The organism is Streptococcus sp. A25, from assembly GCF_043674095.1.
Lineage (GTDB): Bacteria > Bacillota > Bacilli > Lactobacillales > Streptococcaceae > Streptococcus > Streptococcus suis_V.
In genome coordinates this window covers 1-87454 of record NZ_JBIMJO010000010.1, presented here as the reverse complement: position 1 = coordinate 87454, position 87454 = coordinate 1, and the positions used below count along the sequence as shown (strand labels likewise).

The window sequence follows — 87454 nt, the reverse complement described above, 5'->3', positions numbered from 1 at the left end:
TCTTCTCTTGCCCAGTAGATTCTACTATGATTAACTTCTAGAATGTCTAATTCGTCATTGAACATGGCTTGTTCCTCCTTACTCCAGCTGGCGAAGTCCAGGGCATGCTCGGCTTGGTGGATGATTTTATCTAGAGGAGCTGTAAATTCTCGGTTCCCGAAAAATTCAAACCATTTCTTAAGCTGGTTTTTATCGAAAGTTTCGGGCTGGTATTTGTCCAACTCTAGAAAAGCCATTTTGAGCAAGCTGTGGTCCTTGGGACTATCCTTTAGCTTGATGGTTAGTTCTTGATTAGTGGTTTCTTCTCGAATGGAGAAGATATGAAAGGCCTTATCGTCTGGGAAATAATTTTTCTCCAAAAGGGCGATACCGTAGACCGGATAAAGCCGTTCATGGATCAAATGTGTCTCCTGAAATTCCTTGCGGATATTTTCAAAATTATCATGCACCTGGCTACAAATATAGGTCCATAGCCGATTCACAAAGGACCGTTGCTTGACAATCTGGATTTCAATGATGACTTGCGTGCCGTCATCCAGCTCAACCAAGATATCTGTGACGGTATAAAATCCTCTCGGCAGTCCGTCCTGTGGTAGGCGAATCTGGTGACCGTCTAGTAATTCTACAGATTTGACAGGTAGGTCTAATATATCTGCTATAAAGTGCTTGGTAACTTCCTTATTTTGGAAGATTTTTTTTGCTACGGTGTCGTAGGTGGGTTTGAGTCTGGTATGTCGCATAGGTTTTCTCCTTAAGTATAGAATTCCTTGAACATTCCAAACTATTTCCTACTTATATTTTAGCAGTTTTCATTAAAAAGTTCAAGGTTGATAATGTGGGACAGGGTCCTCTATCTTATTTATTCGTATTTATAAGGAGAAAAAAAGAGAAACCTTGCGATTTCTCTCTTGAATTATTTCATTTTTTCTTTGATTTCATCGTATGAAAGGGGGTGGACATCTTCTTCATCGTGCTCTGTTTTTTCAGGCATTTTGCCTTTTTCATAGAGCGATTTGATTTGAACGCTGTCCAATGTTTCATACTTGAGTAGGGCTTCTGCAATCAACTGGTGTTTTTCACGGTTGTCTTGGATGATTTCAGCTGCTTTGTTATGGGCTTCTGTCAGGAGATTACGTACTTCTGTGTCCAGTTCGTAAGCAGTTTGCTCAGAAATATATTTTTGAGTAGTTTGGGCACCAAACATAGCATGGCTACCTTCGTACTGCATTGGTCCCATTTTTTCACTCATACCATATTCAGCAACCATAGCACGCGCCATTTGCGTTGCTTGCTCAAAGTCATTTGAGGCACCTGTGGTTTGAGTATTAAAGATAATTTCTTCTGCTACACGACCACCCATAAGCCCAGCCAATTGCTCTTTCATGTCTTCCTTAGATAGAAGCATTTGATCTTCTTTAGGAAGGGCAATCATATAACCACCAGCGCGACCGCGAGGGACAATAGTAACCTTGTGAACTTCACGTGCATTTGATAGGACAAGGCCGACAATGGTATGACCTGCCTCATGGTAGGCAACGATTTCACGCTCTTTAGCTGAAATCTGACGGTCTTTCTTAGAAGGTCCGGCGATAACCCGGTCTTCCGCCTCGTCAATATCCGAAGCATCGATAACGGTTTTATTGCGTCGAGCTGCAACAAGAGCAGCTTCGTTGAGGACATTTTCCAAATCGGCTCCGACGAAACCTGGTGTTTGTTGGGCAACCAATTTCAAATCAACATCATCAGCCAGCGGTTTATTCTTGGAGTGCACCTTGAGAATAGCTTCGCGGCCCTTGACATCTGGGCGACCAACCAAGACCTTGCGGTCAAAACGACCTGGACGAAGAAGAGCTGGGTCTAAAACATCACTACGGTTTGTAGCTGCAATAACGATAATGCCTTCATTTCCTTCAAAACCATCCATTTCAATCAGGAGTTGGTTGAGGGTCTGCTCACGCTCATCGTTACCACCGCCCATGCCGACACCACGTTGGCGACCGACAGCATCAATCTCGTCGATGAAAATGATGGCTGGAGCTGCTTTTTTAGCGTCTTCAAAGAGGGAACGAACACGGCTGGCACCGACACCGACAAACATTTCAACGAAGTCTGAACCAGAAATCGAGAAGAATGGGACACCTGCTTCGCCGGCTACTGCCTTGGCAAGAAGGGTTTTACCAGTCCCTGGAGGGCCTTCCAAGAGGACACCTGCTGGAATACGGGCACCGAGTTTGGTAAAGCGTTTTGGATCTTTCAAAAACTCAACAACTTCGACCAACTCTTGCTTTTCTTCTTCCGCACCTGCTACGTCTGAGAAGCGGACCTTGACATTGTTCTTTTCAAAGGCTCTGGCCTTGTTACGACCGAAGTTCATAGCGCCTCGGGCACCTCCGCCTCCTTGATTCATCATCATGAAGAAGAATCCACCGAAAATAATCAAGGGAAGGAAGTTGAGGATAATGCTAAACCAGAGACTGTTAGAGCTTTCTGGCTTTATCGTAACTTTAATCCCGTTTTCATTGGCCAGGGTTTGAAGTTCTGATAGATTTGTCTCGGAAGGTAAAATCAGGGATTTGAAGTTTTTGTACTTGATTGTCTCTGAAACTTGGAACAATTTAATAGAAGAGGCTAGCTCGTCTTTGGCTGTTTGTTCCTTTTTGTACTTACCTGTAATTTCGATAACGCTTGAATCAGGCTGGTAGGTTAGTTCTGATACATTATCATTTTTAAGCTCGGTAATGACTTGAGAATAGGGAATTTCTTGCACTGTTACTTGTTTGCCAGCGTTAAAAAATTGGAAGGCTGTCAAAAGAGTCGCAATGACAAGAATAATGAGAAAAGGATTTTTTATAAATCCTTTATTTGGTTGATTGTTCATAATAATAGTAGGAAACCTTTTCTATTTTGTATAAACTTCCTCTTTCAGTACTCCAACATAAGGAAGATTACGGTAATTTTCGTTGTAATCTAGACCAAAACCGACTACAAACTCATTTGGAATAGTGAAGCAGGTATAGTCTGGCTCAATTTCAACAACACGGCCTTCTGGTTTATCCAAAAGAGTCGCAATTTTGATAGAAGCTGCTTGACGGAGGGCAAAAAGCTCCTTGAGTTCTTTCAGGGTACGGCCAGTATCAATAATGTCCTCTACAAAGATAATGTGACGACCAGCGACGCTATTGTCCAAATCCTTGATGATTTTTACGGTACCGCTACTTTCTGTACCACCGTGGTAGCTAGAAACGACCATGTAGTCTGTCTCTACATGGGCATCGATATGCTTCATCAATTCAGCCATGAAAGGAATAGATCCTTTCAAAATACCCACAAGAAGAGGATTTTTGTCTGCATAATCCTGGGCCAAGATTTGACCTAACTCTTTGCTTTTCGCAATGATTTCTTCTTCTGAAACGAGAACTTTTTTAATATCATTATCCAACATAATGTTTTACTCTTTCTGTTTGATATATAAGATAGCTTTCATTATACCATTTTTTGCAGATTTACTCAAATCAGTGATAAGCAGATTGGCAATTCCATAAATTTTTTCAGCCTGTTGGACAACTATGGCTTCTTTTCGTACTTGCTGAGGAATTTTTTGGTCAATAAACCAGCGACGGAGTTTCTTCTGAACACCATTTATGAGAATGCTGTCTCCTGCCTGTCTGCTGCGTAAGGTAATGGGGCTATCTGGTTGCAGATAAAGGATTTGTTGGGCATCTTCCAGTGGTTGATTGAGGGAAAATAGGTAGTCCCCATAAGTGAAGATACCGTCTGATTCTATCACAAGGGGAGCTAGTGCTTCATCCGTCTGAGGTTGGATTTTGCTGATGCAAAACTGATGATAATCTTTTTCTAATTGGTAGCCGTTTTTTAGGCTGTGACGATAATTGGCCTTGGATCGTAAAATATGGAGGACTTGGTCAAACTGAGCAGCTGTCAATTGAAGGTCTGGGAATTGTTCTAAATATTCTTCCAGAAGAAAACTTTGTACAGCCTGGGTTTGCTGCTGAAAATGCTGGAGGTTGGTGATTTCTACATCTTTGGTCAAATCACGCAGGGCTTGGACCAACTGTTGGCTTTCGGATGCTAACTGGAGGAGATTCTTATCCAGCTGAGGATTTTCCTGTCTCAATTGTGGCAAATAGGTATTTCGGATACGGTTTCGTAAATAAGCTGGACTGGTATTGCTAGAATCTTCAAAATGGACTATTGCTGGAAAATCAGATTTTTGAAAGGTCAGCAAGGGACGAATCAGCTGGCCAGGTCCGAAGTCTTGGACTGGCTGGATTGCTGAGATGTGACGCAGTCGATTGCCACGGAGAATCCGCATGAAAACTGTCTCAGCCTGGTCGTCCGCATGATGCCCCGTGACCAGAGCAGTATAGCCTTTCTGGTCCATGACTTGTTTGAAAAAGTCATAGCGCCATTTCCGCGCAGCATTTTCCGAGAAAGCTCCTTGAAAATGTGAAATATAAACAGGAAGTCGTAGTTGAGTCGCTAATTCTTTGATATAGCGCTCCTCTTCCTGGGATTCTGGTCGTTGCTGGTGGTTGATATGTGCTATGCCTAGTTCGATATCTAGCTTCTCCCTGCTGTCGTATAGGAGCTGCAAAAGTGTCAGGGAATCCAGTCCACCGGATACAGCCACCAAAACTTTTCTGTGTTTATCAAAAAAGTGACCTTGGCGTGTCACTTTTATAAATCTTTCTTTCATTACTTTAAAATCTCGTAAATATCCTTGGCAATTTGTGAAATGTCGTCGTAGCTTGCCTTGTCCGTGAAGATGGACAAGATGAAGGGTGAGTCTGTGTAGACAAGAGCCACGTCGTGCCTAAAATCATAGGCGTCACCTATCTTATGGGCCACCGGAACCGGAATGTCCTTGGGAATGCGCTGGTCATCGAACCTGGTTTCCTTGAGACTATCAAGTACAAACCCACCCTGGTGGTAAATAGCTTCCATCATCAGTCCAGCTACTTTTGGAGATGTTTCACGTGTAACCATGTCCCATTTTTGACCAGTGATGGAGGTGATGTCATCGTAAAACTGCTGATTAAACTTGTCAGCCAGGTAGTAGCCGACAATATTGCTTGCGACATTGTCAGACTCTTTGGCGATACGGTTGAGCAGGTCGTCAACTTGGTATTCTTTATTGTCAACTCGCTTGCTGATGGATCCACTGCCTGCAGGGTCATAGGCTCCATCAAAGTCCTCTGTCTCCTTTACATACTTGACCTTATCTGTCAATTTAAAACGCCCTAAATCAATTTGTTTTTGGGCATAATAGAGTGTAGGAAGCTTAGAAACACTGGCTGCATATAGAATCTTATCCTGATTGATACCTGCTTCTAACTGACTTGACACTTGCTTGACATATATAGAGTAGTTGTCTTTGTTGTATTTTGTGTCTAGGAGTTTTTGAACTCCTTCCATCCTATTATCTTGGGTTGACAAGTGGTCAAGTAGAGCCCAGCCCTTGCCGACAATCTGAACAAACTGACCTCTCGGTGTCTCCACGAGTGTGTCAACCTGAACAGGCTGATAAGGAGGAAGAGTACTTTCTTTTTCATCCTGCTTTGTAGAAACAGGACTGGTTAAAATTCGAGTATTCTCCTTGGTCCAATAGGTCTGTTCAAGACCTACCTGGTTTAAAATCCTGTCATCTGCTACTTGGTCTTGACTAGCCAAAACATAGGTGCCATCCGATAGTGTGAAAACCTGCTGGTGGTGGTTATTTACCTCTAAACCTGCTAGTTCCAAACTGGAATTAGGCCCTATCTTGTGACTATAGTGGGTCAGGTCCATATCCTTAAACACATGGAGTTCTGTCAGGGAAATCGGGTTGCTAGGTAGGCTATGAAAGATGGGTTGGTATTCTTTTTGATTGAAAGTTACGTACTCTTCTTGCGTGATTTCAAAGGGGACTTCTGTGCTGTCCACAATGGTTGCAGAAAATAAAATTGGCAAGAGGAGTATGACTAATTTTTCCTTCATTCTCCATTCTTTCTATTTGGAAATTTCTTGTTGTGGATCAACGGACACTTTTAGCTGTTGATTTTTTTCAGTGAGTTCTTCTAATTTGTCATCGGAATAGGACAAAAATAACTCAACATTTTTTAATAAATCTTCTGTCATTGGGGCAACAATCCTGGAATATTGTAGATAAACTCGCCATCTTTTGAAAACTGATACTTGGCGCGGACATATTTTGCAGCATATTCTTCATCCTGCAATTTTTTGACTAGGGCATCACGAAGTTCCTTCTCACGAGAAAGGTCTTTGTACTGATTTTCCAATTCAACTAGTTTGGCTTCATTTTGCTTCAATTTCTGATGACTAGCCACTAGATTATAGGTTGGCAACATAAAGAGAAAAATCACCAAGACAATGACCGTCGCTAAAAAACGGTTTTTTTGCTGTTTTTCTAGCTCTTTGCGGTGAAATCTTTCCTTCTCAGCATCAATAAAACGATTGCTGATTTGGAGAACCTTAGATTTTTTCATCTGCTTCTATCCTTTTTTCGCTAACGATTTCGTACATTTTCAGAGCGTCTTCTTTCTTGGTCGAGTCTTTCATTTCCAAGACCTTGACTGTCAAGAGTTTGTTTCCAAATTGGATTTCGATTTGATCATTGATTTTGACATCCGTTGAAGACTTTGCCAAAATTCCGTTGATTTTGATACGGCCCTTGTCTGCCACTTCTTTTGCAACTGTCCGGCGCTTGATAATACGGGATACTTTTAAATATTTATCTAGTCTCATTTGAATTACCTCAACTAAATATTATATCATTTTTTAAAGTTTTTGGTAGAATAGGATAACTTTGTTACCAAAATGTAAAAAGAGAGTTTGGAAACTCTCTCACCAAAATATGAGTGCTGAAATGACTACTCCTGCGAAGAAAATGAGAATTGATGCATTCAATGAATTAAACAGTTCGGCACAATCAACCTTTACTTAACTTAATTTGGGCCAATTTTTCTGCGAATTGGATCAATTCCTCCAAGATTTCATAATCCTTCTGTTTTTGAAGGGTAAAAATTACTTCTAAACGGCCCCGATTCTCTGCAATTTGGACCTTGAGATTGGTCACCGATAGGGCCTGGAAATAATCCTGGGTCAGGAAAATTTGACCAGCCATGGGCTCAAAGGAAATTGTAATCTGCTGTTTCTTTCTAAGGACACTATGGCAGAAAACCTGGTCCAGATAAGATTTGAGGAGACCAATTTCTAGCAAATAAGCTACAACATCCGGATAGTCTCCGAAGCGATCGACCAACTCTTCCTGCAATTCTTGATAGTTTACACGGCTGTCAATGTTCTTGATCCGCTTGTAAATCTCGATTTTTTGACGCTGGTCTGAAATGTATTCACTCGGTAAATAGGCATCAATCTGCAAATTGATTTCCGTATTACTCTTCTGACGCTGGCCAGCTTTACCTTGCTTTTCAAGAATGGCCTGTTCCAAAAGCTGAGAGTACATTTCATAGCCGACTGAGTCAATAAAGCCAGACTGGGCTGCACCGAGAATATTTCCCGCACCGCGGATGGACAGGTCCTGCATAGCAATCTTGAAGCCAGACCCCAGTTCTGTAAAGCCTTTTATGGCTTCTAGGCGTTTTTCAGCCACTTCTGTTAAGGACTTGTCAGGCCTATACATGAGATAGGCATAGGCGATACGATTGGAACGGCCGACACGACCACGAAGTTGATAGAGGGTTGACAGTCCCATATGGTCGGCATTTTCAATAAAGAGGGTATTGGCATTTGGAATATCAACCCCTGTTTCAATAATGGTAGTCGTAACGAGAACATCGTACTCCCCTTCCACAAAGGCATAGAGGGTATTTTCCAGTTGAATTTCAGACATTTGTCCGTGAACATAACCGATGCTGGCCTCTGGAACCAACTCTTTCAGCTCTGAAACTTTTTGCTCAATGGTGTCAACTTTATTGTAAAGATAGTAAACCTGTCCGTCACGGTCTAATTCACGGATAATGGCATCGCGAATGACTGTTGGATTAGTTTCCATGACATAGGTTTGGACAGGATAGCGATTAGTTGGCGGTGTTTCAATAACAGACAAATCACGAATTCCAAGCATGGACATTTGCAGGGTCCGAGGTATAGGAGTTGCAGTCAAGGTAAGGACATCGATTTTCTTTTTCAGCTCTTTAAGGCGTTCCTTGTGCTTGACACCAAAGCGCTGTTCCTCGTCAATGACCAGTAAACCTAAATCGGAAAATACCACATCTTTGGAGAGCAGGCGATGAGTACCAATGATAATATCCACCTGACCTTTTTTGAGCTTCTCCAGCGTTTTCTCCTGCTCTGCCTTGGTCTTGAATCGGCTCATCACATCAACATTGACAGGAAACTCAGCAAAGCGCTCTTGAAAATTTGCAAAATGTTGCTGGGCTAGGACCGTTGTCGGCACTAAAATTGCAACCTGTTTGCCATCATTAACCGCCTTAAAGGCTGCCCGCATGGCTACTTCTGTCTTACCAAATCCAACATCCCCGACCAAGAGCCGATCCATGGGCGAGTCCTTCTCCATATCCTTTTTGATTTCGTTAATCGAGCGAAGTTGATCATCAGTTTCCACATGTGTAAAGTAGTTGTCAAACTCTTCTTGACTGGCATCATCAGGTGAAAAGGCAAAACCTTTGAGCTGACTGCGCTCTGCATAGAGCTTAATCAAATCATCCGCAATGTCTTCAACCTGCTTTTGCACCTTCTGCTTGGTCTTTTGGAAACGACTGTCGTTTAGCTTATTGACCCTAGGTGCCTTGCCGTCTGATGCCAGGTATTTGGACAGGAGGTCAATCTGCTCTACTGGAATGGAAATGCGGTCAGCATTCTGATACTGCACAGTAACATAGTCCCTGTGAACACCCGATATTTCAATGGTTTCAATCCCTAAATACTGACCGATACCGTGAACATGGTGGACTACATGATCTCCGACTGAAAGCTCACTATAATCCTTAATCCGCTCCGCATTGGACATGTTTGTCCTGCGGATTTTGCGCTTGATTTTCTTATTAAAAATTTCCTTTTCAGTGATGACAACCAGCTTTTCATCCATAAGATGAAAACCAGCTGACAGCTGAGAGACGGTGATTTGCTGCTGCCCTGCGACTAATTGTGATGCTGAATGGACTGGTAAATGAATCTCGTATTCCTGTAAAGATTTCTGTAAAGCTTGTAAACTTGTTTCAGAAGAAGCCTGGATAATGACCGTATTGTTTGATTTGGCATAGCGAGCCAGTTCATCTTTTAAAAGCGGAATTTGGTGGAAAAATTCCTGCATGGGATACTGAGTAAATTGATAAAGTCCGTCAAACTTGACATTGCCCAGACCTTTCTGGAAACTAGAAAAGAAGGTGGCTGGCTTGTATTTTCTCAAATCAGCATAGGTTGACGCGAAGTAATTCAAACTTGACACTGATTTACCATTCTGTAAATCCTGTGTCAAGACATCCGCAACTTCTTTCTCAAACTGGGACTGTTTATCAGAAATTTTATGGAAATCATCTAGAAAAATAGGTGAACCTTTTGGAAGATAATCCAAAATAGTCCAGCTATCCTCATATAGATAGGACAGGAATTTTCTGAGATCCGGATGACGGTAGGAAGACTGCATGTCTGCCAAGACTTCCTTGAGATAGGAAATCTGTTCTTCTTGATTGGAACGCTCAATCGTTTTCTGAATGATAGGAATAGCTCGTTGGTAGTCCTCTTCTGTCACAATCATTTCTGATGCTGGTGAAACGGAAATCTGTTCACAATTTTCCAGAGACTTCTGGCTATCGACGTCAAAAGTTCGTATGCCGTCTATTTCATCACCGAAAAACTCCAGACGATAAGGATGCTCAGCCTGCATATCATAAATATCTAAGATGTCTCCTCGCTGGCTAAATTCTCCCTGGGTCAAGACACGAGAAACCTTCTTATAACCTGTATTGACAAGTGACTTGACAAGGGTGTCAACTTCCATTTCCTGACCAACTGAAAGTTCTAATCTAGCAGATTGATAGGCAGAAGGACTAGGTAGCAAAACACGGCAGGCAGCCATACTAGCTACCAGAAACCCTGATGAAGTCTTGTCTTGTAGGAAATTCAAACTATCAATTCGAGACTGGGTTCGCTCTTTGGAGGCAAAAACAAACTCGGCAACAGGACTGTCATCTGTAAAGAAGTTGTAAACATAGTCACTACCAATAATAGCTGATAAGTCTGTTGCCAAGCGCTCGGCCTCATTTTGGGTCGCCGTCACAATTAAAATCTTTTCTGCCAAGCTATCAAAGGCAGTTGCCATGACCAAGGACTTGCTGGTTCCTGATAGTCCTAGGATGAGTTGGCGAGTGGATTTATTCAGTCCTGCCTGCCACTGATTGATTTGCTTATTTTGGTGTAATAAATCCAGGATGTTCATTAGCCGTTAAACTTTCTCATGATGGTATCAAAGTCATCTTCCTGTAAATAGAAGTTGACAGCCTTGTCAAGTTTTTCAAGAGCTAGGTCAATGTCAATGCGGTCCTCCGTATCAAATCCAGATAAAACATGATGAACCACACTCATCTTGCCTTTGGGACGACCGATGCCAATCTTGATGCGGTCAAATTGATCTGTTCCTAGATACTTGATGATAGACTTAATACCATTGTGGCCACCGGCAGAGCCTTTTTGACGAAAACGGATTTTTCCAACAGCCATGTCCAAATCATCATAGGCCACCAGAATATCAGTCTCATCCAGTCCGTAGTAGGTCAGCAGCGCATGCACTGCCTTACCCGATTCATTCATAAAGGTCGTCGGCTTGACCAGAAAAATCTTCTCTCCGTCAATAAAGGTCGTTGCAAGGTCCGCTTGGAAAATCTTATCGTGCGTAAATATCACATTTTCACGCGCTACAATCTTATCAATCAGCATAAAGCCGACATTGTGCTTGGTTTCAAAATAGCGGTCACCGGGATTGCCTAGACCTATTATCAATCGTGTCATTTTTTCTCCTTAAACACCAAAAGGGTTGGAAGTCTTTCCAACCTACTATTTTTATAGTTGTTTTTTGATTGCTAAACATTTGCTTAGTCTAGTCATCAAAGTCACAGGCAGTACTGATAGTACGGCAAGACGAGATAACAACGAATAAGCGAATATTAGGCATCAGACATTAAAGCGGAACTCCATGATGTCCCCATCCTGGACCACGTACTCCTTACCTTCTTCACGAAGGCGTCCAGCCTCTTTAACAGCCTTCTCAGAGCCATAGTGCATCAAATCATCATAGGACATGGTTACGGCGCGGATAAATCCTTTTTCGAAGTCTGAGTGGATGATACCGGCCGCTTGAGGCGCCTTGATACCTCGCTTGAAGGTCCAAGCACGGACTTCTTTTTCACCTGCTGTAAAGTAAGTACCAAGACCAAGTAAATGATAAGCTGCACGAGTCAGTTTGTCAACACCAGACTCAGTCAAACCGATTGCCTCCAAGAATTCTGCCTTGTCCTCGTCGTCGAGTTCCGAAATTTCTTCTTCGGCACGCGCTGAAATGACTACCACTTCTGCATTTTCTGTCGCTGCGAAATCGCGGATTTGTTGAACATACTCGATGCCGTCTGGGTCAGCGACCTTGTCCTCATCAACGTTAGCTACATAAAGGACTGGCTTGGTGGTCAAGAGGAAAAGCTGCTTGACAATTTTTTGCTCTTCGTCTGTAAAAGCTACTGTACGAGCTGATTTACCATCTTCCAAGACGGGCTTGATTTTTTCGAGGACTGCAAATTCTGCCACAGAATCCTTGTCTTTCTGGGTACGAGCCATCTTCTCCACACGCGCATAGCGTTTGTTGATACTCTCCAAGTCAGCCAAAATCAATTCTAGGTTAATCGTATCAATATCAGCAAGCGGATCAACGAAGGCATCTTCACGCCCCTGCTCCCGCATGACATTTTCATCGTCAAAGGCACGAACCACGTGAACAATGGCATCCACCTCGCGGATATTGGCCAAGAATTTATTTCCCAAACCTTCCCCTTTTGAGGCACCTTTTACGATACCGGCAATGTCTGTAAATTCAAAGGTGGTCGGCACGGTTTTCTTTGGTGTAATCAACTCTGTCAACTTGGTCAAGCGCTCATCTGGCACCTCTACCATTCCCACGTTTGGATCAATGGTCGCGAAAGGATAGTTGGCAGCCTCTGCTCCTGCTTTGGTAATTGCGTTAAATAAGGTTGATTTACCAACGTTTGGCAAACCGACGATACCTGCTGTTAAAGCCATATTCTTAGTTCTCCATATAAAAATTCAATCATGACTATTATAGCAGAAAATTTGAAAAAAAGCTTGCGAATCAACAAGCTTTGTATCATCCAAAAATAGATGGCAAAATATGAGGTAGAAACCAAGATAAATATCCCAAAATAGAGAGCACTATCCACCAATAGCCAGCAATAAATTGCCAAATATCCATTTTTTGCTCTGCTGTTTGATATGTTCCTGTTTCCTTGGTATTGTTCTCAGGTTCTTTTCCTAAAACCAGATAGTCTATACTGACATCAAAAATTTCTGCCAGCTGGACCAGTTTATCAATATCTGGCGTTGCCTCACCATTTTCCCATTTGGAAATAGCCTGACGGGAAATATAGAGTTTTTCTGCCAATCCATCTTGGGATAAATTCTTAGCTGTGCGTAAAGCTCGAATTTGTTGGGCTAATTGAGTCATGATAGATTCCTCCTGATTTCTAAGATTAGTATAACTTAGACATGAGTAGCTGACTAGCAACACTTCAGAAATTTTCTCAACCAGCAGTTGCAAACTGTCAACTAGGACTCGCTTTCAAGAACTTTCTTCATTTTCCGCTCAAAATCATGCCGGCTCATCATAACCACATGGTCACAGTTGCTGCAACGGATTTTAATATCTGCACCTAAACGAATGACTTCCCACTTATTGGCTTTTTTGCCAGTCGATTTGATGACACAGGCATGAGGCTTTTTCATTTCGACGAATGTTCCTAATTGATACATGGTAACTCCTTATAGATAGATTTTTCTTTCTTGACAAGTCAATACAAACTCTGTCCCCGCCAGCATCTCACCATCCGTTTGAAATAGGATTTGCTGACTAGTTTTGATAGAAATAGTTTGGCACTGGAGATGTTTGATATATTTGGATTTCTTATGACGCTTAAGGACCAAATCGAGCAAGGCCAGCACCCGTCTATGAATTGGGCTGTTTTCAATATAAACCAGATCGATTTTCTGCTCATGAGCAGAGGCTTCCGGCCAAATCATGATACCACCGCCAAAGTAGGTATTGTTGGCAAGAGACAGGAAAAAGAGATTCTTCAACTGTTGTTCCTGGCCATCAATGACCGCGTCCACTGTCAAGGACTGCGCATCTAAAAGACTTCTGATAGCCATTATCAGATAGGTCAATTTGCCAACTTTCACGCGCTTAAGCCAGTTTTTGAGCTTAGAGGATTCTGAGCGTGCAATCACCTGGGCAGCAAAACCAGCATCCATACTATTGACAATAATCCCAAAGGACGTCTTCAAAACACAAATAGACTGCGTTTTTTCTGTCAAGAGGGCAGTTAGGACAGTATCTATCTCTCTGATTTTCATTGATTTGGCGAAATCATTGCCCGAACCTGTCGGATAATAAGCAAAAGGTAGTTGGCTTGGCCAATCCGTCAGGCTTTTAGATAGCGTACCGTCTCCACCTAAAATGAGCAGTCTATCCCCGTCTCCATAGCCTTCTAAAACCTTTTGAATCTGAACTTTCTCATCATGCTTTCCCTGGGTCAGATAGGTCTTAAAGTCTACTTGTGGATAAGTTTTTTTAAGCTGGTCTATTATACTCTCTGCAGAATGACTGCCAGCATTTGGATTTGCTAAAATGTGTACAATCATAGGTAATTTTAGTATAACATAAAAACGGCTCAATGGCCGCTTTTACTGTTATTAGTTGGTACGAACAGGGGTTACCAATTGGATAAAATTGTCATCCTCACTGTTTGGCACCAGAGTAAATGGACGAACGTTGGAAATAAAGCTCACCTTCACCTGCTCACTGTTGGTCGCTTTGAGGGCTTCAATCAGATAAGTTGGGTTGAAGCTGATCACCAGATCCTCACCTGAAACGTCCAAGGTATCGATTTCTTCATTGACGCGGCCTACTTCTGGAGAATTGACATGGGCTGAGACAATACTCTTGGTAATTTCCAGTTTCACCGTTCCATTCTGAGTAGCATTGGACAAGAGACGAGCACGCTCCATAGACTGACGGAGGTGGGAGGTATCAAAAACAGCTGTCGTCTTAAATTCTTTTGGAATGAGACGGTCGGTATCTGGATAGGTCCCTTCCAAAAGACGGGTATAGAAACTAATATACTCGCTTCTGAAGAGGATTTGGTTGTTGGAGAAGAAAACCTCTACCTTTTCAATTTCATCGGTAAATACGGCCGTAAATTCGCGGAGAGAGCGGCTTGGGATGACCACATTGAAATCATCTCCTGGAGTCTCCAAGACCAATTTACGCTGGCTGAGACGGTGGGAGTCGGTCGCCACTGTTTTGAGCTGTTTATTATCTGTTAGCACAAAGTGCACACCAGTTAGGATTGGACGACTTTCCTGAGTTGAGGCCGCAAAGGCTGTTTCGTTGATGGTTTGCTTAAGGACTTTTGTTTCCAATACCAGAGGTTTTGAAGTTGGCACTTCTTGCAAGCGTGGGTATTGCTCAGCTTCTTTTCCTTTGAGGGTAATTTCAGATTTACCACTAGTCAAGACAATCTGCTTTTGTTCGATTTCATTAAAATCAAGAACTAAATCTGGCATGCTAGAAACTACGTTGATAAAGAAAGCTGCTTCCAGAAGGATAGCTCCGGTTGAGCTAATCAAAAGACCAGCATTTTCATCTTGAACAGAAATAAAGTGTTCGATAGAAATTTGACCATTAGAACCAATCAGGCTAATACCTTCCGTATTAACAGCAATTTTAACAGTAGATAAAATAGGAATAGCATTCTTGGTACTGATAGCACGTTTGGTAATATTTAATGCTTGTAGGAAAACAGTTTTGTTAATGGAAAATTGAATCATGGATTCTCCTTTATTTATATATAATAAGGTTTAGTAATAGTAGTAGAGCCTGTGTATTCTGTGGAAAAGTGTAAGCAAGCGCATCAGAATAGGAAAAAAGGCTTGTTTACAACTTGTGGAAAACTGCGCACAAGTATGGGATTACATGATCTTGTTTTTGATATTTGTAATTTCAATCAGGAAGCTTTCGTTATTCTTGAGCATGTCCCTTATCTTTTTATAGGCATGCATGACAGTTGTGTGGTCTCGATTACCGAAGGCCTTGCCAATTTTTGGAAGGGAGTTGTCCGTCATTTCCCTTGCTAGATACATGGCTACCTGACGGGCTAGGACAATATTTTGCAATCTCTTGCTTCCCTTTATTTCCTTGAGGCTAACGCCGTAGAATTTTCCGACCTCAGTCTGGATGGTTTCAATTGGGATAACAGAATTTTTTGGTGCTGCCTGATTGCGTCCTCGGATGGCCTCAGCTGCAATGTCGACGGTGATAGTGGTCAAATTTCTCATTCCAGCCAGGAGGCTGATATCTTTGAGAATACCTTCTAAATTTCTGACATTGGACTGGATTTGGCCTGCCAGATAGGTCAGGGTATCATTTGGAAATTCAAATGGATAGGTGGCACACTTGGTTCTGAGGATGGCCTCGCGCGTTTCGATATCTGGTGGGTAAATCTGGCAGGTAGCTCCCCAACTAAAGCGGGATACCAGGCGGTCTTCCAAATTATCCAGGCTATCTGGATTTCGATCGCTGGTTAGGACAATCTGTTTTCCTTGGCTCAAGAGAGCATCAAAGGTGTGGAAGAATTCTTCCTGTGTTGAAGCCTTCCCCTTTAAGAGCTGGATGTCATCAATGAGCAACAGGTCAAGATTTCTATAGTGCTCCTTAAATTCTTCCATGTCCAGTTCTTTTTTGGTGAGATAGTTGACAAATTCGTTAAGGAAGGATTCAGATGTGACATATTGAACACGCGCGTGTGGATTGTCTCCCAGGACTTGGTTACCAATTCCGTTGAGCAAGTGAGTTTTCCCAAGACCAGGCCCTCCCCAGATAAAGAGAGGATTGTAGAGCTGTCCAGGTGAATGAGCTACAGCTAGAGCAGCAGATTTGGCCATCATATTACTACCACCTTGGACAAAGTTATCAAAGGTGTATTGGGGCTGGATGCCTGATTGAATCGGAAGAAAACTGGATTTGCTGGGCTTGCCTATCGGAGCTGGAGTATCTGCTTCTGCTGGTGTTGTAACGACCTTATCAGCTTTATAGGCCTTGTCAGATTTTGGTTCTGATACAGATTGATAGGTATGGTAGGTGACGGAAATTTGCTCACCCAACACTTCTAAACCAGCAATCAGTATCAGTTCTTCAATATTTTGTTTCCACAATTTTTTCTTACTGGCCAGTATACTGTCGCTAGTTCCAGCGAGAAAAATTGTTGCAACGCCATCCTGCAATTCAATCAGGCGCGCTTCTTCAACCAGTAGCTCGTAGACAGAATTGGAAAGACTGGACTGGGCTAGTTCAATAAATCGATTCCAAAATTCTTGTTCCTTGTCCATTTGAAGCCTCCCTTCCTAAAAAGTGCTTATTCTAAGTTTACCATAAAAGGAAAAAGTTTTCCACAAGAATAAATATTTTTCCACACTGTTTATATCACTTATCCACAAGATGTGAATAAGTAAATTTATCACGATAAAATCGGCTTTTTCCACTATTTATTCCTGTTTATAAGTAGGGGGATTATTTTTATTAGTCACACAATTTTTTTAAGGTGTTGATAATTCTTTCGAATTCTTCGTTGGAATCAAAGGATAGGCTAATCTTCCCCTGACCAGATTTCTGCTGTCTAATCGTGACCATGGTTCCTAGGAGTTTCTGTAATTCAGTTTCTTGCTCCTTCAAAAAGAGATTTGTTTTCGGTGGGGCTTGTTTTTTCTTCTTTTTCAAAGCATTTTCCAGCCAACGAACACTTAATTGCTCCTGTTGGATACGCTCTATCCAGTAGACTTGTTTCGATTCAGGAAGACCGATTAAGAGACGGGCATGCCCCTGGCTGATTTCTCCGGTTTCAATGGCAGTAATGGTCCTGTTACTGAGGCTCAGCAAACGCAGAAGATTGGAAATATAAGGGCGGGATTTGCCCATAATTTGAGCAATTTCATCGTGGGTCAGCCCCTTTTCAATCAATTTTTGATAAGATGCTGCTTCTTCAATGGGATTCAAGTCCGACCGTTGGAGGTTTTCGATAATAGCCTGCAACATGAGCTGGTCATCGGATAATTCCTTTACAAGGGCTGGAATTTCTTTTAGACCGGCTAATTGACTGGCTCGTAAACGTCGTTCTCCAGCCAATAATTCATAGCCTATGAGAGAGGATTTTCGGACGATAATCGGTTGGATAATTCCATTTTCTCGGATAGACTGGGCTAGTTCCAATAATTTTTCTTGGTCAAAATGTTTTCGTGGCTGAAAAGGATTTGTTTGAATATCCTTAATCGCTATCTTTTTTAATTCTTCCATACAGTGACATTCTAGCAAAAAAAACCTTACTTTACAATGCTGTAAAGTAAGGTTTTTGTTTCAACTATTAAGAAAGGTCGTCTGTAGAGTGTGTCAACTTTATGTCAACCTTCTCTTCTTTGCCTTGACGGTAATAGGTGACTGTAATCGTGTCGTTAATTTTTTGTTTGTAAAGGGCACTTTGTAAATCGCTCTTGCTCTCAATTTTCTTACTATTGATCTCAGTAATGACATCGTAGGTTTTTAATTTGCCATCAGCTGGTAGGCCTGACTCGGTTGAAACAACTACTACACCTGAGGTTAAATCTGTATTTGCCAGACCTGCTTTTTCTAATTGACTGGTTGACAGATCGGTCAAGTCGACCATGTGAACGCCCAATGCTGGACGAACTACCTTACCATTTGTTTCCAATTGATTGATAATAGAAACAGCGTCATTTGAAGGAATCGCAAATCCCATACCTTCTATAGAGACACCACCATTATTGGCCAGAGAACTTGAAGTTATCTTACTTGAATTGATTCCGATAACCTGACCCTGAATATTGATGAGGGGGCCACCAGAATTACCTGGGTTAATGGCTGTATCTGTTTGGATTGCATTGGTGGAGATGGTTTGTCCGTCCTCTGTTTGAGAAGTGACAGTCCGGCTAAGGCTGGAAATAATGCCCTGGGTGACGGTATTGGCATAAACACTACCTAAAGGACTACCGATAGCGATTGCTGTTTCTCCGACCTTAATGCTGTCTGAATTGGCAAATTCAGCGACAGAGTGGGCTTTCTCAGCATCGATCTTGATAACGGCTATATCTGAATAGGTGTCTGCTCCCACTAGCTGTCCACTAACTTTCTCACCAGATGCTAAGAGAATGTCAATTTTTTCAGCATTAGCAATAACGTGATTGTTGGTGACAATGTAGGCATCCTTGCCATCTTTTTTATATATAACACCAGATCCCTCTCCTGCCACGGCCAGCTCATCGGAGCTCTCAATAGTACCAAAAATAGAGCTGAGGCTATTTGGTGTAGGCTGCTGGTAATTGATGACAGACACTACGGCATCCTGTACTTTTTCCACAGCCTTGGTTGTTGAATTCTCATTTTGATACTGAACTTTGCTGATGGTGGTTTCACCAGACCCCGCTTGCTGTGGAGCTGCGGGATTTTGGAAAGAGGACGCAACCAGATAGCCACTGATTCCTCCTAGAAACCCAAAGGCGAATAGAATGATAAATTTCAAATACTTTTTCATGACTTTTTCCCTTTCAGATTTAATCCATTTTCTAAAGATTACACTCCCTTTCTTAATTATAACTTAAATTTTTCAAAATTCAATCCACAAGCTGTGGATAACTTTTTTCTTCTGTGTATAGACTCCCTATTTTCTTGCTTTATTGTCCATTTCATCTGTTAGATAGTTTGTGGATATGTTACAATAGAAATATGAAAATAAAAGTGATTACAGTTGGAAAACTAAAAGAGAAATATTTAAAAGATGGCATTGCTGAGTATAGCAAGCGGCTCAGTCGGTTTACCAAATTGGAGCTGCTTGAATTAGCAGATGAAAAAACACCCGACAAGGCTAGTCAGGCTGAGAACGAGCAAATATTGGCCAAGGAAGCGGAGCGGATTTTATCTAAAATCAACGAGCGCGACTTTGTCATCGCTTTGGCCATTGAGGGCAATCAATTTCCTTCAGAAGAATTTAGCAAAAAATTAGAAGATATTACAATAAAAGGATTTTCAGAAATTTCCTTTGTAATTGGAGGCAGCCTTGGATTGGCAGATTCGGTTAAAAAAAGGGCGAATTTGTTGATGAGTTTTGGAAAATTGACGCTGCCCCATCAATTGATGAAGTTGGTTTTGATGGAACAAATATACAGGGCCTTTATGATCCAACAGGGAAGTCCCTATCACAAATAGTTTCACGTGAAACAAGGAAGATGAGAGAATGAGAGAGTATCGTGTGTATGAGGGGCTAAGAGTGGCTACCTGTCTGACCTTTGTCAGCGGCTATTTGAATGCCTTTTCTTATTTGACCCAGGGTGGCCGGTTTGCAGGTGTCCAGTCTGGTAATGTCGTTTTGTTAGCTAGTCATTTAGCCCAGGGCAGCATCAAGAGTACAATTCACTTTTTAGTCCCAATTGTATTCTTTACACTGGGGCAATTTTTTACTTATTTAGCCAAAAAATATTTTTTGAAACACCGCTATCCTTGGCATTTTGGAAGCAGTTTAATCATTTTATGCTTGATTGTATTGACAATCGTTCTGACGCCCTTTGTCAATTCATTTTTTACTATGGGCTTATTGGCCTTTACAGCTTCCATCCAAGTAGAGACTTTTAGAAGTCTTAAGGGTGTCCATTATGCCAATGTGATGATGACTGGAAATGTCAAAAACGCAGCCTATATTTGGTTTAAGGGATTGATGGAAAAGAACGCACACTTGCAGGAAACTGGTCGAAATATCTACATTATTATTGTTGGGTTCATGCTTGGAGTTTGTCTATCTACTCTGTTTTCCCAATCCTTTGGAGAATATGCCCTCATAGGTGTCCTCCCCTTTGTTTTGTATATCAATTGGGAATTATGGCAAGAAAAAAGACCCGCCAGAGCAGGTCGGAGATGATTCCAGCAGGATTCGAACCTGCGACCGTTCGCTTAGAAGGCGAATGCTCTATCCAGCTGAGCTATGGAACCTCTTTCAACTCTTCTATTTTACATGAAAGATAGGTAGCTGTCAAGTTGCCGGAAAGTGAAAAAAATCTGAAAAAATGTTGACAAAAATAAGGTCATGTATTATACTAGTTAGCGTACTGATAATGGTCCGTTGGTCAAGGGGTTAAGACACCGCCTTTTCACGGCGGTAACACGGGTTCGAATCCCGTACGGACTATATCATCCGCCATAGCTCAGTTGGTAGAGCGCATGACTGTTAATCATGATGTCACAGGTTCGAGCCCTGTTGGCGGAGTAAATAAAGACTAGGAAACCTTGAGAAATCAAGGTTTTTTTGCACTATAAAAACCGAAGTTTAACCTCGGTTCTTATGTCTATTGAACAAATAATTATAGAAAATAAAGAAACAGATAGCTGTCGTGGAAATTCCTAATCCCAAGTAAAATCCATGTGGAATAAATGTCAAGACGGCCTGTCGTTGACCAGGCTCTACGTCCAGTTTCATAAAACCATTTTGTGCTTTTAATATTGGTACTTTTTTACCATCGATGCTTGCAGTCCATCCCTTATCATAAGGAAGGGTTAGGAGCAGACTAGCAGGATTTTGACTTGAAAATTCTACTTCTACCTTGTTCGACTTTACAGTGGATATAACTTGCTTACTGGCTAGTATTTCCATAGCCTCAGAATATTGGCCAAGGTCTAACCGGAAAAATTGCGGTTTATCAAAGCTAACTTGTTCGTTTTCTGGAAAATGAATAGAGAAGGAAAGTTCAGTATCCTCTAAGAAATAACCAATATTGAAGAAGGAAAAGCTGTTGTCAAGTGTGAACTCGTTTGACAGGTTATTGACAGTTATGACAACTCTTTTGACAGAGTCGTTTGAGAAGCTAATATTTGGTAAATTGAGATAGACCTGGCTATTGGCTGGAACATTTAGTTTATAAGTAATAGTTGCATCGGTCTGATTGACAGTTTTATTTACAGTTATGCGGCCTCCAAGGTCAACACCATTGAATGATTGAACGTCCTTAATATGATAAAAATACTTGTAATCCAGTCCTATCAGTTCATTTAGAAAGGCAGATTGATTGTCCAAGGACATATTTGTAAACTTGACATCTTTGTAAATAGAATTGGTCAAAAGTGCTAATCCCTGACTGTAGTTATTCTTATAGAGACTGATACTATCGGTACTCTTCTGAAAATCAAATCCATATTTATTGGGATTTGTGCTTGCCAGATTGTAGGTTATGCCAAAGAGGCTATCCGCAATCAAGGTGTTGTTCTGGTAACGCAGATTTAGATTGGTACCGTCTGAACGGAAACCCAGTTTATCTAAAGTAGAACTAGAAGCGCGATTGCGAATGGATGAAAATTGAGAAATACCATTATAATTGAACTTCATGCTATCATTACCGGTTTGAGGTAACAAGCGTTCCATTCGATAGAAGTATTCATTGTCACTCTTGGTCTCTTTTACAAGATTGTCAATATCTGTCAACTTTTCTTCGTAATTCGACCGACTAGGGAAATGCCACTCATCTGAAATTCCCTGAACCTGGTAATGAGTGTGGAGACCAAGTTCTAATAAGGCAAACAGTAAGAAAGAAAGTGGTATCCACTTGATATCAAACTTGAAATAATGAAGGCTGACAAATAGAACAAGATAGGCAAAGAGAAATTCAAAACTTAGTAAAAAGTTTACAGTGTCCAAGAAATAGTAGTGATTTTTAAAAATATATGTGAGGATAAAACCGGTTGACAGAATTGTAAAGGGAAGGCAAATTTGCCATATTTTAATGTTGGTCAAATAGGTGCTGGTTTCTGCTGCTAGATAAATAATGACAATAGATAGTACCCAGGCGTAGCGGTAGAGAAACATATTTGGCGCGTGCATTCCCTGCCAGAATAGATTGAGTGGTTGTAGATAAAAACTTGCAATGATAAAGGTTACTAGCAGTCCATTTGCTAATTTTGTCTGCCATTTTATTTCTTTGACAGTAAAGTAGAGCAAGGCTAAAATTAGCGGAGTTAGTCCAACAAAAATCATCGGAATAGATCCAAATTTTGTGGTGTCAAAACTTCCAACTAGGCTCTTAGCAAAAAAGTCTAGATACCAGGAGTCCTCAGTTTTTAAGTTGACAATCTTTGTAAATGTCTCTCCGTGAGTCTTTAGGTCTAGATAGGTTGGCAGTAACATGACCATAGCAGTCAATGTTGACATAATTGACACCACTGTAAAGTCTATAAATCGAATAATTTTTTTATCGAATTTTGTTAGCTGAGCAAGTGTCCAAATCAATAAAAAGATGGCAGTCATGTAACCAAAGTAGTAGTTTTGAATGAAAAGACAGGCTAGACTGATATAGTAGATAATCCGACCTTTACCAGTCAGCATTCTGTGTAAACTCAGTAAAATAATAGGAACCAGAATAAAAACGTCCAGCCAACTGGAAATTTCTAACTGACTAGTTGAGAAACTCATGAGAGCAAGGCTGGTAGAGAGAAGTAAGCTCCATTCAGTTTTGATGTTTTTATAAATGCCTCTCAGGCTAGTATAGGTTGACAAGCCTATCAAGCCAAACTTTACAATAGTTGACAGATAAATATAGTCTGGCATGGACTGCAAGTCAAAGAAATATACTAAAGGCGATAGAAAAGAGCCCAGGTAGTAAGACGATAGGGCGTAGAAATTCAAGCCTAACCCACTTGTAAAGGTATAAAAGATTGAACTATTACCGTGTAAAGCATTCCGTAAAGTTTGATGAAAGATGACATATTGATGGAACCCATCGCTGGCCAAAATGGTTGTATCACTTCCCCACCAAATACCTTGGGTTGACAAGATAATGACCATTATTGTAAAGGGAAGAAAAAAGGCTAATAGATAAAAAATGGACTTATGTTTAAAAATTGATTTCATAAATTTATAAGAAAAGGCGATAAAATCGCCTTTTTTGATTATGCTTTCCAGAGTTCTTGAACTTTTGCCTGTACTTCAGCATTTTCAAGGAACTCATCATAGGTCTCATCGATACGGTCAATGACCCCGTTTTTCGAGATGACAACGATGTGGTTGGCAATGGTTTGAATGAATTCATGGTCGTGACTGGCAAAGATAACGGACTCTTTGAAGTCTTTCACGCCATCGTTAAGGCTAGAGATGGATTCCAAGTCCAAGTGGTTGGTTGGGTCATCCAGCAAGAGGACGTTTGACTTGAGCAGCATGAGCTTAGATAGCATGACACGGACTTTTTCTCCCCCTGACAAGACGTTGACAGACTTCTTGACTTCGTCGCCTGAGAAAAGCATACGACCAAGGAATCCACGCAAGAATGTATCGTCGTCTTCACCTTTTTCAGCGAACTGACGGAGCCATTCCAAGATAGATTCGCCAGTTGCGAAGTCTTTTGTATTGTCTTTTGGCAGGTAAGATTGTGAAGTGGTTACACCCCATTTGATGGTTCCTTCATAGTCGATGTCGCCAGCCAGGGCACGCATAAGGGCAGTTGTCTGGATGTCGTTTTGACCGATGATAGCGGCCTTATCACCTGGACGGAGGATAAAGCTGATATTGTCCAAAATCGTCTCTCCATCGATAACAACCTTGAGATTTTCAACTGTCAGCAGGTCGTTACCAATCTCACGCTCGGCCTTGAAGTTGATAAATGGGTACTTACGGCTGGATGGAATGATTTCTTCCAACTCGATTTTATCCAGCATTTTTTTACGAGAGGTTGCCTGTTTGGATTTTGAAGCGTTGGCAGAGAAACGGGCAACGAATTCTTGCAATTCCTTGATTTTTTCTTCCGCCTTAGCATTGCGGTCAGCCTGTAAACGGGCTGCCAATTCAGATGATTGTTTCCAGAAGTCGTAGTTACCGACAAAAATTTTGATTTTACCGAAATCTAAGTCCGCCATGTGGGTACACACTTTGTTGAGGAAGTGGCGATCGTGGGATACGACGATGACGGTATTTTCAAAATCAATCAAGAAATCTTCTAACCAGTTGATAGACTGGATGTCCAAACCGTTGGTCGGCTCGTCCAGCAGAAGGACGTCTGGCTTACCAAAGAGGGCCTTGGCCAAAAGCACCTTAACCTTTTCACCGTTGGTTAATTCGCTCATGTTTTGGTAGTGGCGGTCTTCAGCAATGTTCAGGTTTTGGAGCAATTGTGAAGCCTCAGCTTCAGCTTCCCAGCCACCAAGCTCGGCAAATTCGCCCTCCAACTCGGCAGCACGGACACCGTCTTCATCAGAAAAATCTTCCTTCATGTAAATAGCATCTTTTTCCTTCATAATGCTATATAGCTGCTCATTTCCCATGATAACCACGTCAATCACGCGCTCATCTTCGTAGTCAAAGTGATTCTGACGGAGGACGGACAAACGCTCGTCTGGACCGAGTGAAATGTGGCCAGTTGTTGGCTCAATATCTCCTGCTAAAATCTTCAGGAAAGTTGATTTACCGGCACCGTTGGCACCAATCAAACCGTAGGTATTTCCAGCTGTAAACTTGATGTTGACATCGTCGAATAATTTGCGGTCGCTAAAGCGGAGCGACACGTCTGATACTGTAAGCATAGTTTCTCCTATTTTCTGTCTATTAGATTTATTGTACTAGAAAGCAGTCTAAACTTCAATTATAATCATCCTGGGATCAAAATATCTTCGTCATAGGATTTATGATCTTTTTGTAAGCTGAAGCCGCGACCACGAACTTGGCTAGCTGGTAAGATAATAATAAAGGCTGTTTCGTCAATTTGGAGTATATGATTTTCCAATTTTTGTACTTCTGGGATAGAAACAGTTGTCATTAACATACGTTTTTCAGACCCAGTATAGCCACCAATTACGGGCAATTCTGTTACTCCACGGTCCACTTCGGTTGTGATATAGGATTTGATTTCCTTGTATTTTTGGGAAATAATAAAAAGGTTTCGAGAAGAGTTTGTACCCGTCATCATACGGTTGATCACATAGCTGATGGTCATCAAGGCAAGGATGGAGTACATGACAGTATCAGGATCGAAGGCGATAAAGCCAAGGCCAACGATAATACCATCAATAATAACCATGGTTTGACTGAGTGATAGGGGAGAATACTTATGGATAAATTGGATGAGGATGCCTGTTCCTCCCGTTGATGAATTACCGAGAAAGACAAGTCCGAGACCAAAACCTAGAACAATACCGCCAAAAATTGCAGCAAGTAAAGGATTATCGGTCAAATTTGGCAAACCAGCTGTTAATTTCATGCAGAATGGATAGAGGATGGCACCGTAAACAGTTTTTACAAAGACAGATTTCCCAAGGAAATAGAAACACATTACCAGGAGAGGAATATTGCAGAATAGTACAAAGGTAGCTGGGTCCCAACCGAATAATGTGTTTAGGGCAATGGCCAGGCCACCAATTCCTCCAGATACAATATTACTTTCCAGAAAAAAACTATTGAAGCCAATAGCCATAATGATGCTACCCGCCGTCACAAATGAAATATCTTTTAACTTGTCTTTCATGATTTCTCCTTTAATACTATATTCTAATATACACGCACGTTCTATTATGCAGAATTTTAAGCCAATCGTCAAGGCTTTCTCAGCTTGACTTTCTCTTAGTTAGCAGTTATAATGATAATCAATCAGAAGAGTAGTAAAGGAACGGTTTTTAGAGAGCTTGTGGTCGGTGTAAACAAGTAATTCTTCTTTATGAATGGGCTGATGGTAAATAGAAATCTGAACAAATAAGGATTTGGCTAGCAGGCCTTATGTGCAAAGAGAAATGAATGGCTTTACTGTTCATAAGCTAAGGTGGTACCGTGTCCTTGACGCCCTTGCACAGACTTGTGCTGGGCTTTTATTTTTGTTCACAATAAGTTTACAGTGTTGTAAATAAGTGTAAAAGGAGAAGTTATGACAAAACCAATTATTTTAACAGGCGATCGACCGACCGGAAAATTACATATTGGTCATTATGTAGGTTCCTTGAAAAATCGTGTGCTCTTACAGAATGCAGGCAATCATGAATTATTTGTATTTTTGGCAGACCAGCAGGCTTTGACAGACCATGCTAAAGAACCGCAGAAGATTATTGAGTCGGTTGGTAACGTAGCCTTGGACTACTTAGCGGCAGGTCTCGATCCAGCTAAGACAACCATTTTCATCCAAAGTCAGATTCCAGAATTGGCTGAATTGACCATGTACTATATGAACCTTGTGTCAGTTGCTCGTCTGGAACGCAATCCGACTGTCAAGACAGAAATTGCCCAGAAGGGCTTTGGTGAAGGCATTCCAGCAGGTTTCTTGGTCTACCCGGTTTCTCAGGCTGCAGATATTACAGCTTTCAAGGCAAACTTTGTACCAGTTGGAACCGATCAAAAGCCCATGATTGAGCAGACCCGTGAGCTGGTTCGTAGTTTTAATCACGCTTATCAGACGGATGTTTTGGTGGAACCAGAAGGGATTTACCCTGAAAACGAGGCTGCAGGTCGTTTGCCGGGGTTGGATGGCAATGCCAAGATGTCTAAATCACTTGGCAATGGGATTTATCTGGCAGATGACATGGACACTTTGAAAAAGAAAGTCATGTCCATGTATACCGACCCGAACCATATCCGTGTCGAGGATCCGGGTCAGATTGAAGGAAATATGGTTTTCCATTATTTGGATGTTTTTGGTCGTGAGGAAGATCAGGCTGAGATTGAGGCCATGAAGGAGCATTACCAGCGCGGTGGTCTGGGAGATGTCAAAACCAAACGCTATCTTTTGGATATCTTAGAACGTGAGTTGGGGCCAATCCGTGAGCGTCGCATCGAGTTTGCCAAAGATATGGGACAGGTCTATGCTATGTTAGAGGCAGGCAGTCAAAAAGCTCGTCAAGTAGCAGCAACTACTCTGGACCAAGTCAAGGATGCTATGGGAATCAACTATTTTAAATAGGACTAACGAATGAAGAAGTGATGTTGAAAAACGTTGCTTTTTTATTTTTAATTGTGATTTTTTAAAACCAAAACGTTCGTAAATGTTTTATATTTTAGGAAAGAATTTTCTGGATTTTTATGTTTAATGATATTAAGACGAATAATGATTGACAAATATTCTTAAAATGTTATCATAGATAAAATAAATTTCAAACAAAAGAGAAAAGAGGAAACCATCCATGTCAAATTGGGAAACTAAATTTTTGAAAAAAGGCTTTACATTTGATGATGTCTTGCTCATTCCGGCTGAGAGCCATGTCTTGCCACACGATATTGACTTAAAGACACAGTTAGCTCCGAATTTGACCCTCAATCTTCCTATCATTTCAGCAGCTATGGATACTGTAACTGACAGCAAAATGGCGATTGCTATGGCGCGTGCAGGTGGTCTGGGTGTCATTCACAAGAATATGTCCATTGCAGAGCAGGCAGATGAAGTGCGTAAGGTAAAACGTTCTGAAAATGGGGTTATTATTGACCCATTCTTCTTAACACCAGAGCATACAATTGCAGAGGCTGAAAAATTGATGGCGACTTACCGTATTTCAGGTGTGCCGATTGTTGAAACCCTGGAAAATCGCAAACTGGTGGGTATTATTACCAACCGTGATATGCGTTTTATCACCGATTACTCACAGCCGATTTCTAGCAATATGACCAGCGATGGTTTGGTAACAGCTCCTGTTGGAACGGATTTGGAAACTGCTGAGGCGATTCTCCACCAACACCGTATTGAAAAATTGCCTTTGGTGGATGAAAATGGTCGTTTGTCAGGCTTGATTACGATTAAAGACATTGAAAAAGTGATTGAATTTCCAAATGCTGCCAAGGATGAATTTGGTCGTCTCTTGGTAGCTGGTGCGGTCGGTGTCACTTCTGATACTTTTGAACGTGCGGAGGCTCTCTTTGAAGCTGGTGCAGATGCCATTGTTATTGACACAGCTCATGGGCATTCTGCTGGTGTTCTCCGTAAGATTGCGGAAATTCGTGCCCACTTCCCAGACCGTACTTTGATTGCAGGTAATATTGCTACAGCTGAGGGAGCTCGTGCCCTTTACGAGGCTGGTGTGGATGTTGTCAAGGTGGGTATTGGACCTGGTTCTATCTGTACCACTCGTGTTATTGCGGGTGTTGGTGTACCACAGGTTACTGCTATTTACGATGCTGCTGGCGTTGCGCGTGAGTATGGTAAGACCATCATTGCGGACGGTGGTATCAAGTATTCAGGTGATATTGTTAAGGCCTTGGCTGCTGGTGGTCATGCGGTTATGTTGGGGTCAATGTTTGCAGGAACAGATGAAGCACCGGGGGAAACAGAAATCTTCCAAGGACGTAAATTCAAGACCTACCGCGGTATGGGCTCTATCGCAGCCATGAAACAAGGTTCTAAGGATCGCTATTTCCAAGCTTCTGTCAATGAGGCAAACAAGCTGGTTCCAGAAGGTATTGAAGGTCGTGTCGCTTATAAAGGTTCTGTTGCAGATATGATTTTCCAAATGGTCGGTGGTCTCCGCTCAGGTATGGGGTATGTCGGAGCAGGCAACCTAACAGAATTACGTGAAAATGCTCAATTTATTGAAATGTCAGGCGCTGGTTTGAAAGAAAGTCACCCACACGACGTTCAAATTACAAACGAAGCACCAAACTATTCCGTACAATAATTGACAAAACTGTAAATAAAAAAGAAAGACTTGTAAACGATATTTACAGGTCTTCTTTTACAGTTCCCTTGGAAATATGGAATATTTTTAGACTTTCTGGGAGTTGATGGAGATGGTCTAGGGAAGTTGTCGTGATAAAGGTTTGAATTTTATCTGTGATGGTTTCCAGTAATTTGACTTGACGGCTATTGTCCAATTCACTCATCACATCGTCGAGCAGTAAAATCGGATATTCTCGCGTAATTTCTTTCATGAGCTCAATCTCAGCCAGTTTAAGAGAGAGAACGAGGCTACGATGTTGACCTTGGCTACCATAATGGGCATTCATACCATTGATGAAGAAAGCAATATCGTCTCTGTGAGGTCCCACTCCAGTATTTTTTTTGAACAAATCTCGTTTCCGACTTTTTTCTAAATCTGTCAAGAAATCGTCAACAAGGTTGACAGAGTCTGTCAACGAAACAGATGATAGGTAGTCAATCCGAAGTTCTTCTTTTTGACCAGAAATTTCGGCTATTTTTCGGCTACCAAATTCCTCTAATTTTTTGAGGAAATCAATCCGATGCTGGATAACACGACTACCGTAATCAGCTAGTTGATAGTCTAGTACGCTGAGAAAATCCATGTCAACTTTTTCGGTTGATTTTAGATAGGTATTTCGCTGTTTGAGAACGTGATTGTAGTTGGACAAGTCTGATAGGTAGACGGGTTTTATTTGCCCCAACTCAACGTCAATAAATTTTCGGCGGAGGGCAGGTGCTCCTTTGATGAGCTGTAAATCTTCCGGTGCAAAAAGAACAACGTTCAAGTGCCCGATATAGTTGGACAATTTGGCTTGTTTGAGGTGATTAACCTTGGTCACCCGCCCCTTTTCTGTCAAGTTGATGTCAAGTGGAAGTTTACCGCTAGTCCGGTGGAGTAAACCTTGAATGGATACCTCTTTTTCTTCAAATTGGAGTAAATCCTTATCTGAACGAGTGCGGTGACTGCGTGTCAAAGCTAAAAAATAAATAGACTCTAAAATATTGGTCTTACCCTGTGCATTCTGTCCCAAAAAGACATTGAGCCCTTTATGGAACTCAATATCTAATTGGTCATAATTGCGAAAGTGGCGTAGTTGTAATTTTTCTAGCCACATCTTAGGTACCTGGGAAACGGACAGGTTTCCTGTCAACCTTCTTTACAGATTTCTTGACAGGAGGAGCTTGTTTCTTCTGCTTTTTGTTTTCTTGGTTGAGTTTTTTTACTATAGCAGCAACACGAGCTTTTTCAGCTTGATCTTCTTGGTGCTGTAGAATTTCTTCCTGACTTGGAGCCACAAGGGTGATGTCAATGCCGTGGTCCGGTAGACTGATTTTGTCACCGACACGGATTTTCTTACCTCGTCTTTTTTCATCCTCTCCATTAAACAGGATGGTATTCTCTTCTAAAAAGCCCTTGATAGCCCCGCCGGAATGCACAATTCCAGTTGTTTTGAGCAGAGCTTGCAGGGTAATGTAGTCGTCGAATAATTTAAATTCCATAAGTCACCTCGTTACAGAATATTATAACACAATTTGGTATAATGGAAGGTACAATGTTTTGAAAGAGGCAAAGGATGAAATTACAAGAAGGTGTTGAGCTTCATTTTATTGAATCAGATAAATTCACGACCAATCGAATTCGTGTGCGGTTTGCGGCGGAGATGAGTGAACAGACGGTTGCAGGACGTGTATTGGTGGCGAATTTGCTAGAAATGGGCAATCAAGATTATCCTAGCGCCCAACGCTTGCGGATGCGTTTGGCAGAACTCTACGGAGCTCATTTTTCAACTTCTGTATCAAAGAGAGGACGAGTTCATTTTGTGGATTTGACGATTTCCTACATCAACCCTCACTATTTGCCTGAACAAGAGGATATTACCGGTGAGATTATTGATTTTCTTGAGGCCTGTCTCTTCAAACCTTTGAAGAACGGCAGTGCCTTTAAGGAAGATGTCTTTGCAGTTGAGAAAAATAATCTAATTAGTTTTTTAGAAACTGAGGTGGAGGACAATTTTTATCATGCGGATGTTGAGATGAGTAAACTTTATTATGAGGATGAGGCAGTTCAAATTCCCCGTGTTGGACGGATTGATTTGGTTGAGCAGGTAACGGCGGAGACGGCCTTCAAAACCTATAGTAACATGCTGCGCTTGGATAAGATTGATATTTTCGTTCTCGGTCAGGTAGACCAGGCTTTGGTGCAAGAAAAGTTTTCATCTTTCAGTTTTAAATACCGTAACCCCAAGTTGGAATTAGAATACCAGCAAGCTTATTCTAAGGTTACTAGGGAGAGAGTTGAGCGAAAAGAGGCTCGTCAATCGATTTTAGAACTAGCTTACCATTTACAGGTGGTTTACAATGATGTAAACTATCCAGCCTTATTGGTTTTCAATGGTTTACTGGGTGCTTTTTCCCATTCAAAATTATTTATGAATGTGCGGGAAAAAGAAAGTTTGGCCTATACGATTGGCAGTCAGATTTCAATCTTTTCAGGAATGTTGAAGATTTATGCCGGTATCAACAGACAAGATAAACTCAAGGCTATCAAGTTGATTAGACAGCAAGTTATGGCTCTTAAGCAAGGGAAGTTTACAGAGGATGACCTAAATTTGACAAAAAATATGCTGGTTCATTCTGCAACTCTGGCCCAGGATAGGCAAAATAATCTACTGGAACAAGTTTACAATCAGGTCACCATGGGTCAAAGGAATGTGACATGGGGAGAGTGGATTGAGGCTGTAAACAAGGTATCTAGAGAGGACATTTTACGAGTTGGTCAGCTGGTGCGTTTACAGGCTGTTTACTTCATGGAGGGCATTAAAGAATGAGAATTAGAAGAAAAAAGTACCCCTACATGAAGGAAGTACTCTACTATGCGACAGTTGACAATGGGTTGACAGTTACCTTTCTTCCCAAAACAGATTTTAAGGAAACCTATGGTATCTTGACCACAGAATTTGGTGCCCTTCATACTCATTTTAAAAAGAAGGGACAGGAATATTCCTATCCTGAAGGGATTGCTCATTTTCTGGAGCATAAATTATTTGAGACTGCTGATGAAGATGATGTGATGAATTTGTTTGCGGATTTGGGGGCTAGTGCCAATGCCTATACTAGCTTGAGGCAGACTAGCTACCTCTTTTCAACAACGGAAAATGTTTTGGAATGTCTGGCCTTGCTCCAGCAGTTTGTCCGTGAGCCACATTTTACGGCTGAAAATGTGTCCAAGGAGCAGGGGATTATTGGTCAAGAGATTGAGATGTATCAGGATGATGCGGACTACCGTCTCTATACAGGTATATTGTCGTCCCTTTATCCAGAAACAGCCCTGGCTCACGATATCGCTGGCACGATTGAATCTATCAAGGCTATCACTGCTGAGGATTTATATGAAAATTTTGAGACTTTTTATCATCCTTCAAAAATGAGCCTGTTTGTCATTGGGAATTTTGATGTTAAGAAGGTCTGGAAACAGGTAAAAACTTTCCAGCTTGCCCAGAATGATACAGAGATTGAGCCGATTGAGCATTTGCCGGTTAAAAAGTTGGATATTTTGAAAAATCGGACTGAGTATTTTGAAGTGGCCAGCCCTAAATTGGCATTAGGTCTGAGAGGCAACGATTCCATTTCTCTCGCTCACTTACCATCCTATCGAATCAGCCTGCAACTTTTGTTTGCCATGCTTTTTGGTTGGACATCACAGCGTTACCAGACCTTGTATGATCAAGGGAAAATTGATTCGTCCTTCCATTTCCAGGTTGAGGTAACACCAGACTATCATCATGTCATTTTTTCAGCGGATACCAAGGAACCAATCAGTTTATCAGCCAGCTTGCGCAAGGCTGTCAGCCGTTTCGCCAAGGATCCGGATGTTTCGGAGGAACACTTGGCCCTGCTGAAGAAGGAAATGTACGGGGATTTTATTCGTAGTCTCAATTCTTTGGAATTTACGGCCAGCCATTTTGTAGCCAATAGTTTGGAGGGGGCAAGTATTTTCGACCTTCCTCAGTTGATAGAATCTATCGGTCTGCAGTATGTCTTGGAAGTGGGTCAATCCTTTATTGAGAACTGTGATATGACAGATTATATGATTTTTCCGAAATAATTAGCAACTTATCATCGAAATTTCATGAGTTTTTTGTTAAAATATTATATTGAAAATTATTGTAAGTGAGAGGAAACTATGATCCAGAAAAGTATAGGAGAGGTATTGCGGTCTGCCCGAGAGAGTCGCGGTTGGAATTTTGTAGAAATTCAGCGATTGACGGGGATTCAAGCTAAGTACTTACAGGCCTTAGAATTTAATAACTTTGATGTCATACCAGACCCATCCTATACGCGTTCTTTCTTGCAAAAATATGCGGAAGTACTAGACCTAGATGGTGATGTCCTGGTAGATGCTTTTATGACAAATAGTTTGGTCATCTATCATGAGGATGGGCAGGAAGAAGAGCATGCTTCAGAATTAAAACGAAGCTATAAGGTTAGAAAGAAGAAACCGTCGATTTTACCATTGGTTTACCTGCTACTAGCTGCGACCTCTATCTTTATCTTGTTGACCTATGTCGTATTGAATAGAGTTCAGAATCAAGAACGAAAAGAGTTGGCTCCGTCGACTATCCAGGTGGTTTCAGAGAGTTCCCCAGAATCGACAGAGGAAGCAATTGATACATCTTCTACAAGTACAGATGAATCCTCTAGTTCATCTAGTCAAGAGGAGTTGGCTTCAGGGACTTTAACGACCTCGGGTGGTGGCTCAGAGTTGACGGTCGTCCTTTCTGAACACGCGGGTCCAGTTGAGGTGGAACTTTCCGTGACAGATGCTACTAGCTGGGTCAGTCTATCTGATTCAGAAATTGCGGGTGGATTTGTTCTATCTCCAGAAACCAATACAGTCACGGCGACTATTCCAGAAGGCATAAACGCCGCTAATCTGGTTTTAGGTGTGACAGAGGGTGTCTCTATCAAAATTGCTGGCAATAGTTTGGATACGTCAGCCATCACAGCTGATCCTGGAGTTATCTATTTAACGGTTGAATAATATGAAAAAAGAAAACATACCCAACGCCTTGACGGTAGGACGGATACTGGTGATTCCGATTTTTATCCTACTCTTGACCGTCTGGAAAGATGCACTGAGCCATTATTTGGCTGCGATTATTTTTGCCTTGGCTAGTGTGACAGACTATTTGGATGGCTATCTGGCCCGTAAATGGCAGGTTGTGACCAACTTCGGAAAATTTGCCGATCCCATGGCTGATAAGATTTTAGTTATGACGGCCTTCATCATGCTGGTGGAGCTTGGTTTTGCCCCTGCCTGGGTGGTGGCTATTATCATCTGTCGTGAGTTGGCCGTGACAGGCCTTCGCCTATTGTTGGTAGAAAATGGTGGTACTGTGCTAGCTGCGGCTATGCCAGGTAAAATCAAGACCTTCTCACAGATGTTTGCCATTATTTTTCTCCTATTGCACTGGAATTTGCTCGGTCAAATCACGCTCTATATCGCACTCTTTTTCACCCTCTATTCAGGCTATGATTATTTCAAGGGTGCGTCTTATTTATTTAAAGATACATTCAAATGACAGATATTATCCAAGTAAAGCATCTCAAGTATAAATACGAAGAAGAAGCTGAAAATTATACATTAAACGACGTGACGTTTCACGTGAAACAGGGGGAATGGTTGTCCATTATCGGCCACAATGGTTCAGGAAAGTCAACGACGGTTCGTCTGATTGATGGTCTTTTGGAGGCTGAGTCTGGAGATATTTTTATTGATGGAGATAAGCTGACTGTTGACAATGTTTGGGACAAGCGTCGCTTGATTGGTATGGTTTTCCAAAATCCAGATAATCAATTCGTCGGGGCAACGGTTGAGGACGATGTGGCCTTTGGTTTGGAAAACCAAGGCATCCCCTTGGCTGAAATGCGTCAGCGCGTCCAGGAGGCGCTTGAATTGGTTGGAATGGCTGATTTCAAGATTAGAGAACCAGCTCGTCTATCTGGCGGTCAGAAACAACGTGTTGCCATTGCTGGTGTAGTTGCCTTGCGTCCAAAGATTATTATTTTGGACGAGGCGACCTCCATGCTGGATCCAGAGGGGCGCCTGGACTTGATTCAGATTGTTAAAGATATTAAGGATCAGCATGGCATGACGGTTATTTCCATTACCCATGACCTGGATGAGGTAGCGCTTAGCGATCGGGTTATTGTTATGAAAAATGGTCAAGTAGAGTCGATTTCGACACCAGCTGACTTGTTTATGCGGGACGATTTGGCTGATTTGGACTTGGACCAGCCCTTTACGGCAGAATTGGCCCAGTCCTTGCGTCAGGCTGGACTAGCTGTTCCGCTCCGCTATTTTACAGAGGAAGAATTAGAGGAAACTGTATGGGAATTCATCTCCAAGAAGTAAGCTATACCTATCAGGCCGGCACTCCTTTTGAGGGGCGGGCGCTTTTTGGTGTGGATTTGGAGATTGTGGACGGGTCCTATACGGCATTGATTGGTCATACTGGATCCGGGAAGTCGACGATTTTACAGCTTTTGAATGGTCTTAATGTACCGACAGAAGGCAGTGTGGTCATCGATGATGTGGTTATCACGGGCACATCTCAAAATAAGGATATCAAGCAGGTGCGTAAGAAAGTCGGCTTGGTCTTTCAGTTTCCAGAAAGCCAGGTCTTTGATGAGACTGTCTTGCAGGATGTGGCATTCGGTCCGCAGAATTTTGGTGTTTCTAAGGAAGAGGCTGAGAAGATTGCGCGTGAAAAACTGGCTCTGGTTGGTATTTCAGAGGAGGTCTATGACCGCAGCCCCTTTGATTTGTCTGGAGGTCAGATGCGCCGTGTAGCCATTGCGGGCATCCTGGCTATGGAACCGTCTGTTTTAGTTCTGGATGAGCCGACTGCTGGTTTGGATCCGGCTGGTCGTCAGGAGCTGATGGATATTTTCAAGAAACTCCATGCGAATGGGATGACCATTGTCTTGGTGACGCATCTGATGGATGACGTGGCTAATTATGCTGATTTTGTCTACATCATGGAAAAGGGCAAGCTGGTTCGTTCTGGCAAGCCGATTGATGTTTTCCAAGAGGTTGATTTTTTGGAATCGATCCAGCTGGGTGTTCCCAAAATCACCAAGTTTGCTGCCAATCTGGAGCGCAGGGGCTTTGTTTTTGAGCGCTTGCCTATTACGATTGAGGAATTTACAAGGATGGTGACGCATGGATAAGTTAATTTTAGGTCGCTACATTCCTGGTGACTCGCTGTTGCATCGCCTAGACCCTCGAAGTAAGCTCTTGGCCATGTTTGCCTTTCTGTTAATTATTTTCTGGGCCAATAATCTGGTAACCAATGCGCTGTTGATTGCCTTTGTTCTCGGTTTGATTTTGCTCTCTCGCATTCGCTTGTCCTTTTTCATCAATGGTGTCAAGCCCATGATTGGGATTATCCTGTTTACCACTTTCTTCCAGATTTTCTTTACACCAGGAACAAGGGTTTTGTGGGAATTCTGGATTTTCAAATTGTCGGTGGAAGGTTTGCAACAGGCGGCAGTGATTTTTGTGCGCTTTGTCCTGATTATCTTCTTTTCAACTCTCCTAACTCTGACAACGACACCACTTAGTTTGGCAGATGGTATTGAGGCGGGGCTTGCTCCTCTCAAGAAAATCAAGGTGCCAGTTCATGAAATTGGGCTTATGTTGTCCATGAGTTTGCGTTTTGTGCCGACCTTGATGGACGACACGACTCGGATTATGAATGCTCAGCGGGCGCGGGGTGTTGACTTCAATGAAGGAAATATCATTCAAAAGGTTAAGTCTGTTATCCCTATTTTGATACCGCTTTTTGCATCTAGTTTTAAGCGAGCAGATGCCCTGGCGACAGCTATGGAGGCTCGAGGTTATCAGGGGGGCGATGGCCGGACCAAGTATCGGGTACTGGATTGGAAGTTGGCAGATAGCCTAGCAATTCTGTCTATGATTTGTTTGGGCTTGCTCTTATATTTTTTGAAAACCCCTTAAAAAACACGAACAATTGTGTTTTTTAGTAAAAAACAAACAATGCTGTAATATTTGTAATGGAATTATAAAACAAAAGTAATAATCAAGTTGTAAGATAGTTTCAGTCATATGAAAGGAAACTATATATTTTATGACATTTACAAAAAAATTGAAAAATGTAATTATCGGAGTAGCGACCGCCCTCGTAGCACTTACAGCTGGCGTTGCTATCGCTGATACCTACCATTCTGAATTTAGCATTGCTGATTTTGTTGACCAATCTACCAATTCTTCAGCTGTTGCAGCCAAAGAGGATACGATAAAGAAAACATATGAATCCAAGGAAGAGAAAAAGGTTTCTGATGTAAAAAAAGAAGAAAAGAAGCCAGAGAGTACTGAGGAAAGTACGACGACTGAAGCTTCCAAAGCGGAAGAAGTTGCTCCAGCTACAGAAACAAGTCAAGTAGCTAGCCCTGAGACAACCCCAGAAGTACAACAGCCCGTTGTTCAAGTTGCTCAACCTGAATATCAACAAGTACAGGTGCAACAAGTTGCTACTGAAGCTGTCCAAGCCCAACCTGTAGCTCAGGTTCAAGCAGCCCAGCCAGTTGTTACTGCAGGTGTCGGTGAAGCAGCTGCCAAAGAATTTATTGCTCAAAAAGAGTCTGGTGGCAGCTATACAGCTCAAAATGGTATCTACTATGGTCGTTACCAGCTCACAAGTTCTTACCTAAATGGTGATTTTTCACCTGAAAACCAGGAGCGTGTAGCAGACAACTATGTATTGCAACGTTACGGTTCATGGGAAAATGCCTACCAGTTCTGGATTGCCAATGGTTGGTATTAATAGGAATGTTGAAAGTCTAGCTTGCTAGGCTTTTTTTTCTTGTCTGTAAGTTCTTCAACTTTACAGAAATTGACACTATCGCTTATAATAGAGTTTCGATAGAAAAGAGAGAAGAAATGAACCTGCAAAAACGAATTTTCCGATTAAATATGGTCATGTTGATTATCTCCATGTTGGCTATCCTGGGAGTCAGCATTTATGTGGCCAATAGCATTTACCAAAACAGGGCTAATATGCAGTCAACTAGCCAACGGACAGCTACTAGTCAGTCGAGTATAGAGCAGTTTACAGGGACTGATTTTGCTAGTCTTGCTAGTCAGTTGGCTATGAATGGGGCCCAGCTCCATGTAGAGGAGGCCGGCCAGGTCCTTTATTCTAATATTGAGGAAGATATTGAAGATTTGGCAGGTGTGACGGTATCCAAGACAGCCCATGTTTCCTATGTAGATGGGGAAGTGGTCATCAGCCGTCTCCTTGTCCAGGAAGGGAAGTATTACCAACTCTATGCACTTTTTGAGGATAGTGATAGTCAATCAGGTTTTTCAGAATTTCAGTCCTTTCTCAGCCAGCTACTCTTAGTTGGTGGGATAGGGATGGTGCTTGTCACCCTTGTCAACTTCCTCTTTACACGTAGAATGCTTGCGGTTATCCTGCGACCGCTCAATCAGCTCCATGCAGCAGTTGAACGCATCAGCCGTGGTAATTATCAAGAGCCGATAGATTACCAGGGTGACCGTGAGTTCGAAGCACTTACAAAGGGTTTTAATAATATGCAGGAGTCTTTGGCAATAGCAGAGCAACAGACCACACTGTACGAGAAGAACCGTACCCAAATGGTAGCAGATATTTCCCATGATTTGCGGACGCCGTTGACTTCTATCAAGGGCTATGCCAAGGGAGTTTTGGACGGGGTTGCCAATACGGATGAAATGAGAGAACGTTATTTGCAGACCATTTATCAAAAATCCCTGGCAATGGAGCAGCTGTTGGAAAAACTTCTTCTCTTCTCAAATTTGGATACTGACCAGATGCCCTTTGATTTCCAAATTGTAGATTTACAGGAAATCTTGACAACTTATTTGACAGAAAAGCAAGTCGAGTTTACAGATGGTCAGGTACAATTTATAGTAGATTTGGTTCCTCAAACTCCTGTGAAAGTAGATATTGTGCAGTTTAAGCGAGTCTTGGATAATCTGTTAGAAAATGCTCGGAAATATGCAAAAGTTGATAATCTTGTCATCACCTTGACAAGTCGTGTAAAGGGAGAAAAACTTGAATTGCTATTTGCTGACAATGGTCGTGGTGTCTCGGAGCAGGCAAAAGACAGATTGTTTGAAGCATTTTACAGGGAGGACCAGGCCAGACAGGGGGCGGACGGCCATGGACTTGGCCTAGCCATTGTCAAAGATATTATCGAGAGACTAGGCGGCAGTATCAGGGTTGATAACTGTGACGGACTAGTTTTTACTATTTTACTGCCTTTGGAGAAAGAGAATGACTAGAATTTTAATTGCAGAAGATGACTTGGAGATTGCCTACCTGGAAAGAGATTATCTGGAAATGCAGGGCTATGAGGTGGATCTGGTCCATGACGGTGGACTAGTTGAGGAAGAAATTCAAAAAGAAGATTATTCCTTATTGCTGTTGGATGTGATGTTACCTAATAAAACGGGCTACGACATTTGCAGAGCCATTCGGGAGCAGGTTGATTTTCCTATTTTAATGGTGACTTCTAAGCAGGAGACAATTGATGTGGTGCGTGGCCTGGGCTTAGGTGCGGACGATTATATCAGCAAACCCTTTGATCCGATGGAGTTGGTGGCGCGTGTCAAGGCTCATTTGGCCCGTTATCAGCGCTTGGCCAAACCCTCAGAGCAAGCAGAGATTGTCCTTGGCGACTTGACCATTTATCAGGAAAATTGGAAGGTTATCAAGGCTGGTCAGGAAATCAAGCTACCCAACCGTGAGTTTGAGTTGCTTGTTTATCTGGCAAAACATCCCAATCGTGTCTTTTCAAAAGACCAGTTGTTTGAGAAAATTTGGGGATTTGACTATGTTGGAGATAGTGCTACGGTGACGGTTCACATCAATCGCCTGCGGGATAAGTTGGGTTCAGACCTGATTGAGACTGTATGGGGAGCTGGCTACCGACTCAATGGATAATTTATTTAGATTCGTTTAGAATTTGTTTAGAAATTTTCATCCTTATGTTCATACTTGTCAGCTATACTTATCTTATCAGCCAATGAGCTGGATAAATGAAATGAGGTCATAAGAATGGAAAACAAACACGAAATTATTGAACACGATGCAGTTGCTAAACAAGGTTTTTGGCAGAAAGCTAAGTCAAAAATTATGGGCATGACTACCAAGCAGCTAGTTTTTCTGGCTCTAGGATTGGCAGTTTTGAGTGGTGCTGGTATGATTGCGGCTGAAGTGTTTGACAATCAATTGGAGATAGCAGAGGATAAAGTCGAGCGTCAATTAGGATTGGAACAAGATTTAGATGATAAGATTGTCACTATCCCTTCTTCTACAAATACAGCTACCAATACTAGCCAGACAGCTCCTGCAACGAGCCTGGAAGCCTTGACAAATGCCTACGGTGTAAACTTAGTTGACAAGTCTGAACTGGATGGCACCTATACAGCAACCGCTGGAAATGACCAGTATACCCTGACTGTAAAGGGCAATCAGGCAACTCTTGTTGAATTGGATACTGATGGTGAGCAGGATTTGGAACAAATTATCTTTGACTTGGATAAGAAGCTGGCCTATGTAGATGGCGAGGCTGAAAGCTATACTTTGGAAGGAAATAATTTAACTTTGACAGAACTTGACAAGGAACTCTTTAACCAACAGGATAGCTTGACATTCACAAAACAATAAGAAAAGGACCGTAGAGGTCCTTTTGTCTTGACAAGGTTGTCAATTTTCGCCAAAGATTTCTTGTGCCAGTCGGCGACCAGTTGGTGTGGCAGCCAGGCCTCCTTCGGCAGTCTCACGGAAGGCGGTTGGTAGGGCAGAGCCTACTTGGTACATGGCATTGATGACTTCATCTACAGGGATTTTGGATTCAATTCCTGCCAGTGCCATATCTGCGGCCACCATAGCGTAGCTAGCTCCCATTGCATTTCGTTTGACACATGGGACTTCTACCAGACCTGCGACTGGATCACAGATCAGCCCTAGCATATTTTTGATGACAAAGCAGATGGCTTGGCTAGCCTGGTAGGGACTTCCTCCAGCAGCAAGGGTTAATGCCGCTGCGGACATAGCAGAGGCAGAGCCAACTTCTGCTTGACAGCCTCCTTCTGCTCCAGAGATGGAGGCGTTGTTGGCAATAACTAGACCGAAGGCTCCAGCTGTAAAGAGGAAGTCAAGTTGTTGCTCTTCCGTCAAGCTTAACTTGTCAATAGCAACACCAAGAACGGCAGGCAAACAACCAGCAGAGCCAGCAGTTGGGGTGGCACAGACCAAGCCCATTTTGGCGTTCAACTCGTTGACAGCCATAGCATTTCTTGCTGCGGATAGGATAGAGGAATCAGATAGCGTCTTGCCCTTTTTCATATAAGTGTCCAACTTGGCAGCATCACCACCTGTCAATCCAGAAACGGACTTGCTTTCTGTCAATCCGTCAACAATTGACGCTTTCATGACTGTCAAGTTTCTTGACATGATTGTCAAGATTTCTTCTCGGCTACGCCCTGTCAATTCAATTTCAGTCGCAATCATGAGTTCAGCTACATTGCCAGAAAACTGTTCGGCTTGCTGAACTAATTCTTCGATAGTATAAAACATGTCTTTCTCTTTCTAGTTGAAGAAGGTAACATTGTGCAGATGGGGAATTTTTTCAATTTCTGCAATAGAATTTTCACATTGGCGAGCATCCACTTCGATAATCATAATAGCTTTTTCGCCAGCTTGTTCACGTGTCACGTTCATTTGAGCAATATTGATATTGTATTTTGATAAGATGTCAGTTACCTTGGCAATCATACCTGGAACATCTTGGTGAACGATGATAATTGTCGGAGTGTTCATATTCAGGTTGACAGAAAAGCCGTTGAGCTCCGTTACTTGTATATTGCCTCCACCAATTGAAACGCCTGTGGCTGAGATGGACTTTTTGTCATTTTTAATGATGATTCGTGTGGTATTGGGATGGGGGGTATTGCTGTCCTTGTTGACACGCCAGTAAACCTTAATACCACGCTCCCGAGCAATATCCAGAGAGTCAGGAATGCGTGGGTCGTCTGTATCCATGCCTAAAATGCCTGCTACCAAGGCCACATCCGTACCGTGCCCACGATAGGTCTTGGCAAAAGAGTTGTAAAGTTGGAATTCGACCTCGGTTGGCTCATCACCAAAGATGGAAGACACAATTTTCCCAATGCGGACTGCCCCAGCTGTATGGCTGGAAGAAGGTCCAATCATAACAGGCCCGATAATATCAAAGACCGATTGAAATTTTAAATTTGTCATAACTATCCTCACGTTTTTCTTAATACTATTATATCAAATTTTTGATTTGGATAGAATGCCTAGATGAATGGGGTTTCAATACCAAATTCCTGTTTCTTCACCCTTTTGTGTGGTATAATACAAGTTGTTCAAAATCGACCTTCAAATCGTTTTTTGAAAAAATTTTGGAATACGACCTTCAAATCGTTATTTCTACGAAAAGATGGGAGAAGATGATGTCAATAGACAATTCGAAAACCCGTGTTGTTGTCGGTATGAGTGGCGGTGTGGACTCATCGGTTACGGCTCTCTTGCTCAAGGAGCAGGGCTACGATGTGATCGGCATCTTCATGAAAAACTGGGATGACACGGATGAAAATGGCTTCTGTACAGCAACAGAAGACTATAAGGATGTGGCTGCAGTGGCAGACCAAATCGGCATTCCTTACTACTCTGTTAACTTTGAAAAAGAGTATTGGGACCGCGTTTTTGAGTATTTCCTAGCAGAGTATCGGGCTGGCCGCACCCCCAATCCAGATGTCATGTGTAACAAGGAAATCAAGTTCAAGGCCTTCTTGGATTACGCTATGAACTTGGGTGCGGATTATGTGGCGACGGGCCACTACGCTCAGGTGTCACGCGACGAGGACGGCACCGTTCACATGCTACGTGGGGCAGACAATGGCAAGGACCAGACCTATTTCCTTAGCCAACTCTCACAGGAACAGCTGCAGAAAACCATGTTTCCGCTCGGCCATTTACAAAAGTCTCAGGTAAGGGAAATAGCAGAGCGAGCAGGCTTGGCAACCGCTAAAAAGAAAGACTCGACAGGCATCTGCTTTATCGGTGAAAAGAACTTCAAAGAATTTTTAGGGCAGTATTTGCCAGCCCAGCCTGGTCGGATGATGACCGTTGACGGTCGTGATATGGGAGAACATACCGGCCTTATGTACTATACGATCGGCCAGCGGGGCGGGCTTGGTATCGGAGGACAAATCGGCGGGGACAATGAGCCTTGGTTTGTTGTCGGAAAAGACCTGTCCAAAAATATCCTCTATGTCGGTCAAGGTTTCTATCATGAGTCCTTGATGTCAACTTCTTTACAAGCTAGTCAAGTCCACTTTACACGGGATATGCCTGAAGAGTTTACACTTGAGTGTACAGCTAAATTCCGCTACCGTCAACCAGACAGTCAAGTAACTGTCAAGGTAAAAGGTGATAAGGCAGAAGTCATATTTGCAGAGCCACAAAGGGCCATTACACCAGGACAAGCCGTTGTTTTCTATGACGGACAAGAATGCCTGGGCGGTGGCATGATTGATATGGCCTATAAAGATGGAGAGGCTTGTCAGTATATTTAGTTGACAGGTTTGTAAAGATTGTTTAACTTGACTTGTCAGGACAATTTGATACAATATTTCTAACAAGAACTATGATGGTCAAAGCTCATGGGAATTGTAGGCTTTTTTGTCCTGCAATTTTCGAGAGTTTTGGCTATTTTTTGCGATTGGGGAGAGAAGATGGATTTCAGAACGAGACACGACAATCAAATCTTCGGTGTTCGGGCAACGGGCTTGGTGGTACAAGATGAGAAACTTTATCTCGTTAAGTCGCCTGAAGGGAAATACTACACTTTGGGTGGAGCTATTCAGCTTGGCGAAACAACCGAAGAGGCTGTGCAACGGGAAATGAAAGAAGAAATCGGAATTGATGTGGAGGTTGGACCACTAGCTTTCATCGTTGAAAATCAGTTCACCTTGCAGGAGAAATCCTATCATCAGATTGAATTTCTCTATATAGTTACCCCACTGTCTAATCCAGCGACCAATCTGGAAGAAGGGAATTCTGTTCGCCAGTGTGAATGGGTTGCTTTTGCGGACTTAGAGAAACTGGATCTCAATCCAGCCTTTCTTAAGACCGAGTTAGCCAACTGGGACGGACAACTAAAGCATTTTATGAACAAAGACAACTAAAGTAGCGGAGGAAACCATGCCTGTTAAATTGATTGTCCATGTCTTGCTGACTGTTGCAGACAGCCACTTGATAATTCAGCGTTCGCAGATTAAGCGTGGCAAACCCAATGTCTTTCCGCAGCATTGGGACATTCCAGGCGGTCGTGTTGAGGAGAATGAGTTGCCCCGTGATGCTGCAGTGAGAGAGTGTTTTGAAGAAACAGGTATTTTGATAGAAAAGGAAAATCTGACCATTATCCATGAAGATAGTCAGTTCGATGAAGAGAAGCAGACTGTATTTACGAGGCTGGTCTATGAAGTGAAGCTTCTTGAACAGCCCAAAACCATTCTTCTTGACCTAGAAGAACATACAGATTTTCTATGGTTAGCCCCTAGCGATAAAAATAAGAAAAACTTAGTTCCATATCTGGACGAAATTTTAGAAAAGAGAAGGATGAATGGATTTCAGAACCAGAGTTGACAACCAGATTTTCGGTGTTCGTGCCACTGCATTGATTATAAAAGATGGGAAAATATTTCTCACTAAGGACTCTAATGGGCGTTATTATACCATTGGCGGTGCGATTGAGGTCAATGAGGTAGCAGCGGATGCGGCTGTTCGAGAAGTCAAAGAAGAATTAGGGGTTGACAGTCGTGTCAATCAATTGGCTTTTGTTGTTGAAAATCAATTTACACATGAAGGTATAGACTTTCACAATATCGAGCTTCATTTTATCGTGGAGCCTGTTGGAGAAATGCCTGAGGAGATGATTGAAGACAACTTGAAACAAGCTTGTGAATGGATAGACGTTGACAAACTTGTCAACCTAGATGTCGTACCAGTTTTTCTGGCAGAGGAATTGCCAAACTGGAGTGGACAAGTTAAACACATTATGAACATGAAGGAGTAAACAACATGACACACACATTTGCAGAAAACTACGATGTCATCGTGATTGGTGCGGGGCATGCGGGTGTAGAGGCGGGCTTGGCAGCCAGTCGGATGGGCTGTAAGACCTTGCTTGCAACTATTAATTTGGATATGGTGGCCTTTATGCCTTGTAATCCCTCTATTGGCGGCTCTGCCAAGGGGATTGTGGTAAGGGAAATCGATGCCCTGGGTGGCGAAATGGGCCGCAACATTGACAAGACCTACATTCAGATGAAAATGCTCAATATGGGCAAGGGGCCAGCTGTTCGTGCCTTGCGGGCTCAGGCAGATAAGGCAGAGTATGCAGCAGAGATGAAGCGGACGGTGGAGCGTCAGGAAAATCTAACCCTACGTCAAACTATGATTGATGAGATTTTGGTGGAGGATGGCAAGGTTATCGGTGTCCGCACGGCTACCAACCAGAAATTCTCAGCCAAGGCGGTCGTAGTGACAACTGGTACAGCCCTGCGTGGTGAGATTATCATCGGTGACCTCAAATATTCATCAGGCCCTAACAATAGCCTTGCTTCTATCACGCTGGCGGATAATCTGAAGGAGCTTGGTCTTGAAATCGGTCGGTTCAAGACAGGAACGCCACCGCGTGTCAATGCTCGTACCATTAACTATGAAGACACGGAGATTCAACCAGGCGATGAAAAGCCTAACCATTTTTCATTTTTGTCCAAGGATGAGGATTATTTGCAGGATCAGATTCCTTGCTGGTTGACCTATACTAATGCGACCAGCCATGAGATTATCAACAGCAATCTCCATCGGGCACCTATGTTTTCAGGGATTGTTAAGGGGATTGGTCCCCGTTATTGTCCGTCAATCGAGGACAAGATTGTCCGTTTTGCCGACAAGGAACGCCACCAGCTTTTCCTAGAGCCAGAAGGCCGCAACACCGATGAAATTTATGTTCAAGGGCTGTCAACCAGTCTGCCAGAAGATGTACAGCAGGACTTGATTCACTCTATTAAAGGCTTGGAAAATGCCCAGATGATGCGGACGGGTTATGCCATTGAGTACGATATGGTCATGCCGCACCAGTTGCGGGCGACGCTGGAAACCAAGAAGATTTCAGGGCTCTTTACAGCAGGTCAGACCAACGGAACATCAGGTTATGAAGAAGCAGCTGGTCAGGGAATTGTAGCTGGTATCAACGCCGCCCTCAAGGTACAGGGCAAGCCAGAGCTGATTTTGAAACGAAGTGACGGCTACATAGGTGTCATGATTGACGACTTGGTGACCAAGGGAACGGTGGAACCTTACCGCCTCTTGACCAGTCGGGCAGAATACCGCTTGATTTTGCGTCATGACAATGCCGATATGCGACTGACGGAGATTGGTCGTCAGGTGGGCTTGGTGGATGATGAACGCTGGCAGGTTTTCCAAATCCATAAAAACCAGTTTGACAATGAAATGAAACGCTTGGAGTCTATTAAACTCAAGCCAATCAAGGAAACCAATGAAAAAGTCGTTGCTATGGGCTTCAAGCCCTTGACAGACGCTTTGACTGCCAAGGAATTCATGCGTCGTCCAGATGTGACTTACGCAGATGCGGTAGCCTTTATCGGCCCTGCGGCAGAGGAGTTGGATGCCAAGACCATTGAATTGATTGAAACAGAGGTCAAGTATGAAGGTTACATTGCCAAGGCCTTGGACCAAGTAGAGAAGATGAAACGCATGGAAGAAAAACGGATTCCAGCCGACATCGACTGGGATGACATTGACTCCATTGCGACCGAGGCTCGTCAGAAATTTAAGCTGATTTCACCAGAAACTATTGGCCAGGCTAGTCGGATATCTGGTGTCAATCCAGCAGATATCTCTATTCTCATGGTCTATTTGGAAGGGCGTAGCCGTTCCATTGCCAAAAATAAGGATAAGAAGTAGTCCTTGTGACTGCTTTTTCCTTTGGATTTCAGGGTCATAGCTAGAATTTTTCGGTAATTTATGGTAGAATGGCAGTCAGAGGTTAGTGATGAAAAAATTTCGATTTTCGACAATTCATTTTGTCATGATTGGACTGATTTTGTTTGGACTAGTGGCTGTTATTCACCGCATTTTTCCGACAAGCGTCCTCACAATTTTTGCGCTTTTACTGAGCTTAATTGTCTTAGTTGTGCTCTTTATTTATCAGAAACATTCCTATGAATTTAGCGAACTGGAGCAGATTGAATATTTAAATAGTCAGGCAAATTCTGGTCTCATGAAGCTTTTGGATCAGATGCCGATCGGTGTGATTAAGGTTCAAGCAGAGACCAATCAAGTCGAGTGGTTTAATCCTTTTGCGGAGTTGATTTTCGCTCAGGAAAATGGTGAATTTGACCAGAAAAAGCTACGTGAAATTATTGATGTCGGTCTAGATGAAGATAGGGTTTATGCTAATTTTTCTGGAAAACGCTATGCGGTCAATGTTGATTTTGAACAGGGCTTATTTTACTTTTTTGATGCCTCCAATGAATATTCTGCAACCAATAGTTTGATTGGCAGTCGACCAGTTATCGGGATCATTTCGGTGGATAACTATGATGAGCTGGAGGATACAATAACGGATTCTCAGATTAGCCAGGTCAATTCTTTCTTGGCTCAGTTTGTGTCCGATTTTTGTAATGGTTATGGCATTTACTACCGCCGTGGTTCTATGGATCGTTTCTATTTTTTCACGGACTACGGTGTTTTGGAAAGTTTGATTGAAGATAAATTTTCGGTCATTGACAAGTTTCGTGAAGAGGCTAAAAAGTTAGAATTAAGCCTAACGCTTAGTATGGGTTTGGCTTACGGGACAACCAACCATCATCAAATTGGTCAAGTTGCCCTGCAAAATTTGAACATGGCAGAGGTCCGTGGTGGTGACCAGGCTGTTGTCAAAGAGAATGACGACCGTAAACAACCGCTCTTTTTTGGTGGCGGCTCAGCATCATCTGTCAAACGTACTCGTACCCGTACTCGTGCCATGATGACAGCGGTGTCTGATAAGCTCAAGTCAGTCGATGCGGTGTTTGTAGTCGGACATCGAAACTTGGATATGGATGCTCTGGGCTCCTCTGTTGGGATGCAGTATTTTGCGCAAAATATCATGAACAATGCCTATACGGTCTATAATCCCGATGAGATGGCCCCGGATATTGTTCGTGCGATAAAAAAATTGAGCGATGAGAATTGTTCGAACCTGCTTACAATTCAAGAAGCCAAGCAGATGGTTACTTCCCACTCTCTGATGATCATGGTGGATCATTCTAAGATTGGCTTGACCTTGGATAAGGAATTGTATGATTTGTTTACCCAGGTTATAGTCGTAGACCACCATCGTAGAGATACGGATTTCCCTGATAATGCTATCTTGACCTATATCGAGAGTGGTGCAAGTTCAGCCAGTGAGTTGGTGACAGAGCTTATTCAATTCCAGAATGACAAGCGCCACAAGCTTAATCGTCTTCAGTCAAGCTTGTTGATGGCGGGGATTATGCTGGACACCAAGAATTTTACCTCGCGCGTGACCAGTCGGACCTTCGATGTGGCTAGCTATCTGCGTACTCGCGGTAGTGATAGTCTGGAAATTCAGCAGATTTCAGCGACAGAATTTGATGAATACCGTCAGATTAACGAGCTGATTTTGCAAGGACAGCGGTTTGAACCCCAAATCGTCATTGCCCGTGGCAAGGAAGGAACGAAGTACGATACAGTCGTTCCAAGTAAGGCGGCGGATACCATTTTGGATATGGCAGGCATTGAGGCAGTCTTTGTTCTGACGGAAAATACTCAAGATTATGTGGCGATTTCTGCAAGAAGCCACAGTAAAATCAATGTCCAGCGGATTATGGAGGAAATGGGCGGAGGCGGTCACTTTAACCTGGCTGCAGCCCAAGTCTACGACCTTACAATGGATCAAGTCTATGATAAATTGACGGATACGATTCGTCAGGAACTTAGTGAAAGTTAGGAGAGAATAGATGAAAGTTATCTTTTTAGCAGACGTAAAAGGCCAAGGAAAAAAAGGCGAAATCAAGGAAGTGCCAACAGGCTATGCCCAAAACTTTTTGATTAAGAAAAACTTAGCCAAAGAGGCAACTACCCAGGCCATCAGTGCCCTGCGTGGTCAAGAAAAATCAAAAGAAAAAGCCCATGCCGAGCAGGTTGCAGCAGCAGAAGCCATCAAGGCAAAGCTGGCTGAGGAAGCTACCTTGGTCAAATTTGTCGAAAAAGTGGGTCCAGACGGACGTACCTTCGGCTCTATTACCAGCAAGAAGATTGCCGAGGAATTGGAAAAACAATTTGGTATCAAGATTGACAAGCGTCATATTCAATTGGACCACCCAATTCGTGCCTTGGGTTTGATTGATGTTCCTGTGAAAATCTATCAGGATGTAACAGGCGTCATCAATTTGAGTATCAAAGAGGCTTAAACTATTTGATTTTTAGTCATATTGGTGAGGAGGTGAAATCTTGGCAGAATTAGACGAATTGAGGGTACAGCCCCAGGATATTTTAGCGGAACAGTCGGTGTTGGGTGCCATTTTCCTAGACGAGGGCAAGCTGGTCTTTGTCCGTGAGTATATCGAGGCTGAAGACTTTTTCAAGCACGCTCATAAGCTGATTTTCAAGGCAATGATTGCGTTGGCGGACAAGAATGAGGCCATTGATGCGACGACTATGCGTAACTACTTGGTCAATCATGGTGACTTGGAAAATATCGGTGGCTTGGCTTATTTGGCAGAGATTATTAGTTCGGTACCGACGGCGGCCAATGCGGAGTTCTATGCCAAGATTGTCGCTGAGAAATCCAACCTGCGTAAGTTGATTGCTCGTCTGACAGAGGCTGTTAATCAGGCCTACGATGGAGCTGACGGGTCGGATGATATTATTGCCAATGCAGAGAAGGCCCTGATTGATGTCAGCGAAGGAGCTAGCCGTAGCGGTTTCAAACGGATTGACGATGTCCTCAATATCAACTTTGATAATCTGGAAACCCGTGCCAAGCAGACTTCGGACATTACGGGGATTGCGACGGGCTATCCTGCACTGGATGCAATGACGACAGGACTCCACGAGGAAGAGTTGATTATCCTTGCGGCCCGTCCTGCGGTGGGGAAAACGGCCTTTGCCCTCAATATCGCGCAAAATATCGGGACCAAGCTAGGCTTGACCGTCGCCATATTTTCTTTGGAAATGGGTGCAGAGAGCTTGGTGGACCGTATGCTGGCCTCGGAAGGGGTTATCAATTCGCGTGCCATTCGTACGGGTCACTTGACTCAAGAAGAGTGGAACAAGTATATGGTGGCTCAAGCCAATTTAGCGCGGGCTAGCATTTATATCGACGATACGCCGGGTATCAAAATTACGGAGATTCGCTCGCGGTCGAGGAAATTGGCCCAAGAAACCGGCAATCTCGGTCTGATTTTGATTGACTACTTGCAGTTGATTACAGGGACTGGTCGCGAAAACCGGCAACAAGAGGTTTCGGAGATTTCCCGTCAGCTGAAAATTCTGGCCAAGGAATTGAAAGTGCCGGTTATTGCCCTCAGTCAGCTGTCTCGTGGAGTTGAGCAACGGCAGGACAAACGTCCAGTTCTTTCTGATATTCGTGAATCGGGTTCGATTGAGCAGGATGCGGATATTGTTGCCTTCCTCTACCGTGATGATTATTATGAGCGGGGTGAGCAGGAAGACGGTGGTATTCCCAATAATACGGTCGAGGTTATCATCGAGAAAAACCGTTCGGGTGCGCGTGGCACCGTGGAACTCATGTTCCAAAAAGAGTACAATAAATTTGCAAGTATTTCCAAGAGAGAGGATGGATAGAGCATGAGTGATGCATTTACAGATGTTGCCAAGATGAAGCAAATCAAACAGGATATTAAGGACCATGAAGGGCAAATTGTGGAATTGACCCTGGAGAATGGGCGTAAGCGTGAAAAAAACAAGCAAGGTCGGATTATCGAGGTCTATCAGTCACTCTTTATTGTGGAGTATGAGGATCCAAACAATACCTTTGTGGAATCTTATACCTACTCAGACATCTTGACGGAGAAGATTTTGATTCATTATTTGGATTAATCGCTATAAAAGGCTTTACAGAGCCTTTTTTCTGTGCTATACTATTCTTTGTGCGAAATAACAGCAGGGCAAAATGAAGCTCGTCAACAGAAGGTCAGCAAGAAGAGTAATCGTTGCTGTTTCGATGAAGGCCTCCTGCACGAATCAGGTTTGCTTAAACAGTTATTTCCTACAACAATATTTTTTATTTTAGGAGGACATAACTATGTCACGTTATACAGGACCATCTTGGAAACAAGCTCGTCGTCTTGGCTTGTCATTGACAGGTACAGGTAAAGAATTGGCACGTCGTAACTACGTACCAGGTCAACACGGACCAAACAACCGATCTAAATTGTCAGAATACGGTTTGCAATTGGCTGAGAAACAAAAATTGCGTTTCTCTTACGGTTTGGGTGAAAAACAATTCCGTAACTTGTTCGTACAAGCAACTAAAATCAAACAAGGTACTCTTGGTTTCAACTTCATGCTTCTTTTGGAGCGTCGTTTGGACAACGTTGTGTACCGTCTTGGTTTGGCAACTACTCGTCGTCAAGCACGTCAATTCGTAAACCACGGTCACATCCTTGTTGACGGCAAACGCGTTGACATCCCTTCATACCGCGTTGAAGTTGGTCAAGTAATCTCAGTTCGTGAGAAGTCAATCAAAGTTCCAGCTATCCTTGAGGCTGTTGAAGCAACTCTTGGCCGTCCAGCTTTCGTATCATTCGATGCTGAAAAATTGGAAGGTTCATTGACTCGCTTGCCAGAGCGCGATGAAATCAACCCAGAAATCAACGAAGCACTTGTCGTAGAATTCTACAACAAAATGTTGTAATATTTTATTGAATATGATAGGCTGTAAAGCCTTGAAATTAAGCACTTTAGGCCTCTTTCCTAGAGTGCTTTTTTGATTTTACTACCCTTTTAGCTATCCCTAGCTAATTTTGATATAGTAAGAGGGTAGTCGCAAAACGCGACACCCTTATTTTTTATAAATTGCTGATAGCTGCCTCAAAGATTGAGACGGCTTTTTTTGCACCTTCCCTAGTGGCGTGAACGTAAGTATTTAAGGTCATGGCAATGTTTGAATGACCAAGCCTATACTGTAAGTCTTTGGCCTCTATCCCAGCGTAGAGCATAATAGTGGCGTGAGTATGGCGGAAACCATGAAAACTAATATCAGGGACACCAGCAGCCTTAAAATGCTTTTGTAGTCTTTTCCTGAGTAGGCAAGCGTAAGCGTATTTGGTAGTAAATGGAGTGAATACAATACTCACAGACCGCCCCAGCTTCCAGGCTTGAGCCTGCTGACGCTTTTTGTATTGCTTGAGCAACAACACAGTAGCCTTGTCTATTTCAATATCCCGCAGCCCTGATTTAGATTTTGGGGTATTCGTTTCTTGGTATCGATTGAGTGTTTTTGTTACGCTGATCGTACCGCTATCTAAGTCAATATCAGACCATTCTAGCGCCAGAGCCTCACCGATACGGCAACCAGTGGCCAGTAAAGTCTTGTAAAGAACGTAGTCAAAGAAATCGCCATAATTTGACTGATCCAAGCTATCCAGGTAATTAAGAAACTGTTTCAATTCTTGATTACTGAAGAACTTGACTTTTTGCTCTTTATTCTGTTGTTTACGTGGCACAATAACATCACGGGCGGGGTTATGTTGCAGCAGTTGCATAGTCACACCATATTGAAGAATGCGACGGTTGATATTGTTTAGAAAACTGTAATTGGCATAGGCACCCTGGACACCTCTATTGGCGTTATCAGCCCACTTATTGACTTGTTGCTGGATGATAGGAGTAGTAAGCCTATCTAGCTTGTAATCGCCAAATGCGGGCAAAATATGAAGTCTAACAATACCTTCCATAGATTGCTGGGAATTTGGCTTGATGGTATTCTTGTAACTTTCCCACCACAGAGCGACAAGCTCCCGATAAGTAGTGATGGTTGGTTTCTCTTTGACACAATTCCCGTTTTTCTCAAACTCCAATTGTGCTTGTCTAGCTTTGATTTTTACACCCTTTTTAGTGCTAGCCGTGACGGTTGTCCGTGCTTTCTTGCCGGTCAACTTGTCAACTCCAAGATAAACGCTTGAGCGGTACACGATAGTACCGTTTTTCTTTTTGTATTCTGTAATATTCATGATCATACCTTTCTAACATCAGTAAGCAAGTATGGGATTTAGTTAAGTATTTATCATGCTAGGGCTTACGAGAATAGCCCTATTTACGTTTATTTTGGTTTGATAGGGTAAATATACCAGTCAAGAGTAAAATGCAAATATGGGCGTTTTAGAGCGTTTGACAGGGTGAGCAGTATTCTGAGCTCATGAACTTCCAAATGTTGCAACGTTTCAACATTTAGGGAAGCCCCTGAGAGCGTGGAATAGCTATTTTCTTTCTTTTTCTAATTGTAGTTTTCGAAAATGTAATTCATCGCTAAAATCTAACAACCACGACATTACTTGACTAACTACATTGTAATCGCCAAAACCACTTAAACTCATTGTAGAAACTAATCTATCTAAAATTCGATTGGCCAGAAGTGTATCGGTTATCAAGTTGTCAATTTCTTCTATATCGTTAATATCTGTAATTGTTCGTAGCATGGAATAATCAACCGTAAACAGAGGTTTTTCCGATTTATCTTCATACCCCAACAGATACCCGACAGGTACCCCAAAATGATCAGCGAGTGCCTGGGCTTTGTCTGGTTTGATAGTATTGACGCCGTTTTCCCAATTTTGGAGTGTTCTGTATGAAACACCAATTTCTTTCGCTAGAGCTTGTTGGGACAAGCCTTTTTCTTTGCGTAAAATTTTTAATCTATTCATAATTTCAACACCTTTCACGCAAATTATAACATGACACCGAAAAAATGTACAATATTTTTTCAAAAAAAGTGTTGACTACGAAAAAATAAAGTGCTATTATACAAACATAGCACCGAATAACGGTGCAAACCAACCGCAACACCTTTCAATCTATTCAGGTTGGTTATCAAAACAGAAAGGAGAAAAGATCATGAAGAACAATATGCGTGTATTGTTAGCCAAACGCCGTGAGAAAGTTTCACACGTCGCAGAGGCTACAGGCATTTCAAAAAGCACTTTGACGGCTTTGTACTACGAACGTACCAAGAAGCCAGATATTGAAACGCTTCAAAAAGTCGCAAACTATTTAGGCGTGACGATTGATGAACTACTAACGCCAGAGGAATAAGAAAGGAGCAGACAATGAATAATTTTATGACAATTGGAACAGGTCACACGATGACTACAACAGACGGTACACAATACATTTCAAGCCGTGACATCGCAGAATGGACTGAGAAACGACATGACCATCTTATACGAGACATTGAAAAATATATCTGTGTTTTTAGTGATGATGAGCAAACCCCAATTTTGGGGAATGGCATAACACCAAGGGTTGAGGGCTATTTTATCGCCGATACTTACCAAGCAGAAGACGGTGGACGAGCTTATAAAATGTTTTGGTGCAGTCGCAAAGGTTGCGAGATGATCGCGAATAAGATGACAGGCAAGAAAGGTATTTTATTTACAGCCCAGTATATTGAAGCCTTTCACGCTATGGAAAAGGAATGTAAAAAGCCCAAGCGTGAGCTAAAACGTAAGCCAATCGGAGCGAGGGAAGCAGCATTCATGAAAGAAATTGACATCTACCAACGCATGGCAAACGCTGAACGTTTCTACGTGGACACGCTCGCCCAGGCGATTGCAGAAACTACTGACATGCTAGAAAAGAGCTATCTAACGCATAAGCTAACAAAATTCATGCAGGAAGTAGCACACTAAAAACGACAACAAAAAAGGCTTTGAGAGCGACCAAACTTCCAAGCCTTCCACTAAACAACTAAAACCACAAAAGCAAGTATGGGATTTAGTTAGGTATTTATTTAATTATACCACAAACAGATATATTTGAACAGGCAAATAAAAAAAATAGCACGTATAGTAAAAACCAATTACAGAAAAAAATGAGGTATTTATAAAATGCAAGAAATGACAATAGAAACAGCGTTAGTGCTTATCGCAATACTAACACCGCTGAACATCTTTCTATGGCTACATCTAGGAACGTATCAGCTCCATAGCAAGCCTAAAACCAAGCCAGAGAGTAACAACACCAGACGGCTAACAAATGCGAACTACGGGGCCTATATTCAATCACAGGGCAGATATTACAATTAGGAGGATGGACATGAACAAATTAGAACAGATAGTTGAGGAAATCAAGGAGCAACGCCCAGCACTCTATGGGCTTATCATTGGCATCATAGAGAACAAAATACCTAAAGAGGAAGAAGAACGTTTTTTGACACTTTCCCAAGAAGATAAAAAGCAATGGATCATTGACTGGACGAATCTGCTGGAGGTGCAAGCATGAGCATACTGTCACGAGAAACGGAGTTAGATATATTAGGAGTAGTGGATAGACACCTGGATAAACGCCTGGAGCTGGAGAAGCAAAAACTAGAACATTTTGACCTGATACCAGCGGACGAAGTAGCTGACAAGTTGAATGTTTCTGGAACTACGCTGAGAAATTGGGAGCATATGGGCCTGCAACGGTATCAGTCACCATTTGAGAATAGCAAGAAAATATTTTACCGAGCGAGTGACATATACAACTTTTTGGCGGTTGAGTGAGTAAAAAGGGTAATAAATTTTGAGATTATCCGCAGAAACTCAATAAAATCAATAGTTTATAGCGTTGGATATTATAACAATTTCAAATAAAGGAGAAAGCAACATGAACGAATTTTACACAGGCGAGCTTGAGAACCTTGTCATTGAACTACAAAACCGAATCAACGAGCTAGAGGAACGACTGGAGCGGTTAGAAAATGATTTACGAGGCTAGGGGTTTTCAGAATAATCTAGTCTATCCGTTTGATAGGTTAGAACCGTTTGAGTACATAGCACAGTTTAGACCTATGAAAGTACCAGAGGGGGCGGACATTGAGCAATTCAAACGCACACAAGCCCCCTATTGTATCAGTGGCAAAGTCACAGCAGATAAAAAAGGCACTCACAGGCGGAATAATTCAAGCCTTGTCTATCGCGATTTAGTTTTCTTGGACTATGACGAGCTAGAAGCAAGCGTAGACTTTCCCAGAATCGTTTCTGAGGCACTTTCTGACTATTCCTATATCATTTACCCAACTATCAAACACACGGCTGAGAAGCCCCGTTACAGGCTTGTAGTGAAGCCTAGTCACAAGATGAAAGAAACAACCTACAGGGCAACAGTGCAAGAGATAGCGGACAAAATCGGACTACCATTTGACCTTGCTAGTCTTACATGGTCACAGTTGCAAGGCTTACCCGTGACGGCTGGAGATCCAGAAGAATATCAGAAAATTATTCACAGGGGGAGCGATTACCCTATTCAAGCGGTATTGGATAAACAGCCGACAAAAAGGGCTGTAACTACTACTTACACCCCACGACCTAGCGGACACCGTTCAATCACTATGAGGGTTATAGATACGCTTTTTAATGGCTTTGGAGATGAAGGCGGTAGGAATGTAGCAGTTACCCGATTTGTAGGCTTATTAGTTGGTAAATGGGTCAACTGTGATATACCGACAGCGTGGGAGCTTACACAGATCGCCAACAGCGTAACGGCTGATCCATTGCCAGTTGACGAACTAGAAACAACGTTTGAAAGCATTGTAAAAACAGAAATAAGAAAGAGAGGGCTAGGAGTATCGAACTAGAACAATTACAGGCAGAGATGGAGCAGGTCAGCACTGTTTCAGAGCCTACAAGTATGAAGGAACTTTATAACACATTATACGAACTTGGCGCAATCTGGAGAGAAGAACACCAGTACACAGTCAACGAGGGCAAGAAGAATGAAAAAATAGTAATTCCAATCCCAGAAGTCAGCACCGTTGCTAAGTATCTAAAACAGGTTTGTCACTTTGCTTTCATCTCCACGGGTGACAGTTCGGACAAGTCACCGCTATACTTGTATCACTATGACAAGGGAATTTATACCGATAGCGCGGACTTATTCAACAAACTATGTGCAAAGTTTGACAGCAGGCTCAAGCCTAGAGTATGGGCAGACATTCGGGCATTTATTCGGACAACTACCCGAATTTATAAACCTTTCAGCGACCACACACGCATACCAGTAGCGAACGGGGTGTTTAATCTCAAGACAAAGCAATTAGAACCATTTAGCCCTGATTTTGTTATCACAAGCAAGATTAGAACGGCATACAATGGAGCAGCAAGAAAACCAATACTAGATGGCTGGTTTGACTTTGAACAATGGCTAAAAATCATTGCATGCGGTGACAGTGAAATATATGCTTTATTGTGGCAGATCATGAATGAGGCTATTAACCCAAATAGGACACGGGGAAAACTTGCAATTCTATTAGGTGACGGCAACAACGGTAAGGGCACATTTCAGAGCCTACTGATGAACCTGATAGGAGCGGACAAGGTGGCAACCTTACGCCCCGACCAATTCGAGGGGCACAACTTAGCCAGTCTGGCGGGTAAAGTTTGTAATATCGGTGATGATATTTCTAACAGATACATCGATGAAGTTTCTGATTTGATGAGTATTGTCACAGGCGACACCGTCACGATTAACCCAAAACATCAACAACCGTTTGAACTGAGTTTAAAACTATTCTGTTTGTTTTCTGCTAACGAGTTGCCAAGAGTTCGGAACAAGTCACAAGGCTGGTATAGACGGCTTTGTATTGTACCCTTTAAGGCTGATTTTAATGGCCAGAAAGAACGCCCAGAGATTAAGAATGTGTTTTTTAAAGACCAAGAGCTATTGGAATGGGTACTATTTAAAATCTTGAACATGCCAGCGTTTGACAAGTTTATTGAACCCGAAGCAGTGGCCAAAGAGATTGACAGCTACAAGAAAGAAAATGACTACTTATACGCATTTGTGACGGACGACTACACCGAACGGGATTTACATTTGATTGAGCGTGTACCGTTGAAGTGGATAAAAGAAGAATATCGGACTTTTTTAGCTGAGAATGATCTATCGGCACATATTCCGTACAGTTTCGGGAAAGACCTTGTTAGAATCTTGAGGGTACACACAGGCGGTAAGTATTCACTCAGACAAGGCAGATTGAAGAAAAAAGAAGCCGAAGTTTTTCCCTATCCGCTGACCATTGCAGAGTACACCGAATACCCCCTACGGTTGGTTGAAAAAGATGAGTAGATTTTGTAGTCGTTGTAGTCGTTGTGTAGTCGTTGTTTTTTTGGAGAACGACTACACAATTTATTCAATCATATCAAGGGTTTAAGTGTTGTTTGTAGTCGTTGTAGTCGTTGTTTTTTAAGTATGTATATAGGAAAGTAAAAAAGAGCTATATATAAAAAATAAAACTTTTTTTGAAAAGAACGACTACATTCACTACAAAGTGGCTAAACCCTTACGGGACAAGGGTTTGACAGTGTAGTTATTCTTTTTTGAAAAGAACTACTACATTCCAAAAGTTTACATAATTTATCTTAAAGTGAGGAAAAAACATGAAAATTGAACTATTTAGAAAATCTTACGAAGAAAGCCTACAAGATTTTGAAAACCGAGTAAATGACTTTATGGCAACTGTAGAAGTGATTGACGTGAAAATAAATGTAATCACCGCCCTCGGTGGCAGTTTGTTACAGATGATCACTGTATTATACAAAGATAACCAAAAACAAACAAATTAGAGGGGGTGGGCATGAGAGAAGAGATTGAACTACTTCAAACAGTACTCAAAGGCTTTATTTTATATAATAAACATGGTATAATAGTGAAAGAGAAAACCCCAGACTTTGGGGAGATAACTCTACATTTTCTAGATGGCAAGTTTACACGTCTTGAAAAGAAAGAAATCAAAAAATAGTCTATTGGGAACAACCCTGGGGCGCACTACATGACAGTTATTGTTTTGTTTAGTGTGCCCATTTTTGTTTGCAGAAAGGAGGTAAAAAATGAGTAAGCAGCGAATTCTAAAAAGACTAAAAAATATTGAGTTAGCAATAGCCAATAAAAAATACAACCTGGAAGAAATCATCGCCGAATGGCTAGCAGTGATCCGCCAGATGATATGTTACCCAGATATTCAGAAACAACTTGAGGAAATGCCGTATGAAATAAATTTCCGTACGTTCGCAGAGAATGATGAATTCAGAAAACAAATCAAAACCATTTTAAAAGAGGAGAATTAACAAAATGACATTACAATTAAATTATGCAAAGACAAATGAATATAAAGCAATTTTTAAAAAATACTTGGATGGTGTGATTGAGTGGCGCAAAAAAGTAGCCTATGATGTTCGCCCAGAAGTTATTGAAACATTCAGGAAAAAACTAAAAAAAGAAACTGAAGAAGCCAACAATGATTACAAAAATAAAAAGATGACGGAAGCACGTCACCAGATGGAAGTCATTGAAAAGCAATTTAAAAATACCCGCAATACATACACAGATCCACAAGCGGAAATTTTACGCAGACAAGATTTTGACTTGGAATTTTCAATCATGGATCGCGAGGACATTATTGAATTGTTAAGCGATGAACAGCGGAATTTTTCAAACTATGAACTCAAAAGAATTCAAGCCGCTTATCCTGATGATTATAAAATTGCATCATTGCTTGAGAATCAGCAATTAAAACGTGACGGCCAATGGCTAGAAGATCCGTTTTATAAAGAATGGCAGCAGGATTATTCAGTTTTATTTCAAACTAAAACCGCAGGGCTGGACATTGTCTATTTCCCTAATAATTCGGACAATGGTTACACATTTGAAAATTTAGACCTTTTCCTATCAAGTAACCAGCATGTTACGGCACTGGACTACCATATTCAAAAAATCAGCCAACTAATCAACGAGATCCCGACGGTGAAAAAAGCAGATAAGCCAGCGTTTTTCAAACCCGAACCCGTGAAAAAAATGGAGTTTGAAGAATTTGACGACCGTATTTATAGAATAAGCCCAAATTACGACGTTACAATCCGCTTCAAATATCTGAAAGAGCGTTTTGACGATACAACTACAGACAGATGGGATTTTACCCGTGATGATTATGATGCTTACCGCCATTTACAATTTCTTGAAAAACGCCATGACTTGAAACTGCAAAACGATGAAGAGTATAGAAAACAATACTACGCAGTTGAAACAGCTATAAAATACGAACTTGAACAGAAGAAAGTGAATTTTAATGAATAGCGAGAAATTAACGCCTAAGCAAGAGAAGTTTATGCTTGCCTTGATGACTGCACCGACGGTCACCGAGGCAAGCAAGCTTGCTGGAATTGCAAGGAGTACAGGGCAGAAATATCTAAAAGACGTTACATTCAAACGAGCTTACAGACAATACCGCACAGACATCATGCAGCAAGCTACAGGCAAGTTGCAGAATGCTAGCATACGAGCTGTAGAAGTTTTAGAAGAAATTATGAACGATGAAACGGTCAGCCCTTACGCACGACAACAGGCGGCGCAGACTATTCTGAATATGGCTATGAAGTCGCATGAGGTGGATAACGTGCTTGAAATTGTTGAAGAGCTGGAGTTAAGAATAGCGGAGGAATGATGGTAAGCGAATTGAAAAAGAAAGCGCTAAAACTTAAAGATCAATATATGCACAATAACGATTGGTTTGTGTTTATCAATTATGATACAGACGGATTTATAAAGATTACTAAGCGAAAGCCTAACGGAGAAAAAACAAGTGTTTTTAGAGTTGCCAACGAAGCAGAGGTTTGTGAAACGATAAAAAGTTTTTGTTTAACTGAGCATGATTTTATTTTCGATGATAGACTATAAAAGCAGCCTTTGCAGATCATTGGGGTTGGACATGATGGAGGGCGGGTGTAAATGGATTTAAAACAGCTAGCAAAGAGAAAACTGGAGGAGTTTCATAGGTGGTGCAGGGTTTCAAATCTATTTCATGAACCGACAGAAAGCTTTGACAATTGGCTGATACCGTCATTAGAATTTGATCCAGAGGATTACAAAGACAGAAAACACGATTGGCAACGCGAAGCCCCTGAAGAAGTGAATGAGATTATAAAGGCAGTCAATGCAATAGCTAAACCACGACATCGAGCTGTACTCATCATGAGTTATATATCACCCGAAAAGTTACGATCAGCAGAGCAGGCACAACGACTTGCCATTAAGTCATCTACTTACTACTTGGCCAAGAATGAAGCTTTGGAAGAATTCGCTAATTGTTATCGTGACGGGGCTATAAAGGATGACAAATATACTCAATGAATTGTATAATACATTCGTCAGCAATCAAAAAAGCGTATCGAATTGATACGCTGATTCTTGCTTACTGAACTCATCTTTTTAATTCCCTTTTTAGTTACCCTTTATGTTTCCCCTACTTGTCCAAGTGTTTGAAATTTTGATAGAATTAAGGTAAAATCTAATCAAAACAGGCTTTGTTTGTAGGTACTGAAACATTGTCAGATAACAAAATGCTCTAAGATTTGTTCAAAGTTAAAAGCCCTATTCTGGGCTTTTTCCATATCAATTAGGAGGAAAAATGGTACGAAAATTCATTGGCATTGTACTAGTCATTCTCGGTCTGACATCAATCATTTACTTTGTCAAGTCAACGAGTCAACCTGTTAATGCTGCGTCTGAATATGCGGAAGCTGTTAAGTCTTATCAAGAACTAAGTATTGACCAAGTAGAGAATAAATTAGCAAACAAGGATTCATTTTTCTTGTATGTTGGTCGGGAATCTTGTCAATATTGTAGAGCCTTTGTTCCCAAATTGAGTCAAACAGTTGAACAAACACAACAAACTGTCTATTATTTGGATAGTGAAGAAGATCCAACTGGTCAATTAGAGCAGTTTCTAAAGGCAAGTGGTATCGAAACGGTTCCAAGCTTGTTATATATTGAAGGAGGAAAAGCAGTTTCCATACTTCAAAAAGGTAGTCAGGCTACAATAGAAGAAATTGAGCAATTTTTTGCACAATTCGACAAATAAGACAAGTAATAAGAATGCACTGGCAATAGCTTGTGCATTTTTGGTTTTACTGCACAATTTCATTTGTTCCTTTAGAATATATATTGAAATAAATTAAACAAAATGGTATAATGTGAATATCATAACAAATCGGAGGAGTTTATGAAAAAGAAAACTTGGTTAGGTTTGCTTTTTAGCCTAGTTGCAGTTCTATTTTTAGTCGCATGTGGTGGTAAGGCTGAGAAAACAGTTACATCTACCTCTTCTTCAATCACAACAGAATCATCTTCAAAAGAAGAAGCTGTTTCAGGTGCGTCACAACGTGAATACACGGACCCATCCGAATTGAAAGACAGCTATGATGTTGTCGTAGTTGGTTCCGGTGGTGCAGGTATGGCATCAGCAATCGCTGCTAAACAAGCAGGTGCGACAGTTACCGTTCTTGAAAAAATGCCAATTATCGGCGGGAACACGTCTAAGTCATCTGGTGGTATGAATGCCTCAGAAACTAAGTTCCAAAAGGAGCAAAATATTCCTGATACCAACGACCTCTTCTACGAAGAAAGTCTTAAAGGTGGTAAGGGAACAAACAACCCTGAATTGCTGCGTTACATGGTAGATAATTCAGCAGAAGCTATTGATTGGTTGGATAGCATTGGTATCACACTTAGTGACGTTACCTTCTCTGGTGGTTTCTCTCAACCTCGTATCCACCGTCCAGCGGATGGTTCAGCAGTTGGTGGCTACCTTGTCAATGGTCTTTACAATAACTTGATGGAAAATGAGATTCCAATCTTTGTCAATGCGGATGTGACTGAAATCACTGAAAAAGATGGCGCGGTTTCAGGTGTCAAAGTGAAAGTTGCTGGCGAAGAAAAAACAATTGCTGCTAAGGCTGTTGTCGATGCGGCTGGTGGTTTTGGTGCTAATATGGACATGATCACCAAGGAAAAACCTGAATTGGACGGTTATGTAACAACCAACCATGAAGGTGCAACTGGTGACGGTATTGCCCTCGCTCAAAAATTGGGTGCAGCAACTGTCCAAATGGACCAAATCCAAATTCACCCAACTGTATACCAAGAAGAAGGTCAGGATCCATTCCTTGTATCGGAAGCAATCCGTGGGGAAGGTGCGATCCTTGTCAACAAGGAAGGAAACCGTTTCTACAATGAAATGGAAACACGTGATAACGTTTCTGCAGCTATCAATGCTTTGCCAGAAAAACACGCCTTCATCGTCTTTGGACAAGATCTTCGTGAGCATTCTAAATCAATCGATACTTATGAAGAGCGTGGTATGACAGTTAAGGCTGACACAATCGAAGATTTGGCAAAAGAAATCGGTATTCCAGCTGAAAACTTGAAAGCAACTATTGAAAAATGGAATGGCTATGTGGCCGCCAAAGACGATACAGAATTTGGTCGTAAAACAGCTATGGACCGTGATATTGCCAAAGGTCCATTCTATGCGATTAAGATTGCACCAGGGATCCACCATACAATGGGCGGTCTTAAAATCAATACCAATACAGAAGTATTGAAGGAAGATGGTTCAGCAATTCCTGGTCTTTATGCGGCAGGTGAGGTTACTGGTGGCGTACACGGTAACAACCGTATGGGTGGTAATGCCGTTGCGGACATCGTAGTCTTCGGTCGCCAAGCAGGTACAAAAGCTGCTGAATTTGCGAAAAAATAATCAATGATATAACGGAAAGGGTTCTTCGGAGCCTTTTCTTGTTGTCTACTTTTATCAATGATATACTGGAGTTATGAAGAAAAAAGTTATTCCAATTGTTTTATTAATTAGCCTGATTTTGGTTTGGCGCCTTTCTGTTCATCAATCGGTCGCTGCCTATCCAAGCGTTACCTTGACCAAGGAGGATCAAATTTGGATTATCAGTGATCTCCATTATCTGTCACCAACTTTATTTGATTCAGGAGAGGCTTTCTCCTATATCGAAAAGACGGCTGCTGGTAAGGAGCTCCGCTATGGAAAAGAGCGGATGGATGCTCTTTTGGAGCAGGTCAAACGGGATAAGCCCAAGCATTTGCTGGTCAGTGGAGATTTGACCCTCAATGGTGAAAAGCAGAGCATGCTGGAGTTGGCGGGGTATTTTGGGAAGATGGAGAAAGCTGGTACCCAGGTGCAGGTGATTCCCGGAAATCATGATATAGCCAGTGGCTGGGCGCGCGCCTTTAAGGGAGACCAGCAGGAAGTGGTTGCTCAGGTTTCCCATAAGGATTTTGCGGAGATTTTTGTAGATTTTGGTTATAATCAAGCGGCCAATCGCGATGCCCATTCTCTTAGTTATTTGAGCAAGGTTTCTTCTAATCTGTGGTTTATCATGCTGGATTCCAATATCTACAGCGATGGGATGGGAAAAGGAGGTCCAAAGACCAATGGTCGGATTAAGAAGGAGACGCTAGACTGGATGGAGGAACAGTTGCAGGCGGCTGAAGAGGCTGGTGTGCAGGCCCTTCCAGTTGTTCACCACAATGTCCTTCGGCAGCACCACATGCTGTCCAAAGGCTATACTCTGGATAATACGATAGATGTCAAGCGGCTATTGGATCGCTATGGGGTTCAATTTGGTTTTTCTGGCCATACGCATGCCCAGAACATTGTTTCAGAAGACCTTGGAAAGACCACTTATACTGAGGTGGTGAACGGAGCCTTCTCAGTCTATCCTGCTGTAATAGGTCAGGTGACTGTGGATAAGTCTGGCTTAGATTATCAAAAAGGGCAATTGGATACGGCTTTTTGGGCAAAAAAAGCTCAGCCTACAAATCCAGATTTGCGTGAATTAACAGCTCATATGCAGTCTGTTTTTGACAATAGTAGCGACATTATGGTCCACCGGATGATGCATGATGAGGGTTGGTACTCTACGGAGGTTGCGGAGAGCATTTCTCGGTTTATGGTACCAGTCAATCGCGCTTACTTTTCTGGTGAGAAGATTGACCAGAATTGGTTGGCAAAGGATGTTTATCCTAGCCAGGCTTATAAGGAGTTAAGCAAGGTCAATCCTAAGAGTTTCCTTTATGATTATGCCGAACATATCTTTTTACGAAGTCAAGAAAGGGATGTGGAGAAGGTTTTTATGGAAATGAAACCCTAGTTTTCCACAGAAAATGTCATTTTTACACAAGTTTTCCACAGTTTGTGCAAAACTTGCTCATAGATTTGCAAAACCCGGCATTTGTCGGCTTTTGTGCTATAATGGGAATAGAAAAAACGTTTTCAAAAGGAGTATCCAATGCAAGAATTAGGACAAACAGGTTTACAGGTATCACGGATTGCTTTGGGCTGTATGCGCATGGTAGCCCTGTCAGATCAGGAAGCTAGTCGGGTCTTAGAGACCAGTCTGGAAGAGAGAATAAACTTTTTCGATCACGCCGATATTTATGGTGGCGGTCAATCGGAAATCCGCTTTGCATCTGCCATGAAGGAGCTGGGTATCAGGCGCGAGGACATCATTCTCCAGTCCAAATGCGGCATTCGTAAGGGGTATTTTGATTTTTCTAAAGACTACATCTTGGAGTCTGTGGACGGTATTCTCAAGCGCCTGGATACAGAATATCTTGATGTTTTGGCCCTCCACCGTCCAGATGCCCTCATGGAGGCAGAGGAGGTAGCTGAGGCCTTCTATTTGCTAGAAAAAGCCGGTAAGGTTCGCCATTTTGGCGTCAGCAACCAGAATATTTACCAGATGGAACTGCTCCAGTCCTATTTGGATAAGCCCTTGGCTGTGAATCAACTCCAGTTGTCGCCTGCCCATACGCCTCTGATTGATGCGGGTCTCCATGTCAATATGAAAGATGATGTGGCTACGATGCGGGATGGTGGACTGATTGATTATTGCCAGCTCAAAAAAGTCACCATTCAGGCTTGGTCACCCTTCTTGATTGACTTACAAAAGGGGATTTTTGCTAACCATCCAGACTATACAGAGCTCAATCGCACCCTTGAGGAAATAGCAGAGCGATACAATGTTTCACATGAAACAATTGTCGTAGCTTGGATTTTGCGTCATCCAGCAAAGATTCAAACCATTGTTGGGTCCATGAATCCAGAACGTTTGACCAAGATTGCACAAGCTAGTCAGATTACCTTGACTCGACCAGAATGGTACGAAATATATAGAAGTGCAGGCAATATTTTGCCGTAGGAGGCAACTATGCAGTGGGAAATAAAAGCATTTGACCAACTAAGTTTACAGGAGCTTTACACTATATTGACGCTGAGAACCAATGTCTTTGTTGTTGAACAAGCCTGTCCCTATCCTGAAGTAGATGGAAAAGATCCAAATTGTCTTCATCTCTTAGGAACCATCAATGGAGAGTTAGTTGCATATCTGCGTATTTTACCAGCTGGTCTAAGTTATGATGAAGTTTCCATCGGTCGTGTGGTCATCAAGTCAAGTCATCGTGGCAAAGGTTTAGGTCGACCAATGATGGAGCAGGCAATTCACTTTATTACAAACGAATGGAAAGAAAGTCAGATTAAAATCGGTGCCCAAGCCCATTTAGAAAAGTTCTATAGTTCGCTAGGTTTTGAGCCAGTTTCAGAAGTCTATCTAGAGGACGATATTCCTCATTTAGATATGTTTTATACTAAACCAGTCGTTTAAGGCTGGTTTTTTTAGCCTGTACCCACGAGTAAAGTTATATAAGAGATAGTTTTTGAAGGAATACTGACTAGATCTTGAAAAACTAAGGCTGAGTAGCTGAATAAAAAGCCTAAGATAGGTGTGCTGGACGGTGAATGCAGGTTCTTGGATTTTTCTCGGCAATTTCCCCCAAAAATCAGCCATTTTATGGTAGAATGAATAGGTATAAAATCAGTAAAAGAGGAAGAAAATGAAACGTTCTATGTACGCTGGACGTGTTCGTAAGGAACATGTCGGACAGGAAATTACTTTGAAAGGTTGGGTTGGTCGCCGTCGTGACTTAGGTGGCCTGATTTTCATTGACTTGCGTGACCGTGAAGGCATTATGCAATTGGTGATTAACCCTGAGTCAGTTGATGCGGAATTGATGGCAAAAGCAGAGGGACTTCGCTCTGAATTTGTTATTGAGGTGACAGGAACAGTTGTGGAGCGTGAGCAAGCTAATGACAATATCCCAACAGGAGCTGTTGAACTACAAGTATCCGGTTTGACAGTGTTGAACACGGCCAAGACGACTCCATTTGAAATCAAGGACGGGATTGAAGCTAGTGATGATACCCGCCTTCGTTACCGTTATTTGGATCTTCGTCGTCCAGAAATGCTCAACAACTTCAAATTGCGTGCAGCCGTAACCCACAGCATTCGTAACTACCTAGACGAGCTTGAATTTATCGATGTGGAAACACCAATGTTGACCAAGTCAACGCCAGAAGGTGCGCGTGACTACTTGGTGCCATCTCGTGTATCAAAAGGTCATTTCTATGCCCTTCCGCAAAGTCCGCAGATTACTAAGCAGCTCTTGATGAATGCAGGTTTTGACCGCTACTATCAAATCGTTAAGTGTTTCCGTGATGAGGACTTGCGTGGGGACCGTCAACCTGAGTTTACACAGGTGGATTTGGAAACCTCATTCTTGAATGAAGTTGAGATCCAAGACGTAGTAGAGGGTTTGATTGCCAAGGTCTTGAAAGATACCAAAGGAATCGATGTGACCTTGCCCTTCCCACGTATGTCCTATGACCATGCGATGAACTTCTATGGTTCTGACAAACCAGATACTCGTTTTGAGATGCTTTTGCAAGACTTGACAGAGGTTGTCAAGGAAGTTGACTTCAAAGTCTTCTCAGAAGCACCAGTTGTCAAAGCCATTGTGGTTAAGGGTGTGGCGGATAGCTACTCACGTAAAGACATTGATAAATTAACAGAGTACGCCAAACAATTTGGTGCCAAGGGATTAGCTTGGGTCAAGGTTGACCAGGGAGAACTAGCTGGCCCAGTTGCTAAGTTCTTGACAGACATTACAGCAAACTTGACAGCAAGTTTACAACTTGAAGACAAGGACCTAGTTCTCTTTGTGGCAGATAAATTGGAAGTTGCCAACAATACCTTGGGTGCCTTACGTAATCGCTTGGCTAAAGAGCAGGGATTGATTGACGAAAGCAAGTTCAACTTCCTCTGGATTGTGGATTGGCCAATGTTTGAGTGGTCTGAAGAAGAAGGTCGCTACATGAGTGCCCACCACCCATTCACCTTGCCTACAGAAGAAACGGCTCATCATTTGGATGGTGATTTGGCACAGGTGCGTGCAGTTGCCTACGATATTGTCTTGAATGGTTATGAGTTGGGCGGCGGTAGCCTTCGTATCAACCAAAAAGACATGCAAGAACGGATGTTCAAGGCTCTTGGTTTCTCAGCTGAGGATGCCCATGAGCAGTTTGGTTTCTTGCTCGAAGCTATGGACTACGGTTTCCCACCACACGGTGGCTTGGCTATCGGTTTGGACCGTTTTGTCATGCTCTTGGCAGGTGAGGACAATATCCGTGAAGTAATTGCCTTTCCGAAGAATAACAAGGCATCTGATCCGATGACACAGGCACCAAGTACGGTTGCATCAGCTCAATTAGAGGAATTGGCTTTAGATATTACACTTGAAAATGAATAAATTTTTCAGAAAACAGCGTGTTCTTTTCTTAAGAAAGGCCAGAAAGAATAAATTTTGGTCAGTTATTTCGGGGATTTCTCGAGAAAAATATGCAGAACGGATATCGGGGTCCATTATTTATGGACTCCTATCTAGTATTGCGGTGAATTTTTTCTTTCGACCAGGGAATGTCTATTCGTCTGGAGTTACTGGTCTTGCACAGATTGTTTCTGCTCTGGTAGCTTCTTACGCTGGTTGGAATGTATCGATTGCGGTGGTTTACTACGGCCTGAACATTCCCTTGCTTATCTTAGCTTGGTATAAAATTGGTTATAAATTTACTATCTTTACCTTTATTACGGTATCCTTCAGTTCTTTCTTTATCCAATTTATGCCGCCAGTTACCCTGACGACGGATCCATTAGTAAATGCTATTTTTGGTGGTCTCATGCTGGGAACTGGAATTGGATTTGCGCTTAGGAACAATGTATCCAGTGGTGGTACTGATATTGTCTCTATTATTATTCGCAAGAAGACGGGACGACAAGTTGGCTCCATTTCTTTGATTGTCAATATCCTGATTATGCTGATTGCGGGGATGACATTTGGTTGGAAATACGCTCTCTATTCGATGGTGGCTCTGTTCATTTCCAGTCGTATGACAGATGCTATTTTTGTCAAGCAGAAGCGAATGCAGGCTATGATTATTACAAATCAGCCTGAGCGGGTTATCAAACAAATTCACAAGAAACTCAATCGTGGAGTGACCATCATCAATGGTGCGGAGGGTGCCTACAATCATGAGCAAAAGACTGTTCTAATTGTCATAATCACTCGTGCTGAGTTTAGTGAATTTAAGCAAATTATGAAAAAGGCAGATTCTCAGGCTTTTGTATCCGTAGCGGATAATGTCAATATAATTGGTCGGTTTGTGGAAAGTGACTAATTGACAAAAAACTACATATAGGAGTACAATAGTATTTGTATTCTATATGTAGTGTTTTTCTTCGGAGAGGAGACTTATGAAACCAACCGTTTACCTAGTTTATATTAGCCTGAGTGGCAATACAGAGAGTTTTGTGAAACGTCTAAAGTCTTTTTTCCAATTTCAAACTGACTGGGAGATTGAGCTAGTTCATATCAAAGATTTGGTCAAGCAGGACATTCCCTTTTACCAGCTGGATGCTCCTTTTGTCGCCTTTCTTCCTACTTATCTGGAGGGCGGAAATGGAGTCGATAACGGAGATGTGGAGATTTTGACCAATCCTCTGGGGGATTTTATCGCTTTTGGGGACAATGCAGAGCTCTGTCTTGGTGTGGTTGGTTCAGGCAATCGCAATTTCAACAACCAGTATTGTCTGACTGCCAAGCAGTATTCTGAGCGCTTTGGATTCCCTGTTATTGATACCTTTGAACTTCGAGGTATGCAGAATGATATTGAGAGAATTGGTCGGAAAATCATAGACTTAATGTAAGATGAACAACCCAGTCAAGAACTGGGTTGCTTTCTATCATGCAAAAAAACTCACCAGCATAAGCTGATGAGTTCTAAGGAGATATGAAAAATATTTAGGATTGACTATAGTATACTCTAGGGGGGCAGTTCAGTCATCGGTCTAAAGTCCTATTTAGTTTCCAAAATACAAATGCTTTGTCCAGCAAGGGTGATTTGCTGGGCTTTTTTATCGTCAACTGGTGGGAAGCTGAAACGAATGGTTCGTTCTTCTTCATTTTCAAAAACAAAATCGCTATCTGCAAAATTGATAATGAATTGGATAGTTTTGTCGCCATTTGTGACTTGATAGCGGAGGACATATTCAGTCAGCCAGCAGAAATGACAGCTTTCTCGGATAGTTTCATAGCTATCCTGACAAAGGACTGGATTGTCCTTCCGGAAGGCAATTAACTCTTGAATAAATTGAATATGTTCCTTATAACGAATTGCCCGTGTCCAATCTAGGCGATTGATTCTATCCGGAATATTGTAGCTATTATCAATCTCATCTTTGGTACGGAAGAATTCTTGTCCGCTATGGATAAAGGCCATCCCTTGAGAAATGAGGACCAATTGTAGACCAAAGCTAGCAGCTCGTTTTTGTTGCTGAGGTGTCCAGTCTGGATGTTCAATATGGAAGTAGTCAAAGGCAGTCGCATTGTCATGACACTCGATGTAGTTCAGTGACTGTTGCGGTGTGATGAAGTGGCTGTAGCGGCTTCCCGTCAGGAGGTGTTGCACTTTTTCGTGTAGTTGTTTGTCAACTAGACGGGTAGGGTTGAGCAATAGTTTCTTAAAGGTATCACGATAGTCATCGTTGAAGAAACTCACTTCTGGGAGCTGGTCTGCATTGTACTGGTGGGCCAGTTTTTCATAGTCTAGACCAGTTGCCATCTTCCACCCTTCGCCATAGAGATAGATATTTGGATGAATGGCTAACAATTCTTCTTGGACTTGGTTGATGGTTTGGCTGTCCAAAATGCCCATCAAGTCGAAACGGAAGCCATCAAAACCATAGATACTGGTCCATTGGCGGAGGGATTGCTTGATGTAGTTGCGGACCATGCTGCGTTCGCTAGCGACATCGTTGCCACAGAAAGTACCATCTGTCCGCATACCATGCTCGTTGTAACGGTAGAAATAACCAGGGACAATCAGCTCAAATGCGTATTTCTCGGCATGATAAACATGGTTGTACACAACGTCCATATTGACGGAAATATCGGCATCGTGATAGGCTTGAATGGCCTCTTGGAGTTCTAGAATGCGAGCATAGGGATCATCTGGTAGGCTGGAGAAGGAGCCTTCTGGCAGGTTGTACTGCATAGGGTCGTAGCCCCAGTTATAAACAGCTTGGGGTTTATTTTCATCTACACTTCCAAAATCATAAACAGGAAGAAGCTGAATATGGGTAACGCCCAGATTTTTGATATAGTCCATTCCCAGTTTCATACAGTCCAAGACAGGTGATTCGGTCAGACCGAGGAATTGACTACGGTGTTTGAAGCCAGCTTCTGTCTGCCAAGAGAAGTCGCGGACACTCATTTCATAGACAATAGCTTGAGAAATCGGTCGTTGGGTCTTGGCGCGACGAACCTTATGAAGTTTATTTGGGTTGATGATATAGCTATCGCCTGAGTTTGCCTTGGATGAAAGGGCATAGGGGTCATGAACAGAAATCCACTCGCCATTGACTTTGTGGAGATAGTGGTAGCTTTGACTGTCCAAATCACCCTCTACTGTGACCTGCCAGACACCTTTTGAACCCTTTTTCATAGTATATGGTGTCCCTTCAAGGACTAAAAATACCTGCTTGGAGATAGGTGCCCAGAGTTTGAAGCTTGTGGACTGAGGGCTATAAGTTGCCCCCAAATCACTGCCATCATAGGTATAGTTTTGTTCGAAAATAGCAGAGCGGACAATATGACCATAGCCTAGCTCCGTTTTATTGCGGTCTTGGTCATAAATACAATAGTCCTTGTCCAAATTTAAGGCGTGTAGGCTGGTCAGATAGTAGAGAACCAGGTTTTCTACCTCTAGACAGGAATGAATGAAAAGTTGAGATGTGGCATCGTCGGACTCGAGGGAAAAACTCATGTGCTCGGTATCAAATCGTTTTTCCATAACCAAGCGAATAGCAGCTACATCATCTAGAAATGCTTGAAATTGTCGTAATGCCATGAGCCGAACGGCTCCTTTCTAAGTTAAAGTTCAGTAATAGTATGTGGAATGACGCGGCGGTAGCAGACCTGCTTGTCTTCCTTGTTGTCGCTGATGATTTGGTGAAGGGTGTTGAAGGCCACGCGTCCCAGTTTGATAGCATGGACATCGACATAGGCTTCAATATCTAATTTTGGTTTGACAGAGTCAAAGGAGATGATTGGAAGTTTTGTACCGACTTCGTTGAGGTATTTGACAATCCCTTCTGCCACCATGGTATCGGTTGTGACGATAGCATCAATATCTTGTTTGAGTAATTTTTTGGAAATCTTGTAGGAACTGTCTTCCAATAGGAAACCTGAAACAAACTTGACCTTGTTTTCGTCAAGAGGGATATTGTGAGATTTAAGGGCATTTTTATAGCCTGAATAACGGTCTTGGGATACGACCAATTCCTTGTTACCAGCAATGAAGGCGATATTCTTGTAGCCCTTATTGATAAAATAATTGGTCGCTTCAAATCCAGCCTGGATATTGTCATTGTCGACTAGGGAGATAAATGGAGAATCTGCCTTACCGAGAATGAGGAAGGGAAATTTATGCTGAATGGCTAGCTGAACCAGTGGGTCATCTGGCTTGGAGTAAAGGAAAATTAAACCATCAACTCGTCGACCGTAGACCATCTGAGAAATAGCTTCCAATCGCTGTTCTTCATTTTTTCCCGTAGAAATTTGAATCGCATAATTGTGATCAGCAGCCACCTGTGAAATGCCACGTAGGGCTGTTGGGAAGAATGGGTTTTGGTAGAAGACATCAGAATCTTCGGGAAGTATCAAGCCAATCACTTGTGTGTAGCTGGAAACCAGACTACGAGCATTGAGATTTGGGTGGTAGTTAAGGTCCGCCATAGCCTTTCTAACTAGGTCTTTGGTTTTTTGACTAATAGAAGAGCTGTTCTGAATGACGCGGGTAACGGTAGATGGTGAAACACCTGCTAACTTAGCGACGTCTTTAATGGTAGCACGCATAGGAACCTCCTAAGTCTCATCTCTAAATTTGGTTTTGAAAAATACCCACAAGAGACAGAGGACAAAGAGGATATTTTGAATGGTTAAGATAGTTGTTACAGGCTGACCAAAGAGTCCAATCAAGCAGGCAATCAGACTTGGCACACCCAGGCAATTCAGGGCGAAGTTATAGCACTCCTTGAAGGTTTCAAAGTGGAAGAAACGAGATTTCTTGGTCAGATAGAGAAAGAGACTGGCCCCCAAGAGGATAAAGAGTAGATTGGCTGCCAAGATAAAGCTTGATACCAGGCTGATACCCAGCCCAATCAAAGCCTTGTTTGCCTGGTACCAATTTTTAGAGATGGCCTTGGTTAGCTTTTCCTTACTAGAAAAATCATCGGCGGTCATGCCAGTGTAACCCAGCTCAGCCAAGGTATCGCTGCCCTTGCGAATGGTCAGCATGTCCTGGCCAAATTGATAGGAAAAATCCGAGCTCTGGCTGACTTGATTGCCAAAGGTGATTTGGTCTGAAATGCCCTGTCCTGTGTAGGTCAATTGATTGTTTTCCAGCTGGCTATGTTGCTGTAAATCCTCGACCACCTGGTCTGTCAGTGGTGCATAAACACCCTCGACAAAATTGTCCAAAGGATAGCTTTCTAGACTCAAGGTCTGTAAGGAAGTCGGCAGGACCAAGAGGGCCACCAAAAAGACGGTGGTAAAGAGACGCTGCCAGAGAGTCAGCAAGCGACGGTTATCAAACATTTTCCGAGCAGAGAAAATACTGGAAAAATAAGAAAATGGATAGGGCAGCATGGAGTGTCCTTTCTAGGAAGAAGTGTCTATGGTTGAGTCTGTATCTGAACAGCCTTGGTTTCTCGATCAAGTCAAGGCAAAGGATATGACCGAAAAAGGGAAAAGGTGGGATAAGGTACTACCCCTTATCACCACCGCTAGTTAAACCAGATACAAAGTTCTTTTGTAGGAAGAAGAATAGAATACTGATTGGGAGGGCGATGAGAACAGCCCCTGCTGCAAAATAGGCAACCTTGAGGTTTTTCACATCTGAGATGAAGGTTTGCAGACCAACGGCAACAGTATAGAATTCTTTTTCACGAAGCAAGAATTTGGAGAGGATGTAATCTCCAAATGGTCCCATGAAGGCCCAGAGTGCTTGTACGGCAATCATTGGGCGTACCAATGGCAGAACGATTTGCCAGAAACGTCTGAAGTGACCAGCACCGTCCAGTTTTGCAGATTCATCCAGAGAGATTGGCACTGTATCGAAGTAGCCTTTCATGAGCCAAGCGTTCATCGGGATACCACCACCAACATAGAGGAAGATGAGGAACCAGCTTTGGTTGAGTGCATTGAGCATGAGGGCCATAACGAAGAAGGCTGTCAGAGCGGCCATGGTTGGCACCATTTGAATAATCAGGAAGAAGACCAAACTCTGCTTACGAGCGATGAAATTATAGCGACTGTAAGCGTATCCCGCTAGTACCACTATACTGGTTTGGATAAGCATTGTCAAAACCGCGATAATCAGCGTGTTGAGGTACCAGGTACCGTAGAGAGTTTCGGTAAAGAGTCCCTTGAAATTGTCCAAGGTAAGTGCTATCGGTTCTAACTTGAAGGCTACCACGTTCCCTGACTTAAAGGCAGACATAATGGTAATCAAGAGAGGATAGATGATAATAATAGACAGGGCAATCAGATAGAGATAGGTCAGGGTTTGCCCTAGTTTGCGTTTGAAACTTACTGACATTTTCATCTTATACATCCTCCATTTCAAAAGCATTTAATTTCTTGAAGGCAATCATGGAAATACTGATGACAATCATGGAAATAATCAAGGTTACGGCAGCCGCCATTGAGTATTGTGGAGCTGTACCTGTGGTCAATTTGTAAATCCAAGAAATCAAGATATCGGTTGAACCAGCACCACCACCGACACTACCAGGACCACCATTGTTAAAGAGATAGATGATCGAGAAGTTGTTGAAGTTGAAGGTGTACTGACTGATCAGAGTAGGAGCAGCCACTGCCAAGATCATTGGCAAGGTAATGCTACGGAATTTTTGAATGGCACTTGCACCATCAATGTAGGCAGCCTCGTACAAATCGTTTGGAATAGATTGCAAAATACCCAAGGTCAAGACATAGATATAAGGGAAACCAAGCCAGGCCTGCATCATGATCAGGGCTACTTTTGTCCAAAACGGATCGGTCTTCCACGGAATCAGGAAATTATCGATAAATGGCAAGAATTTGCTGAGGAAAGGCAAGACCTGAGTGTTGATAGCGCCGACACTATCGTTGAACATGTTACTGAAGGTCAAGATAGTCACAAAGGCAGGTACTGCCCAAGGGAGCAAGAAGATAACACCGAAGATGCGTTTGCCCTTGATAAATGGCTGGTTGGCAACGATAGCCGTAAAGATACCAATGACAATCTGTGCTGTTGATGCTGCCAGAGCCCAGATAATGGTCCAACCAAGGACAGAACCGAAGGCGGCACGGAAGGTGCTGAGTTTCCAAATATTGCTAAAGTTGGTAAAGCCAATCCAGTCTAGAAGAGCACCTGGTGGCAGGTGTTGGAAGTCGTAGTTGGTAAAGGCGATGAAAAGAGTCACCACAACCGGGAAGATGATAGCAAAGGTCATGGCAATGTAAGACGGAATAATCAAGAGATAGGGGAAACCATTCTCATAGATGCCTTTGATCATGTCCTGCAGGCTTGTCGCTACTGGTAGACCAGCATTCCAGCGTTTGGCTGTAGAGTGGGCATCCTTTAGGTTTAGGGCGTAGAAAGCAAGATAGACAACTGTAATGATGAGGTGGAAGGAACCACGGATCAACATGAAGAGGGAGTTGTCACGGCCGCGTTGGCTACCAAGGGTAATCAAGTTTCCAATTTCTCCACCTGCTATTGCAATGAAGTAGACTAGAAAAGCGGCAGTTACACCCAGGAAGATGTAGCCTTTGGCTTTCTGCTTGTTGTAAATCTGTCCCAGTCCAGGAAGGAGGGACATCAGGAGGGCTTTGGTTGGGTTTTGTTTCATATCATAGTCTCCTTAGGTGTTATGGTTATTTGACAGAAGAACCGAGTGCTTCAGTCCTTTTGTGAAACAACCATTACTGGTTATTTCTAACAAAAAAGTGGGGCTAGGCCGCTTGCCCAGCCCTACTTCTATGGTTGATTAGTTGCTGTATTTTTGAGCGATTGTATCTTCAATCAATTTCACAGCGTCAGTTGCAGCTGTTTTAGCGTCTTTTGCACCGCTTGCTGCTTCGAAGAGCATGTTAGCAGCTGGTTCCCAAACTGTGCTCATTTCTGAGATGTTTGGCATTGGTTGAGCTGATGCGAATTGGTTGATAACCGCTGTAGTCAACTCATCGTTTTTGCCAACTGCGTATTCACGAGCTTCTGTGTTAGCAGGAATTTCGTTGGTTGCATCGTAGAAGGCTTTTTGTTGGTCAGTTGATGTCAAGAAATCAACGAGTTTTTGTGCCAATTCAGGGTTTTTAGAACCTGAAGGAACGATCCAAGCTTTACCACCACCGAATGCAGTGTACTGTTTGCCGTCAGCAAGAGTTGGGATAGTTGCTACACCGTAATTGAGGCCTGCGTCTTTGTAAGATGCTGCTTTCCAAGGACCTTCGATGATTGCTGCTGCCTTACCGTCTGTGAATTGTGTGTTGATCAAGTTATTAGCAGCTGAACTGTCTTGGAGACCTTGAGGCCATTTTTCATACCAAGTTTTAGCGTATTCAATCGCCTTGATAGCACCGTCGTTAGCCAAACCGATGTCTTTTGGATCCGTACCGTTAGCACCAAATACATAACCGCCGTAACCGCCAAGCAAACCGTAAGTGTAGTAGAAGTTTGTCCAGTCAGCTAGGAAGGCAGTTGTTTTACCATCTTCCCCTTCAAAAGCGTACTTGCTGTCTTCTGCCAATTTTTCAAGATCCGCAAAGGTTTTTGGAGCTTCTGACAAGAGGTCTTTGTTATAGTAAAGAACCAATGTCTCGATAACAGCTGGTGATCCGTAAACCTTACCACCGTTGCTTACAAGTGCTTTAGTCGTATCGTCTGTCTTGCTAGTGTCAGCCAATGTCAACTCAGACAATTGACCTTCTGAACCAAGGCTACCTACGCGGTCGTATGGTGCCATCATGACGTCTGGAGCCGAACCAGATTGGTTGTCCAATGAAAGGTTGTCAAGACCTGTGAGGGCATCACCTGTTTTAACTGTAACGGTTACACCATTTTCTTCTTCAAAGGCAGCTTTGGCTTCGTTAATGTAGCTTTCGTACTGACCTTCAACGTAGATGGTCAATTCTTTTCCTGCTTCAGCAGAATCAGATGAGCTTGACGAGCTTGAATTTGAACAAGCAGCCAAAACAGCAGTTGATGCAGCGAGAAGAGCAACGCTCTTGAGCAAATTGAGTTTCATATTATTCCCTCCAAGAATAAAGTTTTGATGTTATCGCTTGCTTGTGCAAACGATTTCCTAACGTGAATTAATTATACACCATTATAAAAACGTTTGCAAGCGTTTTTATAAAAATTTTTAAAAATTTTTTTCTGCTAATGAATTTAGCACAGAAAAAGCCTTTTATTATCACTCTTTAGAGTTCGAAGCTGGTGATTTATTGAGCAAATTTTCATAGGAATTTTTGAAAGAACTTGATTTGTTACCGTTTACATAGTATAATAGATGGCAAGCAATCGTTTGCGCCCTGACGCAGATAACCATTCATTATAAAGGAGAAAAATATGAAAGTGAGACAAAGTGGAGTACTCATGCACATTTCATCATTGCCAGGTGCCTATGGCATCGGCTCCATGGGGAAATCAGCCTATGAATTTGTAGACTTTTTGGTACGAACCAAGCAACGTTACTGGCAGATTTTGCCATTGGGAACCACCAGTTACGGTGATTCTCCCTATCAATCATTTTCAGCCTTTGCAGGGAATACGCACTTTATTGACTTGGACCTACTGATTGAAGAGGGCTGGTTGACAGAGAAAGATGTGCAGGGTATTGACTTTGGTCAGAGTGCAAAAGAAGTAGATTATGCCAAAGTTTTTACTGCCCGCCGTCCGATTTTGGAGCAGGTTGTTGCCAGTATGAAAGAGGCTGGTTTGCCACAAGACTATTGGAATTTCTTGGGTGAAAATGATTTTTGGATCCATACTTTTGCAGAATATATGGCTATCAAGGAGCATTTTGACAACAAGTCCTGGATTGATTGGGAGGATCAGGGGGCACGTTTGCGCTATCATGATACCTTGGAATACTACCGTCATCTCTTGGTGGAACGCATCGATTACCACCGCATCACCCAGTATTTATTCTTTAAGCAGTGGCAGGCTTTGAAGGCTTACGCCAATGCCAAAGGGATTGAGTTTGTTGGGGATATGCCCATTTATATCGCGGCAGATTCTGCTGATATGTGGGCCAATCCACATTTCTTTAAGACGGACGAAGAAGGGAAACCGAGCGTAGTTGCGGGTTGTCCACCAGATGCCTTTTCAGAAATCGGTCAGCTTTGGGGCAATCCGATTTACGATTGGGAGGCCATGAAAGCAGATGGTTTTACTTGGTGGGTTGCTCGTTTGCGCGAATCCTTTAAAATCTACGATATGGTCCGCATCGACCACTTTATCGGCTTTGCCTCTTTCTGGGAAATTCCTGCGGGCGAAGAAACGGCTGTCAACGGCTATCGTGTTGAGGCGCCGGGCTTTGAATTGTTCGATACCATAAAACGCGAGCTGGGCGATTTGAATATCATCGCGGAAGATTTGGGCTCTGTCACAGATAAGGTGATTCAATTACGCGATTGGACTGGTTTCCCAGGCATGAAAGTCTTGCAGTTTGCCTTCGACCCTGAGGGTGACAGCATTGAGATGCCGCACAACCACCGCAATAATGTTGTTGCCTATACAGGCACCCACGATAACGATACAATTAGCGGTTGGTACGAAAGGGAAACAACCCCAGAATCCAGAGCGTTCTTAGACAAATACAGCAATCGATCAGTAGGTGAAAGTATCCACCATGCCCTCTTCCGTCTTCTCTTTGGCTCACCAGCCTTTATGACGATTGTGACCATGCAAGATTTGCTAGAATTGGACGGGACTGCCCGCATGAACCTACCAAACACCCTCGGTGGTAACTGGACTTGGCGAATGACAGCAGACCAGCTGACACCAGCAGTAGAAGCCAACTTGCTGGACTTGACCGTCACCTACCGACGTGAGAATGTTCTTGTAACAGCTAGTGAATAAGAAACCACAGGAACATCAGCTTAGGCTGGTGTTTTTTGTAAAGTCTTGCAAGATGTGGTATACTGTTTAGGTAAGGATAAATAGGTGCAGTGGGGGGCTGGTATGGATTTAGGACAAAAAATCGAGCAACTGAGGCTAGAAAAGGGACTGAGCCGTCCAGATTTTTGTGGAGATGAATCCGAGTTGACGGTACGGCAATTAGCTCGGATAGAAAGTGGTCAATCGCAGCCTTCTATACCTAAGTTAGAGTACATTGCCCAGCGTTTAGGCATTCCAGCCTATAGCCTGATGCCAGACTATAAGGAATTGCCACAAGGTTATTTGGAACTCAAGTACAAGTTGTTGCGGGAGCCGATATATAATAAGGTCGAGGTGTTGGATAAACAGGATGGGTATATCGAAACCATATATAATACCTATTTTGAAGAACTACCTAAGACTGAGCAGCTTATCTGTGAGGCTATGCAGGCTATGGTTGATATGGTGCGGACCAATCAACCAGATTATGCAGTAGCTCTATTGACAGAAAACTTACCACTTCTTATGGCAAAGAAAGTGTGTGATGTCAATGACTTGATTCTTATTCGGCTCTTTTTTGTCCAGCAAACAATAGGAGAGAATACAGTCAGTAGAGTTCAAAACAACTTTGAATCTATCTCGTATTTAATGAAAAAACTAGCCAACAGTCAGACATTTGTTCGATTAGAAGATACTTTTTATTTAAGAGATGCGATTATCTCAGGGCTTGCCTGCTTTGAACTGATAGAATATTATGACGATGCCCCTATCTATATTGATTGTCTTCGTGGAATAATGGAAGAGACGCAAGATTATCAAAAGAAACCTCTCTTGTTTATGCTGGAATGGAAAGCGGCTTTGAAATTAGAGGAAGATTATGAAAAAGCTGAAAAAGTCTACCAGTCAGCCAAATCGTTTGCTCAGGTCATTGGAAATGACTATCTGGCACAGAAATTAGCAGAGGAGTGGCAGAAGGATTTGAAAAAATATTGGTAGGAGGAGGGGTGACATGCTTTTAGGGCAAAAAATCGAGCAACTGAGGCTAGAAAAGGGGCTGAGCCGTCCAGATTTTTGCGGAGATGAATCCGAGTTGACGGTACGGCAATTAGCTCGGATAGAAAGTGGTCAATCGCAGCCCTCTATTCCAAAGTTAGAGTACATTTCCCAGCGTTTAGGCATTCCAGCCTATAGCCTAATGCCAGACTATAAGGAATTGCCACAAGGCTATCTGGAGCTCAAGTATAAGTTGTTGCGGGAGCCGATATATAATAAGGTCGAGGTGTTGGATAAAAAGGAACAATACCTTGATGAAATAGAAGAACTGTATTGTGAACAATTACCACCAGAGGAAACGGTGTGGGTTGAAACGTCAAGGGCGATTTTGGATGTTATTCGCACACAACATCCAGAATATGCGGTAGCCTTATTAGAAACGTATTTACCTGAACTTGAGGAGAAAGAAGTCTTTTCGTTGAAGGATTTAGAACTGATTAGTCTGTATTTCGTTAGTGTATTTGCACATATAAAAAACAAGAAAAATCAGTTATCAGAAATTGGCAAGTTGCAATCGTTCTTATCGCGTTTAATAAAGCATGTCAATCTTGTTCAGCCAGAGCAATTATTTCTTCTGAGTAATGTTATTTTTTCAGGTCTGGCTTGTTTGGATATGCTGGAGTCTTATGAATTTTTTGACCTTTATATTGCTTGTCTTCAAGAAATAATGGAGAAAACACAGGATTTTCAAAAGAAACCTATTTTACTTATGTTGCATTGGAAACATGCTCTTGTTGTGGAGAATAAGTATAGTTTGGCAGAAGGGTTCTATCAAAAAGCAAAACTATTTGCTGATATGATTGAAGATACACATTTGGTAACCATGTTAGAAAAGCAATGGCAAGAAGATTTGAAAAAATATTTGTAACTATAATTTATCGGTGACATAAATGTCATTGGTGTTTTTCGAGAAAGGGGCTATACTCATACTAAAACTTGCTTAGATGAAAAGAATGGGTATGAAAAAATGGGTTTTATTTATGGCTAGTTGTGTTTTCTTACTGATGTTTGTTTTGAAAATACTAGATGCTGAGTGGCTTGCGGCTAGTTGGAAATTGGTCGTTGGATGTCTGGGAGCGATTGTATTTTTCCCTTTTGCGAAAGAAGAGTAGTGCAGTGAGTTTACTATTGTTTCTGTTTTGATACAAAATATAGCAGCGTAAAAGACCGAAATGTTCAGGTCTTTTTTTGTATATCATGGGTTTTACGATGACATAAATGTCATTGGTGTTTTTCGAGAAAGAGGTTATACTAGGCACATAATTAAGGGAGAGAAAATCTCTCCTGCACTTTTTATGAGAGGTGAGGATAATGACTTTAGAGATTAATAACATGACCATTGCGACACGGCATCCTGTTTTGACGAATTTTTCCTATCAATTCCGCAAGGGAAACTTGTACGGCATTGTAGCTACCAACGGTTCTGGAAAGACAACATTTTTCAGAACGGTGGCAGGCTTGCTGGCTCCACTTGCTGGTCGGTCGAGTTGGTCTAGCACAGCTGGTCATCCAAATAGGGACTTGTTTTACTATGAAACGAGCGAATGGTTTGAGGGAAATCTTTCTGGTCTGGACTATTTACGATTTGTCAAACAAACTTGGCAGTCTTCGGTGGACATTGATGCGGTTATTTCCTATTGGGAAATGGAGGACTATGCCCACCTACCTATTCGCCAGTATTCACTGGGGATGAAACAGCGGGTCTTGATTGCCATGTATATGGTCAGCGACGCGACCTATCTCTTGATGGACGAGATTACCAATGGTTTGGATGAAGCGAGTCGAAAACTGTTCTTTAAAGCCTTGCACCAACTTTGCCAAGAAGACAAAATGATTATTTTGACCTCTCATTATAAAGAGGACATTGAAGAATATTGCCATGTGACCTTGAAACTGGTCGATGAAACCATGCAGGAGGTAGACTGATGACCTATAAGAAATTTCTATTTGCTCAATTAGTAAAGAATAAGTTGACCTATGTACCTCTAGTGCTATTGTTGCTTGCTTGTTTGGGAACCTTATTCCTCAATCATCAGGCCTCACAAGCCAATAACCTAGGGGCACAAATTCGACAGAATCAACGGACCAATGCCCAAGCTATCGAGGAAAATAAGGCTCGTTTGGAGAGTCTGGATCCAGAATCGGAGGAATACCTTTATGTTTCAAAAAGCATAGAAGATGGGCAAGCAATTATTGTCTCGGATGAAGAGTTTCTAAAGGCTTTTACAGCTGGTCAATGGGACCAAGTCTATGACCGTCAGCTAGATTATCTGTCGTCTGCCAAGGCTTCCTTGGAAGCTCATAGTCCTGAAAAGGATGTTTTGGATGCTTTGGATAGGGAGATTGCGTATTATACGGCTCTTTCTACGATTGATTTACCGTTTGAGGATACCCATTTCCCACATACAGCCTTTCAATTTCTCCCGTCCTTGTTTACCTACATCTTCCCTGCCCTCCTTCCTGTCGGAATCGCCTTTGTCTTGACCAATGTTTATGGAGGTGCCTATGCTGGGAAATTGGACAAGTATCGGATGTTGCCCCTGTTTAGAGGACAACGTATGGTGCAGGAATTAGCAGTTGGCTTTGTTTTTTCTCTTTTGCTATTTGCCTTGGTTTCTATCACGTCTTTCTTAGTGGCAGGTTTGGTATTTGGTTTTGGAAGTCTTCAGTACCCAACTCTTGCTTACAGTTTGGATAGTTTCACGCTTTCTTTTGTGACGGTTAGTTCGGTCCTCCTGCCGACCTTGCTTCTACAAGTCCTCTCCCTTGTCTTCATTAGTAGTCTTGTCTATCTGATCAGCTTGGTGACTAAGAATCGCATGACAGCCCTCTTTTTGTCCACAGTTAGCTTATTTGCGTTGGTCTGGCTACCAAGTCTGCTCAATCCCCTCTTCAAAATTGCTCATCTGCTCCCGACGACCTATATGAGAAGTTTTGAAATTGCAACAGGTGTCTTCCAAAAAAGCATTGAAAACCATACATTGAGATGGGACATGGGAATTCCTGTTATTCTAGTCTGGACTGGACTTATTATTGGTCTGTCCTATGTGTTTTTGGGAAGAACAGATAAGATATAGAAGGAGATTGGACGTACGGAGCAGCAAATGGTGGTGCCTATTCAAACTATTACCACGGTAGTCGCTACCATAGTTCAACAGTGGTAAGTCGATGGACTGGAGCCTCAAGTAAAGGGTATGCACAGGCAGGACAGACCTCTCGTGCATGGATTAGTACAAAACTTGGAGAGCAAGCAGCTTTCTATTATAACTATTAACACAGTACACTTTGCTTGGAACTACTCTTGTAGTTCCAAGCAATTCTTTGGAGGAGATGATGAAACGTTTATTTATTCTAGTGTCGACTGTATTGGTAGCGATTTACCTGGGTATTTCTTTGGCTGGTCAGGTTAGTCTTGTAGAGTTTGGTTCTTATCAGGCAGTGGATGTCATCGGGAAAGATACCAATAGACAGACAGCCAATCGTGACCAGGTGACAGAGGTCTTGACCGACTTGGCAGAGGAACATAAGAGTGTGATTGCTAGACGGATTGTCGAGCCTAATGCTTCTGGGGAAACCAGTTTTACCTACGCCATCTATGGTAGCGGACAGGTTCCAGAAGGTTTGACCGTTTCCTCCAAGGAAAGTGCTGAAACCAGCGACTTGGTTAGTACTTATCTGATTGTTTCAGGAGATTTGGACAACCAAGTCTTGAAAGAAAGCTTGGAATCACTGGGTTACAGTGGCATGGTCCATCATGGCTATTCTCTCTTTAGCATCTTCCTATCCACAGTTGTTTCAGAAGTAGCCATGCTGAGTTTCTTTGTCTTTCTCTTGACCTTCATGGCTCTCACCTTAATCTATCGGATTAAGACCTTACGATTTGCAGGAATTCGTCTGATTTCAGGTGAAAGTTTCTTACAGGTGGTGGCTCGACCTTTATGGGAGGATATTCGTCAGATTGTGATGGCTACATCGGTGGGGGCTATAATCGGACCTCTTATTCTCTATCTTCAAGCTGGATTTTTACTATCCATCTTGCAGGTCTTTTTCCTGGGGCTTTTCCTCTATGCATTGGCTCTTGCTAGTATTTCTGTCCTACTTAGCCTAGTGTATTTCCTGGGGTTGAGGCAAAATAGCTTGGTTGATTTGCTCAAGGGAAAACTTCCTCTCAAACGGATGTTGGCTATGATGATGGTTGGGCAACTTCTGGCTATTTTGGTAGTAGGTTTTAGCTCTAGCCGTCTATTGCAGGGCTATCAGGAAATTCGCTTGCTTGAACAGGCACAGGAAGAATGGGCATTGAGAGATGATTATTACAAATCTGTTTTTAGTTACAGCTCTGCTATGATGACCGAGGAGGAAGTGGCCCAGCAGAATAAAAAGTGGCGAGAGTTTGCGAAAGTACAGCTAGAGACGACAGAAGCCCTCTTTGTGAAAAGCAATGTCGACCAGTACGCCTTCGGTGGCGAGGTGGATCCTGAGGGCAATCGCCTGACGGATTATAATCCTCGTGGCAATGTCATCTACGTATCTCCTCGCTATCTGACAGAGCAGGGAGTGATGGTAGACCAAGCCTTCTTGGAGGAAATGAATCATCTGAGCCTGGGTGAGTATGGTTTGATTTTACCAGCTAGCTTGCGAGAACAAGCTGAGCAAGTACAAAATATGTTCCAGACAGAATTAGAGGCATTTTCCCGACAAAGCCTAGAAAGTAACAGCCAACAGATGTTCGCTACCAAGATAAGTCTGGCCTTTACAGACAGTGGTCAAGAGCGGTTTCTCTACAATGATGGCGATCGGAGCCAGACCCAATATCTGACAGACCCGATTATTGTTGTTTTGACTCCTGAGTCAACAGGTGCGACACCAGTTTCGGATATGTTCTGGGGTACTAGTCTGGATTTAGGGATGAAGTTTGTAGGCTATGAGGCGACTATTGAAGTCATGAAAGAGCAGGGTGTTTATAACTGGGTATCTTATTTGGTGAATCAGCGGTTGGCCTTTGTCAGCGTTTTGAACACCAAGCGAACAGAGTTTTATTCGCTTCTCATCGGTACAGTATTGACACTGGCAACGGCTGTTTTGCTTTTTGATGCGATGAGTTTGCTCTATTTTGAACAATTCAGACGAGAGCTGTTTATCAAGCGTTTGGCCGGAATGACCTTCTATGAACTTCATGGATCTTACCTCCTAGGCCAAGCTGGTGTGTTTGTACTGGGCTTGCTGGTATCAACTTGGTTGACAGGAGATGTGGTTATGAGCGGTCTGACTGTAGGCTTGCTCACCTTAAATGCCCTGGTCATACTGGGAAGACAAGATAAGAAAGAACAAACTGCCAACGTAGCAGTGTTGAAAGGACAATAAAATGATTGAAATTCAGGGATTGGAAAAGCGATTTGAAGAACGGGAGATTTTTTCAAACTTACATCTGACGTTGGAAAGGGGCAAGGTCTATGCTTTAATTGGAAAAAGCGGTAGCGGAAAGACTACCTTGCTAAATATGCTGGCCAAGTTGGAAAAAGCTGACGGCGGACGGATTGATTATCAGGGTCAAGATTTGTCGAAGCTAGCTTCCCAGCAGTTCTTTCGAGATCACATGGGCTACCTCTTCCAAACGATTGGTCTCCTGGATAATCAATCAATCGGAGACAATTTAGACTTGGGATTTGTCGGACAGAAGGTCAAAAAAGAGCAGCGGCAGCGACTACAAAATGAAGCTTTGGAGCAGGTGAACTTGGGCTACTTAGACTTAGAACAAAAGGTTTATACCTTATCGGGAGGTGAAGCCCAGAGGGTTGCCTTGGCCAAGCTTATCTTAAAAAATCCACCACTGATTTTGGCCGATGAACCGACTGCGGCACTCGACCCCAAAAATTCAGAAGAGGTCATGCAACTCTTGACAGGGCTAAAAAATGACAACCGTGTGATTGTCATTGCGACTCATAACCCTGCTGTCTGGGAAAAAGCAGATGTGGTCATTGACATGAAGGAGATTGGACATGGATAAAAAATTTCACTACTATAGAGTTCCAGAATATACGATCGGACGTAGAAAGATGGATATGCTGGTCATTGAAAATTTAACGGATAAGTTGATGTTGTATCAAGTTCGGGTAAATGGTTACTTGCTGGACTTTGTCAGTGCAGAGGGGCACGTAATCAGACGTTATAGACTGAAGGATTTGCCCTTGGATGTCGAATTAACCGTGGCAGATGTGGAAGACGATGTGGATTTGACCTTACCGGAAAATCTGACCTACCGCCAATTTGATTTTTTCCAAAATATTGCCTCTAAATAAAAATCATCTCCTCTAGGTCGAACTTAGAGGAGATTGTTCTTATTTCTTCTGTTTACGGACATAGAGCCAGTAGCTGACCCACTAATAAATCAGGTAGAGCAGCCAAGCTAGAACCGCAAGAGCCAGTAGGCTGTTCAGGACCTTGGAGACGCTTGGGAGAAGCCAGTTTATCAGCAAAGTTGTTACAAAAATCGCTATTCCCGCATAAGTCGGTAATTTTTTCATCTCAAAGGCAAATTTCAATTCCGAGTTAGCCACCTATAAGAAATTCTCTCGGTGACTTGTAGCCCAAACATTTTTTGGGATAG

General features: G+C 42.4%; 88 protein-coding genes, 3 tRNA genes, 1 pseudogene and 1 other annotated feature. Of the genes and pseudogenes, 58 read left to right on the top strand and 34 right to left on the bottom strand.

All coding sequences use genetic code 11. The features are described from left to right. The 18 genes from ACHBID_RS05970 to ACHBID_RS05885 all read right to left on the bottom strand — a co-directional run. Positions 1–740, bottom strand: a 740-nt coding sequence (locus ACHBID_RS05970) for a PD-(D/E)XK nuclease family transposase (RefSeq protein ID WP_394731812.1), incomplete at its 3' end; no start/stop codon positions are given. Between the two features lie 173 nt (positions 741–913). After that, positions 914–2878 carry an ATP-dependent zinc metalloprotease FtsH gene (gene ftsH, locus ACHBID_RS05965; RefSeq protein ID WP_394731813.1) on the bottom strand — a complete coding sequence of 655 codons (1965 nt, stop codon included), beginning with the start codon at positions 2876–2878 and terminating at the stop codon, positions 914–916. Between the two features lie 21 nt (positions 2879–2899). Beyond that, positions 2900–3442 carry a hypoxanthine phosphoribosyltransferase gene (gene hpt, locus ACHBID_RS05960; protein ID WP_105111353.1) on the bottom strand — a complete coding sequence of 181 codons (543 nt, stop codon included), beginning with the start codon at positions 3440–3442 and terminating at the stop codon, positions 2900–2902. A 6-nt stretch (positions 3443–3448) separates the two neighbouring features. Next, positions 3449–4717 carry a tRNA lysidine(34) synthetase TilS gene (gene tilS, locus ACHBID_RS05955; protein WP_105122457.1) on the bottom strand — a complete coding sequence of 423 codons (1269 nt, stop codon included), beginning with the start codon at positions 4715–4717 and terminating at the stop codon, positions 3449–3451. After that, entirely contained in the window at positions 4717–5997 is a 1281-nt protein-coding gene (locus tag ACHBID_RS05950) for a serine hydrolase (protein WP_105122456.1), read from the bottom strand. Before ACHBID_RS05950 ends, tilS begins: the two co-directional genes overlap by 1 nt. A 12-nt stretch (positions 5998–6009) precedes the next feature. Further along, positions 6010–6138: an SP_0009 family protein gene (locus ACHBID_RS05945; RefSeq protein ID WP_254610581.1), complete on the bottom strand. Its 129-nt coding sequence runs from the start codon at positions 6136–6138 to the stop codon at positions 6010–6012. After that, positions 6135–6506, bottom strand: coding sequence for a septum formation initiator family protein (locus ACHBID_RS05940; protein WP_172010094.1), 372 nt, complete (start codon positions 6504–6506; stop codon positions 6135–6137). Before ACHBID_RS05940 ends, ACHBID_RS05945 begins: the two co-directional genes overlap by 4 nt. Further along, positions 6493–6765 (bottom strand): RNA-binding S4 domain-containing protein, encoded by a 273-nt coding sequence (locus ACHBID_RS05935; protein WP_105111349.1) that lies wholly within the window; start codon positions 6763–6765, stop codon positions 6493–6495. The genes ACHBID_RS05940 and ACHBID_RS05935 overlap by 14 nt, the downstream gene beginning before the upstream one ends. 184 nt (positions 6766–6949) lie before the next feature. Next, positions 6950–10441: a transcription-repair coupling factor gene (gene mfd, locus ACHBID_RS05930; RefSeq protein ID WP_394731814.1), complete on the bottom strand. Its 3492-nt coding sequence runs from the start codon at positions 10439–10441 to the stop codon at positions 6950–6952. After that, the gene (pth, locus tag ACHBID_RS05925) at positions 10441–11010 is read right to left on the bottom strand and encodes an aminoacyl-tRNA hydrolase (RefSeq protein ID WP_394731815.1); all 570 of its coding nucleotides are present in this window, start codon (positions 11008–11010) and stop codon (positions 10441–10443) included. The genes mfd and pth overlap by 1 nt, the downstream gene beginning before the upstream one ends. A 162-nt stretch (positions 11011–11172) precedes the next feature. Next, positions 11173–12288 carry a redox-regulated ATPase YchF gene (ychF, locus tag ACHBID_RS05920; protein WP_105111346.1) on the bottom strand — a complete coding sequence of 372 codons (1116 nt, stop codon included), beginning with the start codon at positions 12286–12288 and terminating at the stop codon, positions 11173–11175. 85 nt (positions 12289–12373) lie between these two features. Continuing rightward, positions 12374–12730: a helix-turn-helix domain-containing protein gene (locus tag ACHBID_RS05915; protein ID WP_105122453.1), complete on the bottom strand. Its 357-nt coding sequence runs from the start codon at positions 12728–12730 to the stop codon at positions 12374–12376. Positions 12731–12831: 101 nt separating this feature from the next. Continuing rightward, positions 12832–13035, bottom strand: a complete 204-nt coding sequence (locus ACHBID_RS05910) for a DUF951 domain-containing protein (protein ID WP_105111345.1) — start codon at positions 13033–13035, stop codon at positions 12832–12834. A 9-nt stretch (positions 13036–13044) separates the two neighbouring features. Beyond that, entirely contained in the window at positions 13045–13923 is an 879-nt protein-coding gene (locus ACHBID_RS05905) for a diacylglycerol/lipid kinase family protein (protein ID WP_394731816.1), read from the bottom strand. Positions 13924–13974: 51 nt separating this feature from the next. Then, positions 13975–15111, bottom strand: coding sequence for a DNA polymerase III subunit beta (dnaN, locus tag ACHBID_RS05900; RefSeq protein WP_394731817.1), 1137 nt, complete (start codon positions 15109–15111; stop codon positions 13975–13977). Positions 15112–15252: 141 nt separating this feature from the next. Continuing rightward, positions 15253–16668, bottom strand: a complete 1416-nt coding sequence (dnaA, locus tag ACHBID_RS05895) for a chromosomal replication initiator protein DnaA (RefSeq protein ID WP_105111342.1) — start codon at positions 16666–16668, stop codon at positions 15253–15255. 190 nt (positions 16669–16858) lie between these two features. Next, the gene (locus ACHBID_RS05890; protein ID WP_105111341.1) at positions 16859–17629 is read right to left on the bottom strand and encodes a ParB/RepB/Spo0J family partition protein; all 771 of its coding nucleotides are present in this window, start codon (positions 17627–17629) and stop codon (positions 16859–16861) included. A gap of 67 nt (positions 17630–17696) precedes the next feature. Beyond that, positions 17697–18881 (bottom strand): S1C family serine protease, encoded by a 1185-nt coding sequence (locus ACHBID_RS05885; protein ID WP_105111340.1) that lies wholly within the window; start codon positions 18879–18881, stop codon positions 17697–17699. 191 nt (positions 18882–19072) lie between these two features. Here ACHBID_RS05885 and rlmH point away from each other — a divergent pair, with 191 nt between their 5' ends. Both rlmH and ACHBID_RS05875 read left to right on the top strand, forming a co-directional pair. Then, positions 19073–19552, top strand: a complete 480-nt coding sequence (gene rlmH / locus ACHBID_RS05880) for a 23S rRNA (pseudouridine(1915)-N(3))-methyltransferase RlmH (protein ID WP_105111339.1) — start codon at positions 19073–19075, stop codon at positions 19550–19552. Between the two features lie 28 nt (positions 19553–19580). Then, a complete protein-coding gene (locus ACHBID_RS05875; RefSeq protein ID WP_105111338.1) occupies positions 19581–20258 on the top strand; it encodes a YoaK family protein in 678 nt (225 codons plus the stop codon). On the opposite strand, the gene ACHBID_RS05870 is transcribed toward ACHBID_RS05875, so the two are convergent. After that, positions 20256–20329, bottom strand: a tRNA-Arg gene (locus tag ACHBID_RS05870). The genes ACHBID_RS05875 and ACHBID_RS05870 overlap by 3 nt on opposite strands. 124 nt (positions 20330–20453) lie before the next feature. On the opposite strand from ACHBID_RS05870, the gene ACHBID_RS05865 reads away from it, so the two are divergent. Together ACHBID_RS05865 and ACHBID_RS05860 are read left to right on the top strand one after the other, a co-directional pair. After that, positions 20454–20525: transfer RNA gene (locus tag ACHBID_RS05865), tRNA-Glu, on the top strand. Positions 20526–20530: 5 nt separating this feature from the next. Further along, a tRNA-Asn gene (locus ACHBID_RS05860) sits at positions 20531–20603 on the top strand. A 60-nt stretch (positions 20604–20663) separates the two neighbouring features. Here ACHBID_RS05860 and ACHBID_RS05855 read toward each other — a convergent pair. The 3 genes from ACHBID_RS05855 to ACHBID_RS05845 form a co-directional block, all read right to left on the bottom strand. Then, positions 20664–23234 carry a YfhO family protein gene (locus ACHBID_RS05855; RefSeq protein WP_394731818.1) on the bottom strand — a complete coding sequence of 857 codons (2571 nt, stop codon included), beginning with the start codon at positions 23232–23234 and terminating at the stop codon, positions 20664–20666. A 38-nt stretch (positions 23235–23272) separates the two neighbouring features. Next, on the bottom strand, positions 23273–24895 hold the full coding sequence (locus tag ACHBID_RS05850) for an ATP-binding cassette domain-containing protein (protein ID WP_105111336.1): 1623 nt from the start codon (positions 24893–24895) through the stop codon (positions 23273–23275). Between the two features lie 65 nt (positions 24896–24960). Next, positions 24961–25833, bottom strand: coding sequence for a YitT family protein (locus tag ACHBID_RS05845; RefSeq protein ID WP_105111361.1), 873 nt, complete (start codon positions 25831–25833; stop codon positions 24961–24963). A 108-nt stretch (positions 25834–25941) separates the two neighbouring features. Next, positions 25942–26152: a binding site (T-box leader), on the top strand. 74 nt (positions 26153–26226) lie between these two features. On the opposite strand from ACHBID_RS05845, the gene trpS reads away from it, so the two are divergent. Together trpS and guaB are read left to right on the top strand one after the other, a co-directional pair. Continuing rightward, entirely contained in the window at positions 26227–27252 is a 1026-nt protein-coding gene (trpS, locus tag ACHBID_RS05840) for a tryptophan--tRNA ligase (protein WP_105160709.1), read from the top strand. Between the two features lie 220 nt (positions 27253–27472). Further along, complete coding sequence (gene guaB, locus ACHBID_RS05835; RefSeq protein WP_105111334.1) at positions 27473–28954, top strand: IMP dehydrogenase; 1482 nt, start codon at positions 27473–27475, stop codon at positions 28952–28954. 43 nt (positions 28955–28997) lie between these two features. Here the strand turns inward: guaB and recF are convergent, their stop codons facing one another. Together recF and yaaA are read right to left on the bottom strand one after the other, a co-directional pair. After that, entirely contained in the window at positions 28998–30092 is a 1095-nt protein-coding gene (gene recF / locus ACHBID_RS05830) for a DNA replication/repair protein RecF (protein WP_105160710.1), read from the bottom strand. A gap of 1 nt (position 30093) precedes the next feature. Next, the gene (gene yaaA / locus ACHBID_RS05825) at positions 30094–30477 is read right to left on the bottom strand and encodes a S4 domain-containing protein YaaA (protein ID WP_105160711.1); all 384 of its coding nucleotides are present in this window, start codon (positions 30475–30477) and stop codon (positions 30094–30096) included. A gap of 74 nt (positions 30478–30551) precedes the next feature. Here yaaA and yfmF point away from each other — a divergent pair, with 74 nt between their 5' ends. The 11 genes from yfmF to ACHBID_RS05770 all read left to right on the top strand — a co-directional run bounded on the left by yfmF (position 30552) and on the right by ACHBID_RS05770 (position 40715). Then, positions 30552–31805, top strand: a complete 1254-nt coding sequence (yfmF, locus tag ACHBID_RS05820) for an EF-P 5-aminopentanol modification-associated protein YfmF (RefSeq protein ID WP_394731819.1) — start codon at positions 30552–30554, stop codon at positions 31803–31805. Continuing rightward, positions 31802–33082: an EF-P 5-aminopentanol modification-associated protein YfmH gene (gene yfmH, locus ACHBID_RS05815; protein ID WP_394731820.1), complete on the top strand. Its 1281-nt coding sequence runs from the start codon at positions 31802–31804 to the stop codon at positions 33080–33082. Before yfmF ends, yfmH begins: the two co-directional genes overlap by 4 nt. Positions 33083–33160: 78 nt before the next feature. Continuing rightward, entirely contained in the window at positions 33161–34018 is an 858-nt protein-coding gene (locus ACHBID_RS05810) for a RodZ family helix-turn-helix domain-containing protein (protein WP_105111329.1), read from the top strand. Between the two features lies 1 nt (position 34019). Beyond that, complete coding sequence (gene pgsA, locus ACHBID_RS05805) at positions 34020–34559, top strand: CDP-diacylglycerol--glycerol-3-phosphate 3-phosphatidyltransferase (protein WP_105122462.1); 540 nt, start codon at positions 34020–34022, stop codon at positions 34557–34559. After that, positions 34556–35392 (top strand): energy-coupling factor ABC transporter ATP-binding protein, encoded by an 837-nt coding sequence (locus ACHBID_RS05800; RefSeq protein WP_105138564.1) that lies wholly within the window; start codon positions 34556–34558, stop codon positions 35390–35392. Before pgsA ends, ACHBID_RS05800 begins: the two co-directional genes overlap by 4 nt. Next, a complete protein-coding gene (locus ACHBID_RS05795) occupies positions 35368–36210 on the top strand; it encodes an energy-coupling factor transporter ATPase (RefSeq protein ID WP_105111327.1) in 843 nt (280 codons plus the stop codon). Before ACHBID_RS05800 ends, ACHBID_RS05795 begins: the two co-directional genes overlap by 25 nt. Then, a complete protein-coding gene (locus ACHBID_RS05790; protein WP_394731821.1) occupies positions 36203–37000 on the top strand; it encodes an energy-coupling factor transporter transmembrane component T family protein in 798 nt (265 codons plus the stop codon). Before ACHBID_RS05795 ends, ACHBID_RS05790 begins: the two co-directional genes overlap by 8 nt. 130 nt (positions 37001–37130) lie before the next feature. Next, positions 37131–37826: a peptidoglycan-binding protein LysM gene (locus ACHBID_RS05785; RefSeq protein ID WP_394731822.1), complete on the top strand. Its 696-nt coding sequence runs from the start codon at positions 37131–37133 to the stop codon at positions 37824–37826. Positions 37827–37942: 116 nt separating this feature from the next. Next, entirely contained in the window at positions 37943–39328 is a 1386-nt protein-coding gene (locus ACHBID_RS05780; RefSeq protein WP_172074156.1) for an ATP-binding protein, read from the top strand. Beyond that, positions 39321–39989: a response regulator transcription factor gene (locus ACHBID_RS05775; RefSeq protein ID WP_105111324.1), complete on the top strand. Its 669-nt coding sequence runs from the start codon at positions 39321–39323 to the stop codon at positions 39987–39989. The genes ACHBID_RS05780 and ACHBID_RS05775 overlap by 8 nt, the downstream gene beginning before the upstream one ends. Positions 39990–40103: 114 nt before the next feature. Beyond that, positions 40104–40715, top strand: a complete 612-nt coding sequence (locus ACHBID_RS05770) for a DUF3642 domain-containing protein (protein ID WP_394731823.1) — start codon at positions 40104–40106, stop codon at positions 40713–40715. 39 nt (positions 40716–40754) lie between these two features. On the opposite strand, the gene sdaAA is transcribed toward ACHBID_RS05770, so the two are convergent. Together sdaAA and sdaAB are read right to left on the bottom strand one after the other, a co-directional pair. Then, positions 40755–41627, bottom strand: coding sequence for an L-serine ammonia-lyase, iron-sulfur-dependent, subunit alpha (gene sdaAA / locus ACHBID_RS05765; protein WP_105111322.1), 873 nt, complete (start codon positions 41625–41627; stop codon positions 40755–40757). 12 nt (positions 41628–41639) lie between these two features. Beyond that, entirely contained in the window at positions 41640–42311 is a 672-nt protein-coding gene (gene sdaAB / locus ACHBID_RS05760) for an L-serine ammonia-lyase, iron-sulfur-dependent subunit beta (protein ID WP_024379555.1), read from the bottom strand. Between the two features lie 215 nt (positions 42312–42526). On the opposite strand from sdaAB, the gene mnmA reads away from it, so the two are divergent. The 10 genes from mnmA (at position 42527) to rpsD (ending at position 52050) form a co-directional block, all read left to right on the top strand. Continuing rightward, positions 42527–43651 carry a tRNA 2-thiouridine(34) synthase MnmA gene (gene mnmA / locus ACHBID_RS05755; RefSeq protein ID WP_394731824.1) on the top strand — a complete coding sequence of 375 codons (1125 nt, stop codon included), beginning with the start codon at positions 42527–42529 and terminating at the stop codon, positions 43649–43651. Between the two features lie 159 nt (positions 43652–43810). Further along, positions 43811–44263: an NUDIX hydrolase gene (locus tag ACHBID_RS05750; RefSeq protein WP_394731825.1), complete on the top strand. Its 453-nt coding sequence runs from the start codon at positions 43811–43813 to the stop codon at positions 44261–44263. Positions 44264–44279: 16 nt separating this feature from the next. Then, positions 44280–44723 (top strand): NUDIX hydrolase, encoded by a 444-nt coding sequence (locus tag ACHBID_RS05745; RefSeq protein ID WP_394731826.1) that lies wholly within the window; start codon positions 44280–44282, stop codon positions 44721–44723. Next, positions 44701–45153: an NUDIX hydrolase gene (locus ACHBID_RS05740; RefSeq protein WP_394731827.1), complete on the top strand. Its 453-nt coding sequence runs from the start codon at positions 44701–44703 to the stop codon at positions 45151–45153. Before ACHBID_RS05745 ends, ACHBID_RS05740 begins: the two co-directional genes overlap by 23 nt. 5 nt (positions 45154–45158) lie before the next feature. Continuing rightward, positions 45159–47069 (top strand): tRNA uridine-5-carboxymethylaminomethyl(34) synthesis enzyme MnmG, encoded by a 1911-nt coding sequence (gene mnmG, locus ACHBID_RS05735; RefSeq protein WP_394731828.1) that lies wholly within the window; start codon positions 45159–45161, stop codon positions 47067–47069. Positions 47070–47157: 88 nt separating this feature from the next. Beyond that, a complete protein-coding gene (locus tag ACHBID_RS05730; RefSeq protein WP_105160727.1) occupies positions 47158–49119 on the top strand; it encodes a DHH family phosphoesterase in 1962 nt (653 codons plus the stop codon). Positions 49120–49129: 10 nt separating this feature from the next. Continuing rightward, positions 49130–49582: a 50S ribosomal protein L9 gene (rplI, locus tag ACHBID_RS05725; RefSeq protein WP_105122429.1), complete on the top strand. Its 453-nt coding sequence runs from the start codon at positions 49130–49132 to the stop codon at positions 49580–49582. Positions 49583–49622: 40 nt separating this feature from the next. Continuing rightward, on the top strand, positions 49623–50978 hold the full coding sequence (dnaB, locus tag ACHBID_RS05720; protein WP_105138580.1) for a replicative DNA helicase: 1356 nt from the start codon (positions 49623–49625) through the stop codon (positions 50976–50978). A gap of 3 nt (positions 50979–50981) precedes the next feature. Next, entirely contained in the window at positions 50982–51233 is a 252-nt protein-coding gene (locus ACHBID_RS05715) for a Veg family protein (protein WP_105111313.1), read from the top strand. A 205-nt stretch (positions 51234–51438) separates the two neighbouring features. Next, positions 51439–52050: a 30S ribosomal protein S4 gene (gene rpsD / locus ACHBID_RS05710; protein ID WP_002938227.1), complete on the top strand. Its 612-nt coding sequence runs from the start codon at positions 51439–51441 to the stop codon at positions 52048–52050. Positions 52051–52204: 154 nt separating this feature from the next. On the opposite strand, the gene ACHBID_RS05705 is transcribed toward rpsD, so the two are convergent. Continuing rightward, on the bottom strand, positions 52205–53368 hold the full coding sequence (locus ACHBID_RS05705) for a tyrosine-type recombinase/integrase (RefSeq protein WP_394731829.1): 1164 nt from the start codon (positions 53366–53368) through the stop codon (positions 52205–52207). 246 nt (positions 53369–53614) lie between these two features. Then, the gene (locus ACHBID_RS05700; protein WP_105111311.1) at positions 53615–54058 is read right to left on the bottom strand and encodes a helix-turn-helix transcriptional regulator; all 444 of its coding nucleotides are present in this window, start codon (positions 54056–54058) and stop codon (positions 53615–53617) included. Positions 54059–54248: 190 nt separating this feature from the next. Between ACHBID_RS05700 and ACHBID_RS05695 the strand changes: the two genes are divergently transcribed. From ACHBID_RS05695 to nrdI, 21 genes are all read left to right on the top strand, one after another. Continuing rightward, positions 54249–54446, top strand: coding sequence for a helix-turn-helix transcriptional regulator (locus ACHBID_RS05695; protein WP_024402253.1), 198 nt, complete (start codon positions 54249–54251; stop codon positions 54444–54446). A 14-nt stretch (positions 54447–54460) separates the two neighbouring features. Continuing rightward, positions 54461–55042, top strand: coding sequence for a Rha family transcriptional regulator (locus ACHBID_RS05690; RefSeq protein WP_394731831.1), 582 nt, complete (start codon positions 54461–54463; stop codon positions 55040–55042). A gap of 406 nt (positions 55043–55448) precedes the next feature. Continuing rightward, complete coding sequence (locus ACHBID_RS05685; protein ID WP_394731832.1) at positions 55449–55634, top strand: hypothetical protein; 186 nt, start codon at positions 55449–55451, stop codon at positions 55632–55634. Continuing rightward, positions 55631–55897, top strand: coding sequence for a DNA-binding protein (locus ACHBID_RS05680; RefSeq protein WP_172095116.1), 267 nt, complete (start codon positions 55631–55633; stop codon positions 55895–55897). The genes ACHBID_RS05685 and ACHBID_RS05680 overlap by 4 nt, the downstream gene beginning before the upstream one ends. 197 nt (positions 55898–56094) lie before the next feature. Then, positions 56095–56970 (top strand): primase alpha helix C-terminal domain-containing protein, encoded by an 876-nt coding sequence (locus ACHBID_RS05675; protein WP_394731833.1) that lies wholly within the window; start codon positions 56095–56097, stop codon positions 56968–56970. A 17-nt stretch (positions 56971–56987) separates the two neighbouring features. Continuing rightward, a complete protein-coding gene (locus ACHBID_RS05670; protein WP_394734391.1) occupies positions 56988–58460 on the top strand; it encodes a phage/plasmid primase, P4 family in 1473 nt (490 codons plus the stop codon). Between the two features lie 311 nt (positions 58461–58771). Then, on the top strand, positions 58772–58957 hold the full coding sequence (locus ACHBID_RS05665; protein ID WP_394731835.1) for a hypothetical protein: 186 nt from the start codon (positions 58772–58774) through the stop codon (positions 58955–58957). Positions 58958–58968: 11 nt separating this feature from the next. Beyond that, a complete protein-coding gene (locus tag ACHBID_RS05660; protein WP_162840654.1) occupies positions 58969–59133 on the top strand; it encodes a hypothetical protein in 165 nt (54 codons plus the stop codon). Positions 59134–59221: 88 nt separating this feature from the next. Then, on the top strand, positions 59222–59458 hold the full coding sequence (locus ACHBID_RS05655) for a hypothetical protein (RefSeq protein ID WP_394731836.1): 237 nt from the start codon (positions 59222–59224) through the stop codon (positions 59456–59458). Positions 59459–59462: 4 nt separating this feature from the next. Beyond that, a complete protein-coding gene (locus ACHBID_RS05650) occupies positions 59463–60464 on the top strand; it encodes a hypothetical protein (protein WP_394731837.1) in 1002 nt (333 codons plus the stop codon). Then, positions 60457–60831 carry a replication protein gene (locus ACHBID_RS05645; protein WP_394731838.1) on the top strand — a complete coding sequence of 125 codons (375 nt, stop codon included), beginning with the start codon at positions 60457–60459 and terminating at the stop codon, positions 60829–60831. Before ACHBID_RS05650 ends, ACHBID_RS05645 begins: the two co-directional genes overlap by 8 nt. Next, positions 60831–61064, top strand: a complete 234-nt coding sequence (locus ACHBID_RS05640; protein WP_394734390.1) for a hypothetical protein — start codon at positions 60831–60833, stop codon at positions 61062–61064. The genes ACHBID_RS05645 and ACHBID_RS05640 overlap by 1 nt, the downstream gene beginning before the upstream one ends. Positions 61065–61115: 51 nt before the next feature. Further along, the gene (locus tag ACHBID_RS05635; protein WP_394731840.1) at positions 61116–61517 is read left to right on the top strand and encodes a DUF1492 domain-containing protein; all 402 of its coding nucleotides are present in this window, start codon (positions 61116–61118) and stop codon (positions 61515–61517) included. Positions 61518–61794: 277 nt separating this feature from the next. Further along, a complete protein-coding gene (gene traF / locus ACHBID_RS05630; RefSeq protein ID WP_105110266.1) occupies positions 61795–62247 on the top strand; it encodes a conjugal transfer protein TraF in 453 nt (150 codons plus the stop codon). Between the two features lie 141 nt (positions 62248–62388). Next, a complete protein-coding gene (locus ACHBID_RS05625) occupies positions 62389–63924 on the top strand; it encodes a flavocytochrome c (RefSeq protein ID WP_394731841.1) in 1536 nt (511 codons plus the stop codon). A gap of 73 nt (positions 63925–63997) precedes the next feature. Continuing rightward, entirely contained in the window at positions 63998–65347 is a 1350-nt protein-coding gene (locus ACHBID_RS05620) for a metallophosphoesterase (RefSeq protein WP_394731842.1), read from the top strand. A gap of 138 nt (positions 65348–65485) precedes the next feature. After that, positions 65486–66397, top strand: a complete 912-nt coding sequence (locus ACHBID_RS05615) for an aldo/keto reductase family oxidoreductase (protein WP_394731844.1) — start codon at positions 65486–65488, stop codon at positions 66395–66397. Between the two features lie 9 nt (positions 66398–66406). Further along, positions 66407–66859, top strand: a complete 453-nt coding sequence (locus ACHBID_RS05610) for a GNAT family N-acetyltransferase (protein ID WP_394731845.1) — start codon at positions 66407–66409, stop codon at positions 66857–66859. 229 nt (positions 66860–67088) lie between these two features. Then, on the top strand, positions 67089–68840 hold the full coding sequence (aspS, locus tag ACHBID_RS05605) for an aspartate--tRNA ligase (protein ID WP_105160378.1): 1752 nt from the start codon (positions 67089–67091) through the stop codon (positions 68838–68840). Next, positions 68827–69765: a YitT family protein gene (locus ACHBID_RS05600; protein WP_105160377.1), complete on the top strand. Its 939-nt coding sequence runs from the start codon at positions 68827–68829 to the stop codon at positions 69763–69765. Before aspS ends, ACHBID_RS05600 begins: the two co-directional genes overlap by 14 nt. A gap of 76 nt (positions 69766–69841) precedes the next feature. Continuing rightward, positions 69842–70294, top strand: a complete 453-nt coding sequence (gene nrdI / locus ACHBID_RS05595; protein ID WP_105160376.1) for a class Ib ribonucleoside-diphosphate reductase assembly flavoprotein NrdI — start codon at positions 69842–69844, stop codon at positions 70292–70294. A gap of 149 nt (positions 70295–70443) precedes the next feature. Here the strand turns inward: nrdI and pulA are convergent, their stop codons facing one another. The 6 genes from pulA to ACHBID_RS05565 all read right to left on the bottom strand — a co-directional run bounded on the left by pulA (position 70444) and on the right by ACHBID_RS05565 (position 77938). Continuing rightward, positions 70444–72495, bottom strand: coding sequence for a type I pullulanase (gene pulA, locus ACHBID_RS05590; RefSeq protein WP_394731847.1), 2052 nt, complete (start codon positions 72493–72495; stop codon positions 70444–70446). A gap of 23 nt (positions 72496–72518) precedes the next feature. Then, entirely contained in the window at positions 72519–73502 is a 984-nt protein-coding gene (locus ACHBID_RS05585) for a LacI family DNA-binding transcriptional regulator (protein WP_394731848.1), read from the bottom strand. Positions 73503–73511: 9 nt separating this feature from the next. Then, the gene (locus ACHBID_RS05580; protein ID WP_394731849.1) at positions 73512–74294 is read right to left on the bottom strand and encodes a hypothetical protein; all 783 of its coding nucleotides are present in this window, start codon (positions 74292–74294) and stop codon (positions 73512–73514) included. Between the two features lie 118 nt (positions 74295–74412). Further along, positions 74413–75252, bottom strand: a complete 840-nt coding sequence (locus tag ACHBID_RS05575) for a sugar ABC transporter permease (RefSeq protein ID WP_105110256.1) — start codon at positions 75250–75252, stop codon at positions 74413–74415. 1 nt (position 75253) lies between these two features. After that, the gene (locus tag ACHBID_RS05570; RefSeq protein WP_105122414.1) at positions 75254–76543 is read right to left on the bottom strand and encodes a sugar ABC transporter permease; all 1290 of its coding nucleotides are present in this window, start codon (positions 76541–76543) and stop codon (positions 75254–75256) included. A 138-nt stretch (positions 76544–76681) separates the two neighbouring features. After that, positions 76682–77938, bottom strand: coding sequence for an extracellular solute-binding protein (locus ACHBID_RS05565; RefSeq protein ID WP_105110255.1), 1257 nt, complete (start codon positions 77936–77938; stop codon positions 76682–76684). Between the two features lie 323 nt (positions 77939–78261). Here ACHBID_RS05565 and malQ point away from each other — a divergent pair, with 323 nt between their 5' ends. The 10 genes and pseudogenes from malQ (at position 78262) to ACHBID_RS05515 (ending at position 87146) form a co-directional block, all read left to right on the top strand. Continuing rightward, positions 78262–79776 (top strand): 4-alpha-glucanotransferase, encoded by a 1515-nt coding sequence (malQ, locus tag ACHBID_RS05560; protein ID WP_105160474.1) that lies wholly within the window; start codon positions 78262–78264, stop codon positions 79774–79776. A gap of 102 nt (positions 79777–79878) precedes the next feature. Further along, complete coding sequence (locus ACHBID_RS05555; RefSeq protein ID WP_105160475.1) at positions 79879–80790, top strand: XRE family transcriptional regulator; 912 nt, start codon at positions 79879–79881, stop codon at positions 80788–80790. Between the two features lie 13 nt (positions 80791–80803). Continuing rightward, positions 80804–81715 carry an XRE family transcriptional regulator gene (locus tag ACHBID_RS05550; protein WP_105160476.1) on the top strand — a complete coding sequence of 304 codons (912 nt, stop codon included), beginning with the start codon at positions 80804–80806 and terminating at the stop codon, positions 81713–81715. An 85-nt stretch (positions 81716–81800) separates the two neighbouring features. Then, the gene (locus ACHBID_RS05545) at positions 81801–81959 is read left to right on the top strand and encodes a hypothetical protein (RefSeq protein ID WP_394731850.1); all 159 of its coding nucleotides are present in this window, start codon (positions 81801–81803) and stop codon (positions 81957–81959) included. Positions 81960–82158: 199 nt separating this feature from the next. Next, a complete protein-coding gene (locus ACHBID_RS05540; RefSeq protein ID WP_105122411.1) occupies positions 82159–82773 on the top strand; it encodes an ABC transporter ATP-binding protein in 615 nt (204 codons plus the stop codon). Further along, positions 82773–83924 carry a hypothetical protein gene (locus tag ACHBID_RS05535; protein ID WP_105160477.1) on the top strand — a complete coding sequence of 384 codons (1152 nt, stop codon included), beginning with the start codon at positions 82773–82775 and terminating at the stop codon, positions 83922–83924. The genes ACHBID_RS05540 and ACHBID_RS05535 overlap by 1 nt, the downstream gene beginning before the upstream one ends. A gap of 2 nt (positions 83925–83926) precedes the next feature. Beyond that, positions 83927–84121: pseudogene (locus ACHBID_RS05530) on the top strand (lactococcin 972 family bacteriocin); the annotation flags it as partial. A gap of 59 nt (positions 84122–84180) precedes the next feature. Next, complete coding sequence (locus tag ACHBID_RS05525) at positions 84181–86211, top strand: bacteriocin-associated integral membrane family protein (RefSeq protein WP_105110249.1); 2031 nt, start codon at positions 84181–84183, stop codon at positions 86209–86211. Between the two features lies 1 nt (position 86212). Further along, the gene (locus ACHBID_RS05520) at positions 86213–86854 is read left to right on the top strand and encodes an ABC transporter ATP-binding protein (RefSeq protein ID WP_105110248.1); all 642 of its coding nucleotides are present in this window, start codon (positions 86213–86215) and stop codon (positions 86852–86854) included. After that, the gene (locus ACHBID_RS05515; protein ID WP_105110247.1) at positions 86847–87146 is read left to right on the top strand and encodes a hypothetical protein; all 300 of its coding nucleotides are present in this window, start codon (positions 86847–86849) and stop codon (positions 87144–87146) included. Before ACHBID_RS05520 ends, ACHBID_RS05515 begins: the two co-directional genes overlap by 8 nt. The last annotated feature ends 308 nt before the right edge of the window (positions 87147–87454 follow it).

Coding starts and splice junctions, on each gene's coding strand:
- ACHBID_RS05775 (WP_105111324.1), top strand. CDS start 39,321: ATGACTAGAATTTTAATTGCAGAAGATGACTTGGAGATTGCCTACCTG.
- ACHBID_RS05690 (WP_394731831.1), top strand. CDS start 54,461: ATGAATAATTTTATGACAATTGGAACAGGTCACACGATGACTACAACA.
- ACHBID_RS05705 (WP_394731829.1), bottom strand. CDS start 53,368: ATGAATATTACAGAATACAAAAAGAAAAACGGTACTATCGTGTACCGC.
- ACHBID_RS05585 (WP_394731848.1), bottom strand. CDS start 73,502: ATGCGTGCTACCATTAAAGACGTCGCTAAGTTAGCAGGTGTTTCACCA.
- yfmH (WP_394731820.1), top strand. CDS start 31,802: ATGAGAATTAGAAGAAAAAAGTACCCCTACATGAAGGAAGTACTCTAC.
- ACHBID_RS05635 (WP_394731840.1), top strand. CDS start 61,116: ATGGATTTAAAACAGCTAGCAAAGAGAAAACTGGAGGAGTTTCATAGG.
- ACHBID_RS05810 (WP_105111329.1), top strand. CDS start 33,161: ATGATCCAGAAAAGTATAGGAGAGGTATTGCGGTCTGCCCGAGAGAGT.
- dnaA (WP_105111342.1), bottom strand. CDS start 16,668: ATGGACAAGGAACAAGAATTTTGGAATCGATTTATTGAACTAGCCCAG.
- ACHBID_RS05940 (WP_172010094.1), bottom strand. CDS start 6,506: ATGAAAAAATCTAAGGTTCTCCAAATCAGCAATCGTTTTATTGATGCT.
- ACHBID_RS05555 (WP_105160475.1), top strand. CDS start 79,879: ATGGATTTAGGACAAAAAATCGAGCAACTGAGGCTAGAAAAGGGACTG.
- traF (WP_105110266.1), top strand. CDS start 61,795: ATGGTACGAAAATTCATTGGCATTGTACTAGTCATTCTCGGTCTGACA.
- ACHBID_RS05850 (WP_105111336.1), bottom strand. CDS start 24,895: ATGCTTACAGTATCAGACGTGTCGCTCCGCTTTAGCGACCGCAAATTA.
- mfd (WP_394731814.1), bottom strand. CDS start 10,441: ATGAACATCCTGGATTTATTACACCAAAATAAGCAAATCAATCAGTGG.
- ACHBID_RS05515 (WP_105110247.1), top strand. CDS start 86,847: ATGGATAAAAAATTTCACTACTATAGAGTTCCAGAATATACGATCGGA.
- sdaAA (WP_105111322.1), bottom strand. CDS start 41,627: ATGTTTTATACTATCGAAGAATTAGTTCAGCAAGCCGAACAGTTTTCT.
- pgsA (WP_105122462.1), top strand. CDS start 34,020: ATGAAAAAAGAAAACATACCCAACGCCTTGACGGTAGGACGGATACTG.
- ACHBID_RS05580 (WP_394731849.1), bottom strand. CDS start 74,294: ATGCTGCCCTATCCATTTTCTTATTTTTCCAGTATTTTCTCTGCTCGG.
- ACHBID_RS05535 (WP_105160477.1), top strand. CDS start 82,773: ATGACCTATAAGAAATTTCTATTTGCTCAATTAGTAAAGAATAAGTTG.
- mnmG (WP_394731828.1), top strand. CDS start 45,159: ATGACACACACATTTGCAGAAAACTACGATGTCATCGTGATTGGTGCG.
- ACHBID_RS05795 (WP_105111327.1), top strand. CDS start 35,368: ATGGGAATTCATCTCCAAGAAGTAAGCTATACCTATCAGGCCGGCACT.
- ACHBID_RS05945 (WP_254610581.1), bottom strand. CDS start 6,138: ATGACAGAAGATTTATTAAAAAATGTTGAGTTATTTTTGTCCTATTCC.
- ACHBID_RS05910 (WP_105111345.1), bottom strand. CDS start 13,035: ATGTATCAATTAGGAACATTCGTCGAAATGAAAAAGCCTCATGCCTGT.
- ACHBID_RS05540 (WP_105122411.1), top strand. CDS start 82,159: ATGACTTTAGAGATTAATAACATGACCATTGCGACACGGCATCCTGTT.
- ACHBID_RS05715 (WP_105111313.1), top strand. CDS start 50,982: ATGAGTGATGCATTTACAGATGTTGCCAAGATGAAGCAAATCAAACAG.
- ACHBID_RS05550 (WP_105160476.1), top strand. CDS start 80,804: ATGCTTTTAGGGCAAAAAATCGAGCAACTGAGGCTAGAAAAGGGGCTG.
- rpsD (WP_002938227.1), top strand. CDS start 51,439: ATGTCACGTTATACAGGACCATCTTGGAAACAAGCTCGTCGTCTTGGC.
- ACHBID_RS05655 (WP_394731836.1), top strand. CDS start 59,222: ATGAGTAAGCAGCGAATTCTAAAAAGACTAAAAAATATTGAGTTAGCA.
- ACHBID_RS05670 (WP_394734391.1), top strand. CDS start 56,988: ATGGAGCAGGTCAGCACTGTTTCAGAGCCTACAAGTATGAAGGAACTT.
- sdaAB (WP_024379555.1), bottom strand. CDS start 42,311: ATGACAAATTTAAAATTTCAATCGGTCTTTGATATTATCGGGCCTGTT.
- ACHBID_RS05565 (WP_105110255.1), bottom strand. CDS start 77,938: ATGAAACTCAATTTGCTCAAGAGCGTTGCTCTTCTCGCTGCATCAACT.
- ACHBID_RS05750 (WP_394731825.1), top strand. CDS start 43,811: ATGGATTTCAGAACGAGACACGACAATCAAATCTTCGGTGTTCGGGCA.
- ACHBID_RS05520 (WP_105110248.1), top strand. CDS start 86,213: ATGATTGAAATTCAGGGATTGGAAAAGCGATTTGAAGAACGGGAGATT.
- ACHBID_RS05650 (WP_394731837.1), top strand. CDS start 59,463: ATGACATTACAATTAAATTATGCAAAGACAAATGAATATAAAGCAATT.
- yfmF (WP_394731819.1), top strand. CDS start 30,552: ATGAAATTACAAGAAGGTGTTGAGCTTCATTTTATTGAATCAGATAAA.
- ACHBID_RS05950 (WP_105122456.1), bottom strand. CDS start 5,997: ATGAAGGAAAAATTAGTCATACTCCTCTTGCCAATTTTATTTTCTGCA.
- ACHBID_RS05640 (WP_394734390.1), top strand. CDS start 60,831: ATGGTAAGCGAATTGAAAAAGAAAGCGCTAAAACTTAAAGATCAATAT.
- ACHBID_RS05645 (WP_394731838.1), top strand. CDS start 60,457: ATGAATAGCGAGAAATTAACGCCTAAGCAAGAGAAGTTTATGCTTGCC.
- pth (WP_394731815.1), bottom strand. CDS start 11,010: ATGACACGATTGATAATAGGTCTAGGCAATCCCGGTGACCGCTATTTT.
- ACHBID_RS05890 (WP_105111341.1), bottom strand. CDS start 17,629: ATGGAAGAATTAAAAAAGATAGCGATTAAGGATATTCAAACAAATCCT.
- tilS (WP_105122457.1), bottom strand. CDS start 4,717: ATGAAAGAAAGATTTATAAAAGTGACACGCCAAGGTCACTTTTTTGAT.
- ACHBID_RS05770 (WP_394731823.1), top strand. CDS start 40,104: ATGGAAAACAAACACGAAATTATTGAACACGATGCAGTTGCTAAACAA.
- ACHBID_RS05905 (WP_394731816.1), bottom strand. CDS start 13,923: ATGATTGTACACATTTTAGCAAATCCAAATGCTGGCAGTCATTCTGCA.
- ACHBID_RS05575 (WP_105110256.1), bottom strand. CDS start 75,252: ATGAAAATGTCAGTAAGTTTCAAACGCAAACTAGGGCAAACCCTGACC.
- ACHBID_RS05800 (WP_105138564.1), top strand. CDS start 34,556: ATGACAGATATTATCCAAGTAAAGCATCTCAAGTATAAATACGAAGAA.
- pulA (WP_394731847.1), bottom strand. CDS start 72,495: ATGGCATTACGACAATTTCAAGCATTTCTAGATGATGTAGCTGCTATT.
- malQ (WP_105160474.1), top strand. CDS start 78,262: ATGAAAGTGAGACAAAGTGGAGTACTCATGCACATTTCATCATTGCCA.
- ACHBID_RS05680 (WP_172095116.1), top strand. CDS start 55,631: ATGAGCATACTGTCACGAGAAACGGAGTTAGATATATTAGGAGTAGTG.
- ACHBID_RS05545 (WP_394731850.1), top strand. CDS start 81,801: ATGGGTATGAAAAAATGGGTTTTATTTATGGCTAGTTGTGTTTTCTTA.
- ACHBID_RS05785 (WP_394731822.1), top strand. CDS start 37,131: ATGACATTTACAAAAAAATTGAAAAATGTAATTATCGGAGTAGCGACC.
- ACHBID_RS05695 (WP_024402253.1), top strand. CDS start 54,249: ATGAAGAACAATATGCGTGTATTGTTAGCCAAACGCCGTGAGAAAGTT.
- ACHBID_RS05730 (WP_105160727.1), top strand. CDS start 47,158: ATGAAAAAATTTCGATTTTCGACAATTCATTTTGTCATGATTGGACTG.
- ACHBID_RS05620 (WP_394731842.1), top strand. CDS start 63,998: ATGAAGAAAAAAGTTATTCCAATTGTTTTATTAATTAGCCTGATTTTG.
- ACHBID_RS05845 (WP_105111361.1), bottom strand. CDS start 25,833: ATGAAAGACAAGTTAAAAGATATTTCATTTGTGACGGCGGGTAGCATC.
- ACHBID_RS05660 (WP_162840654.1), top strand. CDS start 58,969: ATGAGAGAAGAGATTGAACTACTTCAAACAGTACTCAAAGGCTTTATT.
- ACHBID_RS05790 (WP_394731821.1), top strand. CDS start 36,203: ATGGATAAGTTAATTTTAGGTCGCTACATTCCTGGTGACTCGCTGTTG.
- ACHBID_RS05685 (WP_394731832.1), top strand. CDS start 55,449: ATGAACAAATTAGAACAGATAGTTGAGGAAATCAAGGAGCAACGCCCA.
- ACHBID_RS05570 (WP_105122414.1), bottom strand. CDS start 76,543: ATGAAACAAAACCCAACCAAAGCCCTCCTGATGTCCCTCCTTCCTGGA.
- ACHBID_RS05525 (WP_105110249.1), top strand. CDS start 84,181: ATGAAACGTTTATTTATTCTAGTGTCGACTGTATTGGTAGCGATTTAC.
- ACHBID_RS05875 (WP_105111338.1), top strand. CDS start 19,581: ATGAGAGAGTATCGTGTGTATGAGGGGCTAAGAGTGGCTACCTGTCTG.
- nrdI (WP_105160376.1), top strand. CDS start 69,842: ATGAAACCAACCGTTTACCTAGTTTATATTAGCCTGAGTGGCAATACA.
- ACHBID_RS05745 (WP_394731826.1), top strand. CDS start 44,280: ATGCCTGTTAAATTGATTGTCCATGTCTTGCTGACTGTTGCAGACAGC.
- ACHBID_RS05665 (WP_394731835.1), top strand. CDS start 58,772: ATGAAAATTGAACTATTTAGAAAATCTTACGAAGAAAGCCTACAAGAT.
- ACHBID_RS05615 (WP_394731844.1), top strand. CDS start 65,486: ATGCAAGAATTAGGACAAACAGGTTTACAGGTATCACGGATTGCTTTG.
- ychF (WP_105111346.1), bottom strand. CDS start 12,288: ATGGCTTTAACAGCAGGTATCGTCGGTTTGCCAAACGTTGGTAAATCA.
- dnaN (WP_394731817.1), bottom strand. CDS start 15,111: ATGATTCAATTTTCCATTAACAAAACTGTTTTCCTACAAGCATTAAAT.
- aspS (WP_105160378.1), top strand. CDS start 67,089: ATGAAACGTTCTATGTACGCTGGACGTGTTCGTAAGGAACATGTCGGA.
- rlmH (WP_105111339.1), top strand. CDS start 19,073: ATGAAAATAAAAGTGATTACAGTTGGAAAACTAAAAGAGAAATATTTA.
- ftsH (WP_394731813.1), bottom strand. CDS start 2,878: ATGAACAATCAACCAAATAAAGGATTTATAAAAAATCCTTTTCTCATT.
- yaaA (WP_105160711.1), bottom strand. CDS start 30,477: ATGGAATTTAAATTATTCGACGACTACATTACCCTGCAAGCTCTGCTC.
- ACHBID_RS05885 (WP_105111340.1), bottom strand. CDS start 18,881: ATGAAAAAGTATTTGAAATTTATCATTCTATTCGCCTTTGGGTTTCTA.
- ACHBID_RS05610 (WP_394731845.1), top strand. CDS start 66,407: ATGCAGTGGGAAATAAAAGCATTTGACCAACTAAGTTTACAGGAGCTT.
- ACHBID_RS05625 (WP_394731841.1), top strand. CDS start 62,389: ATGAAAAAGAAAACTTGGTTAGGTTTGCTTTTTAGCCTAGTTGCAGTT.
- ACHBID_RS05935 (WP_105111349.1), bottom strand. CDS start 6,765: ATGAGACTAGATAAATATTTAAAAGTATCCCGTATTATCAAGCGCCGG.
- ACHBID_RS05675 (WP_394731833.1), top strand. CDS start 56,095: ATGATTTACGAGGCTAGGGGTTTTCAGAATAATCTAGTCTATCCGTTT.
- mnmA (WP_394731824.1), top strand. CDS start 42,527: ATGTCAATAGACAATTCGAAAACCCGTGTTGTTGTCGGTATGAGTGGC.
- recF (WP_105160710.1), bottom strand. CDS start 30,092: ATGTGGCTAGAAAAATTACAACTACGCCACTTTCGCAATTATGACCAA.
- ACHBID_RS05700 (WP_105111311.1), bottom strand. CDS start 54,058: ATGAATAGATTAAAAATTTTACGCAAAGAAAAAGGCTTGTCCCAACAA.
- ACHBID_RS05740 (WP_394731827.1), top strand. CDS start 44,701: ATGGATTTCAGAACCAGAGTTGACAACCAGATTTTCGGTGTTCGTGCC.
- ACHBID_RS05915 (WP_105122453.1), bottom strand. CDS start 12,730: ATGACTCAATTAGCCCAACAAATTCGAGCTTTACGCACAGCTAAGAAT.
- ACHBID_RS05780 (WP_172074156.1), top strand. CDS start 37,943: ATGAACCTGCAAAAACGAATTTTCCGATTAAATATGGTCATGTTGATT.
- guaB (WP_105111334.1), top strand. CDS start 27,473: ATGTCAAATTGGGAAACTAAATTTTTGAAAAAAGGCTTTACATTTGAT.
- ACHBID_RS05855 (WP_394731818.1), bottom strand. CDS start 23,234: ATGAAATCAATTTTTAAACATAAGTCCATTTTTTATCTATTAGCCTTT.
- trpS (WP_105160709.1), top strand. CDS start 26,227: ATGACAAAACCAATTATTTTAACAGGCGATCGACCGACCGGAAAATTA.
- hpt (WP_105111353.1), bottom strand. CDS start 3,442: ATGTTGGATAATGATATTAAAAAAGTTCTCGTTTCAGAAGAAGAAATC.
- rplI (WP_105122429.1), top strand. CDS start 49,130: ATGAAAGTTATCTTTTTAGCAGACGTAAAAGGCCAAGGAAAAAAAGGC.